A 115,343-nucleotide genomic window follows, 5' to 3' on the forward strand; every position below is an offset into this window, starting at 1 on the left:
TTTAACTAGTTCGAACGCACCGTATAAAATCTTTTGAGAAGTACCTCTTTTACCATCAATCATCATTTTATTGATTAAACGAGTTACTAGTTTTGAATTATAAATTGGATCTGGTAACACGTCACGTTTGGAAACAGGACCTTTACGAGGCATGTGTTTTCCTCCTTTCATTGAGTAAATATATAGTGGGATTTAAATTATTTTTTTTCTTTAGGGCGTTTTGTACCGTATAAAGAACGTGATTGCATACGACCGTTTACACCAGCAGTATCAAGAGCACCACGAACGATATGGTAACGAACACCCGGTAAGTCTTTTACACGACCGCCACGGATAAGAACAACACTGTGCTCTTGTAAGTTGTGGCCTTCACCAGGAATGTACGCTGTAACCTCGATTTGGTTAGTTAAACGTACACGAGCGTATTTACGTAACGCTGAGTTTGGTTTTTTAGGCGTCATTGTACCTACACGAGTACAAACACCACGTTTTTGTGGAGATTTAACATCAGTTAAAGATTTTTTAAATGAGTTATATCCTTTGTTTAACGCTGGTGAATTTGATTTCGTGATTTTAGATTTACGAGGCTTACGTACCAATTGGTTAATTGTAGGCATCGATTTTTCCTCCCTTCATTCCTTCTTTTTTTAATACCACACATCCAGGTGGTTCATTTTTTGGGTAAAAACAAAGTCTTTGTGCATTTTACACAAAAACTACTCTACAGTAATCGCAACTACCGCAGCTCCAACATGGATTCCACAGGCTTTGCCCAGTTCCTTTTTGGACTCAACAAGAATAACTGGTATACCGATTTCTCTCGCGAAAGATATGGCCGAATCGGTTACCCAATTGTCTGCATCAAGTGCCACAAAAAGTTCTTTCACTGAACCAGCTCGCATTGCTTTTACTGCTTGCTTTGTACCTATGATTGTTTGACTAGCCCTTACTTTATCATAAGACATTTACATATCCTCCGAAGTACAGACAGTTAACTATCAACCTTCAATATATTATCATTACTCATTTACACTGTCAACTAATATCTTGAAAAAGTCCGAAGAGATGATGAAAATATGCATCTCTTCGGCCTAATTTAATGTTTATTCAGCAGAAACGACTTCTGTGTCAAGCTCATCTTTTTCGATGCGGATTTGACGATAACGTTGCATACCAGTACCTGCAGGAACAAGTTTACCGATAATTACGTTCTCTTTTAATCCAAGAAGTTCGTCACGTTTACCCTTAATTGCTGCATCTGTTAACACACGTGTTGTTTCTTGGAACGATGCTGCAGATAAGAATGATTCTGTTTCAAGAGAAGCTTTTGTAATACCAAGGATAACAGGGCGACAAGTTGCAGGGTTTTTGCCATTCATAACAGCGTCTACGTTTGCCTCTGAGAATTGGTGGATATCTAGTAATGAGCCAGGTAGTAATTCTGTATCTCCAGCTTCAATTACACGCACTTTACGAAGCATTTGGCGAACCATTACCTCAATGTGTTTATCCCCAATTTCTACCCCTTGCATACGGTATACTTTTTGAACTTCTTTTAATAAATATTCTTGAACAGTTGAAACGTCTTTGACTTTTAGCAATTGTTTTGGATCGATAGAACCTTCTGTTAAAACTTGACCACGTTCTACATTATCACCTTCGATAACTTTCAAACGTGCGTTATAAGGTGCTTGATACTTACGAGTTTCTACGTCACCTTGAATTGTAATTTCTTTTAAGCCTTCACGAATTTCTGTGATATCTGAAACCGTACCAGCAATTTCTGAAATAACAGATTGACCTTTTGGATTACGTGCTTCAAAGATCTCTTGGATACGTGGAAGACCTTGTGTAATATCATCTCCGGCAACCCCACCTGTATGGAATGTACGCATTGTTAACTGTGTACCTGGTTCACCGATTGATTGAGCCGCAATAATACCAACTGCTTCCCCAACTTCAACCTTCTCACCTGTCGCTAAGTTCATGCCGTAACATTTTTTACAAACGCCGTGTTTTGTATTACATGTAAATGCTGAACGGATTGTCACTTCTTCAATACCAGCCTCAATAATTGCACGAGCGATATCTTGGTCGATTAAACCGTCTTTTGCAAGAATTACTTCACCAGTTTCAGGGTGGAAGATTGTTTTCTTCGTATGACGACCAACAATACGTTCATCTAGAGCTTCAATTAACTCTGTGCCTTCCATTAGTGCACCAATCGTTAAGCCACGGTCAGTACCACAGTCATCTTCACGAACGATAACATCTTGTGCAACGTCAACAAGACGACGCGTTAAGTAACCTGAATCGGCAGTTTTTAGGGCTGTATCGGCAAGACCTTTACGAGCACCGTGAGTTGAGATGAAGTACTCTAATACTGTTAAACCTTCACGGAATGAAGATTTGATTGGAAGTTCGATAATACGACCAGCCGGGTTGGCCATCAGACCACGCATACCAGCTAGCTGAGTAAAGTTAGATGCATTACCACGGGCACCTGAATCAGACATCATGAAAATTGGGTTTGTTTTCTCAAGTGACTTCATCAGCTTCGCTTGAATTTCATCTTTTGCAGCACTCCAGCTTGAAATAACGCGATCATAACGCTCATCCTCAGTAATGAAACCACGACGGAATTGCGCTTGAACTTTATCTACTTTCTCTTGAGCTTCTGCTAAAATTTCACCTTTATCAGGTAATACCACGATATCAGATACACCTACAGTAATACCTGCACGTGTTGAATATTTGAAACCTAGGTTTTTCATACGGTCAAGCATTTTAGATGTTTCCGTAATGTGGAAACGTTTAAATACTTCAGCAATGATATTTCCTAAGAATTTCTTACGGAATGGGTTTACAACAGGTACTGATGCAAAGTATTTACGCAATACAGCTGTACGTTGTGCATCAATTTTCCCTTTTTCATCTAAATTATTATAAGCACTATCTGATTCAAGCTCTTTAAGTGTTTCTTCATCAATTGTTAACTTAGCAAAGTATTTTTCTGGTGTTACTTGCTCTAAGTTGAAATCAGTTGGCTCATTAATATAAGGGAATGATTCCGGTAAGATTTCATTAAAGATTACTTTACCGACAGTTGTTAATAAGAACATATTATTTTGTTCTTCAGTGAATGTCGGATTATTTAATGAACTTGCTTTAATTGCGATACGTGTATGCAAGTGTACATGACCTGTATCATAGGCAATTAAAACTTCATTTGGACCATAGAAAACAGTACCTTCACCACGTGCGCCTTCACGTTCAAGTGTTAAGTAGTAGTTTCCTAATACCATATCTTGAGAAGGTGTTACAACAGGTTTACCGTCTTTTGGATTCAGGATGTTTTGTGCAGCAAGCATTAGAAGACGAGCTTCAGCTTGAGCTTCAGCTGATAATGGTACGTGAACCGCCATTTGGTCACCATCGAAGTCAGCATTATAGGCTGTACATACTAATGGGTGAAGACGAATAGCACGACCTTCAACTAGTGTTGGTTCAAATGCTTGAATTCCAAGACGGTGAAGCGTTGGTGCACGGTTTAGTAATACTGGATGCTCACGGATAACATCTTCTAAAACGTCCCATACGTCGTTATTTAAACGTTCGATTTTACGTTTAGCAGATTTAATGTTATGAGCAAGACCACGCTCTACTAATTCTTTCATAACGAATGGCTTGAATAATTCGATAGCCATTTCTTTTGGTAAGCCACATTGGTACATTTTTAAGTTTGGACCTACTACGATAACCGAACGACCAGAGTAGTCAACACGTTTACCAAGTAGATTTTGACGGAAACGACCTTGTTTACCTTTCAACATATGTGAAAGTGATTTTAACGGGCGGTTACCAGGACCTGTTACAGGACGTCCACGACGACCATTATCGATTAATGCATCAACAGCTTCTTGTAACATACGTTTTTCATTTTGTACGATGATGCTCGGAGCACCTAAATCTAATAAACGTTTTAAACGGTTATTACGATTAATTACACGACGGTACAAATCGTTTAAATCTGAAGTCGCGAAACGACCACCATCTAATTGCACCATTGGACGAAGCTCTGGTGGAATAACAGGTAGTACATCTAGAATCATCCATTCAGGTGAGTTTCCTGAGTTACGGAAAGATTCAACAACTTCTAGACGTTTAATGGCACGAGTACGTCTTTGACCTTGAGCAGATTTTAACTCCTCTTTTAAAGATTGTGTTTCATCTTCTAGGTCGATTTTACCTAATAATTTTTTGATTGCTTCTGCACCCATTGATGCTTCGAATGTATTACCGAATTTTTCACGGTATGCACGATACTCTTTTTCAGATAGTAATTGTTTACTTTCTAAATTAGTAGCACCTGCATCGATCACAACGTATGAAGCAAAATAGATAACTTCTTCAAGAGCACGAGGTGACATATCTAAAATTAGACCCATACGGCTAGGAATACCTTTGAAGTACCAGATATGAGAAACTGGTGCTGCTAATTCGATATGTCCCATACGTTCACGACGAACTTTAGCACGTGTTACTTCAACGCCACAACGATCACAAACTACGCCTTTATAGCGTACACGTTTATATTTCCCACAGTGACACTCCCAGTCCTTAGTTGGACCAAAAATACGCTCACAGAATAAACCATCTTTTTCTGGTTTTAGTGTACGGTAGTTAATTGTTTCAGGTTTTTTAACCTCTCCATATGACCAAGAACGAATCTTGTCAGGTGATGCTAAACCAATTTTCATATATTCAAATTCATTAACGTCTATCAAGGAGCCTACCTCCCTCTAGTATAGGTCTTTATAAAGACTCTTTTACGCAGCTCGATAATCGTTTGCAAAGATTGCCTCTTTGGCAAAGGATTAGAAATAGAATGATTTATTAAAAGAAAAAGCCAGGCAGGGCGTTAAATCCTGCCCGGCTAATTTGAAAAATAAGTTTGACCATATTCACATTTGTGAATTTGGTTTTCCATTATTCAAAAGACTCTACTGGCTCTTCTTCTGTATCTGGCTGTGGTGCAATGTTAAGTGCATCAGCTGGCTGAAGATCGTCTTCTTCGTCTAAATCGCGAAGCTCTACTTCTTCATCATTAACTGTTAACATCTTAACATCCATACCAAGAGATTGAAGTTCTTTAATCAATACTTTGAATGACTCAGGAACACCTGGCTCTGGTACACTTTCACCTTTAACGATGGCTTCATATGTTTTCACACGACCAACAACGTCATCAGATTTAACCGTTAAGATTTCTTGAAGTGTATACGCAGCACCATAAGCTTCAAGTGCCCATACCTCCATTTCACCAAAACGTTGTCCACCAAATTGCGCTTTACCACCAAGTGGTTGTTGCGTAACAAGTGAGTAAGGACCAGTTGAACGTGCATGAAGTTTATCATCAACCATGTGAGCAAGTTTGATCATATACATGATACCTACTGATACACGGTTATCGAATGGTTCACCAGAACGTCCATCATACAGGATTGTTTTACCGTCACGGTTCATCCCAGCTTCTTCCATCGTTTCCCAAACGTCTTCTTCATTAGCACCATCAAATACTGGTGTTGCCATGTGAACGCCTAGATAACGAGAAGCCATACCTAAGTGTAACTCTAAAACTTGTCCGATATTCATACGGGAAGGTACACCAAGTGGATTTAACATGATATCAACAGGCGTGCCATCTGGCATGAATGGCATATCTTCTTCTGGTAAGATACGAGAGATAACCCCTTTGTTACCATGACGTCCGGCCATTTTGTCCCCAACACGAATTTTACGTTTTTGAACAATGTAAGCACGAACTAATTGGTTAACACCTGGTGGTAATTCATCGCCATCTTCACGGTTAAATACTTTAACATCAAGAATGATACCGCCAGCACCGTGTGGTACACGTAATGAAGTATCTCGAACCTCACGAGCCTTTTCACCGAAGATTGCATGTAATAAACGCTCTTCAGCAGTTAATTCTGTAACCCCTTTAGGCGTTACTTTCCCAACAAGAATGTCACCGTCACGTACTTCCGCACCAATACGGATAATACCACGTTCGTCTAGGTTACGAAGTGCATCTTCTCCGACGTTTGGAATATCACGAGTGATTTCTTCTGGTCCAAGCTTTGTATCACGAGATTCTGATTCATATTCTTCGATATGAACAGATGTATAAACATCGTCTTTTACAAGGCGCTCACTCATAATAACAGCATCCTCATAGTTAAAGCCGTTCCAAGTCATGAATGCAACCAGTACGTTACGTCCAAGAGCTAGTTCGCCTTTTTCCATTGATGGACCATCTGCTAAAATGTCACGAGGTTTCACACGTTCGCCTACTTTTACAAGTGGACGTTGGTTATATGAAGTACCTTGGTTAGAACGAATGAACTTCTGTAATTTATATTTTGTTAAATCGCCTTTAACCTCTTTGCCGTCTACAACTTCAATGCGGCGTACATGGATAGAGCGAGCTTCAACGTGCTCAACAATACCATCATACTTCGCTACTACAGCTGCACCTGAATCACGCGCATCAACATGTTCCATACCAGTACCAACGAATGGTGCTTCTGGGTTAAGTAGTGGAACTGCTTGACGTTGCATGTTGGCACCCATAAGTGCACGGTTCGAGTCATCGTTTTCTAAGAACGGTATACATGCAGTCGCTGCAGAGACAACTTGTTTAGGAGATACATCCATGTAGTCCATTTGCGCTTTATTGAATACCGTGTTATCACCACGGAAACGACCTACTACTTCATCATTTACAAAAGTACCATCTGGATTTAACGGTGAATTTGCTTGTGCTACATAGTAGTTATCTTCTTCATCAGCTGTTAAATAATCAATTTGCTCCGTTACTCGACCTGTTTCGTGGTCAATACGACGATAAGGTGTTTCAATGAAGCCAAATTTATTAACTTTGGCAAATGAAGATAATGAGTTGATTAACCCAATGTTTGGACCCTCTGGTGTCTCGATCGGACACATACGACCATAGTGAGAGTAGTGAACGTCACGTACTTCGAAGCCAGCACGCTCACGCGTTAAACCACCAGGACCTAATGCAGATAGACGACGTTTATGCGTTAACTCTGCTAATGGGTTTGTTTGGTCCATGAATTGTGATAATTGAGAGCTTCCGAAGAACTCTTTAATGGACGCAATCACTGGACGGATATTGATTAATTGTTGTGGTACGATCGCAGCTGTGTCATTAATTGACATACGCTCACGTACTACACGTTCCATACGAGACAAACCGATACGGAATTGATTTTGTAGTAACTCACCAACAGAACGTAGGCGACGGTTACCTAAATGGTCAATATCATCTGTTGCACCTACTTGGTAAAGTAAGTTAAAGAAATAGCTTACTGAAGATAATACATCAGCAGGTGTAATATTCTTCACTTCTTCATCAATGTACGCATTACCAATGATATTAATTTCTTTTTGAGCTTCATCCTTTGGAGCATAAATCTTAATAGATTGGATGGTTACATCATCTTCAAGCACTCCACCGACTTGTGATAAAGTGCGGTAACCAATACCTTTTGATGAATCTTCTAGGTAAGGTAGAATTTTATCTAAAGTACGACGATCTAGTACTGTACCTTTTTCTACTAAAATTTCGCCTGTTTCTGGATCTACAAGCGTTTCAGCAATCGTTTGGTTGAATAAACGATTTTTAATGTGAAGCTTTTTATTCATTTTGTAGCGACCAACATTCGCTAAATCATAACGTTTAGCATCGAAGAAACGAGAGTATAATAAACTCTTCGCACTTTCTACTGTTGGTGGCTCACCTGGACGTAAACGTTCGTAGATTTCTAAAAGCGCTTTTTCTGTACTTTCAGAGTTATCTTTTTCTAACGTATTACGTAGATACTCGTTATCACCGATAATATCGATAATTTCTTGATCTGAACCGAAACCTAATGCACGTAGTAACACTGTTACTGGTAGCTTACGAGTACGATCAATTCGCACATAAACTACGTCTTTCGCATCAGTTTCATACTCTAACCAAGCACCACGGTTTGGAATAACTGTAGCTCCAAAGCCTTTTTTACCGTTTTTATCAGTTTTATCATGGAAATACACACTTGGTGAACGAACTAATTGTGAAACGATAACACGTTCAGCACCGTTGATAATGAACGTACCTGTTTCTGTCATTAACGGGAAATCACCCATGAAGACATCTTGTTCTTTCACTTCGTCTGTTTCTTTGTTGTAAAGACGTACTTTCACACGTAATGGAGCTGCGTAAGTAACATCTCGCTCTTTACACTCATCAACATCATATTTAGGCTCACCTAATGAATAATCGATGAATTCTAATGAAAGATTACCTGTAAAGTCCTCGATCGGCGAAATGTCACGGAACATTTCACGTAAACCTTCTTCAAGGAACCACTCGTAAGACGCCGTTTGAATCTCAATCAGATTTGGAAGCTCAAGCACCTCTTTAATACGCGCAAAGCTTCTACGCTGGCGGTGTTGTCCGTACTGAACTAGTTGACCTGTCAACTCATTCACCCCTCAATAAAGCGATATTAGGTCTTTGCAAAATCATACAAATAGTGTATGATTTCGAAAGACAAAAAGAAAACGAGTCTTCAAAAAGATCTCATTTTCGGTTAACTAAACTTATCTTGGCAAGTATACCCATATTAAAACAATTCTATACAAAAAGGGCATACGACCTCAAAATAATATTTTTGCATTGTATCATATTATCATAGCCGATTTGTCAAGTCAATAAATTATACATATTTCATTTATTTTTTTGCGCGTACTATCCAGTACCCTTTTTTCTTTTCTACTACATCGACTTCTGAAAACTTTTCTTCTAAGTAACTTACTGTCGATGGCGCTCCTTGTTTCTTCTGAATGACTACCCAGAGTTCACCCGAAGACACTAGCCGATCGTAAGCTCCATCGTAAAAGCGGAAAATCGTTTCCTTCCCCGCACGAATTGGTGGATTCGTTAAGATAGCTGCTGCATCTACATCTTTATCAACCATCGATAGGCCGTCACTCACAAATATTCGCACATTTTGAACACCGTTCACTTGCGCATTTTTTTGCGAAAGCGCAACTGCACGTTCATTAATATCCATCATAAAAACGGTACGGTCTGGATTAGTTTTGGCAATCGATAACCCTATCGGCCCGTATCCACAACCTACATCAAAAATCGCACCATCAATATCAGGCATTTGAAAAGCGTCTATTAAAACACGGGATCCAAAATCTACTTCGCTTTTACTAAATACACCTGCATCCGTTTCGAATGAAAACGTATGCCCTAGTAACTTGAATGTCCAGTGACGTGGTTTACTTTCAGTTTGAGGCTTACTTGTATAATAGTGATCTGACATTTTCACGCCTCCTCAGAATGAAGAAAAAAGCTCGCCAAAATGACGAGCTTTCCTTTTGTTAAAAAGTAACGCGAGATTACTTAACTTCTACAGATGCGCCAACTTCTTCAAGTTTAGCTTTGATTTCTTCAGCTTCATCTTTAGAAACGCCTTCTTTAAGAGCTTTAGGAGCGTTATCTACTACTTCTTTAGCTTCTTTAAGACCTAAACCAGTGATTTCACGAACCACTTTGATTACTTTGATTTTTTCTGCACCAGCAGATGCTAATACTACGTCAAATTCTGTTTTTTCTTCAGCTGCAGCAGCACCACCAGCAACTACTGCTACTGGAGCAGCAGCTGTTACACCGAATTCTTCTTCGATAGCTTTTACTAAATCGTTTAATTCAAGAACTGTCATAGCTTTGATAGCTTCTAAGATTTGCTCTTTATTCATTATAATTTCCTCCTAATTGGATAATGTTTTATTTTTGCGATCAGGCCGCAGAAGTATTAGTGCGTCTTAAATTACGCGCCTTGTTCTTCTTTTTGTTCTGCAACAGCTTTTGTTGCAAGTGCGAAGTTACGCACTGGAGCTTGAAGTACAGATAAAAGCATAGAAAGTAGACCTTCGCGTGATGGAAGTTCTGCAAGTGCTTTAACATCTTCAACAGAAGAAATAGTACCTTCAATAATACCAGCTTTAATTTCTAAAGCTTCGTTTTTCTTAGCGAACTCGTTGATGATTTTAGCAGGCGCTACAACATCTTCATTTGAGAACGCAATTGCGTTAGGACCAACTAATACGTCGTTGATTCCTTCAAGGCCAGCAGCTTCAGCAGCACGACGAGTTAAAGTGTTTTTGTAAACTTTGAACTCAACGCCAGCTTCACGAAGTTGTTTACGAAGCTCTGTTACTTGTGCAACATTAAGACCACGGTAATCCACAACTACTACAGAAGCAGCGCCTTGGAATTTTTCAGTAATCTCTTGAACTTGTACTTGTTTGTTTTCGATTGCTTTGCTCATGATGACACCTCCTATTAGAATGGGTCATTTATACCGACAAAAGAAAAGCCTCCGAGTCAAATAGACACAGAGGCTGAAAGTCATCATCTTTAAATAAGAATCTGAATTCCGATGTCCTCGGTAGGAACATTAAGTGACAAGTCACTCCTACTGTCTACGGTACAAATGGATAATTCACAACAGCAACTATAGTATCACGTATAGCCACTATCGTCAATACATATATATAAATTATTTTACTACTACGTTAGAAGCGTCAATTTTAACCGCTGGACCCATTGTAGTTGTAACATTTACAGATTTCATGTAAGTACCTTTAGCTGCAGCAGGTTTTGCTTTTTGAACTACATCAAAAACAGCTAAGAAGTTTTCTACTAATTTTTCTGCTGAGAAAGAAACTTTACCGATAGGAGCGTGGATAATACCAGCTTTATCAGCACGGTATTCTACTTTACCAGCTTTGATTTCTTCGATAGCTTTTGTTACATCAAAAGTAACTGTACCAGTTTTAGGGTTTGGCATTAAACCTTTAGGCCCTAATACACGACCAAGTTTACCAACTTCACCCATCATGTCAGGAGTTGCTACGATTACATCGAAGTCAAACCAACCTTGTTGGATTTTTTGGATGTATTCTGCATCGCCTACATAGTCAGCACCAGCTGCTTCAGCTTCTTTAAGTTTTTCACCTTTTGCAAATACTAATACGCGTTGAGTTTTACCAGTACCGTTTGGTAGTACTACTGCACCACGGATTTGTTGGTCGTTCTTACGAGTATCAATACCTAAGCGGAAAGCAACTTCTACAGTAGCGTCGAAGTTTACTGTGCTAGTTTTTTGAGCAAGTTCGATTGCTTCTTGTGCAGTGTAAAGTGCGTTACGATCAATTAATTTTGCTGCATCTTGCAGTTTTTTACCTTTTTTAGCCATTATATATTTCCTCCTTGATTGTGGTTATAGCGGATTTTACCTCCCACGAATAAAGGTTGCGTGTTCACAAAGAAACTTCGCAACCTTCCAAAAAACAAAACATCAAGTAAATGGGATTAGTCTTCGATAACAATACCCATGCTTCGTGCAGTACCTTCAACCATTAACATAGCAGCTTCTACTGAAGCAGCGTTAAGGTCTGGCATTTTAGTTTCAGCGATTTCGCGAACTTTATCACGTTTAACCGTTGCCACTTTTTTACGGTTTGGTTCACCAGATCCAGATTGGATACCAGCTGCTACTTTAAGTAGAACTGCTGCAGGTGGAGTTTTTGTAATGAAAGTGAAAGAACGATCCTCGAATACTGAAATTTCAACTGGGATAATAAGACCAGCTTGATCAGCAGTACGCGCATTAAATTCTTTACAGAATCCCATGATGTTCACACCCGCTTGACCTAATGCAGGACCAACCGGTGGAGCTGGGTTAGCTTTACCAGCAGGGATTTGAAGTTTAACAACTTTAATAACTTTTTTAGCCACGAGACACACCTCCTTAAGTCCGTGATGTGGTAATTGGGTTGCCCCTCCCACTCAATATCTGTCTGTCAGCTAAGTGCCGATAACATTAAAATTATCATTACAGACGTCAAACAAAAGTATGACAGTCTGACCTATGAAATGATACCACTTTTAATTTTTTTAAGCAAGTAGTAATTAACAAAATCTGCGAAACATCTACCAATTAGCATGTAATGTTCTATTGTTAGAACTATAATTTTTGAACTTGTTCGAAATCTAGCTCCATAATCGTTTCGCGACCAAACATATCAACCGTCACTTTAATTTTACCTTTTTCTGTGTCAATTTCTTCAACACGTCCTTGGAAATGAGCAAACGGCCCTTCTAATACTTCTACTGCTTCACCAACAGTAATGTCCACTTCTACAACTTTATCAGTCATACCCATTTGTTGTAGTAAACGATCTGCTTCTTCAGGTAATAACGGTGTTGGTTTTGCTCCTCCACCAGATGAACCGATAAAGCCCGTAACACCAGGTGTATTTCGAACTACATACCAAGAATCATCTGTCATGATTAACTCTACTAACACATAACCAGGGAAAACTTTACGCATCATTGTACGTTTTTTTCCATCTTTCATTTCTGTTTCTTCATGCTCAGGAACAATCACACGGAAGATTTTATCTTGCATTCCCATTGTTTCTACACGTTTCTCTAGGTTTGCTTTTACACGGTTTTCATACCCTGAATACGTATGAACAACATACCAATTTTTCTCCATAACTACTAGGACTCCTCGTCCGTCCCTCCCTTACAAATAAAAGTGAAAATGAATCGCGATACGCTCAATGCATTTTTACTCTTTTCACAAACATCTCATTAGAAAAATATAGCTTTCGCTAATTACTTGCGAAAGCTCGATGATATATACCGAAACTAGCATAGTCATCAATCGCTACTATCATACTCTCCTAGTAGTATTTATCATAATGAGGAGATTTTACTGCTTTGCGCTTCACTTCACCCATCCCATCGATCCCATTAGATGGAGTTTTCGGCTGAATGAAGATAAAACAAACGAAAAAACCCGTTATTGCAATGGACGGGCTATTTCAAAAATATGCTATTTACTAAATTATAAATCTAAGTACCAGCGGAATAATGATGAAATACCTAAGTCAACTAACACAAAAAATAAAGCCATAATGACAACAGTTGAAATTACAACGACTGTATATTTCGTCAGTTCTTTACTTTTCGGCCAGCTTGTTTTGCGCATTTCTGACATTACATCGCTGAAAAAGCTTTTGATCTTGCCCATTCTAGCTTAACCTCCGAATCAATCAAATCTGTCTATTTACATATCATTTTATAGCGTTTGTTTATGCATTGTATGTTCATTGCAATGCGAGCAAAATTTCTTTAATTCGAGACGTACAGTTGAACCTTCTTTAGCTGGGAACGTGTAATTTCTCGAACCACATTTCTCACAATTTAGCACGACTTTTTTTGCCATATAATCACCTTTTTCGGCACTTTGTCTTTTTAAGACTAACACCTATATTTGTCAATGTCAATAAAGGCCTAAATGGGCTAAGACATTTCCTCAAGGACTAAATGACGTTCTAATTTACGTTTTACCCGCTGCAATGCATTATCGATAGATTTCACATGACGATTTAATTTGGCGGAAATTTCATGATAAGACTGGCCGTCTAGATATAAGGCTAAAACTTGTAGCTCTAATTCACTTAAAATCTCACTCATCTTTTCTTCTAAATATCCAAACTCTTCTCTATGAATCATCAATTCTTCTGGATCATCCATAATAGCACCCGTTAGTACATCCATAAGCGTTCGGTCTGACTCTTCGTCGAATATAGGCTTGTCCAAAGAGATATAGGAATTTAGAGGTATATGCTTTTGCCTAGTTGCTGTTTTAATAGCTGTGATAATCTGTCTTGTAATACATAACTCTGCAAAAGCTCTGAATGATGCAAGCTTATCTCCTTTAAAATCACGAATCGCTTTATATAAGCCTATCATGCCCTCTTGTACAATGTCTTCCTTATCTGCTCCGATTAAAAAATAGGATCTTGCCTTCGCTCTTACTAACAAACGGTATTTTGTAATTAAATAATCCAACGCATCTGTATTACCTTGATGCACCATTTCAATAAGCTCTTCATCATTGAATCGTTCAAAATCTTGTGTCACTTGTACAATGCTATTTTTAAACATGGTATCACCTCAGCCACAACAGATAATTAGAAACAGTATAACGGAATTGGAAAATATGCGTCAATCAATCATTTCAACCCTCGTCGCCATTTTTCAAAGGCGAGCGCAACATCTGGCTTTAATTCTATACGGGAAGGCGGCTTACTTTCTTGCTTCCGCTTCACATCATGAGTAATTTTATGTTGGATAATACTTGTATCAATTTCTAGCTCTCTAGCCGACTTCCTTAAGGCACCATTCCCAAATATAACACTTTGCTCTGCCATATCAGAAGTTGCTACATGAATTTGTACATTTCTAGCCTTTAATTCATGTGTCATTTTTTCAATACGTTCATCTGCTGTTTCATTTTTTCGTGTATAAATGACTTCTACATCATTTTCTATATAAGATTGCTCTACTCCTGGTACAAGATGGGCGTCAAAAACAATAATTACGCGCCAACCCATTGCTGCTTTATATTCAGCCATGAGTTCTATCAACCTTCTTCGCGCATCCTCAAAATTCGTATCACGCAATGGCCGCAGCTCTTTCCAAGATCCAATCATATTATAGCCATCAACAAGCAAAATGTTTTTCATTGTTATTCAATCGCTTCTTGACGTTTACGATACACTTCGTACATTAATAAAGCCGCTGCTACTGATGCGTTCAGTGATGTGACATGCCCAACCATCGGTAAGTGATATAAAAAATCGCATTTTTCTTTTAATAAACGCCCCATCCCTTTACCCTCACTACCGATAATGATGGCTAATGGTAATGTTGCATCCATTTTTCGATAATCTGCAGATCCCTTTGCATCTGTTCCTGCAATCCATACACCGCGTTCTTTTAATTCATCTATAGTTTGAGCAAGATTGTTTACACGTACAACTGGAACGTGTTCAATCGCTCCTGTAGATGCCTTTGCCACTACTGCTGTTAGACTCACTGATCGGCGCTTAGGAATAATAATACCATGTGCTCCTATAGCATCAACCGTTCTCATAATAGACCCTAGATTATGAGGATCCTCTAACTCATCTAAGATTAAGAAAAAAGGATCTTCCTGTTTATTAGCTGCAGCTGCAAATAAATCCTCTAGTTCAGCATACTTATAAGCGGCAACAGAAGCAACGATACCTTGATGATTAGCACTTGATAATTGGTCAACTTTCTTTTTTGGGACAAATTGAACTATGACACCACGTTCACGGGCTAAATCTAGCAGTTCATTGACGCCAGATTTTTTTACTCCTTCCGCAATCCATACTTTATTCATATCGCGGCCTGAACGAAGTGCTTCTAACACTGGGTTTTTACCGGCAATAATTTCACCATTCTGTTCTGCCATTATTTAGACACTCCTTTTGATTCCTCGATTATTTGAATAGCATATGCAATGATTTCGTAGACACGTTCTAGTTCATTCAATAAATATAAACTACCAAGCACCGCCTCAAAGCCTGAGCTATTACGATAGGTTTGGACATCCGTATTTTTTGGTACAGAGCCGGATTTGGCATTGCGTCCACGGCGGAACACAGCCAATTCCTCCTCTGTTAAATAATTTTCATCCATCATGCGATGAACGATCATCGATTGCGCTTTTGCTGAGACGTAGCGAGTTGCCTCTCGATGTAGTGTGTTTGGTTTAACACGACCAGAGCGTAGCAAATATTCTCGGACCTTTTGTTCCAATACGGCATCACCCATATAGGCTAACGCCAGCGCTTTTAATTGTTTAACATCTTCATTGCGAAGTTTATCCAACTTAATTACCCTCGTTTCCATCTAGTTCCTTGTCGTGTATCTTCTAAAATGATACCTTGGGCTTGCAAATGGTCACGGATCTCATCAGAGCGAGCAAAATCACGATTTTTACGTGCCTCGACACGCTCTTGTAGTAATGCTTCAATTTCTTCGTCTAATAGTTCTTCTTCTTTTGCAAATTCAATACCTAAGACGTCACCTAGTACTTCAAAGGTTTCAATAAAGGTTTCTAATACCTTCTTGCAAGTATTGGCTTCATTTAAGTAAATATTAGCAATACGAGCTACTTCAAATAATACAGAAATAGCGTTGGCTGTATTAAAATCATCATCCATTGCCTCTTCAAAATGCGCTTTCTGTTCCGCAATTTTGTTCAGCCATTCTTCTGAATGATCACCTAAGCTTACAGTAGTCGTAAGGCGATGCTTCACATTGTTGTATGCTGTACGAATGCGCTCTAAACCTGACGCAGCAGCTTCTACTAGGTCCTTCGCAAAGTTAATTGGATGACGATAATGGACAGATAGCATGAAGAAACGCAATATCTGCGGGTCAATTTGTTTACGGATATCATTCACAAGAATAAAATTCCCAAGAGATTTGGACATCTTTTCATTGTCAATATTAATATACCCGTTATGCATCCAATAACGCGCAAATGTTTTATCATTGTGTGCCTCTGATTGAGCAATTTCATTTTCGTGGTGAGGGAAAGTTAAATCCTGCCCACCAGCATGAATATCAATAGTATCTCCTAAATGTTCACGAGCCATTACAGAACACTCAATATGCCACCCTGGACGGCCATCTCCCCATGGGCTTTCCCAGAATATCTCACCTGGCTTAGCAGCTTTCCATAAAGCAAAATCTAGCGCATCATCTTTTTTCTCGCCCGCTTCAATACGAGCACCGATTTTTAAATCGTCAACTGATTGGTGTGATAATTTACCGTAGCCATCAAATTTACGAGTACGGTAATACACATCTCCTGCAGACTCATAAGCGTAGCCCTTTTCAATTAACACTTGAATAAATTGAATGATATCGTCCATATGCTCTGTCACACGTGGATGAACATCTGCCTTTTTGCATCCCAGTGCTGTAACATCTTCAAAATAGGCTGCAATAAAACGCTCTGTTAATTCATGTACTTCTTCACCAAGCTCATTTGCTGCTTTAATAATTTTATCGTCTACATCCGTAAAATTGGAAACAAACTTTACATCATAGCCTTTATACTGAAAATAACGACGTACTGTATCATAAACAATTACAGGACGTGAATTCCCAATATGGATATAGTTATAAACCGTAGGACCGCAGACATACATTTTTACCTTGCCCTCTTCTAGCGGTACAAAGGTTTCCTTTTGTCGTGTTAATGAGTTAAAAATTTGAATACCCATTGTATTTCACTCTCCTTTTCTGTTGAATAAAAAAAGCGCCTCTATCACTCCTAAAAGGAATGACAGAGACGCTCGATTTGCGTGGTTCCACTCTGATTGAAGACAAAAAGCCTTCCACTTTGGACATCCATTAACGGGGATGACTCGATAAAGCCTACTCTCGTTCAGCTTTATGCTCAAAGGTGCATTTCAGTTTTGCCTAGGCTCAGACCACTTTCAGCCGATGATGGTCCTCTCTTAAGAGCATGCGCCACTTACTTCTCCTTATCAACGCTTTTTCAATGTAAATACATTTTACAACGAAAGAATGAATTGTCAATAAATTTATCTTTATTGTGCAAATTTTTCTACACGGTCAATTGCTTTCTCTTTACCAATTAAACAAATGGCGTTCGGCAACTCTGGTCCATGTGTTTCACCTGTTGTCACAACACGGATTGGCATGAACAGATTTTTACCTTTATGACCAGTTGTCTTTTGTACAGCTTTAATCGCAGCTTTTACCGCATCTGGTGTAAACTCTTCTAGCTCTTCCAATTGTGCTTTAAATGCCGCCATTACTTCAGGTACTTGCTCTCCTGCTAAAACCTCTTTTGCTTCTTCATCATATTCAATATGGTCGTTAAAGAATAGGCTAGATAATTCGACAATTTCTGCACCAAAGCTCATTTGGTCATGATAAAGTGCGATTAAATCCGTCGCCCAAGCATGTTGCTCTGCAGTAAGTTCTTCAGGTAATAAGCCTGCTTTTTGTAGATGTGGTAAAGATAAAGCTACAACTTCTTCCAAAGACAACTTTTTAATATATTGATTATTCATCCATGTTAGCTTTTGTTTATCGAACATAGATGGTGATTTTGAAAGACGTTTTTCATCAAAAATTTTGATAAATTCTTCTTTTGAGAAAATCTCTTCTTCTCCCTCTGGAGACCAACCAAGTAGCGCAAAGAAGTTAAACATCGCTTCAGGAAGATAACCTAAATCTTTATATTGCGTAACAAATTGAATAATCGATTCATCACGCTTAGATAGTTTTTTACGGTTTTCGTTAATAATTAATGTCATATGTCCAAAGCGTGGATATTCCCAACCAAATGCATCAAAAATCATCATTTGTTTTGGTGTATTCGATAAATGCTCCTCACCGCGGAAAACGTGAGAGATTTCCATAAAGTGATCATCTAAAACAACTGCATAGTTATATGTTGGAATACCATTAGCTTTTACAAGTACCCAATCACCAATATCTTTAGACTCAAAGGTAACTTGTCCACGAACTAAATCTTCAAATTCGTATGTTACATTTTCAGGTACACGCATACGGATTGTGTATGGCTCACCTGCCGCTTCTTTAGCAGCGATTTCATCTGCTGATAAGTGGCGACATGTACCATCATAAGTAGGAGCAGCTACACCTCTTGCTTTTTGTTCTTCACGAGATGCTTCAAGCTTTTCAGAAGAACAGAAACACTTGTAGGCTACACCTTGCTCTAATAGTTTTTCAGCGTGCTCTTTATAAATATCAAGACGTTCCATTTGACGATAAGGCGCATAAGGTCCACCAATATCAATGGACTCATCATATTCAATACCTAACCATTTTAGGTTATCTAGTTGAGATGCTTCTCCGCCCTCTACATTACGTTCAATATCCGTATCTTCAATACGTACAATGAATTTACCGTTATGATGTTTTGCATATAAATAATTGAATAATGCTGTACGCGCTCCACCGATATGTAAATAACCTGTTGGAGATGGCGCGTAACGAACGCGAACTTCTTTCGTCATAATTAAAAGCCTCCTAAATTTTCGATCAAAAATTGACTTTGTTCATTTTACCACTCTGTTACAGGAAATAAAAGCGGGGTTCATCCACATTTATTTCTTGATCAATAGAATTGTTGCCATTGCCGCAATACCTTCCTCGCGACCTGTAAAACCTAATCGTTCAGTTGTAGTTGCTTTAACATTTACCTGTGAAGGCTCTGCGTGTAATAATTCAGCGATACGTTGTTGCATCTGTCCAATATAGGGGGCCATTTTAGGACGCTGTGCCATAATGGTACAATCGACATTACCTAGAGAATAACCCTTATCCTCAACAATCTTCCAAATGTACTCTAATAATTTTGCTGAGTCCGCGTCCTTAAATGCAGGGTCTGTATCTGGAAAATGACGGCCAATATCCCCTTCTCCAATTGCTCCTAGAGCCGCATCTGTGACAGTGTGTAAGAGAACATCCGCATCTGAATGTCCTACTAGTCCTTTTTCATGCGGAATGGTAATGCCACCAATAATTAATGGACGACCTTCTTCAAATGCATGTACGTCAAAACCTTGTCCAATTCGAAACATATTCATCTTCCTTTAATTAATATTTATCATTATCATATCAAAATTTGCCCTAGGTTGTTTGAAAAGCGCTTTAATAATTATCCTCCTATAGCAGTAATGGGCAGTTTAGAAAGCTACACTCTCTAGACTGCCCCACATTCTTTAAATATGATACTCTATATTTTTCATTTGACTGTTGCTAATATTCGGAGATGGCTGTGAATTATAAACACGTGAATAAGGGGGAACAGAGTGTGTTAGCCAAATATTACTTCCTAAAACGGAATCGTGCCCAATCGTCGTCTCGCCCCCTAAGATAGTAGCACCAGCATAAATGACAACATTGTCGGCAATATTCGGATGACGCTTAATGCCCTTAATTGGATTACCATTTTCATCTAATGGGAAGCTTAGTGCACCTAATGTTACACCTTGATAAATTTTTACATTCTTACCGATAGTACAAGTTTCACCGATAACTACACCTGTTCCGTGGTCAATAAAGAATGATTCTCCTATTGTAGCCCCTGGATGAATATCGATACCCGTTAATCGGTGCGCATATTCTGACATAATTCGAGGCACAATTTGTACACCCATTTCGTATAACTCATGTGCGATGCGGTGAATATAAACAGCCACAATAGATGGATAGCTTAGCAAAATTTCCTCTGTGGAAAGAGCTGCTGGGTCACCATTATATGCCGCTTGAATATCTGTTTGTAGCACTTGGCGAATGGCAGGAAATCGATTAATCAAATTCATAACAATTTTGTCTGCTTGTTCACGGCAATACTTCTCGCAATTGGCAGGATCACTATCCTCCATATTATAAAATAATACTTTTTCGATAATATCCCGCAAATCTAATGCTGTTTCACGCAGCTTATTACTGCAAACTACGTTCACCCTTGTTTCATCAATAGGTCTTGTCATATAAATGCCAGGAAACAGCACCTCATGGAAATTATCTATTATTTTTATAACCCGATCTCGTCCATCAAAGCCTATTGAGTTGTCAACGTCGATGTACTGTTTATTTATACTAGTTAATGAACCTGTAATTTCTGGAACCTTTTGATTTAACCAATCATTTAATGACACAATAAACACCCCTCACATCTTTTCATCTATTCTATTACCTTATTAATCATATATCCACTATTTCATTTTACACGTAAAACGATCACACATGGATAAAATCCACTTTATTGGAGCATTCCAACTTTTTATTCTCTTCTACGCCTTCGTTTCTAATTCGACTAGCAGTTATGTCATTATTATCATACATATATGGATGAACAGATTACGAAGCAATAAGGCATTCTGACCATATAATTTTTCCCAAACAAAACAAATAAAAAAGACTATCCATCCTTAACAAACTACGAATGAATAGCCTCTATAAATAATATTTCTTAATGATTGAATGATCCACGCTTACGCAAGATTGCCTCACCAAATACTAAGTCTTCTTGTGTTGTCATTTTTACATTTTCATAACTACTTTCTACGATGTGTACCTGATGTCCGAGACGCTCCATTAGCATTGCCTCATCTGTCCCAAGAAAACCTACTTTTTCAGCTACGTCCTCCGCTTCCATAATTAATTCAAAACGGAATGCTTGTGGAGTTTGCACCATCCAAAGGCTTTCTCGATCAACCGTTTCCTCTATAATGCCATTCATTGATACTTTTTTCATCGTATCTTTCGCACGAACCCCTGCAATTGCTGCACCATGATGATGCGCGTTCTGTACAAGCTTTGCAATGATATCATGCGTAATAAACGGGCGTGCTGCGTCATGGACAAGCACAATATCTACCTGTTGCATCTCTTTCATGCAAGAATGAACCGAATGCTGTCGCTCAGCACCCCCATCAGGTAAACCCTTCACTTTGGTAATCCTATAGTCCTCTAGCATTTTTTGAATAAATCCACGCTCTTCTGGTTTTACAGCGAGCCAAATACCTGTGCAAGCGGGATCTTGTTGAAACACTTCTAGCGTGTGTACCAGAATAGGTTTCTCTAAAAGCTTTAAAAATAATTTATTTTGCCCTGCACCCATACGCTTCCCACTTCCGGCAGCAGGTAGAACCACTTCATATTGCATTTCCCCACATCCTAATCGTCCTTCGGCTTAGCAAATATCATACGACCTGCTGATGTTTGCAGCACACTAGTAACTGTAACTGTAATTGCCTGTCCGATATAACTACGACCACCTTCAACCACAATCATCGTACCATCATCTAAATAGGCAACTCCTTGGTTATGCTCTTTGCCATCCTTTATAACCACAACCTGCATATCTTCACCTGGTATAACTACAGGTTTCACTGCATTCGCTAAATCATTGATATTTAACACTTTTACATGATGGAGCTCACAGACTTTATTCAGGTTAAAATCATTGGTAACGATGCATGTATCATTGCCCATTTTTTTTGCAAGACGGACAAGCTTTAAATCTACCTCTTGTACATCTTCAAAATCCTCGTCCGTAATTTCAACTTTTGTCTTACGCTCATCTTGTAATTTTTTTAAAATATCTAAACCACGCCGACCTCTTGTGCGCTTTAAGGTATCAGACGAATCAGCTATATGCTGAAGCTCTGTGAGCACAAATTGAGGTACAACTAATATACCCTCAATGAAGCCTGTTTCAGAAATATCAGCAATACGACCATCAATAATTACACTTGTATCTAGCAGTTTGTAGCTTCCACGAACCTCTTGAGCTTCAGCACCTTCAGCAGCTTTTTTCTTCGTATTGGTACTACGTAATGTAAAAAGCTGTATGAGCTCATCTCTTTTTCTAAAACCTAGACGGAATCCTAAATACCCTAATACAAATGACAGGATAATTGGAAGTACTTCCGAAATAACAGGGAATGGTACACTATCAATGGCAAAGCCTAAAAAGTAAGCGACAATCAACCCAATTATTAAACCAAACGTACCAAATAATAAATCTCCGATAGGAACCTTAAACAGAACTTCTTCCATCCAGCTAATGAGCCTTACAAAGTAATCGGAAAATGCAAAAGATAGTGTAAACAGTAAAAGTGCGCCTAGAGCTACTGATACATAAGGATTATCTAGCCAAGGATTAGATGATAAATGAAGCAATTCGTATAATGGCGGTAAGAAAACAAGGCCCAATGCTCCTCCAATCAGTAAAAACGCAATTTGAACAAATTTTTTCACAAGCTGTCACCTCCTAATTGTTAGTTAAGATTATACATAGTTTACGGTAGAAAATCTTTCATGAGCTCAGTCAAAATCTCATTATTTTTGATGTTGTGAAACAAGGATAAGATAGTTAGACAAAATTTTACAAACTTCTATTTTGTTCGTACTAGATGAAATCCTTTATTCATTCATCAGCTATTATTTAGGACGTTTATTCTTTTATATGAGTTTCCGATATTAGCATAAAAATGAAGGAAAATGCATGTCAGAATAATATCCAACATGCACAACCTCCTTTATAACTCTCTAAAGCATGCATTTAGTGCATCTTTTATCGTTTCTACACCAACAATTTCAATTCCCTGCGGAAATTCCCAACCACCAATATTCGAAGAAGGAATGAAAGCTCTTTTAAATCCAAGCTTCGCCGCTTCAATGACTCGCTGTTCTATACGTGATACCCGACGGACCTCACCTGTCAGTCCGACCTCACCAATAAAGCAATCCGTTGCACGCACTGCCTGATCCTTAAAACTAGATACAATGCTTGTCAACACCGCTAAATCTATTGCTGGCTCATCCAGCTTGACACCACCAGCAACTTTAATATATGCATCCTGAGCTTGTAGCATGAGACCCATACGCTTTTCTAGTACAGCCATTAGCAATTGTACTCGGTTTTGATCGACACCTGTGGCCATACGTTTAGGATAGTTAAAGCTTGTAGGCGTAACTAAGGATTGAATTTCAACAAGGATTGGCCTTGTCCCCTCCATTGAGGCTACAATAGTTGACCCCGCCGCACCTTGTGAACGCTCCTGTAAAAATAACTCAGAAGGGTTTAGAACTTCCTTTAACCCCCCTTGAAGCATTTCAAATATAGCAATTTCATTTGTAGATCCGAAGCGGTTTTTTTGGCTTCGTAAAATACGATGATTATGATGTCTCTCCCCTTCAAAGTACAGTACAGTATCCACCATATGCTCTAAAATACGTGGCCCTGCAATTTGTCCCTCTTTTGTGACATGCCCTACTAGAAAAATAGCAATGCCTTTTGTTTTAGCGATTCGCATCAGCTCAGCTGTACATTCACGAACCTGTGAGACACTACCTGGGGCGCTTGTTACTTCTGGATGAAAAACCGTTTGTATGGAATCGACAATGACAAATTTAGGTTGTACTTCATCAATGGTTTGGTTTAAAAACTCTAGGTTTGTTTCGGAGTATATGTAAAGCTCTTGAGAAATCACTCCTAAACGCTCTGCTCGTAATTTCGTTTGACGAATGGATTCCTCTCCGGAAATATAAAGTACGCGATGCCCTTTATTCGAGAGTAATGCGGAAACCTGTAATAGTAATGTTGATTTCCCTATTCCAGGATCGCCCCCAATTAATACTAGAGAACCAGGTACAATGCCCCCGCCTAATACACGGTTGAGTTCGCCCATTTCTGTTGCTACGCGCGATTCTTCAGTAGCTTCCACTTGGATAATCGGGATTGCCTTTTGAGTAACTGTAGCAGAATGTTGAAATGCTCCACGTGGGCCTTTTGCAACCATTTCTACTTCTTCCACCATTTTATTCCATTCACCACACCCAGGGCATCTTCCCATCCATTTAGCAGATTCATAGCCACAGCCTGAACATACAAATTTCGTTTTTTTCTTTGCCAAATTGCTTTCACCTCGAATATTTGTTCTTATCCTTAATTGTACAGAAAAAAAGACAGCTTGGCACTTAAAGCCTTACTGTCTTTTCTTGAAATTATTTAGAGATGGAAACTCCCTCTTTTTTCTTTACAACAAACTCATCGTTTACGTAATCAATGACAACCTGATTACCCTTTTCTACATTACCCTTTAGTAATTCTTCTGATAATCGATCCTCTACTTGTTTTTGTAATGCACGACGTAGTGGACGAGCACCATATTGAGGGTCATAGCCTTCTTCAGCAATTTTTTCAAGTGCTGCATCAGTCAGCTCTAACGAAATGTCTTGCTCTTGCAAGCGTTTTGTTAAAGCATTGCCCATCATCGCAATGATTTCTTTTAAGTGCTCTTTTTCTAATGCGTGGAAGACAATCATTTCATCGATACGGTTTAAGAATTCTGGACGGAATGCTTTTTTCAATTCTTCTAACATCGTACCCTTCATGTCTTTATGCTTAGACTCTGCACCACCTACATTGAAACCAAGGTTCTTTTGGTATTTTAATGCATCCGCACCAACGTTTGAAGTCATAATGACCACTGTATTGCGGAAGTCTACTACACGTCCCTTAGAGTCTGTTAAACGACCATCTTCAAGCACTTGCAATAGAATATTGAATACATCAGGGTGTGCCTTTTCAATTTCATCTAATAAAACGACTGAATATGGCTTACGGCGAACTTTCTCTGTCAGTTGACCACCATCATCGAAGCCTACATAACCCGGAGGTGAACCTACTAAACGAGAAGTCGAATGTTTCTCCATGTACTCGGACATGTCAACACGAATCATCGCATCCTCATCGCCAAACATTACCTCAGCAAGTGCTCTTGCAAGCTCTGTTTTACCAACGCCTGTAGGTCCTAAGAAGATAAATGAGCCAATTGGTCGTTTTGGATCTTTTAAGCCTGCTCTTGCACGACGTATTGCACGAGAAATCGCTTCTACTGCTTCTCCTTGCCCTACTACACGTTTGTGTAACTCTTCTTCAAGCTGTAATAACTTCGAAGATTCTTCAGAAGCAATTTTAGCTACTGGGATTCCTGTCCACATTGATACAACTGCTGCTACATCATCCACAGTCACTTTAGATTCGGCTTTACCTTGCTCTTCTTTCCAATTTTTTCGAGTAGCTTCAATTTCATCCTTCAGCTTTTGCTCTGTATCTCTTAGCGCTGCTGCCTTTTCAAATTCTTGACCTGATACGGCTGCATTTTTTTCAGAACGAACATTTTCAAGCTTATCCTCAAGCGCCTTTAAGTTTGGTGGTACTGCGAATGAGCGTAAGCGTACTTTAGAACCTGCTTCATCGATTAAGTCAATCGCTTTATCTGGTAAGAATCGGTCAGAAATATATCTATCACTCATTTTTGCCGCTGCTTCAATGGCTTCATCTGTAATTTTCACACGGTGATGCGCTTCATAACGATCGCGTAAGCCTTGAATAATTAGAATAGCCTCTTCCACTGTCGGCTCATCCACTTGGATTGGTTGGAAACGACGCTCTAAGGCCGCATCCTTTTCAATGTACTTGCGGTACTCATCAAGTGTTGTGGCACCAATACATTGAAGCTCTCCACGTGCTAAAGATGGTTTTAAGATATTTGATGCATCAATCGCACCTTCAGCACCACCCGCACCAATTAATGTATGCAATTCGTCAATAAATAAAATGATGTTGCCTGCTTGGCGAATTTCATCCATCACTTTTTTCAAACGATCTTCAAATTCTCCACGATATTTTGTACCTGCAACAACTGTCCCCATATCTAGTGTCATTACACGTTTGTCACGAAGGATTTCTGGCACTTCGTTATTAATAATTTGCTGTGCCAATCCTTCAGCAATCGCTGTTTTACCAACACCTGGCTCACCAATCAATACAGGGTTATTTTTCGTACGACGCGATAAAACTTCAATAACTCGTGTAATTTCCTTGCTTCGGCCAATAACAGGGTCTAAAGTACCTTCACGTGCAATTTGTGTTAAATCACGTGCTAGACTATCTAATGTTGGTGTATTGGCAGCTTGAGCTGCTTGTTGGCCAGATTGTGCATTATCATTATTACCTAATAGCAATAATACTTGCTGGCGAGCTTTATTTAAACCGACTCCCGCATTGTTTAAAACGCGAGCTGCCACGCCCTCACCCTCACGTATAAGCGCCAATAATAGATGCTCTGTACCGATATAGGAGTGACCTAGTTTACGTGACTCATCAACAGATAATTCAATTACTTTTTTAGCTCTTGGTGTATAATGTACGATTGGACCGACATCTTCTTTGCCCTTACCAACTAATTCTTCAATGCCAGCTTCAATCATTTGAGGACTAATATCAATGGCTTCTAACGCTTTCGCAGCAATACCGCCGCCTTCACGTATAAGCCCTAATAGAATATGCTCTGTACCGATAGATTCGTGCTTCCAACGAATAGCCTCTTCCTGAGCAAGCTGTAATACTTTTTGCGCGCGTTGTGTAAAACGATTAAACATCATATAAATCCTCTCCTTTTTCCCCATTTATAGGCTTATTCGCATGTTCTTGAGATAATGTCTCACGAAGCATCTCCGCTCGTACACGATCCCGCTCAGCAGGTGGTAATGCCTCACCTGCATAGTGCTGTAAAAAACCTGGTTGCATACTAACAACACATTCATTTAAGGTCGTTGTTTGTATACCATCAATCAATTGTAAATCTACTCCTAAACGAACATTAGATAGGCAAGTAGCAGCTTCCTCACTTGTTAAAATTCTTGCATGTGTAAGGGTACCTAAAGCTCGATATACGCGATCTTCTAGCGCAAGCTCTGCCTTTTCCATTAATTTACCTCTTGCATGCCGCTCTTTTTGAATAATCTTTTCAGCGACACTTTGTATATCTGCTAAAATATCTTCCTCTGTCTTCCCAAGTGTAATTTGGTTAGACACTTGATAAACATTCCCTAAATTTTCGCTTCCTTCACCATATATACCTCTTACAGTCATTCCTAAGCGTGTCATGGCATTTATAATTTGATTCATTTGCCCAGTTAATGTAAGAGCGGGTAAATGCATCATGACGGATGCTCGTAGACCCGTACCAATATTCGTTGGACAGCTTGTTAAATAACCAAAAGTATCTCGAAAAGCATACGGTAATACTTTCTCTAGGATACGATCAATCTTATTTGCTTGTTCATAAGCACTTTGAAGTTGAAAACTTGCTGTCATACATTGAATGCGTAAATGATCCTCTTCATTCACCATAATGCTAACGGATTCGTCTTCAGAGAGTAGTATAGAGCCCACTTGCTCTTTTTTAGCCAGTTGCGGGCTAATCAAATGCTTTTCTACAAGAATTTGACGCTGTAAAGGGGTTAAATCCTTTATAGCAAAATAAGCATAATCATTTTGAAGAGTTGGGCTATCGCTGACAGCATGTGTAACGGCCTGTTCCACTTGCAGTGCCTCATTTTCTGAAAACGCTAATGGAAAACGATAGCCATCTAAATTTCGTGCAAGGCGGATCCGTGTACTAATGACGATATCTGAGTAATCATCTTTGATATGCATCCAAGTTGGTGTCGCACGCTCTAAAAATGATTCAATCATCATGTCACATCACCACCTTCAAATTGTAGATGCTTCTCTAGCTCTTTAACTTCATCACGTAGCTTCGCCGCTTCTTCAAACTGTTCCTCATCTACGGCGGATTTCATACGCTTGCGGATATCTTCTATTTGCTTTTTAATAACATACACATTACTGCGAGCACCAGGCATTTTTCCAATGTGTTGTGGACCTGCCTGAATACGATTAAAAAGCTTTGGCAAATGATCTCCAAATGTGTCATAACAGCTTGGGCACCCGAATTTTCCTTCTTTTAAAAATTGCTTATACGAAAATCCACATTGTGGGCATGTTTGCTGTTGTGGTTGTACCTGTTGTTTTTCCCCCACCTTTTGCCATGTAGGAGAGCCAAACCAGTTAGACAATAACTGTTGAATAGATACTGGCTCTTGTTTAAACTCTGCATGAAATGGATGGAATTGTGAGGCGCAGACGTCACAATAATGATGCTCTACTTTTTGCCCACTTTGAACTTGTGTTACTGTAACTGTCGCATTACGTTGTTTACAATGTTCGCATATCATTTCCATCACCTCACTATTTTTGTTGTTCATATTTTATTGTTGTCAGCATTGCTCGCAATATTTTTGATCGAATGACATCTCTTAATGGGAGATGCAAGTCGATCGTGGAGCGATCAATTGCTGCTAACATTAATTTCGCTTCTCGCTTGGAAATTACCTGCTCATCAATGAGTCGATAAACCAAATCTTCTGCCATTGTTTGTGATGCCCCACCTTCAATTTGCCTGAGAACATCGTCGATTAAATCAATCTGTGAATTCGCGCGGACACGTAAAATTCGAATGTATCCACCACCACCACGTTTGCTCTCAACAAGGTAACCCCGCTCGGCAGTAAATCTTGTATTAATAACATAATTTATTTGTGATGGTACACATTGAAATTTATCAGCGATTTCACTACGTTTAATTTCAATATGCCCTTCTCCACCTAATTCAAGTACTTGCTTTAAGTAACCCTCTATGATGTCTGATATATTACGCATTTTAGGAATACACCTCGCTTGCTTCACTGACTTTGACTATCTTTGACTTTCTTTGAGTATATTATACAAAACGCTTGAAAAAAATTGCAATGATTTCGCCCATAGAAAAGTGGAAAGTCTTGAAAAAGGCTTTTTAAGAGCCGAAAAGAGCCCTTTTTCGATCATTTGTTTACGGTTTAATAATTTCCTTATACACCTAATGTACCCTTATTCGTCATAGAAAAAACGCAAGCATATGCAACTAGCATATACTTGCGTCTATGAAAATTATACCCAGCGACCAACAATTGGATAACGCCAAGGTTCATCAGACAATGCTTTTACGATACCGATGATCGGTACCACAAATACCATAATGCCGAAAATGATTAAAAATGGTAAGCCAATAAGGACAAAGCTTAAACCAACAGAGATAGCAATTAAAACACCCATGACAATTTGGAATAGCAGTGCTTGAATAGAAATTGCCTTTACTTCCTCATCCGAACTAATTAAAAAGAAAATAATGGGCACTAACCATGGCGCAAAAAATGCACTTGCGTGTATGATTACTTTAGACCATTTAGTCTCCATATATATCAACCCTTTCTTTGAACTTTATTCTATGTTTTATGTACTACTATTTACGGAACTATACCCGCAATAGTTTCACATTAAGAAAGATTTTTTAAAATTTTTTTGAAAGGCTGTGAGGAGCGTTGGAATTTAACAACACATTAGCAAATGAATATGAAAAGGGTATTCGCCGTACATTGCCTAGTTATGATGCCATGCTACGTTTAATACAAACTTTTTATCATTCTAGGCTATCAGAAAATGCTAACATGCTAGTCGTGGGAGCAGGAAGTGGCAATGAAATTATACAGCTTGCAGAAGGAAGACCTCACTGGTCATTCACTGGCATTGATCCATCAGAATCCATGCTTACTATAGCTAAAGAGCGTTTACTCACTCTTCCTAATGATATGTCATTCCATCAGGCTACAATACTTGATGCTTCGCTGCCCTCTACTCAGTATGACGCGGCAAGTTGTGTTCTCGTCTTGCATTTTATTCATGATTATAAAGAAAAGCTCGAAACAATAACAGAAATAGCAAGACATTTGAAACCTGGAGCACCATTTGTCCTTGTTTCAAAATATGGTCAGCTAGGCTCTTTAGAAACAGAACTACAATTTGATTTATGGCGTTCTTATTGGCTACAGCATACTAGACTTTCTTTATCCGATGTAGCAGAGATGGAAAAATCCATTCGTTCCCTTTCTTTTATGAGTGAAGAAGAAATTTTAATACTTTTACAAAGTGCGGGTTTTACTAAACCTTCTAGATTTTTTGCCACTACTTTGTTCGGTGGTTGGGTATGCTTTAAAGAGGAGCGCTAACTATTTTGTAGTAAATAATTTGAGGTGAAAACCGTGATAAGCACCATTGGCATTACAAAGCAACAACAATTGTTAAAGGATTTTCCATTAGAAGAGATACATCAGCAAGAATTTGAATGGTATTGGGTTGATTTTAATTGTCCTACAGCCGAGGAGGAATCATTGTTGGATACATTTTTCCACTTTCACCCTCTCGCTATTGAAGATTGCTTAATGAGGTTGCAGCGTCCTAAGCTCGATTTTTATGATGATTTTCATTTCTTTGTCATTCATCGGGTAAACGAAGAGACGTTAGCTGCGGAGGAGGTTAATATTTTTGCCTCCAATAAATTCATCATAACCTTCCATAAAAATCCTGTCCCTGAGATAGAGAAGGTGCAAAAGATGCTGGAAAACCAACCGAAGAATTGGGAGCGAGGTACTGTATACCTAACGTATCAAACTATCGATAAAATTGTTGACAGTTATTTTCCACTCGTTTACAAAATTGAAGATCATCTAAATGCTTTAGAAGGTGAACTTACATACCAAAGTAATGTAAATGCCATGAAAATTGTCTTCGAGTTCCGTAGTGACTTGCTTGACTTAAGACGTACTATTTTACCAATGCGTGATCTTTTATATCGCATTCTCAATTCTTACCGTTTCTCACTAAAAAAATCGGAGAGAGCTTATTTTGGAGATATCTACGACCATCTACTTAAGCTAACAGAGATGGTTGAATCTAATCGAGAGCTTACAGCAGACATGCGGGATAGTTATATGGCTATGAGTTCTAGCAGAATGAATGGCATTATGATGACTTTAACAATTGTATCAACTATCTTTATACCACTTACCTTCATTGCTGGTGTGTATGGGATGAATTTCGATAACATGCCTGAGCTACATGGGCAATACAGCTATTTTATTGTACTTGGGATTATGATAATTATCGTTATCTTTATGTTGGCTGTCTTTAAACATAAAGGCTGGTTTAAACTGTTTAAACCATAAAAAGACTGCTCGTTTTAATGAAAACGAGCAGTTTTTTTAATCTATTAATACGGTCCTCTGTCATCAATCTTATTATCACCCTGCTGTGGAAATAAAAAGTAGGCTAATACCCCTGATCCCAAAGCTGCACATATGGTAATTAATAATTGCTCAACATCTGGTACCTCAGCATGGTAGTTTCGTAGCATATAAACAGAACCAATGGCAACAATCACCATGACAGGAATAACAAATTTAAAACGTTTTTTCTCCATACCACCCCTCCTTCCATTTTTTATTTTCGTACGATTTTTAGATTGCTAAACAGTTCGTATTTTACAGGTTTCCTATTTTAAATTCAAATTTACATCGCTTCACCATTTGGACTAACAATAAAGTAAAAAAATAAAGAAATATCCAATTTTTTAACCAAATATTCAGCAAATAATAGTAAAATAGATTTAATCCCATTTATTTATTAAATATACAAACCTAACAAATTTCAAAAGTGCTTATTTACTTACAATTTATTATGGATATTAAGAATGGAGCAAATAATAATGAGTTGGTTTTCAAAAAATAGTAGTTCTAGCTACGCAATTACATTAACACCTGAAAATTTTAAGAGCGGTGTACAGTTAGATGTATTGAACCACCCCAATCTTCAAAAACAATTACAACTTTTAAATTTAACACTTGAGGATTTAGCTATCATTAAGCAGCTACAGCCTTTAGCTAAAGACCTAATTCCTGAAATGGTGGAGAAATTTTATGCAGCCATTAGTTTGAGCCAAGATTTACTTGATATTATTAATAGAACATCACATATTGATCGTTTGAAAATCACGTTACATAAACATTTAAGTGACATTTTTGAAAGTCATATTAATGATGCCTACATTGCTGAACGAAAAGCCATTGCTGAGGCTCACGTTCGAATTGGCTTGCAGTCAAAGTGGTATATTGCCTCATTCCAGTCACTCACTACTACTTTTGCAAACTTTGTGAACGAGGTGGATATTTCTAAAACAGATGCTATTCGTGCTATAAACGCTTTTTGTAAAATCATTAATTTTGAGCAACAACTCGTGATTGAGGCATATGAAAAAGAGGAAGAACGTATTCGCTCAGCAGCAGATGCAACAAAAAATTCCCTTGTAACGACGATCCAAAGTACTGCAGAAGAGCTTAATGCCATTAGTGAAGAAACAGCCGCATCATTATTAGTGATTTCCTCACAAACAGATGATATTGCTGTAGCAACCAAGCAAGGATTGAACTTCGTAGCAGATACACAAGAAAAATCAAGACGAGGCCAACAGCAATTGAAAGAACAAAATGATTTAATCCAAGTTATTTTGCAAAGTGTCAATGGTCTTGAGGTAACGATGAACCAACTACGTACCTCTTCTCAAAAAATTTCTGAAATCGTTGGGCTAGTTACAGGCATTGCTGATCAAACCAATTTATTAGCATTAAATGCTTCTATTGAGGCTGCACGAGCTGGAGAACATGGGAAAGGTTTTGCAGTAGTGGCTGAGGAAGTTCGTAAACTTGCGGAGGAAACAAAAAATGCCGTCCAAAATGTTTCTCACCTTATTAAGGAAACAGAAAGTAATATTACGACTATGGCTAATTCAGTTACTAATGTTGATCAAAAAATTCAACATAGTGTCAATACACAAGAAAGTTTATCCAAGTCATTTAATGATATTGCTGATGCAGTTTCTGGCATTCAGCAGCAATACGTAAATACATCGAGAGATATTTCAGCTATATCTAATTTAATCACTGAATTATCGCAAGGTGCTACACTAGTCTCTTCTTCTTCCGACTCGCTCATTAATGTTGTCAATGAACTAAATATGTAAAATAAAAAAGGGAACTCATTTGGAGTTCCCTTTTTCCTTAATGCGGCAATGCACGTTTTTGTTTACGGTGCTCTCGTCTTGCTGGCCCAGTTTCAAATAAACGCTTCTCTTCATCTGTTTCAGGATAGATTGAGGGAACTGGTACGGGTTTCCCTTCCTCATTTACTGCAACCATTGTGACAAATGATTCTGTCGTTAATTTTTCCTCGCCAGTCTCAATATTGCGAGAAACAACGCGAACATAAACCTCCATTGAAGAACGTCCTGTAGACGAAACAATACTCTCGATTTCAAGAATATCTCCTACATGTGCAGCGGATAAAAAATCAACCGAGTCAATAGAAGCTGTCACTACAAGGCCTTTCGCATGTTTCATTGCTGTAATAGCAGCAATTTCATCAATATAAGCTAACACTCTTCCACCGAAAATAGAATTGTGATTATTTGTGTCTGGGGGTAATACGAGACGCGATTGAACCGTACGTGATTGGCTCATGGGTACAGCGTTGTTTGGCATAATTCTTGCAACTTCCCTTCTCATGTTGTTCTTTCGTCATCGTATCGCAGAAAAAGAGCTGATGCAAATTTAGAACGATTTTTTAATCGAAATAAATTTCATATCAGTCATTTCTTCTATAGCCCACTTAATTCCTTCACGTCCATAACCACTCATCTTTACTCCACCATATGGCATGTTATCTACTCGGAATGTCGGAATATCATTAATAATGACAGCACCAGCCTGTAATTCATCTGCTGCATATAAAGCATCTGACAATATATTCGTGTAAATACCTGCATTTAGGCCAAGGTCCGACTCATTTACAAGTCGAATTGCGTCGTCTAATGTTTCATATGAAACAATTGAGACGATTGGTGCGAATGTTTCCTGACAAACAATTTTCATATCAGCTGACACATTCGTCATAACTGTTGGCGTTAAAGTACGTTCAGTAAATACGCCTCCAGTTGCAATCATAGCCCCCTGTTCTTGTGCCTCCTCAATCCATTCCCTAATACGTTCCACTTCATTTGGATTTATCATGGCACTAACATCTGTTGTCTTCTCTAATGGATCTCCTACTATAAGCTTTTCTGTTTCTGCAACAAATGCTTTAGTAAATTCATCAATAATGGAGGAATGCACATATATACGTTGTAACGAAATGCATACTTGTCCAGCAAAGTTAAAAGCACCGCTTACACAACGACTGATAATTTTATTTATTGGCGTAGATGGTTCGACAATTACTGCAGCATTAGAACCCAGCTCTAAAGTTACTTTACGTAAGCCTACTTTTTCTTTAATCTTCAAACCAACCTTACCACTACCTGTAAAGGTTACTTTTTTGACATATGGATGTGTGACAAGCGTATCACTAAGCTCACCCCCACTTCCTGTCACAATTTGTAATGCCCCATCGGGTAATCCTGCATCTCGGAAAATTTCTGCCATAACGATAGCACTTAGTGGCGTTTGTGTTGCTGGCTTTAATACAACTGTATTGCCCACTGCAAACGCTGGGCCTAACTTGTGTGCCACTAAATTGAACGGAAAATTAAATGGCGTAATGGCTGATATTACACCTAAAGGTTCTCTTTTTGTCCAGCCTATTCGATCTCCTGCTCCAGGGGCTGCATCCATTGGAACCGTCTCACCTTTTGCCTGTTTAGCTCCTTCAGCTGCAAATTGATAGGTTGCGATTGTACGGTCAATTTCAGCTAAACCTGCAACAATAGGTTTTCCAGCCTCTAAGGCTAAAATCTCTGCAAGTTCTTCTTTTCTTTGTCGCATTATATCAACGACTTTATATAATATTTCGGCACGTTCGTAGGCTGTTGTCTTTTTAAACGATTGGAATGCCTGCTGCGCACCTTCGATAGCTTTCTCTACATCTTGAATAGATGCTTTAGCTACATGAGCAATAACCTCACCGCTATATGGAGAAGCTAGCTCATAGCTTTCCTCTGCATCATGCCACTGACCATTAATCCAAAGTTTTGTATCCTTCATCCTTCAAATGCACCTCCAAATAATCATGTTCTTCTTTATTCTATCACGAAGAACTTGAACTAGACGCAATGGCAGCTGCACTAACCGCTGCAATCATTGCTGCTTGCTGTGCTTGGATTAATAGCTCAATAGAAGACATAATGGTCATGGACAAAGACTTTTGTACCTTTGCCATATCATAAATAGCAAATTGTACAGCCATAAAGAGCACAAATTCACGATGCCATTTTAATAACTTCATGTCTTTTAATTCATGGTATAAATCAATCAACCCTTGAAGTTGTGCTTTATCCAGGTTAAGTATGGCTAAAAAGCCAAGTAAAGGATAATGCATAGCCTTGACTTTAACGTTTTGCTTTTTGAGCCCATCACGAAGGGTTACAACATCGGGTACTAGCTGACCATCAAATTTGGGTGATAAAAATGTTAATACCTGTGAAAGCCATTGGAGCTCATTGCCAGCATTAAAATTATATGTTCTTAGTTCTTTATAGTATCGATTCATGGTATCCGCGCGCAATTCAACATCATCAGATGGACTGCTTAATAATATGGCATAAGGAATGTCCTCATATGAGGTTAAAAATGGATGATGTTTACGTATAGCATCAAATAAGGCTCTTGCCACCTGTGCATGCGTCTTTTTATCCTGTTCATCCTCCGTCAAGAATTGTGCTCCAATATAGCTAAAATTGCCGCTTCTGAATTTCGCTTCCTTTAAGATGCTCACATTTGTAAGTAAATTCTTCACTGCCTTTTCTGCATCATCTTGCTCCATGAGGTTGGCAGCAATACTATATCCAACGGTTGTCCGTAAAGGAGACAGCCATGAAGATTGCTTCTTCATCTCTTGTAAAACATTTTTATACTTCGTTGCATCAAAAGTTTTTCCTGAGGCTACAAATGTACTAGCAATAGCTAACACAATTTTACGGTCCACCGTCCAGCCTGCAGCCTTTGATACCTCCTCTACTGTATTGGCAAATTCATTTTCAATCATCACATAATCCATATTTATCACACTCCTTTACCCGTTTTACGTAACATAATGTGAGAAAGATTCACCCTCTTTGTAACAATTAACATAAAAAGTAAACATAATTTAATGTATGTTACTTACTTTATTTGATTTAATAGAAAATATTAACAACCTATGAAGGAGGTATGGCCGATGTTAGCAAAAACCACAAAGAAACTATTATTTACCATGACCTTAAAGGATCGATTAAATCTATTCCTTTTCCTAAAAAATTCATCCAATAATATCGCTTTACATACTCTTTTCCATAAAAATTAATATCAAAACACTTGAACGACCAAAATCAATATTCATCATTCCTATAAGAAAAGAGTCATGTGTCCTAAAGCCTCCCTTTCCATACAATAACTTTTCTACTTCCAGATAAAAAAACAGCGGCAGAAAAACTTTGCCGCTGTACAGATAACTTGTTAAATTAACCCTAGCTCTTGCAGTTCTTCAGAGTTGAAGGCTCTTGACCTTGTTAGGAAACGTTTTCCTTCTACGCCCTCGAGTGAAAACATGCCGCCTCTGCCGTCCACCACATCCAATATGATTTGTGTATGCTTCCAGTAATCATATTGATTTTTGTGCATATAGAAAGGGGCACCACCCACTACACCAAGGCACACATCCTGATCTCCTATTAGCAAATCCCCTTCTGGATAACACATTGGTGAGGAGCCATCACAGCATCCGCCTGATTGATGAAACATAACGAGTCCATGTTTCTCTTTTAATAGATCGATTAGTGCTAGCGCTTCTTCCGTAGCTAATACACGTTCAACCACGCTCATGCACCTCCCTACGAATTAGAAGAAACCAAGTTTGTTTTCGCTATAGCTAACTAATAAGTTTTTCGTTTGTTGGTAATGCGCTAACATCATTTTATGATTTTCACGACCAACACCCGACATTTTGTAGCCACCGAATGCAGCATGTGCAGGATATGCGTGGTAACAGTTTGTCCAAACACGACCAGCTTGAATTTCACGACCGAAGCGATATGCCGTATTTATATCTCTCGTCCAAACACCTGATCCTAAACCATATAATGTATCATTCGCAATTTCCAATGCTTCCTCTTTCGTTTTAAATGTCGTGACAGCAACTACTGGTCCAAAAATTTCTTCTTGGAATATACGCATTTTATTATGTCCTTTGAAAACAGTTGGTTTAATGTAGTAGCCATTTTCGAAGCCTTCACCTACATTATTTTTGTCTCCTCCAATTAGACATTCTGCACCTTCTTGCTTACCAATATCTAAATAAGAAAGAATTTTTTCCATTTGTTCACTAGATGCCTGTGCACCCATCATTGTGTTTGGATCAAGTGGGTTGCCAACTTTAATGGCTTCTACTCGCTGTAATACGCGCTCCATAAATTTATCGTAAATTGATTCCTGAATCAGTGCACGGGAAGGACAAGTACATACTTCCCCTTGATTTAGAGCGAATAGCACAAAGCCTTCAACAGCTTTATCTAAAAAGGCATCATCTTTATCCATAATATCTTCAAAGAAAATGTTTGGCGACTTACCACCCAGTTCTAATGTTACTGGAATAAGATTTTGAGAAGCGTATTGCATAATTAAACGCCCTGTTGTTGTCTCACCTGTAAAGGCAATCTTACCAATGCGTGGATTTGATGCAAGCGGTTTCCCTGCTTCTAAGCCAAATCCATTTACAACATTAATGACACCTGGTGGTAGTAAATCTTCTATTAATTCTAAAAGCACCATAATAGATGCTGGTGTTTGTTCTGCAGGTTTTAATACGACACAGTTTCCAGCTGCAAGTGCTGGCGCAAGCTTCCATACAGCCATTAATAACGGGAAGTTCCAAGGTATAATTTGGCCAACTACGCCAATTGGCTCGTGGAAATGATAAGCAACTGTATCGTTATCTATTTGGCTTACTGAGCCCTCTTGAGCACGTAATACCCCAGCAAAATAACGAAAATGATCAATTGCAAGAGGGATGTCTGCATTTAATGTTTCGCGTACCGCTTTACCGTTATCCCATGTTTCTGCAACGGCTAGCTTTTCTAAATTTTGCTCGATACGGTCCGCAATTTTAAGTAAAATGTTTGCGCGTTCTGTTGGTGATGTTTTACCCCATGCATCCTTAGCAGCATGTGCCGCATCTAATGCATGTTCAATATCCTCAGCTGTGGAACGTGCTATTTGTGTAAAAACTTGTCCAGTAACAGGAGTAACGTTATCAAAGTATTGACCCTTCACTGGGGGTGTCCATTCGCCACCGATATAATTATCATATTTCTCTTTGAATTGAACTACCGATCCTTCAGTGTTTGGAAATGCATAAACCATTTTACTTCTCCCCTTTACACAATTTAATGAGAACTATCTACAAAAAACGTTATTTTATATCGGAATAACAATATTTTCATAGAAACCCTCTCACCTAATATATTGTCAGAAACATAAAATAATTTCAACTTTTTCAAAAACTTTTCCAACTAATTTATTTTTGCTAGAAAAGCTTCTAGCATTCACTGTATGTGCGACGTTAAGGTATACTTAAAAATAATATAAAATATAGGAGAACAATATGCGTATTAATAAATATTTAAGTGAAACAGGCATCATATCTCGTCGTGGTGCTGATAAATGGATAGCAGAAGGAAAGGTAACAATTAACGGGGAACTGGCAACGGTTGGTAGTCAAGTTGAAACAGGAGACATTGTTTGCGTGGATGGAAAAGAGGTAAAGAAAGAACAACAGCTTGTTTACATTGCTCTAAATAAACCTGTCGGCATTACAAGTACGACAGAGCGTCATATAAAAGGCAATGTTGTTGATTTTGTCAATCATCCTCTACGTATTTTTCATATCGGGCGTCTTGATAAGGAATCAGAGGGGCTATTACTATTAACGAATGATGGTGATATCGTCAATAAAATTCTACGTGCTGAAAATCACCATGAAAAAGAATACATTGTTCAAGTTGATAAGCCTATAACTGCGCAATTCATCCAAAAAATGGGTGCAGGTGTCGATATTTTAGATACAACAACCTTACCATGCCATGTGGAAAAGATTTCAGATAAAGTATTTAAAATCATTTTAGAGCAAGGCTTAAACCGCCAAATTCGTCGAATGTGCTCAGCACTAGGGTATTCCGTTAAGCGTCTACAACGCATTCGTATTATGAATATTAAGCTTGGTAATTTAAAGGTAGGGCAATGGCGTGATTTAACGGAGAAGGAACGAACAGAACTATTCAAACTACTCAATTACACACCAAAATAGATACATCCAAAGGGAGGGACGAGGACTATGATATCCATTCAAAGCACAGAACAACTAACAGGGGTACGAATTAGCGCGGATTATTGGGATTTAGATGAACTAATTAATGCTATTTATAAAGTAACTGGTGACGAAAATAAATACTATGATTATCAGGGTCCTCGACTACGTATTTTAAGCGTTTGCTATAAACTAAGACATGCTATGCTTGGTGAGCATCACCTAGAGTTTGTTAGTAATGGACTTAATAAGAGTGTTCTAACACAACATGAACTCATCTTTCCAAATAAGAATGTCTATTTTTCAACAGAAATTCTTTGGCCAGAAATTATCTTTAGTGCAATCGCATTAAATGATTTTATTGAACTGCACCAAAAATTAAACAATGCTTCTATATGGAATCATGAGATAGCTATTATTCGTAAATTTCAAGCGGCTATTGCTGAATGTTTAGAGCAGGAGGTAAGTGACGAAGATTATGTTGTGTTTTTAAGAATGTTACATGCTAAAAACCCCTTAACTTTCCGTTTTGCAACACAATACGTTGATGTTTTAAATCTAGAGTATATTGAATTAAGTAAAGAGGAACGTCAGGCACATTTAGCTGCATTTGCTGTGCGATTAATGGTAGAGGACCATGAATATGTAGCATTAAAATCCCACCTGATGGAAGCAGCTATGGCAACGAAACAAGCATTACATGATATTCAAATTCAACTTAATTATCCTGAAGAAATACTGTGGTGAACGAATCATGCCGTCTCAAAATAATTGAGACGGCTGTTTTTCTATTCAATTGTTTTGTAGGCCATTTTATAAATAACTTCCTTGTGCTGAGGATAATCTACTAAAAGCTCTTCCTGTGTGAACAATTCAAAGTCCTCAAAGTCAAAGCCTGGCGCCACCATACATCCGACTAAACTAAACGTCTCAGATTCCTCCACCGACGAGCCGAAAATTGTATGCTTTGGTACTGCAAGCTGAGGGACTTCCCCCGCTTCTATATTCAAGCCAAGCTTCTTCGCTTCATATGTCCCATCTGGGAAAATCATATGAACTGTTAGTGGGCTTCCAGCGTGATAATACCATAGCTCGTCCGATTGTAGACGATGTAAATGTGAAATATCCTGTGAGCGCAGAAGGAAATATATACTAGTATAAATCGGTCTCTGTACATCTCTCACTGCTATATCGTCCGATGCACGGAACGATGAAATGTAATAGCCCCCTTCAGGATGTTCGGCTAACTTTAAATGTTCAATAAAATATTGTGCTGAATACTTCAAAAAGCATCACTCCTTTTTTCAACCTTACCAAAAAGTAAAGTGGAAATGCTACCTCTGATTTTCTTTCAACATACAAGCCAAAAAGGACATCTCAACATGAGATGTCCTACCATTTTTATAATCCGCCTAAATAAGCTGCCTTTACTTGCTCGCTCTCTTGTAGCTCTTTTGCTGAACCAGATAAAACAATACGCCCTGTTTCAAGTACATATGCACGGTTAGCGACAGATAATGCCATATTAGCATTTTGCTCTACAAGTAATACGGTTGTTCCTTCTTTATTAACCTGTTCAATAATATTGAAGATATTTTTCACCATCAACGGTGCAAGACCCATCGAAGGTTCATCCATTAATAACAGTTTTGGTTTTGCCATTAAGGCGCGCCCCATCGCCAGCATCTGCTGTTCCCCACCAGATAATGTACCTGACTGCTGTTTTCGGCGCTCTAATAATCGTGGAAATAACTCGAAAACATGATCCATATCTTTCTTAATACCTGCTTTATCATTACGCAGATACGCACCAAGCTCTAAGTTTTCCTCAACTGACATATTGGCAAAAACACGGCGTCCTTCTGGAACGTGAGAAATCCCTGATTTAACAATAGTCTGTGCCGCTTTCCCAGCTATCGAAAAGCCTTCATATTCAATAATGCCACCTTTTGGCTTTAATAAACCTGACAATGTCTTTAAGAGCGTACTTTTTCCAGCACCATTTGCACCGATTAACGTTACAATTTCACCCTCGTTTACTTCTAAAGAGAGGCCCTTTAATGCTTGGATGTTGCCATAAAAAACATCGATATTTTGTACTTTTAGCATTAGCCGATAACCTCCTCTCCAAGGTATGCTTCTATTACCTTTGGATTGTTGCGAATTTCTTCTGGTGTCCCGTCAGCGATTAATTGTCCGTGATCAAGTACGTAAATGCGCTCACAAATACCCATAACTAAGCTCATATCATGCTCAATCAGCAATATTGTTAAGCCGAACTCTTTACGAATAAATGCAATTAGCTCCATTAAATCGTGAGTTTCTTGTGGGTTCATCCCTGCTGCTGGTTCATCCAATAGAAGCAGTTTGGGATTTGCTGCTAACGCACGAGCAATCTCTAAACGACGTTGCATCCCGTATGGCAAATTCTTAGCTAGCTCATCTTTATAGACATCTAAGCCAAAGATTTTTAAGAACTCAATGGACTGTTGCTCCATTTCGGCCTCACCTTTGAAATGCGTAGGTAAACGAAAAATAGAAGCCCACATAGAATGCTTTGCAAGTGAATGATTGGCTACCTTTACATTGTCAAGAACAGATAGCTCTTTAAATAATCGAATATTTTGGAACGTACGGCTGATCCCTTTCTGTGTAACCTGATAGGGTGCAAGTCCATTCAATTTCAGACCATTAAAAGTAATTGTACCTTCCGTAGGTGTATATACCCCTGTTAACATATTAAAGCTAGTTGTTTTTCCAGCTCCGTTTGGCCCAATAAGTCCTACCAACTCGCCTTGGTTAAGGTACATATTAACACCCTGTACTGCCTTTAAACCACCGAATTGAATACCCATATTTTCAACATTGATAAGAAGGTTTCCAGTCATTATTTCGTACCTCCCTTTTTACCAAACTTAAATAATTGTGTTATCTCTTTCGTTCCCATTAAGCCTGTTGGACGATAAAGCATCACGATAATTAATACTAAACTGTAAATAATCATACGCGTTTCTGGGAAGTTTGCTAGATAAGTAGACACGACTGTTAGGAAAATCGCAGCAATCACTGAACCAGAAAGACTTCCTAAACCACCAAGTACAACGTAAATTAAAATATCAAATGATTTTAAGAAACCGAATGTTGTCGGTTGAATAATGTAAAAGTTATGTGCAAAAATGGCTCCTGCTAGACCTGCGAAGAAAGACCCAATCGCAAATGCAACAACTTTATAGTAAGTTGTGTTAATACCCATCGCATCTGCTGCTATTTCATCTTCTCGAATGGAAATACACGCACGCCCATGACGAGAATTTGTAAAGTTTGAGATAACTAGAATCGTTAACACTACGCCAAAGAATGCGTATGTCCAGTTCGATAAATATTTAACCTGCATCCCTGCTGCGCCACCAACATAATCCGTATTTAAAAAGATAATACGAATGATCTCTGCAAATCCAAGTGTAGCAATCGCTAAGTAATCCCCTTTTAAACGAAGCGTTGGAATCCCTACGATTAAACCAGCAACTGCTGCTGCAGCAGCCCCTAATAAGATGGCCAATGGGAATGGTAACATTAACTTTGTTGTAATAATAGCGGATACATATGCTCCAACTGCAAGGAACCCAGCATGCCCAATTGAAAACTGTCCAGTAACACCAATAACAATATGCAAGCTGACAGCCAACATGATGTTAATACACATTGTGATCAACATATTTTTATAGTACAAATCAATTACTTCTGTTGTAATCAACAATTGTACAACTGCATAGATGACTAGCGCTATTACGGCATAGCCCCAGAAAACTTTAGACTTTTTCATAAAACCGCTCACCTACACTTTCTCACGGGCGTTTTTACCAAAGATACCCGATGGTCTGAAGATTAAGATTAAAATTAAAATAACGAATGCCGCTGCATCACGCCATAACGAGAAGCCAAGTGCACTTACTAAGGACTCTACAACACCTAGTAACATACCACCAACCATAGCGCCAGGGATGATACCAATACCACCAAGAACAGCTGCGATAAATGCTTTAACCCCAGGAATAACCCCCATTAACGGGTCAATTTTTGTATAATAAACCCCAAAGATAACACCTGCTGCACCAGCTAAAGCTGAACCAATCGCAAACGTTGCAGAGATTGTATTGTCAACGTTAATACCCATTAAGCGAGCTGCATCTGCATCGTGGGAAACGGCACGCATCGCTTTACCGATTTTTGTTTTATGTACGATGAATTGTAAAAGAATCATCAGTACAACTGCGACTGATAAAATTAAGATGGAAGTACTGCTGATTTGAACGCCAAAAATATCTAATGATTTATTTTTGAAAACTTCAGGATATGCTGCTGGTTGTGCACCTCTGAAGAAAATTGTTGTATATTCAATTAATAGCGATACACCTATCGCTGTAATTAAAGCTGCGATACGTGTCGCATTTCGTAAACGTTTATAGGCAATACGTTCAATTAATACACCAAAAATTGCACAAACTAACATCGCCAATAATAATGCTGGGAAGAAACCAAGCTCCCATTTAGCAATAGCGTAAAAGCCAATAAATGACCCAATCATGAAGACATCACCATGAGCAAAGTTAATCAGCTTGATAATACCGTATACCATCGTATACCCTAACGCTATTAACGCGTAGATACTTCCAAGTGAAATACCGTTCACAAGTTGCTGTATCCATTCCATGCGCATTCACTCCTTTAAATTTTCTGAAAATTGAAAAATAAGTACATAGATCGATACTAAAAGTTATGTTTTGCTCTACGATTCTAGTTATCTAACACACAAAAAAGGAAGGCGTGTTTACCCGCCTCCCCCTTGCTTACAAAACATTAAGGATTAACTTTAGAGTTGAACACTTGTTTACCGTCTTTAAATTCAAGAACTGTTGCTGTTTTAATTGGGTTATGATTTTCGTCAACTGAGAAAGTACCTGTTACTAAAGAAAGATCTTTTGTTGCAGCTAATTCATTTTTAATTGCTTCCCCATCTGTAGAGCCTGCACGTTTAATTGCATCAGCAATGTAGTAAATTGTGTCATAACCAAGTGCGTTGAATGCGTCAGGCGCTTTGTCACCATTTGCCGCTTTAAATGCCTTTACGAAATCTTGAATTTTTTGATCTGGGTCTTCAGCAGAATAGTGGTTTGTGATGAATGTGTTATTCAATGCATCCGCGCCAGCTAATTCAATTAAAGTTGGAGAATCCCAACCATCAGCACCCATCAGAGGTACATCAATGCCCATTTCGCGTGCTTGTTTAACAATCAAACCTACTTCTTCATAATATCCAGGGATAAAGATAAAGTCAGGATTTGCCGCTTTAATATTTGTTAATTGTGTACGGAAATCTGTATCCTTCGCTACATAAGCTTCTTCTTTTACAACTTTTCCGCCACTCTTCGTAATCGTTTCTTTAAAGGATTTTGCTAAACCTTTTGCATAGTCTGATGCATTATCTGCAAAAATAGCTACATTTTTCGCATCTAGCTCACCTGAAGCAAAATTAGCTGCTACAATCCCCTGGAATGGGTCAATAAAGCATGTACGGAAAGCATATTCATTAACACTGCCATCCTCATTTACCGTGATATTCGGCGCTGTACCAGAACCCGTAACAATAGGAATTTTATTATCATTTGCAATTTGAACAGTAGCTACTGTATTACCTGAAGTTGCAGGTGCTAACATTGCTACTACTTTATCCTGCGTTGCTAGTTTAATAGCAGCTGAAGTTGCTTCAGAGTTCTCTGATTTATTATCTACTTTAATCAGTTCAATTTTCTTACCATCAATACCGCCAGCATCATTAATTTCTTTTACAGCCAGTTCTGCACCTAGCCCAATAGAGGAACCATAAGATGCTACATTCCCTGAAAGCTCTAAGTTGGCACCGATTTTAATTGTATCGCCATCAGATGAACCTCCGCCTGATGATGAGCCTCCGCCAGAACTTGAATCGTCTCCGTTACCGCAACCAGCAAGAACACCAGCAAGTAATGAAGATGCTACTAAAAGTGAACCGAACTTCTTAAGCTTTTTGCTCTCTCTCATAATTAAATTCCCCCTGAAAATTTCTCAAATATTAGATATTTCTGATAATTATAAACAATTAAATTCATTTACTCAATAGCCAAAATAATTATTTATAACTATCTAAAAACAAAAGAAAATATTATTCATATAAGCCTTTTTCATTGTAAAACATTCTTTATATTTAGTCTAGAGTGATTTTTCAGTATAATTAGTTATTTATGAATTATCTTTTAATTCAAACTATAGACTAGTACAAAACTATCAGATGAAATTGTTTTTTCAACATAAAGTCTGCTTAATTTATAGAACCTCTTCCTCTATTACAATTATTTCCCTGAAAATAATCAAAAGAAAACGAATAACTAATTGCTTATATCTGTACTGCTAACAGGAAAAAGCTTAGAGTGGGTTTCCCCATACTCTAAGCTTTTTTTAATTCAAAGACACAAAGGCGCTCATTAATATTTGTTTCATTTTCTAAATGCACTTCATGAAGCAACTCAAATGGTGTTCCATGATGTAAAAATTGTAAATAATCGTAAGGCGGATAATATAAAATTATATGAATATCTCGCATTCGCTGCTCATAGGATTTCCAAATATTGTGAATGACTGTGCGAAAAATATGGATTGAAAAAGGATTAAAAAAGAAAAACACATTATCACGTGACTTTATTTCATATGATTCGGCTATTGTATGAATAAACTTAATAGGGGCATGTGCTCTCATTTTTTGAAGATAACTACGTTTATTTTCTTCAGCCTCCGTATAAAACCCTGCATCCATTTCTATCCCAATGGTTGGTATATGGAACTTATGGTGCACATAAATAGGAACTCGCCCTTTCCCGCACCCCATATCAATAAATACTGGATTGTCAGGCATCTGATACGCAGCGAATAATTGCTCCAATCCTCTGTAGGGTGTTGGTTCATAACGATGATAGTGTGCAAGCTTAGGAAAGCCATATTGCTCTCCCACCGTGTTTATATGCAAATGTTTATCAAATTGCTGTTCATTCATATGAAAGGACTCCTCAGAAAAGAATGCTTTATTTTAACACGATAAAAAGCAAAAACCATACCCAAAGATATTGGATATGGTTATTTTCTAACGACCTCTACGTTTAAATTTAACAACAAAGAGAAGTGCAAGAAGGAGTAGCACCAGGCATGTAATGGCTGTAAACATTGTATTTTTATCAATAACAGGCTCGTGATTCGCAGCTTCACTATTCGCACCAGGCATTCCCATTGGGGCTCCATTTCCATCAGGAGGTTGCATTTGTTCTCCATTTTGTCCATTTCTCGGACCCTCGCCCTCTCTATTAAAAGGTGGGCTCTTTGATGGATCAAAGTCCTCTGGTAGCTGACTTGGATCAAAATCATCTGGCATCCAATCCATTTCACCATTTTCACTTGGTATTGGCATACCCATATTGCCCTGAGAAGACGTAGATGCTTCCACAACAAGCTCCCCAGACAGTTGCTTTAATATAGATTCTGAGCGCTGTTTGGCAAATTCCGGCAAGCTATTTTCACCTTCAACTGCTTCTAAAAACTGCTCCGTAGTAGAGAATTTGGTTGGATCCGCCTCCACATAAGTAGTTAATAAGACAGCTAATTTTTTAGTAATGGATTGCACATACTCTTCTGTTAAATAAGTTGTCGCTAGTTCTTCTAAATAACCTTCATACTTGTCACGATATTCATCATTCGAAAGCAATGCCTTCAAGAGTGGCCGCTCCTCTAATGTTGTGCCAGAAACAGGTGTTGTCACACTAAAATTAATAGCACTATCATTTATTAGATTGCCCGACATGCCCATTCCCATGTCAACGCCGCCACCTCGTTGTTGCTGCATACCCCCATCGCCAGTTTGATCGGGTTGTCCATTGTTTTGTGCCACTGGTTTTTCCATATTAGTAGTAACGTCAGCTTGATTTTCACCGTTTCCTCCTGCTATTCTACCGCCTCCAGCCCCAAAGCCACCAAAGGACATGTTGTAATCCCAAGGAATAATAGAAAACACACCGTTCTGTTCATATAAATAATAGTTATGTTTCATATTCCCTTGATAACTATCTAAATTCACAAGTGCTGTGTTGACGGCAAAATAACGTAACATTTCATCCACATCGATATACTTTTCTATGTCTCCACCATTATTAATTGCGTCTAGCATTTCAACTAATTTGGATTGATTAATAGTACCTTCATTTGTTTTTAATCCGATACCTGTATAGTCTTCGATATCGTCGCTAATATATTTTAAATCGCTGCCTGTCCCATCTGGCTTAAATAAAAAACCATCATTAGAGCCGTAATTATTAGCCAGGAATGTCTCATCCACAGCTTCTACCCCTAAGAACAAACCCCGCTCCTCACCATTCACTGTGACATACATATAGGAGTGTGCTGGTGTTGGTAAACCCATTTGCTCCATCAGTTCATAGGAGATATACTCTCTCATTAATGTAGAGTCACTATAATTATTGTTTAAATTTAATTTTTTTAAGCCATACAAGCTTTGTGTATCATCATAATAATCAAAATCGATTTTTAAGCTATAGCGATCTGAGTCACTATTGACAACCGATCGTAGTGATAGATTGCCCTTTGTACGAATAGCAACATTCTCAACTTTCTTGCCGTTTACTGTAATATCTGCTTGTTTTAATTCTTCAGCAGAAGCATTTTCGAGCATGTCAGCCCAATCTTCCTCAGCAATTTCAATATCAACTGTTGTTACTTTATTTTTATTAAATACTATATTCTCATAGGAGAACTCAGAATTTTTCGTTTCAATGCCTACATTCGGAAGTACAGCATATATCACGACAAAGAGAAGGAGTAAAATCACCATGCATAGATAGACAATTCGTGTTTTAATCATAGCCGTCACCTCTCATCGTAGTTCTATTTGTTAATGAGGTCATTACGCTGTGAAATTCCCATCATAGCTCAGCATAATGGCTGATTTTACACCAGCTACCTTTGTTAGTTCATCCATCAATTTTGCATCATTTTGTTTTACACGAATTTCATAAGTTGTTTCGATTTCATTCTGTTGCATAATGGATTTCGATTTGAGAGCGAATTTTTTTGTTTGCGCAGCAATAATTCTCTCAATTTCAGCATTAGCCAATTCCTCTTCAAACTTTACAATTAGTAAATACGGATTTTCTACCGTTATTTTATTAACGAATATTAGCAATACAAGTCCGATTAAAATAGCACCAATAATCACTAAAGGAATAAAGCCAGCACCACATAAAATACCTGAAACAATTGCCCAGAAAATATAGACTAAATCCATGGGATCCTTAATAGGTGTACGGAAACGTACAATAGATAAAGCACCAACCATACCAAGTGACAGCAGAACATTTGAACTGATTCCCATAATCACTAGTGCTGTTGCCATTGTCATTATAAGTAGTGAGATATTGAATGAATGTGAGTAAATGACTCCATTAAAGGTCTTCTTATAAACAGCATAAATGAAAAGCCCAATAAAAAACGCTACTACTAAACCAATAATTGAATCGATTAATGAAAACGAGGTTGTTTTTTCTAAAAAGTTAGATTTAAAAATATCACTAAATTTAATTGTATCCATTGTTCATTCTCCTTTATTATTAGCCGTACATACGACTAAGTTGATATTTTGAATAGGCCTCAGCACGAGTATCCACTGACTGTAGTAAATATTTGATGATGTCTGGTAGATATTCATCGTACTTTACCTCTAAAATAACAAGATTAGGCTCCAGCACATCGACCATAGGCAAGTTTTTATTAAACATATCCGTGTTGCGTAGACTCGATTGCACCTTACTATCAAATGTCACACGCACATTGCCAAACGGATAGATATAGGCTTCTCTCTCGTAATCCACTACCGTAGTAGGTCGCAACTGGTTGTAATTCATCTCATGATATAAATCTAGAATTAGCGCTCGGTCATCATTCTTCATCCAGGCTATCTCGCCAATACGTAGTTTTTCATACTCAGCTTGAGATATTGAACATTTTGTTTTAAAGGTCACATTGTTACGCTTACTCTTCCGCTCAAGATTAATAACATTATTAGACTTGCCGTATATGCGTACTCGATATTTATCTCGATTAATAAAGCCTTCTTTTTTCTCATTTAACACTTTATTGGCAAAATTATCGAAGTACGTACTACGAATTAAATATTTACCGTCTAAGCCAGCATGATGATCACGCTGCATAACATGCTGAAGCTTGGCTTTTAATAATGCATAATCTGGATAAGAGATCGCTTGCTTTATTTCTTGGCGACCATTTGGATTAAATGAAGTAACTATTGGCATTTCATCACTCTCCCTACTTGTATTAGTGTCAGACTGACTAACATTTAATGCTGCTCGTCCCTTTGTTCATTTCCCGTCTACATCGTTTACTATAAAGGGCTTTTGTGTCAGGCAGATGTCAGCTTTACAAATTCTTCAACTCTCTTTTACAAAACAAAGCAGATTTCTGGGAGACGGATTAAACCAACACTAAGAAGGCTACTACGCTCTTATAGCGTAGTAGCCTTTTGCAATACTAATTCAAAATGTGTTCCAGAGGGATTGCTTTCAATTAATCGCAAATCGCCCCCAACAGATTGGGCCATCATTTTACTAAGTGGTAATCCTAAACCCAAGCCACGAACAGTATATTTTTTATTTCCCCCTCTATAAAAGCGCTCAAAAATAAATGACTGATCCTCTAGAGGGATTCCATGTCCTGTATCCTTCACCATCACTGACAGAGCCTCGCCATGATCTATCAACCTCAAGGTTATTGTTCCTTTGTCCATCGCCTGTTTAGCATTGGTTAATAGGTTTGTAATGATCTGTTGGATACGAACAATATCTATCTGTACAAGCACAGGTTTTTCCAACAAATGTAAATGAACTTTTACATGTTCATCTTCCTGCATGACTTCCCACTGTGCCACCGCCTCTCGCAGTAGCTGATTAACATCTACTGACTCTATCTGCACAGGAACAGCATCGACAGCAAAATGGTTAAAGGCAAGTAAGTCACCAACCATTGTTTTCATTTTTGTCGTTTCGACCATAGCCATTTCAATGAATTCCATAGCATCCTGTCCCGTTACAACACCATCTCTTACAGCCTGTAATAAACCACTTATAGAGGTGACAGGTGTTTTCAATTCATGGGTGACACCTGCTAGTAATTCCGTTCGAGTTTTCTCCAGCTGTTCTAATTTATTTGCCATATTTTTAAAGGAGGAAACAAGCTCATAGATTTCCTTTTCCTTACTATATTGAGGCAAATCAATTGCATAATTGCCTTCCTGTACATGCTTGGCAGCCTCAGCTACTTGTTTAATGGGATAGGCCAAACGCTTTGACAGAAAGTAAATAGCGATCCAGCCTAATAATGCTAATGCTCCAATTAATATGGCAAGCTGTCCATATGCTTGGTTAACTCTTGTTAAATTCTCCTTCTTCTCCATCACCAGGGCCCAGCCCAATAACTCATGATTATTTTCTATCTTTCTTTTCACTACATATTCAGGTTCAAGTCCATCCTTTATTTCCTTAGTACCTTCTTTTCCATCTAACAAGCCAGCAACATTTTTAGCACTACCAGGTGGTACAGGACGGTTGCTAGTCAGTATATTTCCCTCTGTATCTACAACATACAAAATCGGATCGATCTCTTTCATATTAAAACGCTGACGATCCCCTATGAAACCTGGAATACCATTTATAGGTCCATTATTAGGATTTGTTGTATCCGTTAAACGATAGACCGTTTCGTCTGCTAAAAACTCCATTAATTCTAATCGATTTTCAAATGTTGTATGTCGAATCCACGCTGCTGAGATTAAAGATATAATAGCTAAGCCTATAAAAAGTGTCAGTAAATATCGGCTCGTCCAATATTGAAGTAAGGATATTCGCTTATTTTTTTTGAACACTTAGCTGATACCCCAATCCACGTAGTGTCTTTATTTCTCCTTCCGCTTCATCCCATTCTTTTAAAGCCTTCCTTAGCCTCTTTATAGCTAAATCTACAGCACGATCACTACCCTCATACTCCCATCCCCAAACTTGATCTATAAGCTGATCCCGGGTAAATGTTTGATTAGGGTGGTCAGCTAAAAACATGAGCACTGATAAATCTCTTGGCGTTAATACAATCTCTTCTCCACCCAAAAGCACTTTATGCGCTTTACAATCAATCACTAGAGACCCATACTGCTTACTAGTAGCTGAATCAGAACTACCTACAGCACGTCTTAAAACAGCCCTCACTCTTGCAACAACTTCATCTGCGATAAAAGGCTTGGCAATATAATCATCTGCCCCATGATCAAACCCCTCTAGACGGTAATTAACCTCACCTAATGCTGTTAACATGATAACTGGGCAAGTACTTCGTTCTCTTATTTCTTTTAAAATGGACCAACCATTTTTTTCTGGTAACATAATATCTAGCAACACTAGATCTGGCTTTGTTTCACGAAACATGACCAAGGCTTGACCACCATTAAAACATTGTGTCACACTATAACCCACTTTTTGTAAATATACCTTTAAAACCTGGCTTATTGGATATTCGTCCTCTATTACTAGAATGTTTGCCAAAGTCAATCACCTCGCTACTAGTTCACTCTTATATTCATTATAGCACTGGATTATGTCAGTTAAATGTCAGCCTATCCATTACCCATAAACTACTAGCACAGATTATATAGAGGACATCTATTGACAATGTCTTCCTCAGCCACTTATCATTGAGTGCGAATGATAATCAATGATAATTCATTCAAAAACCTAGTAAATGAAATTAAGGGGGGTAAAAGCATGATTATTGTAACTAATCGTATTCAAGTAAAACCCGGTTTTGCTGCGAGAATGGCACCAAATTTTACAAAGCCAGGTCCTCTGCAACAGTTTGAAGGCTTTCATAAAGTAGAGGTATTAATTTCAACTGATGATCCTACTTATGATGAAATGAGTGTTAATATGTATTGGGAATCTAAGGAGCATTTCCAAGCATGGCGTAATAGCGATGCATTTGCTGCAGCCCATCAACGCCCAAATTCGGGCTCTGAGGGAGAAAAGGCTGACAGTCCAATTATCGGCAGCAAAATAGTGGTGGCGGAATTAGCTTCTTCTATTGAAGCCTTAAATTAATAAACGACGATTAAATTACTTATACATTATCTTCTGATTCTATCTAAAAAGCCCTGCATGGTTGAACGATCATGCAGGGTCTTTTTTCTTGGTATAAGAAACATTGATTAAATCAATATAAAAGAATGACTAGTATATAGCCCAGCACGGATAGACAGACCGAGCCAATTAAACCTGCAATAAATGCCTTTACACCTAGCTCCTTAAATGTTTTCATTTCAACATTTAGCCCTAGACCAGCCATTGCCATCGCAATTAAGATATAAGCAGTATCAACTAATGCTTGCGATACATTCGCCGGTATAATCCCTAAAGAGTTGATAGCACTCATCGCTAAAAATCCTAAAATAAACCACGGTATGATGGATAAAGAAAAGGCTTTTTTCTCTTCACTTTTGTCCATTCTTCGATAGAAAATACCAATAACAATTGCTACAGGTACGAGTAGGGCCACTCGTGTTAATTTCACGATGACGGCTATATCAATTGCTTCATTTCCACCAGCAGATGCAGCTGCAATTACATGCGCAATTTCATGTAATGTCCCCCCTGCGAAAATCCCATACGCAGTAGGTGTTAAATCGATGATGGAATAAAGTACCGTATAAATAAGTGTAAAAATAGTCCCCAATAACGCAACAATCGCTGCCCCTACCGCCGTTTCCTTTTCATTTGCTTTAATTTGAGGTGCAATTGCCACTACTGCAGCAGCTCCGCAAATGGCAGTCCCGCAAGCCGTTAATATCCCTAGCTTTTGATCGACTTTAAATATTTTTGTTAGGCCGTACACAACAATTAAGGCAAATAGCAGATTAATGACTGCAATTAAAAAAACGTTAGCACCCGCATGATAAATATCTGCCAAATTTAAGCGCATACCCAATAAAATAATACCAAAGCGTAATAGCTTCTTGCTGGAAAATGAAATACCTACTTGCCAAGAATCTTGTACTTTAAATGTTGCTCGCCAGGTCATCCCTAATATAATGGCAATAACCAACTGTCCCAATATTGAAAGGAAAGGAAATGTGGCAATATATTTCGCTACTAAAGCAATAAGAAGCGTTAACAATATCCCCTTCAAGAAATTTGGATTAAGAGTAGATTTTAATTTATGCTGTCTATTAACCATGATGTTCACTTCTTTCTCCCTTGTTGATTATTACTTTAATAAAGAGTGCACTATTAGTAAAATACATATATATAATTATTATTATTAATATTTCTAATAATAGGGGTGAAGATATGCAATTGGATGCTTTAAAAACATTTATCACACTGGTTGAGGTCAATAATTTTACAAAGACCTCTGAAATACTTCATATTTCACAACCAAGTGTTAGCTTACACATTAAGAATCTAGAGCAAGAATTACAAACAACCTTATTTATTCGCTCCCCAAAATCGGTGCAAATTACACCAACTGGTGAAATTCTTTATAAACGAGCAAAGCAAATCATGGCGATAGCTGAAGCTGCAAAAGAAGATATCACGGCCTATCATCAAGAGGTACAAGGTACGTTAGTCATTGGGGCAAGCTTTACAATTGGCGAATATATTTTACCTCCAATTATTGCAAGCTTACAGCAACAATTCCCACAACTTGAACTTCAAATTATTATTGGCAATACAAAAGAAATCCTTCAATATACAAAATTACTGCAAGTCGATATAGGTCTAATTGAAGGACAGGCTCATGATAATGAACTAGTCATTAAGCCATTTATGCAAGATGAGTTATTTATTGTTAGCGACAGTAAACATCCTCTTACAAAGCAACAACCTCTGACTGCTGATAAACTCCAGCAGCAAAGCTGGGTTGCGCGTGAAGAAGGCTCTGGAACACGTTATTATCTGGATCATTTATTCAGAGCAAATGGTTTACAGATTCATTCACTTTTGACTATTAGCAGTAATCAGGGCGTGAAGGAGAGTGTAATGCAGGGACTTGGTCTTTCTTTATTGTCTGCCTGTGTGATAGAACGTGAATTAAAAAATGGAGATATGACTATTCTGCGCCTTGAAGGACAGCACTTTATGCGAACATTTTCTTATCTTTGCTCACCTACCATGAAAAATAAACGCAATGTCGACATACTGATTGATATCTTAATAAAAAAAGCATAGCGATTTTTTTCTCGTCGCTAAGCTCTTTTTATGGTTCTTCTCGTATTAAAATGTTTACTTTCAATGATTTCAACAAATTTCATTGCTGCTCTAGAAAGGGGTACTGACTTCAAATAACACATACCAATACTTCTCGTAGGAATACTTTCCCTTAAAGTTAATTCATAAAGAAGTCCACGTTGAAGATAGTCCTTTGAAAATTCCTTTGTTACACATGCAATGCCAAGGTTACTACGCGCAAATTCGAGTACCAAATCATGTGAGCCTAGCTCAAACTCTGGCTCTATGTGAACGCCTCTTGCAAAAAGATAATCTTCCACATACTTCCTTGAATTTGATTTTTTCTCTAGAAAGATAAGTGGAAATTTTAAAAGGTCCTCATAGCTTAAACTTTTAGATGAAAGTGTTTTATATTTTTCCCCACAGACAAAAATATCCTGAATATCTGTACATACCGTTAACTGTAATGTTGAATCTTCAATTGGAAAATTACAAAACCCTATATCTACTTCACCCGATTTAATAAAATTACAAATTTCAGAGGTTGTGCCATTTAGCATTTGCAATTTAATATTCGGATACATTGTATGGAATGCTTCTAAATAAGGCATTAAAAAGAAGCGTGAGATCGTATCACCTACCCCTATTTTTAATTGCCCTGTTGTTAAATTTTTGAATTCAAGTAACTTTTCTTCACCAGCATCTAAAAGCCCTAAAGCAGAATTAGTATATTCAAAAAGTAGGCTACCCTCTGTTGTTAATGTCACACCTTTAGGGGTTCGATTAAAAAGACGTGTGCCAAGCTCATTTTCTAATTGCATCATTGCCTGACTTACAGCTGGCTGTGTCATATATAAATCTTTTGCTGCACTAGAAAAGCTATTATTTTTTGCTACAACACTAAAAACACGATATAAATCTAATTTCCCTATCATATAAGCACCTCTTATAGCTATTATATGAACTATTAATTTTACTTATATCATTAACGAGCCTTATAGTAAAATCATATGGTTTTTATATCACTTTACGCTAGATAGAATGAGGAGAGATTAAATTGGAACGTGTAATCGGTACAGTTGTAAGAGGTCTTCGTGGTCCTATTATTAATGAAGGCGATAATATTGAACAAATTGTTGTAGATACAGTGTTAAATGCTGCACATATTGAAGGATATACAATAGAGGATCGTGATATTGTGACAGTAACTGAATCTGTCGTGGCACGTGCACAAGGAAACTATGCTACGATTGATGATATTGCCATAGATGTAGCGGCTAAGTTTGGTGATGATACGGTAGGCGTTATTTTCCCCATTTTAAGTCGAAACCGCTTCGCCAATTGTTTACGAGGCATCGCTAAAGGTGTAAAAAAGGTAGTATTAATGCTAAGCTACCCATCTGATGAAGTGGGTAATCACCTTGTAGATATTGATGAGCTCGATGTAAAAGGCATTAACCCATGGACGGATACACTCAATGAGGTTGAATTCCGCGAGCATTTTGGCTATAAAAAACATACATTTACTGGTGTAGATTATATTGAATACTATAAAGAGTTAATCGAAGCAGAAGGGGCTACGTGTGAGGTCATCTTCTCAAATAATCCAAAAACAATTTTAAATTACACAAAGAGTATCTTAACATGTGATATTCATTCACGCTTCCGCACAAAACGTATTCTAACAGCGAACGGTGCAGAAAAAGTTTACAGTCTTGATAATATTTTAGCTGAATCAATTAATGGCTCTGGTTTCAATGCTGAGTATGGTCTACTTGGCTCGAACAAAGCTACAGAGGATAGTGTTAAATTATTCCCACATACTTGCCAACTGATTGTTGATGGAATCCAAGCAAAAATTAAAGAAGCTACAGGAAAAACAGTAGAAGTTATGATTTATGGTGACGGCGCATTCAAAGATCCTGTGGGTAAAATTTGGGAGCTTGCAGATCCTGTTGTATCCCCAGCATTCACCGCTGGATTACATGGAACACCGAACGAGGTTAAATTAAAATATTTAGCGGACAATGATTTTGCAGACCTTCGAGGCGAAGAACTAAAGGCTGCTATTTCTGAATACATCCAAAATAAAGATGAAGATTTAACAGGTCAAATGGCTGCACAAGGAACAACACCGCGTCGTTTAACAGACCTTATTGGTTCCCTATCTGACCTTACATCTGGTTCGGGTGACAAAGGAACACCAATGATTTACATTCAAGGCTACTTCGATAATTACACTAAATAAACAAACAAAAATGAACTCTCGTCCTAATGAAGAGAGTTCATTTTTTTATGGCGAGGATAACAGGAATCGAACCCGTACTCCCATTGGAAAGGGATATGCACTCCTTGCACCTACCTCGTAATAGATGATTATTGAATGCTTGCTATAGTATTACATTGTGCTCAGTCCCTTCTCTTCTTAATTGGTTAGGATTTTAATTTATTTGGAATAATTTCTTCTTGTAGCCAATGCTCACTTGTTTGAACATGTTGCGGTCTCACAAATTTCCCTAAATTATAGCGGAAATCTTCGTAATGGAATGAGCTAGTATTTCTAATGACATACCCCTCTTGTTCCCCTTCAAAGAGTGATTTTCCAGTGAATGCACGTTTTATCTGTTCTTCGTCAAAAATCCCTCGGTATAAAACGGGCACTGTTTCTATACCTAACTCTGCTGCAAAGGCCACAGTTTCATCCCAGCTCAAACAAATATTTTCTTCATTCCAAATGCTAAACAAATAGAAATAGCTTGTTAATCCTTGATAATAAATAGAATGCTTGGCATAAACATTTTCACCACATAAGCGCCAGTCCTTTGGAATCCGATACGCAAAATTCGCGTGAAATGTTTTTACCCAATGTCTAGAAGGATGGTTGGCTGAATGAATACTTCTAGCATGCATATAGTCTCTGTAAAGTGTTGTCCCTTCTCCATCTAACTTTTCCGTGACAACAACCTCCTTTCCAATAAAATGATTCACATTTCTAGCAACTTTATCATCATCGGTATAACCCCTGCTCCATGGTAAATGAAAACTTCTTGGGTATTTCATTAATTTCGTCATATTTTCACCTTCCTTTCCTAAAGTTTACTTGGCAAATTGATCTGCCTCACGGAAAAAATAAAGCCTTGTTAATAAATCACCATCTAATAAATGATAAATTTGGCTTCCACCTCTATCTCCCCCATACTGGATTAACATATGAAATTGCACTAAATGAACAACCTTTAATACAAATTCCTTTTCAAAGCCCAACTCTAACAGAAAATGGCAAACCAGTTGAGCAGAGACATTTTCATGCCCAAAATAACCATAACGCTGTTGCAAAGGTTTATATTTTTTACAAGCTGGTTTACCGACATCATGAAATAATGCAGCTATTTGTAGAGCTAGTTTATCGCTTTCTAAGTAGTACTCATTGATATACGCGTACACAAAATACGTATGCTGACATAGTAAAAATTGATGGAATGGGTTTTCTTGATCGAATTGATAAATTTCTTTGAAAAGTGGGACTGCTTGAAGTGTTTGAAAAAGCTCTTCATAGGTGGGGTGGCCTTGTATGAGTGAAACAAATTGTTGTCGAGAAAGATCATAGGGACTTGATTCATGAATAATATGCAATTCATTAAACCCTTCTCCTACTGTCGGGAACTCTAAATGCTTTCTCATTTTTTCCATCACGATTAATGGTACATGTCTTTTCCTTTGCTGGTTTCTAGCTACACAGATTGAATAAGGTGTATCAAAGTAATAACATACCTTCTGCACATTACTTGGTATTTTACGAAGTGCAAACATCCTGCGCTCTCGTTCAATATTGGTTGCATCCACAATGACAGAAAACCCTTTTGCCACTAAGTCATTAAGACGTTCATATAATGTACGAAAGACTATACGTGATTTTTGCCTTGTTGAATCCCCAAATAACTCCTGACGTATAGCGTCGCTTGATAGGACAATTGCATTTTCATTTTTAGCTAACTGTTTCACAAATGTACTTTTCCCACTACCAGGCAACCCCACTGTAAAGATTACCTTCATTCTTTTCACCTCCCTTCAAGTTTCTTTATCGTATGGCATGCCACATTCTTTAGTGTCTCAATAGCATTTCATCCATTATTTTTAATAACAATTTATGATAATCAGTCATAATATGAAGCAATATTACATATAAAAAAGACGGCTCCACCTTTTTGTAGAGCTGTCTCTGTTTATCAATATCTTATTACCTTACACATTTATTGTATCATAAATTTACAATAATTTCTAGACTATACTTCTTTCCGAAGTAGATGTATGATAAATTTCCTGCTTCAATCCCCCCATATCATGTGCATTTGGATACTTTCACTATATTCAAATTTGTGGTTGGACAAACAGTTAAAAAAGCATCACAATTACGTTCTTCTCACCATCTATTGAGGTGAGGGTTACTGTCAAAGGAAGCAAATAACTATGGAGAGGAATGTGAGTAAACGTTGGAAAATCAAAAAGAATGGCTAGAAGAAAAGCATCATCTTGAGGATTCTTTAAACATTATTGTTCATAAAATAAAAGAGTTAGAGCATAAAGAAAAAGGTTTTAAAGAAAATGCTGTTGCCTTAAAGAAATCCTTTTGGAATGATGTGAGAGTCAATCTAGATACCGCTGAGGATGTAGACGAAACCTTTTTTGCAATTAAGCAGCAGGCAGAGCTTTTATCTGACTCAGAGCTAGCACAGGAACGTGCAATTCGTAATGTAAAGGTATATGAACGTTTACAACAGTCACCCTATTTTGCTCGTATTGACTTTGTACAAGATGGTCAACAAGACCCTTTAAAAATTTATATTGGTGTAGCCACATTATTGGATGAACAGGATGAAAATATCATCATTTTTGATTGGCGAGCGCCTATATCAAGTATGTATTATGATTACACACCTGGTGATGCATCCTACGAAACATTAGGTGAAGAAATTCATGGAGAAATGCTGTTAAAACGGCAATTTATTATTAAAAATGGTCAACTACAATCCATGTTTAATACGGGCCTTACAATTGGTGATGACCTACTGCTCGATATCCTTGCGCAAAATGCAAATGAGCATATTCGTAGTATTGTTGCGACAATCCAAGCAGAGCAAAATAAAATTATTCGCCATGTAAATTCACGCTATCTTATTGTTGAAGGTGTGGCAGGTAGTGGCAAAACAGCTGTAGCCTTACAGCGGGTAGCTTATCTACTTTATCGTTATCGTGATGAAATGACTGCCGATCAAATTCTGCTAATTACACCTAACCAACTTTTTAATCAATATGTGCATTCTGTCTTACCTGATTTAGGGGAAGACAATATGCAGCAGTTAACGTTTATAGAATATGCTGAAAAACGATTAGGTAAACAGTTTCAATTAGAGTATCCTTATGAGCAGCTTGAAGAACTGTTAACAGAAAAGGATGATGCTCAGTATCAAACAAAATTAAGCATCATTTCTTTTAAAGCGAGTCTCGCTTATAAACATTTAATCGATCAATATGCGAGTTATTTATCCGATAAAGGCTTGTTATTTAAAAATATCGTTTTTCGTGGAGAACGGATTATTACTGCACAGGAAATTACCGAATACTTCTATTCTTTCCCTTCTACTATGTCGATACCAGATCGCCTACAATTAGTAAAAGAATGGTTATTGCAGCAACTAACGAAATTGGAAAAGGCTGAGCGTACAAAGGAATGGGTAGAAGAAGCTACTGAGCTATTAGATAAAGAAGATTACTCCAAATCTTATAGTGAACTTTTATATGAGGGTCGCTATACTGAAAACTCATTTGACGATTTTGTTCAAGAACGCTATAAATTAGCGAGACAAATTGTCAAAAAACACTTTAAACCATTACGTAACTCTGTTAACAAGTTAAAGTTTGTCCATATGTTGGGTACATATCGACAGCTCTTTGATTTGAATAGTTCTATTAACAGGGATTTACAACACCTTATGCCAGACAATTGGGAGGACATTTGTCTACAAACACTCCCTAATTTAGCAAAGCGTTTGATTGCCTATGAGGATACTGCACCATTTTTATATTTACAGGACAAAATTGAAGGACAACAGACCAATAGGATGATCCGTCATGTGTTAATAGATGAAGCACAGGATTATTCGCCATTTCAACTTACTGTATTACAGCAGTTATTTCCAAAAGCACGTATGACCATTTTAGGTGATGGCCACCAAACGATTCATCCACATACCTTTAATAATCCTTCTCTACTCGACACTCAATTATATGGTGAGCAGGCAGAAAAAATGATATTAACCAAAAGCTATCGTTCGACAAAGCAAATCATACAACTCACTGCCAAAATATTGAAAGATGGTAGTGAAGTAGAAGCTTTTAACCGAAATGGCCCTGAACCATCGATTACTATTGTGCCAAATGAATTGGAATTAATGGATCAAATTATTCAAAATATCGACCATTTATCTATTGAATTCGAAACAATTGCTGTCATCTGTAAAACCGCAGCCGAATGCTCTGCCGTTTATAAGCAATTAAACAATCGAGTAGATATTCAATTAATCAACCATAATTCAAAGCAGTTTAAGAAGGGTATTTTATTACTTCCAGCTTACATGGCGAAAGGCATCGAATTTGATGCGGTAATCATCTATAATGCATCTGCCGCTAATTACTCAAGAGAAAGCGAGCGGTACTATTTCTATACGGCGTGTACGAGAGCTATGCATGAGCTTCACATTTACTCCATCAACAAATTAACGTATTTCCTTCAATAATAGGTAACAGGAGAATCTGTTATTTACAGATTCTCCTGTTCTCTTGCTGTTTTATATATAGAACGTATAGTCTTCTGGAATAACACGTTTTAAAAATTTCTTCGTTCGCTCCTCTTTTGGGCTGACGAAAATATCATGAGGGCTACCTTCCTCTACAACCACTCCTCCATCCATGAAAATTACGCGATTGGCAACATCTTTGGCAAAGCCCATTTCGTGTGTTACTACAAGCATTGTTGTACCCTCCGCCGCAATATTTTTCATGACCTGTAGAACCTCACCTACCAATTCAGGGTCAAGTGCGGACGTTGGTTCATCAAATAAAATAATATCAGGATTCAAAGCTACTGCTCGTGCAATACCAACACGTTGCTGTTGACCTCCTGACAACTGACTTGGATAGGCATCATATTTGTCTGATAAACCTACTTTATCAAGTGCCTTTTTACCAATTTCCACAGCATGTGCTTTAGGAATTTTACGTCCAATGATTAATCCTTCCGTTACATTTTCTAATGCTGTTTTATTAGTGAATAGATTATAGTTTTGAAAGACAAATGCGACACGCTGGCGAATTGCATGCACGTCTCTTTTCTTTACATGTTGAAAATCAACCTGAATATCTCCAAATGTCGCATGGCCTTGATCAGCCTTCTCTAAAAAATTGATACAACGCAATAATGTTGTTTTTCCTGAACCACTGGGACCTAAAATAACAACAACGTCCCCTTTATCAATGGCTAAATCAACACCCTTTAAGATTTCATTGCCACCAAATGATTTATGAATATTTTTAATTTCTAACATGCTAATTCACCCCTTAGACATTTGCCATTTTGTATTTGCTTAAATATTTCTCATAACGCTTAAACAAGTATTCAACCGTACTACATAAAATTAAGTACACAATAAAGATATCCAAATAGGCCTCTACATAATTGTAGCCAACGTTTGCCGCTACTTTTGCCTTCAGTGTAATTTCAGGAAGCGACATTGCGTAGCCTAGCGATGTAGCTTTAATAAGATTAACTGTAGCTGTGCAAATATTCGGCAATGCCACTACTAATGCCTGTGGAATGATGATGCGAGTATATGCTTGGAATGTTGACAGACCTACTGAGTGTGCAGCCTCTAGTTGCCCCTTTTCAATGGTACTTAACGCCGATCGAAAGACCTCAATCAAAATGGCTGTTGAGCTGAATGCAAATACAATAAACGCATACCAAATTGGATTGATTTTATAAATATCATACGCAATATGATATTTTTCAAAAATAATTTTTAACATTAAAGGTATACTGCTATAGATAATAAAAATTTGTATAATAATCGGCGTTCCTCGAACAAAAGAAACATAAATCTTCGCGAGGTGATGAATAACTGGAATTTTATTGATCCTAGTTAGTGCTAACAAAAAACCTAGTGGCAAAGCTATCACCAAAGCAACAACTGTGACTAGGAGCGCTATAGGAACACCAGACAAAGCTACGAAAAATGTTTCAAGTAAAAATTGATAATTCACCCTCACGCCTCCTTAAGTTGTTTCTAGGGTCTTCTTACCCTTGCCAAATACCTTTTCTAATATAGTAAATATTTTCTCTATAATAATAGATAACACCCAATAGATAATAGCCAATGCAATATAAATTTCTAAGGCATGAGCATTGATGTTACTTGCAATAATTAGATTTGCCTTACCTACAATATCAATTAGACCAATTGTATAAGCGAGTGCACCTTCCTGTAATAAAGCAATCATGCCATTGCCAAAGTTCGGTAAAGCGACGACCAGCGCCTGCGGAAAAATAATTCGACGGTAGGCTTGGAATGGTGTTAACCCGACACTAACGGCTGCTTCAAACTGCCCTTTTGGAATGGCTAAGTAGGCAGACCGTATCACCTCAGACATTATTGCCGTGAATTGTAAGGTGAATGTTACAACAACAAATATGGCCGTTTCAATTGAATGGAGATTAAGACCAACATTTTCCGCTAATGCTGGGACACCATAGTAGACAAGAAATAACAAAACAATGGAGGGTGTACAACGCATAATCGTTGTATACAGATTGGCGAATTTAGTTAGCCACTTGACTGAAGATAGCTTAGCAGCCGCCAGCAATAAGCCGAATAGGGTACCTAAGATAATGGAGGACCCTGCAACTAAGAACGTAATTTTTAAAAATGGCAATAACACTGGGATTGCGTTCCAAATGTAGGTTGCGTCAAAATATTTATCCATTTCCTCACCAACTTTTGTTTTTATGAATAAAGACTGCTGAGCATTACTGACTCAACAGCCTTACTATTCGTTCCGTTTTAAACTAACGATTTACGTTTTCCAGTACTTCAAATAAATCACGGCCATAGAATTTTGTACTTAATTCATTTGTTTTCTTTTGTTCTTTAACCTGTGCTATTGCTTTATCATAAGCGTCAGCAAATTCCTGCTCTTTTTTATTGAACAGTGGCCATGTTTTTATAACAGCAAATTCGTTATAAACAACGTCATCTTTTAGGTTATAATATGGGCCATCTTCTGCAAGTACTTGTTGTTTAAATGGGCCTTCTATCATGACACCACCATCAACACGGCCTTCATTTACCCACTGCACTACATCGACAGTAAAGGCGTCACCGGCCTCAAGTTTTACTTTATTATCTGGATTTGCCGTATTATACTCATCGATAATTGTATATTGAGCATTATTTGCAGCAATCGGTGCTAAAGAATAGCCCTTTTTCGCAAAATCCGCTAATGTTTTCACGCCTTCATCCTCTTTACGCAAAACTAAACCTGCGCTACTTAAACCTAAGAATTCCTTCGGGAAAATAAATTTCTCTGTTCGTTCCTGAGTAAAGAATGCGTTTTTAACCCCTACTTGATATTTCCCTTGCTCCACACCAATTAATAAATCATCACTTGTTGTACCTACATACTCAAATTGATAGTCAGGTAGCAATTCATCTACTAATTTCATTACTTCTACATCATAACCAGTTGGATTTCCATTATCGTCGATGTAACTAATAGGCTTTGAGGCTTGATCGTAGGCTACTTTTACTGTACGTACCTTTTCACCATCACCTGATTCTTTATCTGCTGATTCTCCTGAATTACAACCTGCTAATAATGCTATAGATGCCAAACCAATTGCAGCAAATTGAAATATCTTATTCTTCTTCATATGTCATTTCTCCTTATTTTTCACGTGATTTAATGATTGATTTTCATATAATTTCTGCTGTTCAATAGCGGCAGTCGCTAATTTAATAATCGTCATATCATCCATCGGTGGATTGTGAAGCCCTGCACGAACATTGCGGTAATAACGCTGTAATGGATTGGATAGTTGTAAGCTTTTTGCCCCCACTACACGCATCGCTTTATCGACTATATCTATTGCCATGTTTGTTACTGTGTGTTTAGCAACAGCCATTTCATTTGTTATTAGTCCACGTCTAGCAGGATCATCGTAAGCCTCAGCCACTCCGTATAAGACAAAACGTGCTTGATGGAGCTTTAATTCAATATCCCCTAAAAGCTGTTGTACGTTTGGCAACGTACTAATTGGCGCATTCAGGCTATTCGGTTGATGGTGATTAGCAAAATGAATAGCATAATCACGGGCTGCTTGTGCAATGCCTAAGTAAGTTGCTGGGATATGGAGTATCCAGCCATTTATTTTGCCACCACTCGGATGACTTGGTAACTCTACTAAATACTCTGTTGCAACAAGCACATCCTTTAACACAAGGTCGTGGCTGCTTGTGCCTCGCATTGCAGACATCTCCCAATTCTCCTCAATGGATAGACCTGCTGCATCCTTATGAATGAGGAAGAAGCCAACTTGCTGCTTTTCTTCAATCCAAGCGGAGGTAAGGAAATAATCGAGCACTGGAGATGCAGTCGTAAAAATCTTGCGCCCATTTATTAGCCAGCCACCTTTAGTAGAAATGGCATTTGTCCCTGGCCGCCCTCCTCGCGTTGGGCTACCTGTTGCAGCCTCACTAACAGCTCTATTAATCATGGCCCCTCTCTTTATTTCTTCAGAAAAAGCTATTAATAGATCATCAGTCCATAGTTTAGTTTCATAAATTTCCCCAACAACACCTAATGTCCATCCAAGGGAAAGAGAGGCATTTTCGTCATAGCTTGCTAGCGTCTCTTGTACAAGCACCATATCATAAACAGATAACCCTTCTCCGCCATATTGTTTCGGTAAAGTAAGTTGAGGATAGCCAATTTGTAAAAGTAATCGATGAGCTTCGAACGGAAAACGAGATTGCTCATCTACCTCAACAGCCTCTGCCTTGATTGGCTCAGCTATAGCAGCTAGTTGATCTAGCCAATATCGTTGTCGCTCTGTCTTTACAAATAAATTCTTCAAATGAATCTCCTTCTTCCCAATATATATAAATCGTATAAATTTACTAAGGATTGATAATTAAAAAAAATCTCTTGCTACATGAATGTAGTGAGATACTATTTGGTACTGAATTTTCTGATTCGTTGACACTTATAATACTTTTCGCATTAGAAAATGTCAATGGGTGAAATTCAAGTTTTTTTGTAAGTTTAATATATATTACAAAGTTTCAACTTTTACCTTTGATTTATGCACCAAGCTTTTCTTACAACATATGCTAAGACTAATGAAAGAGGTGCATATATGACCAATAATTTAAATTCGCCACTAAACGGTGGAATCATAACCCATTCGGCTCCACAAGTTATTCAAACTAAGTTTGGAGATATTAACGGGGATGGTTTTTTTGAAACCATTTTTTTAATGGGCACTAAACAGCCTGATAGTCCTTTCTGGAGAAATCTAACACTGTCTATTTTTTATGGTCAAACAAGACAAATGGAGCAAATTCCATTGAAACAAAATATGGGCTATAATCCGACTATTTTCTTGGGCGATTTTACTGGTAATCATATTGAGGATATTCTGGTTGTGTCTGATACAGGAGGTAGCGGTGGAATTGTAAATGGTGAGATTTTTTCCTCCATCAACAATCAAGTTCGTTCCATCTTTGATGCAGAGTCTTTTAATAATAAACTTAAATATAAGGTCAATTATGTAGATCATTATAAGGCTGTTGTTCAGAGTTTTAATCCTGCTATTAAATACACAATTGATTTACAGTATAAAGGAACCGACTACTTAGCTGAAATTTATAATCCAGATGGCACCTTGAAGCAACCGATTGAAGGTTGGGTAGATCCTTTTGGAGGACTATATCCTGTTGATTACGACCGAGATGGAACGTATGAAATTTTAGGATATCAAGAAATTGCAGGTAGATATCATGCTGATGGATTAGGCTATGTAGAAAATATTTTAAAATGGAATGGCCATGAATTTGTAATAGATCGACAAACGGTTGGTATTTTTGGTGAGGATTTATCATAGACGACAAATCTAGCTATTAAATAATCTAAAACAGGAATCTGCTCATTTTTACTTAACTCTAACAAAAAACAAGCAGATTCCGTTATTTATTTTTTCTTTTCAACCAAGGCAAAGTAGTTATTTTCAGGGTCAGCAAAGTTAAAAACCCTACCCATTGGCATCATGACTAGATCTCCTACTTTTACGCCCTTTGCCTGAAAATCTTGGTACATCTCTTCAATTTTATCAGCGTAAAACATAATAGAAGGTGTTCCTAAATTTAGATCAGGTTGCATTTTAGCAATAATTTCTTCGTTATGAAGCACAAAGGATGTTTGAGCTTCCTCAGTTGGTGCAATTTCAATCCAGCGCATGCCTGCCTCTTCCTGTTCAGAAATGACCACAAACCCCACTTTTTCTGTCCAAAACTTAACAATTGCATCTTGATCATTAACATATAACATTACTTGTCCTATTTGATGAATCATGACTTCATTCCCTCCTCTTTTGAGCATTAGTATACATCAAAAAGCAGCTTTATATAGCTTCTAACGCCATCAATTTAGGGAAATTTCAAACAATTGATAATGATATACATTACTAAGAAATAATTAATTCAAAGTACTTAACTTTTATTTTATTTCTGATAGAATGAGTATTATTTACCTTTAAGGGAAAAGTATAGAATAAAATATTATGCGAGGATAATACAATTGAAACAACTAAGTTTAAGAAAAAAGCTTATTTTTTCGTTTTTAGCCATGCTTCTCATCCCAACACTCTTGATTGGAATAGTATCTTACCAAAGTGCTGAACAGCAAATTTCAGAGGAGCAACGCGCAAGTGCGACTGAAAGTGTACGCATTCTAAATTCCAATATTACAAACATGATTGAACCTAAATTGAAAGATGTACAATATTTTTCACAGAAATTTAGTGAAACTTACTTTCAAGATGAGAGCATTTTAGAACTGAAGTCATTATTAAGTGAATATGTCAACATGCACCCTGAAGTAGATCTGATATATATTGGAACTGCTGAAGGCAAACTGTTTGATCAGCCTGTTCAAGAGTATCCTGATGGCTTCGACCCTCGGACAAGACCTTGGTATAAGCAGGCTTTAGCTAATAATGGGAAGACCTCAATTACTGCACCATATGTTACACAATCTACAGGTGACATTGTCATCACAATTACTCAGGCATTACCGGATGGTTCTGGCGTATTAGGATTAGATCTAAATATTTCTACATTAAGTGACATTACGAATAATATTCGTATTGGAGAAACGGGCTTCGCTTCTCTTTTAGATAACAATAAAATTTACATTGCTCAGCCAGATAAAGAAAGTGGTACAGAGGCAACGGAAAGCTACATAACAAAAATTTATGAGCAGGAAAGCGGTACTATCATTGAAAAAGACCGTCACTTACAATTTGTTACGAATGAGTTAACGGGTTGGAAGGTAATTGGTACAATGTTTACTGCGGAAGCTGCAAAAGCTGCAGCATCCACATTGAATATAAATTTAATTATCATTATTGTTTCCATTCTCGTTGGCGTTATTTTCATGCTCTTTATGATAAAGTCTATTGTTAACCCAATTAATCAATTGAAGCAAAGCGCATTAAAAATTAGTGACGGTAATTTAACGGAGTTTATTGAAATCCATTCTAAAGATGAAATAGGTCAGCTTGGAGAAGCCTTTATCTCTATGAAGGTGAGCTTAAAAAAATTAATTCGAAATGTTGATGAAAGCTCACAACATGTCCAAACAGCCGCTCAAAATTTATCTGCTAATGCAGAACAAAACATCGCTGCCTCAGAGCAAGTTGCCGATGCCATGCACCAAATGGCAATTAGTACAGAAAAACAAACAACAGGTATTGATCAGAATGCCATTTCAGTTGAAGAAATTGCTAAGGGCGTTGTTGAAGTGGCAGACAGTTCCATGCAGGTTTCTGACCTATCTAGTCATGCTATCCAATTGGCAGATGAAGGTGGACAATCTGTCAAACAAACGGTACAGCAAATGAATTCTATCCATAATTCTGTAACGCAATCAGATACAATGATTAAAGCACTGTATGATCGCACGAAAGAAATTGGGTCCATTTTAGAAATGATTAGTGCTATATCAGATCAAACGAATTTACTAGCGCTTAATGCAGCTATAGAAGCTGCTAGAGCAGGAGAACATGGCAAAGGCTTCGCGGTAGTGGCAGATGAAGTACGCAAATTAGCAGAGCAATCTCATCAATCAGCAGAGCAAATTTCTGCGCTTATAACTACTATTCAGCAAGATACGGCAAAATCTGTAGAGACAATGGTCAAAGCGTCGACAGATGTTCAAGAGGGCTTACAATTGACAGAAGAAACAAGTAGAAAATTCGCGAGCATTATCGAAAGTCTTCGAAACATCGCGCCGAAAATGGAGGATATTTCAGCATCTGCTCAAGAAATGTCTGCAGTTGTAGAAGAAGTTTCAGCGACTGCTATTGAACTTTCCGATCACGCAAAATTAAATGCTGCTGCTACAGAAGAAGTTGCTGCTTCCACGGAACAAACTTTATCTTCTATGCAAGATATGGCTTCGTCTGCCAAAACCCTACTTGATATGGCGGATGAATTACAGGGTTATGTTAATCGTTTTAAATATTAATTATTTAACTGCTAGATCTGAGTTCACGATAGTATTGAACTCAGATTTTTTCTATTCCAAAAAGATAGGAAATTACAAAATAAGATATTTTTCTACAAATAATAGCGTTGCATAACTTTATTTTCCAGATTTTTCAGAAAATTGTGTTGATTATTATTCATTTTCCTCTTAGAATCAGATTAAACATTTGAACGACTTAGGAGTCTACTAGTGTAATAAAACCCATCTCGTAGTTAATTCTATTACACTTCAATAATGTCGTTTAAGGAGGAATACTATATGAAACGAATTAGTTTAAGAAAGAAACTCATCTTTGCATTTTTAGTCATACTTCTCATTCCCGCACTTTTAATCGGGTATACCTCCTTTAAAAGTACCAAAAATCAAATACTCGAAGAGCAGCAAGCAAGCGCCAAGGAAAGTGTGCGTATGCTTAATAGTAATATTACCAATACAATTGCTCCTAGAGTTCATGATATCGAATATTTTGCCAAGAAAATAAATCAGTCTTATTTACAAGATGATAAAAAAGCTGAATTAAAAGGTCTTTTTCAGGAATATGTAAATACACACCCAGAAGTGGAGCTAGTATATATAGGGACTGCTGATGGGCGAATCATTGATGAACCTGTCCATGACTATGCAAGTGATTATGATCCTCGTAAACGTCCTTGGTATATAGAAGCCATGGATAATAAAGGGCATGTATCCATCACTTCTCCATATATCTCAAAATCAACAAATAACATCGTTGTGACAGTTATGCAAGCTCTTCCTGATGATTCTGGCGTAATTGCCTTAGATTTAAATATCTCTCTTCTAAGTGCACTGACAGATCAAACACGTATCGGAGAAACGGGCTTTGCCTCTCTGTTAGATAATAATAAGTTATATATTTCTCAAAAAGATAAGGAAAGCGGCACAGAGGCAACAGAAGATTATATTTCAAAAGTTTACGAAAAGCAGGAAGGTATTATTACTGAAGGTGACCGTCATTTACGCTTTGAAACAAATGAAATCACAGGCTGGAAGATAATTGGTACAATGTTCATTGCAGAGGCTACTAACGCTGCTACCTCAACCTTTACTATTACATTACTTATTATTGGTATTTCTATTATTGTTGGTATTATCTTTATGCTCTCAATGATTAAATCTATTGTTAACCCAATTAAACAACTACAGCAAAGTGCTCTTAAAATTAGTGAAGGTGATTTGACAGAGTATATTGATATTCATACGAAAGATGAAATAGGACAGCTTGCTGAAGCATTTGTCTCAATGAAAGTTAGCTTAAAAAGACTGATCCGCAATGTTGATCAAAGCTCACAACATGTTCAAACCTCGGCACAAGGCCTTTCAGCGAATGCTGAGCAAAATATCGCTGCATCTGAGCAAGTGACAGAGGCTATGCAACAGGTAGCGATTAGTACGGAAAAACAAACAACAGGAATCGATCAAAATGCTGTTTCTATTGAGGAGATTGCAAAAGGTGTTGTAGAGGTAGCAGATAGTGCCCTACAAGTTTCAGACCTATCCAGCCAGGCCATCCAATTAGCGGAAGAAGGTAGTCAATCTGTTGAGCACACTGTTAATCAAATGGTATCCATTCATGATTCTGTGGCTCAATCCGATACGATGATTAAATCCCTATTTGATCGTACAAAAGAAATTGGCTCCATTATAGAAATTATTAGCGCTATTTCAGACCAAACAAACCTTCTTGCTCTTAATGCTGCTATTGAAGCAGCACGAGCAGGTGAACACGGTAAAGGCTTTGCAGTTGTAGCAGATGAAGTACGTAAATTAGCGGAGCAATCTCATCAATCAGCAGAGCAAATTTCTACTCTGATTACTGGCATACAACAAGATACAGCTAAATCTGTACAATCGATGACGAAAGCTTCTGTAGACGTTCAAGAAGGTTTACAGCTATCCGAGGATACGAAAAAGAAATTTACAAGTATCGTTGGAAGTCTTCGAGAAATTGCTCCTAAAATGGAGGATATATCAGCTTCAGCACAAGAAATGTCTGCCGTTGTAGAGGAGGTATCCGCTACTGCTATTGAACTGTCAGATCATGCAAAACTAAACGCAGCTGCATCTGAAGAGGTTGCCGCTTCAACGGAACAAACATTATCTTCCATGCAGGAAATCGCCTCTTCTGCTAAAACATTGCTTGATATGGCAGATGAATTACAAGGCTATGTAGATCGTTTTAATTACTAAATAAGAAAGCACGATGATACTTGGTTTAGCCCTATCATCGTGCTTTTACCTTGTTATTTAATTATTCATTTACCTCATGGCTAAATTGCCATTCAACGCCAAATTTGTCTGTAAGTGAGCCGTAACATTTGCTCCAAAATGTTTCTTGAAGCTCCATTCTCACTTTACCACCTTCTTTAAGCTTATCAAATGCTTGACGCATTTGCTCTTCATCATCGGATACAACAGCTAATGTGACATTATTCCCTGTGGAAAATGGCATGCCTGGAAATGTATCTGAGAACATAATTCTACTACCGAATACAATAAGTCGTGTATGCATGACAAGATCTTTTGCTTCTTCTGGTAATGGATAGTCTGGATTTTGTGGTGTCTCTCCAAACGTCATAATTTCAGCCTTGTCCGTATTAAAAACGTCTTCGTAAAACGCAACTGCCTCTCGACAATTTCCATTAAAATTCAAATAAACCTCTACTGCCATTTTCAACACTCCTTTGTCATTTTTTGAAACAATTCTATTGTACATGGATTACAAAACATAACACAAATTATAACTAGAATATTTCATCTTCAAAGTAAGTTGTCTCATTTCTTTTTAAATTTTTTATTTATTTTCACAAAAGCTTTGACATTTACTCAAAAATCATGTAAATTACCAAATGGCGAACAATTTAAATTAAATCTTAAAAAATATTCGTATTTTAGGAGTGTATATAATGGATAACGTATTTGACTATGAGGATATTCAACTAATTCCCGCAAAATGTATTGTAGAAAGTCGTTCAGAATGTGATACTTCTGTTACTTTAGGTGGTCACACTTTTAAACTTCCAGTAGTACCTGCAAATATGCAAACAATTATCGATGAAAATCTTGCAAAGAAACTTGCTGAAAACGGTTACTTTTACATCATGCACCGTTTCCAACCAGAAACTCGTCGAAACTTTATTCTAGAAATGCAAGGAAATGGCTTAATTGCTTCTATTAGCGTTGGTGTAAAAGAAGAGGAATATACATTTATTGAAGAATTAGCAGCTGCTAATTTGGTACCTGATTTTATTACAATTGATATTGCACATGGTCATTCAAATGCTGTTATTCGTATGATTCAGCATATTAAAAAGCATTTACCAAAAAGCTTTGTCATCGCAGGTAATGTAGGAACACCTGAAGCAGTGCGTGAGCTTGAGAATGCTGGCGCAGATGCAACAAAAGTTGGGATTGGACCAGGTAAAGTATGTATTACTAAAATCAAAACAGGTTTTGGTACTGGCGGCTGGCAACTAGCTGCACTACGTTGGTGTGCAAAGGCTGCTACAAAACCAATTATTGCTGATGGTGGCATTCGTACACATGGAGATATCGCTAAATCTGTACGTTTTGGTGCTTCAATGGTAATGATCGGTTCATTATTCGCTGGTCATGAAGAGTCACCTGGTGAAACAATCGAAATCGAAGGAAGAACAGTGAAGGAATACTTCGGCTCTGCTTCTGAATTCCAAAAAGGTGAACGTAAAAACGTCGAAGGTAAGAAAATGTACGTTGAACATAAAGGTAGCATCAAAGATACATTAATCGAGATGCAACAAGATTTACAGTCATCTATTTCATATGCTGGTGGCACAAAGCTAGAGGCTATTCGCAATGTTGATTATGTAATCGTAAAGAACTCTATTTTCAATGGAGATAAAGTGTATTAATCGATGTAAACCTGCTATATTAAGCTTCAACATCACCCCAATTAAGAGCTGTTTTTTACTCTTGATTGGGGTGATTTTTTTGGACCTATTTCACTTAAAATACCGTATTTATTTTCAGAATTTTCTATTTTATTAAAAAATTATATATTATAATAGAACTATATTGAAGGAATGAAGGAACGGGGGTTGTATCTTATGAAATCAGTACGTAATAAACTTGTTAGTCTTGCTATTATAGTTATTCTACTATCAACAGGACTAGTTGGAACCGTCAATTATATGGTGGTGAAAGGAGAACTCGATCAGGTAGGTCGAGATAGTCTTAAAAATGGCACACTTGGCATACTTGAACTAATTGCACAGTTAGATACTCAAGTTCAAAATGGGAAATTAACGCTAGAAGAAGCTCAGGAAAGTGCTAGAACACAGATCGTTGGTAATAAAATTGAAGATAACAAAAGATCCATTGATAATCCTGTTAAATATGGAGATAATTTTTATTTCTATGCTTTCCAAGATAGTGGTATGGTTGAAACTCATCCATCCCTAGAAAGACAAAATATTTCAGATTTACAAACAGAGGATGGGCGCTATTTTGTACGAGAAATGATTGAAGCAGCAAATGCTGGAGGAGGATATGTACGTTATGATTGGGCCCTTCCCTCAAATCCTGAAATCGTTGCGCCTAAGATAACTTATGTAGAAAAGGACAAGCATTGGGGCTGGATTATAGCAGCTGGTACATACGAAATGGACTTTAATGCAGGTACGAATAATGTTTTATACTACACACTAGGCATGACCATCCTTGCAACGATTATTGGTGTATCACTCTTCTGGTTCTTCTCTGGACGAATGACAACCTATATACGAAAAATTATGGTCATTACATCTGATATTGCTAAAGGCAAGCTAACTGGTGATGACATACCTGTTACTACAGAAGATGAACTAGGTATACTTGCTAGTAACGTGAATAATATGAAACATAGCTTACACGAAATGGTCAACAATACAAAGGATAGTGCGTCCCAAATGCGCGTTTCTTCAGAAATGCTGAGTGCTATTACTGAGGAGACGACTGCTTCTGCTGATGAAATTCATCAAGCCATCAATGATATATCTAAGGGAGCTGTAGTACAAGCTGAGGAAGCAGAAATGGCCATTAGTAAAGTAGAAACACTGTCCTCACTTATCTCAAATGCTACAGATAAATATAGTGAGATTACAGAAAATATGAATATCATTAATCAATCACAAGAAAACGGTAGACAAAAAGTCGATGTATTACTTCAAAATTCAAGTGAGTTTACGCAAGTGATTGAGGAATTAAGAACAACTTTCTCAAGTTTGACAAGCCAAATGAAAGAAATTCATCAAGTCGTACAAACAATTACATCCATTTCTGAACAAACAAATCTATTAGCGCTAAATGCAAGTATTGAAGCAGCCCGTGCAGGTGAACATGGCAAAGGGTTTGCTGTCGTAGCTGAGGAAGTCCGTCATTTATCTGAGGATACGAATGAAGCTACTAATCGGGTTAGAAACCTATTACAGCGTATTGAGGTCGATACCGCTAATTCAGATTCAAAAATGATACACACGCTCCAACTGTCACAAAACCAGGCCATGTCGATTACGGAAGTAAAGGGAGCCTTTACTTTCCTAGCAGACTCCATTCATGGCATTACAAAGCACCTTGTTTCTTTAGACAAAGGAATGAATGACATGGCGGAAAATCGAATAGTCGTGATGAACGCCATCAATGAAATAGCAAGTGTCGCTACACAATCTGCCGCAGCTACCGAACAAATTAACGCTTCTATTGACGAACAAAAGTCAGCGGTGACATCTATCATGCACTCCTCTATGGAGCTTCATACAGAGGCAGAGCGCATGTACGACTTGGTAGAACGCTTTACATGATAAAATACTATATAAAAAAGAATGCTACGCATATCCGTAGCATTCCTCTTTTACATTATAGTTTGTTAATTACTGCGTGGATTGTTTCCTTAAGCTCTGCATCGTGATCTGCAAGATCTACAAGGTTCCCTAGACGTTCACGTAATACAGGACGCTCAATTACTAGCTTTTCATCAAGTACTTGTACCAGTAGCTCGATAATAAGTCGATCACGAACATTTAACGCTTCTTCTAAACGTTCTGGTGTAATTTTCGCATCAGTTTTTGCAGATTTTGCCATTTTAAAAACCCCTTTTATATTTTATATTCATGCACATCTATTTTAGCATACCACTAAATTATTTTGAAAACTTTCTTTCATTAAAATATACCAAAACTTTACAAAATAATAAGAAAAGATTTACGACAAATTGTTATATTTATATCATAATACACTACTACTCGACCATATGATGATGTATTTACAAAACCGATTGGAGGAATTGGATGAAGCAAAAAAATACGACTTATTTACAGCTCATTAAAGCTGTGCCAAAATCTCTACAGCTCTTTCTCAATGTTTGCCTTGTACTATTAGCACTGATTCTCTGCTTTTTATTATTTAAGGAGCTAATTGAATTTCTTAAAATATTACTATTCGCTAAGGAAGATGGTGATTATAAACTATTCCTTGCCAATATTCTTATTTTCTTTTTATATTTCGAATTCATCACAATGATCATTAAATATTTTAAGGAGGATTACCATTTTCCACTTCGATATTTTATCTATATAGGTATCACAGCAATGATTCGACTAATTATTGTGGAGCATGATCATCCTCTAAATACGTTAATTTATTCATTAATTATCCTCATACTAATCATAAGCTACTTTATTATTAATATAACGCCACTTGAAAGGCCAACACGTTCTTCCATTCTCATCAAAAATGATTAAAAGCCCTCACGCCCATTCTAAAATGCAGATATACATGTGGGCTTTTCAAACACATAGAAGAATTGCTGTAAAGCCTGTAAATACTGATTATCACTAATCTGTATTCGACTCAGCATAAATAGCTCTTGGACCGTTACTACGCCCATTACTAGTGATGAAAGCTCAGCTACATCTATCGTTACTTCAACATCATAGCTATCACTTTCTAGCATTTTAATTGTACCGTTAACAGCCTCAACAATAAGTTGCTGATTATTTTTTGCCAGTAACGAATCCATAACATTCAATTTAAAGGTCAAAGTGACACCGTTAAAATTGCGTGTTAGTAGCTCATCAAAAAAGCCCTTCACATTAATTATACGGTACATTAGACCAATTCCTGACACGGCACTTGCGTGATAGACACTTGGAATTAAATGATTTGTGCCATTTCTTACATCCTCTAAAAAGAAATGGACATTTTCTTCTTGTGTATTCCATTCGATTCGGTTTACTTGATCTGCTTGACTGTTTAAAAATGTACTAAGCTCTAGCAAAGCCTCCGGAGTTTCATAGATCCACTCCTTAATGACCAAATTATATAGCATAAAATTACTATCGCTTTGTTTATTAAAAGAAAAGGCAATATAGCCCTGTACTGTACCTTCCTGTTCCATTGCAATCACATAGTTATCTGGATTATTAAAAATAAAGGATAGTTCCGATTGTGTTTTAAGCAACATCCCATGTTTTTTTGCTACTACCCTGTTGTAGCAATCTACAAGCTGTTGTTGATCTTCAACTGTCAAATATTTAAGGTGCTTTTTGGTTGGTCCTTTCGGGAAGCTTGAAGGCTCTACCAAGTATTGATAGATTTTCGGTCCATAGCCAAAACCCATTTTTTTATAAAAATCTGGTCTAAACGGATACAAGGCCACAAAATGAATATTTTTTTCTAAAAAGATGTTAAAGAAATGTTGGATTAATTCTTTTGCAGCCTTCTCTTTTTTATGTAATAAATCAACTGCAACAAGTCCTACCCCACCAATTGGTAGCATTTTAGAGAACAGATTCATTTGAAAGTCATGTAGTCGCATACCACCTATGAGTTTGTCATTTTCCCAAAGTCCATAATAATGAAGAGATTCATCATTGCTCTGATTTTGCATAAAGAGCTTTTTCAGCTGCTCTTTTATTGTTTGTGTTCCATTCAATTTTCCTGGATACGCTCCTACAACGATATTTACAAAGGCTACAAAATCTTGCTCTTTTAATAATTTCTCTACAACCCTCATCATGTCCCCTCCATTTTCAAATTGTTGCATGTTGTTCACGAATTTTTCATATTAATTTTTATACCCCATAATAACATATATTACCACGACCAATTAATGAGTACTGAAAATGATTAAAGGAGGAAAATGTATGACTTTAATTGATTCATATATTCACGAAGTGACTAAAAGGCTACATAAAAATAAACGTGAGATAATCAAGGTTGAACTAAAGGCTACTATTGAGGATATGTTGCCAGAGCAATATACAGAATCTGAGGTGAAGGAAGTAATTAGGAAGCTTGGAAGCCCTTCAGAAGTTGCTGCACGCTATCAGGTTACTCCCCACTTTTTAATTGGTCCAAAGAATTTTGAACAATATACAAGAACCATCAAGCTAATTATTCCTTGGGCAATTCTTATTACGATCATTGTTCAAATAATAGAGAAGATTGTTCTCTATTCTGGAGAAGAAGCACTTCTTACAACCATTATTACAGCATTTGTAGGGATGATTGTTGCAATTATTGCTGTGTTATTTCACGTTTTGTTTTGGGTTACGGTCATTTTTATCATTAAGGACCGTTCTGGGGCTGAAAAGCTTTCGATCCCTTTTCTGAGAGATACCAAGCCATGGTCACCTGATGATTTAATACAAATTAAAAAGATTCCCAAAGAAAAAATCATTCCTATAAGTGATACGATTTTTAGCCTTTTAGGAATACTTATTTTTTCTTTTGTTTACTGGAATGCCTATCGTCTTTTAGGTATTTATACAACGAATGACAACGGCAGCTTGAAATTTGTTATGCCTATCTTTAATCAAAATACTTTACAATCGTATGTTCCCATGGTCTTACTATGTATTATCCTAAGTCTCACTTTAACCTTATTAAAATGGCGTGCAGGACAGTGGACAATGCCTATCGCCATCACTAATGCACTACTTCAAAGTGTAGGAACAATTGTGTTTATTTTAATAGCGATACACCAAGATTTTATTCACAGCGCCTCTATACCTTATATTGCAGCTATTACAGAAACAACCTCAGCTAAAGTTGCCTTCACTATTGATAAAATCCTACTTGTCAGTATGATTATTGCTGTTTTAGCAAATGTATTTGATATCTACCAAGGATTTAAAAAAGCTAAAATATAACGCCCTTCTACTTCATATACCTAGTAAACCATACATTCAAATCGCCAAAATACCTTTATTCTCTGATGTTTTGTATAATGATAAAGTTGAAAGTATTTTATATATGTGAAAAATAATCTGCACAATTCAATCAGAGTAAGGGGAAAGTACTATGACCATTCTTCTAGTAGATGACAATCAAGTCAATTTATTTGTCATTGAGAAAATACTAAAAAATGCAGGTTATGATAACTGTGTTTCTCTTTCATCTGCTTATGAGCTATTTGATTATTTACAATTAGATGCACCCAATCCGACAGGAAATTCAGTAGATTTAATTTTGTTAGATATTATGATGCCGGAAGTAGATGGTATTGAGGCCTGCAAACGCATTAAGCAAAATGAGAGATTGAAAGATATTCAAATCATTTTTGTTACAGCACTCGAGGATAAAAACAAACTGGCAGAAGCCCTAGACATTGGTGGTGTAGATTATATTACTAAACCAATTAATAAAACAGAGCTGCTTGCCAGAATGCGTGTTGCCTTACGTTTAAAGGCAGAATTAGACTGGCACACACAGCATGAAAAGAAAATACAATATGAACTAGATTTAGCAACCCATGTACAAAGGAGTCTTCTTAGCCCACCGTTAAATGAGAAGGACATCCGTATTGAAGTTTCTTATTTACCATCCTCTAATTTGGCAGGAGATATGTATTATTGGTACAAAATAGACGATCATCGTTATGCCATAATATTATTGGATATGATGGGTCACGGTATATCTGCAGCGTTGGTTTGTATGTTCATCTCCTCTGTTCTAAGAGAGGCGGTTAAGCAATTGGTTGAACCTGAGCTTGTCATCCAAGAACTGAATCGTTATATGACGCTATTACAAGATGGGAAAGAGAATAATCTTTATTATTTTACAGCGATTTATTTAATCATTGATACAGAGCAAAAAACAGTCGAGTACATAAATGCTGGCCATCCTCCTGGATATGCACTAATCGATGAAAAAACATGTATTCCATTAGATCAGGGTAGCTGTGCAGTCGGGTTCTTTGATGAAATAAAAGTGAAAAAGCAATTTATCCAATATGAGCATGACATTCAAATTGTGTTATTTACAGACGGTGTGTTAGAGGCAATGGGACCCTGTGAATTAGAATCAGAAAAGCATTTGCAAACGCTAACATCCTCCAAGTGGGAATATTCACAATGCCTAATCGATAACCTTTTGCCTAAGGATAAACAAGAGAATCAGCCTGATGACATGTGTGTTTTAATGATTCAAGCTAGCACTAATACTATATAAAAAAGCAGAGGCTATCCATTAAAGATAGCCTCTTACTCATTAATACATTTTTTGATAAATTCTTTCGTTTCCAGAAATCTCATTATACTTTGAAATAACCTCTTCAAATCGCAATGTTTCTTTATCCCCTAAGCATAAAAAACCTTTGTCACTTAGACTTTCATAAAATAATTGATGTACCTGACTCTGAAGCTTAGGTGAAAAATAAATAAGAACATTTCTGCACAGAACAACATGAAATTCATTAAATGAATGATCTGTTACTAAATTATGTTGAGCAAAAATAATATTTTTCAATAATGTTGGATGAAAGTAAGCATATTGATAATCTGTTTGATAGTATTCTGAAAAAGCATGGGCACCTCCAGCAAGCATATAGTTTTTTGTATATGCCTGCATTTTATGAATTGGAAAGGCCCCCTTCTTAGCTTTTTCTAATACTTGCTCGTTCATATCTGTTGCATAAATTACAGATCTCTCTATTAGCCCCTCTTCTTGAAGCAAGATAGCCATTGAATATACTTCTTCACCTGTTGCACACCCTGCATGCCAAATCCGGATTTCAGGATATTCTCGTAAAACAGGGATGACCGTTTCACGAAAGGCCTTAAAAAAGCTAGGGTTGCGGAACATCTCCGTTACATTTATCGAAAAATCATTTAATATCTGCTCTAAAAATTCTTTATCATGAATGACCTTTTCTTGTACACGTGAAATCGTTGGGATGTTATTTATCCCCATCCTATTGTAGATTCTGCGTGAAATGGATGAACGATTATATTGCCGAAAATCATAACCCGATAAACGATAAATAGCTTCTAGTAACAAATCAATTTCTAAATTTGTATGCTTATTTAATTGTATATTTTGCTCCAAAGGCTGAAATTGTTGTTCCATGTTCATTAACTCCCCTTAGAAACTAACCATACTCTTAAAACTGATATTAATTGATCTAAATTTAATGGCTTACTAATATAATCAGATGCACCTGCCTGCAATGATTTATCACGGTCATTTTTCATCGCTTTAGCAGTCAATGCAATGATTGGCAAATCGATACGTTTCATTTGCTGACGAATAATAGTCATCGCTTCATAGCCATCCATATTTGGCATCATTATATCCATCAGAACAAGATCGATATCTGGATTAGCCTGCAAGACCTCTAAACATTCTAGCCCATCTTTGGCAACTAGAATATGCATGCCTCTTTTTTCTAATGCCGTTTTCAACGCATAAATATTACGGTTATCATCATCAACTATTAAAATATTTTTCCCTTGAAACACCTCAACCTCATGTTGAAGGGCTTCTTCCATTGCTACTGGCTGCTCTTTGATTTGTTCCTCTTCCACCGTTGTCACAGCCACTTCGTTCATGGCAAGCTTTTGGCAATGCTCCTCTTCAATTCCATTTGGTAGACTCGGAATCGTTAACGTAAAGCTACTACCTTGTCCTTCAGTACTTTGTAATGTAATCCATCCACCAAGTAATTTTGCAAATTCCTTACAAATAGAAAGACCAAGACCCGTTCCACCATATTTTCGGACCGTAGCTCCATCTGCTTGTTGGAATGATTCAAAAATCAGCTGGTGTTTGTCTTTTGGAATACCTATTCCTGTATCTGAAACAGTAATTTCTAACCAATCCGTACTTATATCCTGCATATTGTTTGTTAGTTGTTGTGGTGTAAGCTGGTTAATGTCTAATGTGACAGATCCCTGCTCAGTAAATTTAAAGGCATTCGATAATAAATTCTTTAAGATTTGCTGGAATCTCTTCTCATCCGTATAGAATACATCCACTACATGATCCGCCTTTGAAATATGGAATGCTAAGTTTTTCTTCCTCGCAACTGGTGCAAAGGTATGTTCAATTTGTACAGGTACTTCGCTCATATTCACTTCATTAAAAATAATATCAAGCTTCCCGGCCTCCACTTTAGATAAATCTAATATGTCATTGATTAGAGCAAGCAAGTCCTCTCCTGAAGAATGAATAACTTTAGCAAACTCTGCTTCCTCGTCCGTTAGATTGTGTTGGCTATTTTCTGCTAGCATTTCCGATAATATTAATATGCTGTTTAAAGGGGTTCTTAATTCATGTGACATATTCGCTAAAAATTCGGATTTGTAATTAGAGTTAAGGATAAGCTGCTCTGCACTTTCTTCTAATTCCTTCTTCGCTTTCTCTAGCTCTCTTGATTTGGACTCTGCCTCTTTCGTGCGTTCCTCAAGCTGCTCATTAATCATAGTCAGCTCTTCTGTCTGCATTTGTAATTCCTCTGATTGTGTTTGAAGCTCCTCTGATTGGACCTGTAATTCTTCTGTCATTGCTCTAGATTCATTCAATAGACGTACAATTTCCATACGCCCTAAAACACTATTAACTGTTAGTCCAAAGGTTTCAGTAACCTGTCTCACTAATTCTTGCTGTAACTTACTGAATTTAGCCATTGTTGCTATTTCAACAACCGCTATAACTTCATTTTCAAAAATGACAGGAATCAATAAAATATTTTGTGGTCTAATTTCACCTAATCCCGTTTTGATTAAACGATAGTCTCTCGGAATATTATCATAGAACAGCACTCTCTTTTCTAATGCACATTGACCGATTAACCCTTGTCCTATTTTGAAACTCTCCATACCAACGCAATCATCCGTGTCAGCAAAAGCAGCCTTTTTCACAAACTGTACTTGGTTTTCTGTTACTTCCCGAACATAAAATGCGCCAAGGGATGCTTGGGTTTTCTGTGCTACTTCTGATAGGAAGGTCTCCGCTAATTTTGTAATTGCTGAAATACCTTGATAATTTGTCACGATTTCAGCTACATTGCTTTGTAGCCATTCCCTCTTTTCGACGGACTCTAAAAGCGTATTCGTTGCATTAGCAAGTTCATTCACTTCATCGTTTGTATTCACATGGATTCTTCTTGTAAAATCACCTTTTGTAGCTGCTATTTCTTGAATTGTTTGTGTTACTTCCGTTATCGTTTTTACAATTGAACGGGAAATGCCACTAGCGATAGCAATAGCTATTGTAGAAACTAAAATTAAGATCCCAAATAAAGCACTAGTTAATTTACTATTCTGCTTGTCTAACTGACTTGCCTTTGCCTGTGTATAAGCATTTTCAGTGGTACGGAATGAATCGAATAATTTGCGCATTTTTTCCATATCCTGACGACCATTATCCACTTTAAAAAAATCATTTAATGCTTCTACATTATTATCCTTTTTATATTGAATAGTTGGTTCGCCTGACGTTGCAACCCAATGTTCAATTGTTTCCTCTATCTCTTTAAGTTTGTCCTGCTGAGCTGGTTTATCTTTCATTTGTTGATAGAGTTCATTAAAATCTATTTTCCAATTTTCAGCTGCATTATCATAGGGTTCCAGATAACTCTGCTTACCCGTAATGATGAAAGCCCGCTGACTTGATTCCATATCCAATATATATTTTTCAATTTCATTCGTTAAAGTTAGAACATTGGAATCGTACTTAATAATAAAATTTCTTTCCTTCTGCAAAGATGTAATTTGATTATTTAATATGACAACCGTCGCAAGTAGGCAAAGAATGATTACGATATAACCTAATGAAATCTTTGAGCGTATCCCCAATTTTAATCTATTTAACATTTGGTTTTCCTACCTTTACCTTTCTTTTACTTTAGTATGATTACTAGTATACATGTAAAAATAACTCATTTTCTCCTATTTTAGATTCATAATAAAGAAATTTTGCTGATTTTGTATCAATAAGTCTCTGTATTTTTCATATACATTTTATATTGAACCATTTCTAATTAAGGAGAGAAAACATGTGGATATTATCGTAAGACCAGGAGATTCACTTTGGCATTTCAGTGAGGTATTTAAAATTCCTCTTCAACTCATTTTAGATTCTAATGAAAATATAAATCCCCAATTTTTAAGAGTTGGACAACGGGTTCGTATTCCTGGTTTTGTGACCAACAACTATCAAATTAAACAAGGAGACTCTTTTTGGCAGATTGCCCAGAGCCGAAACCTCCCCCTAGTCGCCCTATTGCTTGTTAATCCTGATCTCAATCCAAATCGATTACAAATCGGTCAAATGATTCGCATACCCCAACGTATCACATGGCGTTTAGTTGAAGGTAAGCAAACTTACACGTATACCCATATGATAAATGATCTCAGAAAGCTCCTTGATGCATATCCTTTTCTTCATAGCTCAAACATTGGCAGTTCCGTTTTAGGGAAGGAGCTACCAGAGCTGTCAATTGGCCATGGTGCAAAACGTGTACACTATAATGGCTCCTTCCATGCAAACGAATGGATTACTACACCTATTATTCTAACATTTTTAAATGACTATTTGCTCGCCCTCACCAATCAAAGTAGTATTCGTGGAATTTCTCCATTTTCTCTTTATCAGCAAACATTCCTTTCTATCGTTCCTATGGTAAATCCTGATGGCGTAGATTTAGTAATACAAGGCCCACCAAATGATGAAGCATTAAGAAATCAACTAATTGCATGGAATAATGATAACGCTGATTTTTCTGGCTGGAAAGCAAATATTCATGGAATTGATTTGAATGACCAATTCCCTGCCAAATGGGAGCTTGAAAGTGCCCGTAATCCAAAAACACCAGGGCCAAGAGATTATGGTGGTGAAAGACCACTATCTGAACCTGAAGCCATTGCAATGGCTGATTTGACCAAGCAACGTGATTTTTCAAGAGTATTAGCCTTTCATACACAGGGGCGTGTCATATATTGGGGTTTTGAAAATCTAGAGCCCCCAGAATCAGAGGTGCTTGTAAATGAATTTAGTAGAGTAAGTGGCTATGAGCCCGTTCAATCTGCTGGAAGCTATGCTGGTTATAAAGATTGGTTTATTCAAGATTGGCGTAGACCAGGCTTCACTGTTGAATTAGGAAGTGGTACAAATCCTTTACCAATCAGCCAGTTTGATGACATTTACGAGGAGTCTTTAGGGATTTTCCTTGCTGCATTGTATATGTAAAAAGAGTACTCGAACTCCATTTGCTATGAAATAGTCCTTTTGGGCTTTTCAGCGAATGGGGTTTTTTATTGAAAATCTCATCATCATTGTAAAAAAAGGGGAATAAATTACTTTGACAGACAGAGTAATGTTTGCTACTATTACTCTGACAGATAGAGCAATAAAAAAAGTAGGTGACTTATGGTTCGCAGTGATATTATCCGAGGACATTTGGATTCGATTATTTTACGGTTAATTTCAGAAAAAGACCGTTATGGCTACGAAATTTCTCAGGAAATAAGTCTCCGTACAAACAATCGGTTTCAAATCAAGGAAGCAACTTTGTATGCAGTTTTTCAACGTCTCGAAAAAAAAGAAATTATTGAAGCCTATTATGGAGATGTCTCACATGGAGGCAAAAGAAAGTATTACCGTATTACATCATTAGGTAAGGCCTATTTAAATGAGCTAGTGAAAGAATGGTCGGAAGTAAAGGAAATAATCGATTTATTTATGGAGGGCTTAGAATGAAAAGAATAAAAAACCATATTGATGAGCTTTTTAAAGACATTCCTCGAACTAACGAAACGGAAATGGTTAAACAAGAAATCATTGAAAATCTTGAAGAAAAAGTATTTTATTTGATGGACCAAGGTAAAGAACAAGAGGATGCCATTAATAAAGCCATTGTAGAATTTGGAGATATCGAAGACTTAAAGCAAGAGTTAGGTGTTAAAGAACCAGCAAAGAAAAACATGGCTAAATTAAACTTAGAATTTTCAATTTGGGGTAGTGGCTTAATCATTGCATTTTTTATTTTTATTAATCTTTATTACACACCACATACTATTTGGGCAATCTATCCGATTTTCGCCATTCTTTGGTGGCCTTTATCGATGTACTTTGTGTGGTCTCGTAAGAAATGGGGTGAATAAACATGAGGAACTTTATTAACTTTTCTATAGCGGGGAGCTTGATGACAATGATTTTTTTAGGGGTTGTTAATTATACGACATCTCCTCAAACAATGTGGTTTGTATATCCATGCTTATTGCTACTGCTTTGGCCTATTACGTTATTCTTTATGGCTAAAAAATTGTATAAACAATACTCAATTGTTTGTAGTGCCTTAATTATTACATTTCTAATAGTTGAAAATTATATTTACGCACCAGATCATTTATGGTTTATCTATGCGATTTATCCAATTATCTGGTGGCCAATCCTCATGTACTTAGATGAAAAGGCAAAAACGTTAAAAACAGCTCTAATTGGATGTGCTTCTACCATCATCTATTACTCTATATTGAATATGATTGTATCTCCTCAATACCCTTGGGCAATTTATCCTGCTTTTTTAGTGATATGGTGGCCTCTAGCTTTATATCACGCGCAACGAAAAACCTTTGTAGCATTCTCCGTTACAGCTACGATACTAATTAGTATCTTTTTCATTACAGTAAATGTTGTTTCTTCACCAAGCGTTATATGGGCGATTTACCCTATTTTTGTGACACTTTGGTGGCCTCTGAGTATGTATTTTTATGTGTATAAAAGAAAAATGTATCATGCTAGCTTTATGAAACGCATGTAAAGTAGGTATTGTATGAAAAGGATTAAAAAGTTCATTAAATATCTTGTCTTGATTATGACCTCCTTACTATTATTAGCACTTGTATTTCCAACATGGACATCATCTATAGAGGACATGAACAGCATCAGTACGCTAGAACAGGTAGAAATTAACGGCAGTGACCATGAAATCATGATACGGGGCCATAACAAAATAATCCTGTCATCATCTTTGTCCATGGCGGACCAGGTTGCTCTGAAATACCCTACGCTAAAAAATATCAAGATTTATTGGAAACCGAATTTACAGTGGTAAATTATGATCAAAGGGCTAGTGGGAAGTCTTATCATTTTTTTGAGGACTACTCAAATCTTTCATCTGATTTGCTTGTGGAGGATTTACTAGCACTGACTGACTATATTGCTAATCATCTAGATAAAGAAAAAATCATCTTAATTGGTCATTCCTACGGTACCTATATTGCCACACAAGCAGCTGCTAAAGCTCCTGATAAATATGAGGCCTATGTAGGGATTGGTCAAATGAGTAATACCGTTGAAAGTGAGATGGACAGTTTACACTTTACGATCAAACAGGCTCAGCTTAAGAGTAACACAAAGGATGTTGCACATTTACAGAGGTTAATGGAGGAAATTAGTAGTGGTAAAACATTTACGCCTCGTCATTTAGTGAGCAAATACGGTGGCGCTACAAGACTTATTACTAACCCTGATGGAAATATGTTAGGGATGCTTTTTAGTACCGAATATAATTTGTTAGATATTATTCGCTATAGCAAGGGGATATCCCTATCGCAAGAAGTCTTAGTAAACGAAATCTTGCAGTCCCCACTTCCTGCGAAAGTCAATTCACTGACTCTTCCCTTCTATTTTGTAATGGGGGATTATGATTATCAAACATCATCGAATAGCGCTAAAAAGTACTTCGACCAAATTATCGCGAAGAAAAAGGAATTCATAGCATATGAACAATCTGCTCACTACCCCCAGTTCGAAGAAAAAGAGAGATTTTTCGAATGGATGCGTACGACTTTTAAAAAATAAATATTTCTTAAAGTAATTCTACACTTGGTAGCATTTATTTAATTGCTATATAATTTAATTATTAAATATTTTAGCGGACGTGATTATATGCCAAAAAATCTAAACAATGTAGAAATTATTATGAAAGAAATGCTGGAAATACAGCAGAAGTCGAAAATGTTTGTAGATCTTTTATCTGAAGGAGAGGCGTTATCACAAAACCAATTAATATTACTCCTACAGCTAAAAATAAATAATGGGATGAAGGCAACAGAAATTGCTGAATTCTTTAGTGTAACACCCGGAGCTGTAACTTCCATGTGCGATAAACTGGAAAAACTCGAACTCATACAAAGAATTAGAGAAAATAATGATCGACGTGTGGTCAAAATGGCTTTAACCAATATTGGTGACATGAAGGTTCAAGAAATCTTTTTAAAGTTTTCTCAGGATAAACTCATAGACATGGCCAACATCTTACGCGAAGTAAACCAATTAATGAATAAAATTTTTTAGGATTTCAACAAATTGAAATCCTTTTTTTATTGTTTAATTTAAGCAGTGCTTTTGTTCTTGACAAATGGAAGTGGCATATAATTTAATTAATATATATTTTAATTTTTAAAATATATATTAATTAAATTATAATGAGGTGACTTTATGTTTCAAAAACTCCGTACCCTTACACAAACGAATGGCACCGTTAAACATTTGGATGCTGATTATGAACAATTAAACATTCGAGGCGCTGTATCGTTACAACAAGAAGTACACTTAATAAAAGTGTCCACTCATGGTCATAGCTCCTTCTATTATCCAGTTACAGCGCAGATATTTAATAGTACTGGCTCGTGTAAGTTAAAGGATTATTGCCAAATCGGACAACTTACAAATGCCGGGAATATTAAAATACGTAATGGTTTTATCCAAAAAATCAATAGTTCTGGAAAGCTAATGGTTGAAGAGAAATTACAGAGCGAGCAATTTGATGCCATTGGAATAGTCAAGGCTGCGGAAATAATCGCTCATCACTTTCATTTGAAGTTATCGGGAGAAAGCGGAATTGACAGGTTAAGGGCTGAAAATGTGGTAATAGAAAAGGATAGGATAACCCTTCTTCCGTTATTTAAAAAAATATTACGCTGTCACACAATTAGTGGAAAACACCTACAATTATCTAATACGAATGCAGAGTTTGTGGAAGGGGAAGTCGTCCATGTTGGGGATAATAGTGTGATTGGGACACTTTACTATACGGATGATTATTCGATAGCTTCGAGTTCAAAGGTGCACCACATTATACGGAGGGAAAAAGAATGATACTTCTAAAAATGCTAAAGACTTTTTTTGCTCATTAGCTTTAGTGGTATTATCTGTACTTTATGTTGGATTACTTTTAAGCGCTGGCTTATCCATACTCGCTGGTTTTTTACGAACATTCGGAGTGGATCAAATTAAAATGGGCCTTTGGTATGGCATAGAACTTCCTGTTATGTTCAGCATCCCCTTCGCCCTGTTAATAGCCCTACTGTTGTTCTTTTGTGCCATATATATTAAACGTTCTATTGTTTTTTGTTTGTCAACTCTTCGTATATAGAGCAATAAAAAGTAAGCATATTTCTTAGAAAGAATATGCTTACTCTCATCGACTTTTAAGTTGAATAGCAGGGAGGCTCATTTAATCAGTTGATTCACATTTTTATCAGTAGCTTAAAACATTGCTATAGTTCTCCTTCAAGAAAACGGATAAGGTATATTTCAGGTCTACCAATAAATTCTTTAAAACTACATAAATTAGCATACTCCTCATGCTCCACATCATAGCACCCTATACGGCCTTCTCCTTTTGGGTTCCAGACTATTTGCAAATCAGAGTAATTGTCGATATTTGCGGAAAGAAGGAGGAGCTCTCTATGACCTAGTTTCATCTCAATTGTATCAGTTAGTTTGAAAAAATCGATAAAGTGAATATCATAATCATTTGGTGCAAGCTCAAGATGCAGTCGATCTCCTGTCAGAAAATTAATCAATTCATCTGGTAACTTGTATTTTTTCAATGTCTTTTTTTTGTTTTCAATAGTATGGAGTTCTATTGGTTCTAGAGCCTTTAAGTAATTTGCAAGTTCCACATTTTTCATACGTACAGCAATTGTATAAGCTCTCTCACCATCTTTCTCCGCTAAAGTGACGTTTGCACCTCGTTCAATCAAATAGTTCACCATAGCTATATTTCCCATTCTTGTTGCAACTGTTAATGGTGTTGCTTCATAGGGATAGACCATATCAGGCTTTTGATAATTAATATCTACTCCTTGATCAAGTAAATAAGTGACTGTTTTTTTATCAAAATTCGACACAGCCTGACGCAATACAGGACCTCCATGCTGCTTTATATCAAGCCCAAGTTCATGAATAAGAGGGATATTTCCTTTATTGCCATAGTAGGCCTGAGAATAGGCTCCAGATCCCACTTGGTTATAGCCATCTAATTTTGCTCCTTGTTCAACAAGGTAACGTACTATATTTTCTTTACAATATCGAACAGCTCTTAAAAAAGAAGGATTTTTTTCCACATTTAAATTAACCCCATATCCAACTAATAATTTTACTACATCCAATCTTTGTGCAATCAACGCTAAATCCAATGGGCTTAATGATGTATGCCGACTTAAACATATCTCTTCTTCAATATTCCAGCCTTTATCCCTCGCAACTCGCAAAGCTGTAATATTGCCAGTATAGATAAACATTGCAAGCTCTGGTAGTTCTGAAAATGTTCCAATATCTTGTAGCTTAATCATCTATAGATTGGCTCCCTTCTTATTGTATATACAAAGTATAGGAAACTACCATCTATATCACAATGGGACATAGAGCTATAGTGTCATAAAATACAGGGCAAGATTTATAGCAAATTTGATGGTTCTTTTATTAAAAAGAAGGCAATTGGATTTAAAATTTCCCAGGAAAGAATTTATTCAAATTAAAAAGAGCTCTCAATCAGAATAGATTGAGAGCTCCTTCTTAAACGCTTACCATGACTTATTTTAAGCCAAGTGCTTTATCTGTTGTTGCATTTATTTCTTTTAGAAGCTCAGGGTTTTCTGCTAATGATAGACCATAAGATGGAATCATTTCTTTAATTTTTGGTTCCCACTCCTTGATATGTTGAGGGAAACATTTATTAAGAACTTCAAGCATAACATGTACAGCCGTAGATGCACCTGGTGAAGCTCCTAGTAAAGCTGCAATCGAGCCATCAGAAGCACTTACAACTTCTGTACCGAATTGAAGTGTTCCTTTACCGCCAGCTTCTGTATCTTTAATAACTTGTACACGTTGTCCAGCTACGATAATATCCCAATCATCACTTTTTGCATTTGGAATGAACTCACGTAACTCTTCCATACGTTGTTCTTTTGAAAGCATAAGCTGTTGGATTAAATACTTTGTTAAGCCCATCTCTTTCACGCCCGCAGCTAATAAAGTTGTGATATTATGCGGTTTTACAGAAGCAAATAAATCCATATTTGAACCTGTTTTTAAGAACTTAGGAGAGAAACCTGCGAATGGTCCAAATAGTAATGATTTCTTGTTATCAATATAACGTGTGTCAAGATGCGGAACCGACATTGGTGGAGCACCAACTTTTGCTTTTCCGTATACTTTTGCATGATGTTGTTCAGCTATTTCTGGATTATTACATGCTAAGAATAGACCGCTAATTGGGAATCCACCAATATGTTTCCCTTCAGGAATACCTGATTTTTGTAGTAATTCTAAGCTTCCTCCACCAGCTCCAAGGAAGACAAATTTTGCTGAATGATATTCCATTTTACAGCCATCTAAATCGTGCACACGTACTTCCCATGTACCATCACTAGCTTGTTTTAAACTTTCAACACTATGATTATAGTTAACATCTACATCTTTTGCTTTTAAGTGATCAATTAACATACGTGTTAAAGCACCAAAGTTAACATCTGTACCAGTGTCAATTTTCGTTGCAGCAATGTCTTCACCAGCAGGACGATTTTCCATAATAAGTGGAATCCATTTTTTTAGTGTTTCAGGGTCATTAGAAAATTCCATTCCTTCAAATAAAGGATTTTTTGTCATCGTTTCATGACGTTTCTTTAGAAACTCAACATTTTCTTTCCCTTGTACTAAACTCATATGTGGTAAAGGCATAATGAAGTCTTGTGGATTATTGATCAGCTTATTGTTAACAAGATACGACCAAAACTGTCTTGAAACATGGAACTGTTCATTAACATTAATCGCTTTTTTGATATCGATTGATCCGTCTTTTTTCTCTGATGTGTAGTTCAGCTCACATAATGCAGCATGTCCAGTTCCCGCATTGTTTAATTCGTGAGAACTTTCCTCGCCTGCTTTTTCAAGCTTTTCAAACACTGTAATTTTCCAATCTGGTGCTAATTCTTTGAGTAATGTTCCCAAAGTTGCACTCATGATTCCGGCACCAATTAAGATAACATCTGATTTAATTTGTCTGTTACTCATTTTTACCTTCCTTATATGTTAAGATTTGCAGAAAGGATGTAAGCACTCCCACTTTAGAAGTACTGTAGCCATGGAGCAACCTCGGAGCACACCATTTCTGTATCAATTATTACCTTATTGCAGTTTATCACAATTAGTTCAAGAATAAAATATCAACTATTTATATGAGAGTTATCAGCTTTTTTCGAGCCTTTCCAATCATAATTCAAGCAAAAAAATCACTTTTTGTTCTAGGTAAAAATTGAATTATTTAAGCTTATTGGAATAATCGGCCTAAAAATGGTTGACATTTTCATAAAAAATAGGTTCTTTTTATTATTATATCTGTATAATAACATATAAATATGGAGCTCGTCTTGTATCTGAACTAACTTTCAATTTCCCACAGATTAACTTTCGATTGGGCTTTTTATATGCCAGCCATCTATATGAAAACCACCCATTTGTATGAACACATACTCTACTACTGCTTCATATGACGCCATCATCTTTTCAGCATTGTCCTCATGCATTGCTCTCATAAAAATTTCTCTAAAGTCCTCATCTGGAAATGCTGACTTACTATATTTTTGCAGGTAAATTGGATCTTCAAGATAGGCATAGATTTGATAAAAGGGTATCGTTTCTAGATTTAAAAACTGACAGTACACCAAAAATAAATTGGCTAATGAGTTATGGTAGGTAAAGGAAAAGTCCATTCTATCCTGCTCATAACAATCCTTTAAATTATCTAGTGCATCCCATAGTTCATATTTTTTTATTTCTAAGACCGTTTTATTCATTGTGTTATATTTTTCTTCGAGCCATTCCTCTGCCTCAAATTTCAAGTCTTTTATTATTCCAGTATAATCAAATAAAATTCTACCTGTTTTAAATTGGACCATCGACATGGTTCTTCTTTTTTTAAAATCATCTTGGAAATACCCACGAATTTGACTTGGTGGATTCGCAAAGTATTCAATTAAAAAACCATCAATAACACGATTCCCTCTTTCCCTCCATCCCACATTATCCGCCAAAATAATATGAACATCGATATCAGAGCGCTTAGAGGGATTTCCAGTAATATAGCTCCCACATATGAGCGCTCCTACAACTTCCTCTTTATCTTGCCATTCTTTCAGGAACGTTTCTAAGGCTATTTTCCATTTTGCCATTGATATCATTCACTCCCTTTTTAATTGATTTATTTCTACGATACTATTGAAAAAACAGAAAACCTTTAAATACGTTTTCTGTTTTTATCTGCTTCTTATTTAATTTCTTTAACAGTTAATTTCTTTTGGCTAACTTCATAAGTGACTACCACGTTTTTAATAATCGCCGTATCATCATAGGAGAGACTAGCTTCAAATTCTATTGTAGCATCTCCCTTCCATCTAAGATGATCCACATAGCTATAGTTTTCATGATCTGTTCGAATCCAAGTATCTAACCCTTGCTCAGCACCATATTTAACCCTTGAAGATTCTACTAACTCCGGGCTTACCATTCGCTCTTCCACATTGATGACTTCAACAAATTCACTTTTATTAGAGTTCGTGACAATAGCAATTAATTTCTGATCAGGTGAAGGAATTATCTCTTTAATATACATTGATGGACTGGAGAAGCTAGAATATACCTCTAGCACATCATCTTTTATACGCCAAAGAACATTCTGGCTTCCGTAATCTGAATAATTATTGAATAAAGTAAAGAAGACGCTCCCATCTGCTAATTTATATACCTGCTGACTTTTAAAGCTTCCCGATAAAATATCGACAGCAAAAATAGCCGAATTTGCAATTTTTTTGTTATCACTTTGTATAAATGGCTGAATAGCCTTTAACGCCTTATTTCTCAACTTTTCATCATTATAGCTCTCTACTAGTCTATTTATTGCAATATAGATATACTCCTCTTTGTCACTATCTAGAGCTTTTAGAAATTTATCTGCATCATATTTTGTAGCTGGCATTAGTTCCATATCCTCTGCTGATAAATAACGAATATAAAGCTCATTATTTTGATGTTTATAGTAAGCTGCTGCTATTGTGGCAGTAGAAACTGAGCTTACGATCATCATACTTATTACCACTGCGAGCCATTTTTTAGAAAAACTTTTCTTCTTTACTTCATAGTTGGCGGCTTCAATTAATTCTTCCTCTATAAATCCAATTTCACGATATAACTCCTCTTTTTTCATATATATAATCCCTCGCTTTCCAAATAAAATCTTAGTTTATTACGTGTCCTAAATAAGTTGGACTTAACTTTACTACTACTCATTTGAAAGTGTAAGGAAATATCTTTTATAGAATAGGAGTACCAATATCGTTGAATAAATATATTTCTAGATTGTTCATCTAAGGTATATAAAAATTGGCTAATGTATTGAGCAAGTTCACCCGCTTCATAGGATGTTTCTACCGTATGAGAAGAAGCTAGACATTCTTCCAGCTCTGTGAGAATGACCTCAAACTCATTGTTTCTCTTTTTGGCTGTATTATAGCTATGCTTATCAAGTGCAATATTACGTATGATTCTCCCTAAAAAAATAGATAGTTTTCTTGGTATCTGTGGAGGGATTGTGTTCCATGCAGCTAGGTAGGCATCATTCTCACATTCTTCAACATCCCTCAAATTTGCCAAGATTCTTCTTGCTATTACTCTACAATATGCTCCATATTTTTTCCTTGTTTCCAAAATAGCCTGCTGTGAGCGTTGTATGTATAAAGCAACTATTTTTTCATCGTCCATTTGCATTTTCTCCTTTTATGTACTCTTACTTATAAAGTAGATAATCCAAACAATTGGTTGCATGTTGTGGCAAAAATTCTGGTAATGAAAAAACCGCACTCTTTTAGGTACGGTTCTCCACATTTCAAAATAAATTAGATAAAAATGTTTGTATTGATGTAGGTAATAGCTGAAAGAATAATCCCTCATATTTAATATCCAGTATACCAGCGACAACAATAACAACGAAAATTAACAATAGAAAGATTTTCTTATTTTTAGAAATCCAATTCAATAGATGCCACTCCTCTGTCCTAATAGTAAGCATGTTTAGTATAAGTTGATTGCTATCAAATAGCATCCTATTTATCGTCTGTCACCTAATTTTACAATGCTACATAAATTAAAATGATACGCTAAAAATGAGAAATATGTAAGAAGGGAATGGGTATGGTCAATTTTAAATCTTTTCGAGGTGTTATCACTCAAATCAGTGATTTTTCTGTTGGGCAAAACGGAGATAAGAACGGTTGTTATAAAATAATGACCTTAGAAGATGGTGCTGGTGGGGTCGTCAATTTTATTATTTCTCCCTCCACCTATTTTGTTAATCGTGAAATTGTCACAACTGGTGAATGGGTAACAGGATATTATGATGGAGATGCACCTGTACCGATGATTTACCCGCCACAATACCGTGCTTTAATTATTGTAAAAGAAAGCAATTATCATAATGTAAAGGTAGATTTCTTTAATCAACAATTACTGAGTAGTGATGGACAATTACAATTAAACCTTTCTCCTACTACGATTATTTCACTTAAAAATGGGCAGCCTTTTACCAATAGTCCTGCCAATCGAAACCTCATTGTTGTTTATGGTCCTACCACTAGGAGTATTCCTGCTCAAACCACTCCCTATGAAATCATTGTTTGGTGTTAATTTAATCACATTTAAACAACGGCTTAAACCTCACTGCGTGAATTTAAGCCGTTGTTTATTGTTATTTTTTATTCAGTATCATTTTTCATTTCATGTAATTGTTGTTTAATCTGCTCTAGATATTCTTTATTTTGCTGAACCGTATCCAAATGCTCACCATATTGTTCTGCATTGAAACGTGCATTTTCAGCATGCTTAATCTGATTAAATGCATGTTCTATTGCTATTTCCTCTGGATGTGATTTTGCATGCTTTAATAGACGATCCGCCTTTTGCACGGAGTTACTAAATAATGTGCTAGGATGATCCTGCTTCCAACTTGTATCGGAGTGCTTAGCCAATGTATATATCTTCCCTTCTTAAAAATGTTTTCATTGTTCTAGATGTAGTATTATGAAATGCTCTGATAATATGTATGGAAGAAAATAAACACAATATTTCCCAGGCTATAATCAAAGGACTAAGGCATATGCCTTAGTCCTTCTCTCAATGTCATGAATAGTTGTCAAATATAAATTAGTGCCATGCAGTCCTCTCACTGACTGGTTGCTTGATATCTGTTTTTCCTTGTGTTTCAGCAAAGTTATTGATTTGTGCTGAAGCTGAATCAAGCTCAAATTCAGCACCAAACTCCTCACGATGAAGTGTCTGACGCTGTTGATTTGTTTTATTTGCACTTTTCGTACCATTTGATCTGTTACGATTTGTATCCATATTTGACATAACCATCCTTCATCGATTATTTGAAAAGCTTTAAAACCTTGTACAAGTTTTACGAACTTTTCATTCTAAAGTTTGTCCAAGGAGGAAAAAAGAATGTGCATTAATTATTTTTTTTAGCTAAGTATAGAGTTGAGGATTTTTCAATTTTTGATTGTTAGTAAGTCGCTTGCAATCTTATTTTCTTTCTGACTATAATACTTGTATACAAGTATACTCCAAATCAAAAAGGGTGATATTATGAGCGAATATAATGATTATTTATATCCACAAAAATGGCTTTCTAAGGCTTCTACAGGTGATCGCGTAGCATATGAACTTAGAATGCGTATTATTTCAGGTTTAATTGAAAGCGGTACCATTCTTTCAGAAAACAAACTGGCAGCTGATTTTGAAGTAAGCCGTTCACCCATTCGTGAAGCCTTAAGAATATTAGCTTCTGAAAATATCATTCGATTAGAGAAAATGGGTGCTGTTGTCATTGGTTTATCTGAAAAAGAGATTGAAGAAATTTATGATGTTCGATTGCTGATTGAAACATTTGTGTTTGAACGTCTCATAAAAATGGATACAACTAGCTTAGCACTAGAACTTAGCAAAACATTAGAAATGATGAAAGTTGCCATTAAGTATAACGATGCAGACGAATTTTCTTATCAGGATGTTATGTTCCATGAGACAATTATTCGTTCCATCGGACATTCCTATATCACCATGATTTGGAATAATTTAAAGCCAGTAATGGAAGGCTTGATTTTACTATCTATGCGCATGCGCTTTAAAGAGAAATATGAGGATTTTACTCGTATTGTGAAAAATCATGAGCTCTATATTGACGCTATTAGAGCCAAAGATCGAGAGCTTATGATTAAATCCTTACATGAAAATTTTGATGATGTTCAAGGCAAAGTAGAAGATTTATGGCGGTCACAGCAAATGCTATCTAAAGGGGTTGAGCCACAAAATGACTAACTATATGTTAGGTGTTGATATAGGGACTACTAGCACTAAGGCCGTATTATTTAGTCAACATGGGAAGGTTATTCAACAAGAAAATATTGGGTATCCATTATATACACCGGATATTTCGACAGCAGAACAAAATCCAGAAGAAATCTTTCAAGCTGTACTACAAGCCATTACCAACATTATGAAAGTCCATTCTGATAAACCATTACTATTTGTTTCCTTTAGTAGTGCTATGCATAGTGTGATCGCTATGGACGAAAATGATCAACCGTTAACACCTGTCATCACTTGGGCGGATAATCGTAGTGAAGCATGGGCACATAAAATTAAAACTGACTGGAATGGCCATGAAATTTATAAAAGAACAGGTACACCTATTCATCCAATGTCACCACTAAGCAAAATTACTTGGCTTGTGCATGAACATCCTGAAATCGCGCGCAAAACGAAGAAATATATCGGTATTAAAGAATACATTTTTAAAAAGTTTTTTGATCAATATGTCGTCGATTATTCATTAGCTTCGTGTATGGGTATGATGAATCTCCATACATTAGATTGGGACGAAGAAGCTTTAGCTGTTGCAGGTATTGCGAAAGCACAATTATCCACACTCGTACCAACAACTCAACTATTTTTAAATTGCAATGACCTTTTAGCTAAACAAATTGGTATTGACCCACAAACACCTTTTGTCATTGGTGCAAGTGATGGCGTGCTCTCTAATCTAGGTGTGAACGCCATTCGAGAAGGCGAAATTGCTGTCACTATTGGGACAAGCGGTGCTATCCGTACCATAATTGATAGGCCCAAAACAGATGTAAAGGGTAGAATCTTTTGCTATGCACTAACAGAAAACCATTGGGTCATTGGTGGACCCGTAAACAATGGTGGTATGGTATTACGCTGGATTCGCGATGAGTTTGCCTCTTCTGAGATTGAAACAGCTAAAAGACTAGGTATTGATCCATATGAAGTGTTAACGAAAATTGCTGAACGTGTTAGACCTGGTGCTGATGGGCTGCTATTCCATCCCTATCTATCAGGTGAACGTGCGCCTTTATGGAATCCAGATGTCCGTGGTTCATTTTTTGGTTTAACTATGTCTCATAAAAAGGAACATATGATACGAGCTGCCCTCGAAGGGGTTATCTACAATTTATATACTGTCTATTTAGCATTACTGGAATGTATGGAAAGCCCTGTCACTCGTATTCAAGCTACAGGTGGTTTTTCACGCTCTGAGATTTGGAGACAAATGATGGCGGATATTTTTGAATCTGAAGTAGTAGTACCTGAAAGCTATGAAAGCTCCTGTCTAGGCGCTTGTATTTTAGGCTTATATGCTACAGGAATAATTGATTCATTTGATGTTGTCGCTGATATGGTTGGTGACACTTATAAACATACGCCAATCGAAGAAGCAGCCAAAGAATATAGACAACTACTCCCAATTTTCATTCGTTTATCTAGAGTTTTAGCAGACGACTATACGTCAATTGCTCAGTATCAAAGGAGCTTAATTAAGCCCGACTAAAGAGGAGGAGAATACATGCCATTAGTTATTGTAGGTATTGGTATTATTGCGCTGTTAATTTTAATAATGGGCTTTAAATTAAATACGTTTATTTCATTAATCATTGTTTCATTCGGTGTTGCTTTAGCTCTTGGGATGCCTTTGGATATTATCGTAAAAACGATTGAAGCAGGGTTAGGTGGAACATTAGGTCACTTGGCACTAATATTTGGTCTTGGAGCGATGCTAGGAAAATTAATTGCCGATTCTGGCGGTGCACAACGTATTGCCATGACCCTTGTGAATAAATTTGGAGAAAAGAACATTCAATGGGCAGTTGTAGCAGCATCCTTTATTATCGGTATCGCTCTTTTCTTTGAAGTAGGTCTTGTGCTATTAATCCCAATTGTCTTTGCTATTTCAAGACAATTAAAGGTTTCTATTTTATATTTAGGAATTCCAATGACCGCAGCCTTATCTGTCACACATGGATTTTTGCCACCACATCCTGGACCAACTGTTATTGCTGGCGAATTTGGGGCAAATATTGGTGAGGTGTTGCTTTATGGCTTTATCATCGCCATTCCGACTGTTATTTTAGCTGGACCATTATTTACAAAATTAGCGAAAAGGTTAGTGCCTGAATCATTCAACAAAACTGGAAATATTGCCTCTCTAGGTGAACAAAAAACATTTGAACTAGAGGACACACCGAGTTTTGGAATAAGTGTTTTTACTGCACTATTACCCGTTATTTTAATGTCCATTGCTACTATTATTACACTGTTACAAAAAACAATTGGCTTTGAAGATAATGGCTTCTTAGCAGGTATCCGCTTCATCGGTGAAGCTGGTACATCCATGTTAATTTCCTTATTAGTTGCCGTCTATACAATGGGTATCGCAAGGGAAATTCCTATTAAGCAAGTAATGGAGTCATGTACAACAGCAATATCCCATATCGGTATGATGCTCTTAATTATTGGGGGCGGTGGTGCCTTCAAACAAGTTTTAATTGATGGTGGTGTCGGTGATTATGTAGCTGAACTCTTCCATGGAACTACCTTATCGCCAATTTTACTAGCATGGATTATTGCGGCTATTTTACGCATTTCATTAGGGTCAGCTACGGTTGCTGCTTTAACAACAGCTGGTTTAGTCATTCCAATGTTAGGTCAAAGTGATGTAAACCTTGCCTTGGTCGTGTTGGCAACAGGTGCAGGAAGCTTAATTGCTTCACATGTTAATGATGCAGGTTTCTGGATGTTTAAAGAATATTTTGGATTGAGCATGAAGGAAACATTCGCTACTTGGACCTTGCTAGAAACAATTGTATCTGTAGCTGGTTTAGGGTTTATTTTATTACTTAGTTTATTTGTTTAAAAAATATTTAAAAAGGAGCAAGTACAATGTTAAATACAATTGGCGTTATTGGATTAGGTGTTATGGGCAGTAATATCGCTTTAAACATGGCTAATAAGGGCGAGCAAGTAGCCGTTTATAATTACACACGAGATTTAACCGACAAACTTCTACAAAAAGTTGAAGGACAAGCGCTTACTCCTTACTATGAAATAGAAGAGTTTGTACAAGCTTTAGAAAAACCAAGAAAGATTTTTTTGATGGTGACAGCTGGGAATGCTATTGATTCAGTTATTCAATCAGTAGTGCCTTTCCTTGAAAAGGGCGATGTCATTATGGATGGCGGCAACTCTCATTATAAAGATACAGAGCGTAGATACGATGAACTTAAAGCTTTAGAAATCGGGTATTTAGGGATTGGTATTTCTGGTGGTGAAGTAGGAGCATTGACAGGACCATCTATTATGCCTGGTGGTGATCAAGAGGTCTATAACAAAGTAGCACCTATACTGACAAAGATTGCAGCACAAGTGAATGATACACCATGCTGTACGTATATTGGTCCCAAGGGCGCAGGTCACTTCGTCAAAATGGTACACAATGGAATCGAGTATGCAGATATGCAACTCATTGCGGAGGCCTATACGTTTTTAAGAAAAAATATAGGATTATCCGTTGAGGAAATTGCTACTATCTTTGAAACATGGAATCAGGGCGAATTGAAAAGCTATTTAATCGAAATAACAGCTGAAATCTTAAGGAAAAAAGATGAGATAACAGGATTACCACTGATTGATATGATACTTGATAAAGCTGGTCAAAAAGGTACTGGGAAATGGACAAGCCTGCAATCTATAGACAATGGTATTCCTACATCAATTATTACGGAGGCCTTATTCGCTCGCTATATTTCATCATTAAAAGAGGAACGAATTCAAGCAGAGGCAATACTATCTGGACCAAATTATAAACAACAAAATCTAGATAAAGATGTCTGGATTGAATACGTCCGCCAAGCGCTATATATGGGGAAAATATGTGCTTATGCGCAAGGATTTACACAATATAAAATGACATCAGAGCTTTATGAATGGCGTTTACCATTAAAAGATATTGCATTAATTTTCCGTAGTGGTTGTATTATTCGAGCAGAATTTTTAAATGTTATTAGTGAAGCCTATCAAAAGCAACCTTCTCTAAATAATTTATTAATTGATCCGTACTTTGCAGAAAAGTCGATGGACTATCAAAATGGATTAAGAAAAATAGTTTGTGAAGGCATCCAAGCAGGAAACGCGTTCCCTTGCTTGAGTGCTTCTCTCACATATTACGATAGTTATCGAACAGGTTCATCTAATGCTAATATGTTACAGGCACAACGTGATTATTTCGGTGCGCATACGTATGAACGAATTGATGCACAAGGTGTTTTCCATACAAATTGGTAAGTAAAAAGCTAAAATATACATCATTGCCTCAATGATTGTATATTTTAGCTTTTTTATTCTAGAAAAACATGTACTCGATTACGGCCTGCTTGTTTTGCCGCATACAGTGCTTTGTCCGCATTGTTTAAAAGCTGATACAGTGTCTCTTGTCCCTTTGTACCTTCTGCTACACCACAGCTAATAGTAGCACGAATTGCTCCCTCAGTAGTCATAAGTGGCTGGGATTCTACGCTATTACAGAGCAAATTAGCTAATGCTTGCCCCTCTAATAATGTAGAGTCCTTGAGTGCAAGAACAAATTCCTCACCGCCATACCGTGCAAACAGTTCTCCTTTTTTCAACACACTCTGACAAACCTTTACGACATGAACTAGTAATTGATCACCGATAGCATGCCCATACGTATCATTGACGTTTTTAAAATGATCGATGTCCATTAAAATGACAGTAAAAGCTGAGGATGATTCTCTTGCCTCGCTGTAAGCCTGATTACATTGTTGAAAAAAAGCTCGACGATTATAAATTTGTGTAAGTTCATCGTAAAAAGCGAGTTGCTCTAACTGTCTTTGTAGCTCCTTCAACTCTGTTATATCAGTGAAAATAAGTAATAACCCCTTACCATGATTAACATGTTGCAGCTCTGTAACACGCACTTGATAAGTATGATCAGAAAGCACAATCTCGATGTCTTGCGTATTCACCACTGCCTCCAATGTAAATGGCATCGGTTGTCCAGTTACTTCAATCCATGTTTCCCCAATATCCCTACCAATCATTGATCTGGTTAGCTGAGGAAATACCTTGCTACAGGCTTGATTAAACTCTATTAATCGAGCAGATTCATCTAACACAATAACCCCATCATTGATACTATGAAATATTGCATCCTTGGCAACAGGCATCACCCTAAATAACCGTGAGGAATTAATAGACCATAAATATAAAAATGAAGAAGCCCATAATACCATAGGGACAGGATCAACTCCTTGAGGTGTTAAGCCCAATAAATAGATGAATGCTGTTATCATAGGAATAAGTTGACCACACATTAAGGCAATTAATTGTTGCCGGTAGGCCTTAGTAGTCTCTTTCCAATGGATTAATACTAATAAAAAAGATACGAACATACAGCCAAAAGTAAAGATGCCATGAATGATATACCATATGCCAATTTCCTGATGAACATAAGGTGCCCCTAATATAGGATCTATTTCAAATACTCTATAATGAAAATGGTGTATATCATTTGTAGCAACCATGATTAAGCTAATAAATGGAATGGCAAGAAGAGCCATTATCTTTTTCCTTGTCAGATGAAAGCCTAGGTATTGCATGATAAACAATAATCCGAGAGGCGTTGAAAAAGCCATACCTACATATTGGATGGCCGTCCAAACCTTTATGGCACTTAATGTTGTAGCGATTAAACCAAAAGCAGAGGCAAAACAATATACCGCAATTAATGCGGTATAACTAATAAACAATTGAGCAATTTTTGTATAATTGTAGCGTTTTAGAAATACGTATAAACATAAATACAAATTTAGTACACCTGATGTGCAGCTAAGAGTAATGAAAGCAGTCAATTGCGAATTCATGTCTATGTACCTCTTTATATTTTTAATTTTAATGTAGCATACATATAAAATTTTGTGGATTTATTTATCGATTAATTTTTTAAGGAGTAACGAATATGATCAATAAGGATAACTCAGAAATCATTTTCTTTTCTGATCCAGTTGAAAATCTAACCCACCCCTTTTATAAGAAACAAATTGTATTCACAGGCGCCCTTTCTACCATGACACGATCCGAAGCCTCCAAACAAGTAAAAGCATATGGAGGGTATTTACAGGGAGCTGTTACACAACATACTGATTTCGTTGTGCTTGGTAATAAACGTAGGGGTATAAGCGCCAAGCAGCAGAAAGCTGAGCAGCTAATCCGTGAGGGGCAAGACATTCAAATATTAATAGAAGATGATTTTTTATGGCTTATTTCGATCCCAAAGAAAGATGATAAGTAAAAAGAGTATGTAAGGTTGTTCTTCTTACATACTCTTTTAATTTTTTACTTTATCGGAACAGCAATAGGCTTTAATGTATATGGCTCTTTTATCGGTTCTAATGCCCCTGTACTATCCTTAATTTTGTATACACCTACTACAGGGGTAATCATAATCGAGGTAGCTTGTTCATCAAATTTGTTTGCAACAATACGAGGGAAATTTTTACGCCCTTGAAAATCTGTACTATGACCAGTTCCTCTAAAATGAATGACATTATAATAATTCCCTAAGTCATCTGTCACAATATAGTCAATGAGAACTCCTCGCCAAGCTTCATTTTCTTTTTCCACCAAGACTTCTTCGGAAAGATAAAATGTTGTAGCGATAGGTGTTTTCGTTATTTTAAAAGCTTCAATTTTTATACCTTCCCCTTCTGTTTTCATACTATCCTTTTCCACCCTTATTGTTTCACTTTCAAGCTTCTCTAAAGTAAATTCAAATGCCCAGTCTCCTGCTACTGAATTATTTACATTATTTAAATCAACAATTTGATTTCCTTGAAAATTAATGTGAACTTCCTCAGGCTTAGAGCCTCTGATGAGTTCAAAAATATACAATACTGCATACTCATTGCTGTTTATCTTTTGAACCATATAATTTGTTGAATAGCCTCCATATCGATACCTATTTCCAAATTCCTTAGCAGTTAGTTCACGATTGTCACCATATAAAACTGGCCTTTCTCCTAAATCCTTTTCACTTTTAATAGTGTAAGCAATAGTAATATTTTCGCCATCATATATAGCATCTGTAACAGTGACTTCAACTTCATTACTTTCTTGGCTCACTCCGACACTTGTAGAATACTGATCATAATTGTTAAATACATACCTTTCATCATCAATAAACAATTCGAATATACTTCCGATAAACGGTAAATTTGCAGCAAATGTAGGAAACGTATAACCAAGTGTCATACTGGATGCAATAAAAAAAGTAGCTGCAACAATAAAATTTTTAATGAAATGCCTTTTCTTTTTGACCATCATGACATTTCTTTTCACTCTCTCTTTTTCAAGCGAGCTCACTTCCATCGGCTCTATATTTATATCAAGATTTAAATCATTAAATTGTTTATATAGCTTTTTCATGTCATACTTCCCCCCAAACGAATTTGCTGTAATCGTTTTTTCCCACGATATAATCGATTATCAATAGCGGCTTTTGTTAAACCACAATGAATAGCAATTTCTTCGTTTTTCATATTTAAAAAGTATTTCATCGTAAAAATATCACGGTCTAATTGCTCTAATTGCGTCATCATGATGAGCACTTCCTCCGTTGTTGTCTTGATTAAGTATTCCTCTTCAGCCGATATTGCGGCTTCACCTGTTTCATTTAGCTCATAAAAATATGGCGTTTTAGACAACCTTCTTTGTTTCGAAATGGCTTTAAACTTTGCTATCGTGCAAATCCATCTTCTAAAATCCTCTTTATCGCCTCTAAATTGTTTAGCATTTTCATAAGCCCCTAGAAATGTATCACTAATACATTCCTCTATTATTTGAGGATCATTATAGGATTTTAGAGCATTATAAATAATCGCTTTGATAATCCCCATATATTCATCAATGACATATTGAAGTGCTTCTTCTCGTTTTTTCTTAAGATGTTTTATAAAATTTTCATCTGTTACCCTCATGCAAACACCCTTTCTTCCACAAACATAAAGGATCCTTTATATAAAACATCGTTCAATCTTAAATTTCTTCTCATATTACTCAAAAATATTTATAATTTCAATTTTTTAACAAATATAAAAGGCTAAATCTCAATTGATTTAGCCTTTTTAATGTTTATAGTATAGATTTTAACCAATAGCATTGGGACGAAAACTATTTGTTTACCTTAGGTGCTGGATAATCAAAGCCCTTTGTATCCACCTCTACCTTTTTCATCTGCTGATCTTCTAGTGGTTTATTTGTAGCATCTCGCTCTGCTCCAACAATGGCATCAACTGTTTCCATACCTGCAATCACCTTGCCAAAAGCAGCATATTTTCCATCAAGATGTGATGCTTCCTTTACCATAATGAAAAATTGTGAGCCTGCTGAGTTTGGATCATCTGAACGAGCCATCGAAATAACACCACGTTCATGCTTCATATTATTTTCAAATCCATTTGAGGTAAACTCACCATCAATCGAATAATCAGGTCCTCCAGTACCATTCCCTTTAGGATCTCCACCCTGAATCATAAAATCAGGAATAACTCGATGGAAAATAAGACCATCATAGAATCCACCTTTTACTAAATCAATAAAGTTAGCTACTGTATTTGGTGCTACAGTAGGCTCCAATTCAATAACAATTTTTTCATCATTGCTCATCGTAATCGTCACAATTGGATTTTCCTTCACTTTTGACGCATAATCCGTTGTTTCTTGTGTTTCTTTAGCTGTTTTTCCCTCAGTTTTCTCACTATCCTTAGCTGTACCACAGCCTGTCAAAACAACAATAATGGCTAGCATAGATAGCATAAAAAACAAACCTTTATTACGTACGAACATATCCTTTTCAACTCCTCTTGTTAAGCATCCATTCATTATAAAACTATCCAAACTGTAGGACAAATCTTAATAACTTATAAAAAATGGGCATAGGTTCTTTAATCCTACGCCCATTTTATCTGAAGTCATGAGGAAACATAAATACATTAATGTATCATACTTCCTGATTATTCATTCAATTTCGGTTCATTGTTCTTTTTCATAAATTTAAAATCACTACTAGGATATTCACACATGGATCACTTATAAATTTCTGACACTTTAAAAATGTCCACACCCTTTTAATAATCCGTATATACTCTTTTAATCTTCATTTTGTTTAATGAAAAAGATGTTTCTTTCATTAAATGTACAATTGTCTATAATTCATCTATACCTTTAAAATTGACAAATATATATTAGTTAAGCAAAATTAACTTAACTAAAAAGATTTAAATAGATATATGAAGGATGATAAATCTGTGCATGATTATTTAATAATAATAGACAAAATCAATCAACAATTTGAGCAGTTTAAATTGTTAGTTTTACAAGAAACAAAAGAGATCGAAGAATTACAGAATTTCCACTTAACCCCCCAACAGGAAATTATTATGAGTTATATAATTCGAAATGAACCAGTTATTGCAAAAGATTTAGCAACTCATTTCGATATTTCAAAAAGTGCAGTTAGCCAAGTTATTTCAAAGCTTGAAGAAATGAATATGATTTATCGTCAAGAAAATTTAACAAACCGTAGAGAGACCTTTATTTATCTTGGAAATAGAGGAAAAGAGTTTCATCAGCTTATTAAAAAAATCGATGAAATTCTTGTGGAAAAATATTATTCCAAAGCAAGCTTAATAGAGTTAAAAAATATTCTTGATACATTAAATAAAATTGTCGGAAATAAAAATCAAATTGATTAAGGACTAATAAAATTATCTACCTATCTAAGCTTACCCATTTTTCAAAACAGTGTAGCAAAGACTGCCTTTGGTAGATTAGATTAAATTAACTTTAATTGTAGATTTAGAAAAAATGATTCAGAAATAAAGAATACCTTTGAAAATTTCATCCTAATTTATAATGTTCGAATAATGTATAAAGAAATATATTACAGTTTTCCTACACAACTATATTTATTTTAAACTATTAATCATTTTTAATATTAGCTTCGAAATAGTAAAACTGGTCTTCTATTATCTCTTTTCTAAGCAATGGATCAGGCGCTTCGCCCTTCACATATTGATCAAAAAAGGCCAAAATATACTTATTCATAACTTCATGAAAATGATCTATATCAATATTCCATGACAATAAAGGAGAGAGATAAGGGAAATCAGTAAAAGAATAATGATCTCCTGCTATAAAAGTGAGCATAAAAGTATCTCCCCTGATCCCCTCCTTATAGTGATAATCAGCAAGCTCTGTAATTTTATCATGGTACTTTTGAAATTCTTCTGTAGTTATATTCGTATATTGTATTTCTTCATCAGGTATGTAAAGATAATTTTCATCTAAAATAAACATAAAAGGCTGATTAAATCCTGAGCTGGCTACTGGCTCATGCAATGGGCCATCTATATTGATTCCTGCTGAAATTCTTCTATCATCCAACAATGCTTGAGCAGCTGTTGAACCTCCATATGAATGACCAAATATACCTATTTTGTTCATATCTAACTTTCCAGTAAATAAATCTACAGGATCCTTATCATTTATGATAGTTAATTGATCAATCACATAGCTCATGTCTGTCGATCGAGTTTTAACATCTTTCTCATCTGCAATATTAAAGGAATAAGAATATGCGTTTTTCTGATTCATTATTTCTCTTCCATCTGGAAACTTCGTATAAGCTGCATCATCTGTATGGTCAATGCTTACAACAATATATCCATGGCTCGCCATTTCCTCCATTTGAGAAAAATTTTGCATTCTTGTACTGCCATATCCATGAGAAAATAAAAGTACAGGGAATTTTTCGTGTTTATTGGTTACAGCTACATCTTTTATACTATTAGTTTGTCCATACTTTAAATATTCAAATAAAACGCGCGGTGTAGAAAAAATGAATTCCATTGTTCCTGACCATTCTTCGTATGGGAAGGGTTCATAATGTGTTTCCTTCACATCCTTTTCCACATCTGTCGGATACCATATCTGTATCATCAATTCCCGAACTTTTTGTGCTGAGCTCTGCCTGGATTCGTCTTTCAGATGTCTTGAATTCATGCCCACTTCAAAAGGTCCTGTAGGCTTAGGAAGTTGAAAAACAGGCATGACTGTTACTAACACAAAGCTACTAATCGAGTAAATGATAATAAATAAGATATATAAAAACTTTCTTACCTTTCTTTTATTTTTCACGTTCCCAACCATGGATTTTACTTTTTTTCTGTTCGTTTGTATGAGTACCTTCATTGTTAATACAGATAAAAGAATAAACAAAATATAACTTAATCCCATTTGCCATCGATAACCCTCAAACCCCAAATGAATAATTAAAACGATAAATGCACTGATGTTAGTTATTAATTTTATTTTTACATCAAATTTAATAAGAAAAGAAAATAACCATATAATATGCACTACAATTAATATCTCTTCAAACAGCCTCAATAATATCATCCCCTATCAATAAATCATTTAGTTTAGTTAACTTTACTTAACTTTAAATTACAATAATCTAATTGTCAATTTTTTCTGAAGTTTTTTATAAATATTGTTTAAATCCCATAAGGTCATATGATCAGAATATTCCAAATGCTATATAACAAAAAAATACTTACAGTACAAACCAAGATAATGGCTTGTATTGTAAGTATGTTTCTAAAAGAATTTTTTTACTTTTTACTAATTTTAATTTTGCATCTTTAAAATGTACTGAGATATCGGTTTTAATTACTGTACTATACAATTCATTAAAGTTTGAAAAATTAGGAGCAGCCTCAATTTAATTAGTTCACGTTTTATAATTAAGTATAGCGTCAATAAATTTCAATCCCTTTGTCTAAGACAGATTGATTTTGTACCTGATTCCCTAAAATATATAGCTTTTTTAAGTTAGGCAAATTCACTAAAGGTTCTACATTAGAAATGGCATTATTTTCTAAATGGAGCACCTCTATTTGTTGCCAATTTCCCAAGAAATTTAACGATTGTAGTGAACTATCTTGTAAAGTGAATGAACGTAAATTTGTAAAGCCAGCAAAGTAAGGCATGATCTTATCTACTTCTTGCACCCATTCCCCATTACCAATTTGAATGGAAACATCATTTAAAGTTAAATGCTCCAGCACGTTGTTCGTAAATGGCTTGCTATTCACCTGAAAATTACATTCATTACAGTTTAACATTTTTACATGCTGCAAATTGAATAAGTCATTGGTTTCATAAAAGAGGGTCTCATTTAAATTGATTGTTTGCAAATGAGGTAGGTCATTTAATGAACGAATACCTGTAAGAATTCCATACTCCATGACTGTAAGCTGTTCTAGCTGTGGGTATTTCAGTAGTTCTGCACCATTCAATTGCGAATCCGATCCACTTATAGAAACCGTCAAATCTCTTAAAGCGGGTGCTTCTAGCTGTGGTAAAAATGAACTCTTCAGCTCTGCTTTTTTCAAATGGGGCGCTACAATCGATGAAATATCACCATGATAGCCAGTTAACGATAACTCCGTCAATGACGTTAGACTGTTAACCATATCCAACAATTCCACTTGACCAGGAGAAGCTAAACGTAGCTTTGTTAAAGATGACATATTTCTAAGTCTATCTAAATTGATGATATTCATGTTTTCAAGATCTAAAGATTGTAGTTTAGGCATATTTTGTATAAAATCAAGCGTTTTTAAATTTCTTACTGAGGTAAGTTTTAATTCTTGTAATTGAGTCAATGAGTATAGTGGGCTAAAATCTGTAGCTTCACTAATATCTATTGCTAACGATTCTAGATTAGTTAGTGTAGACAGCCACTTTAAATCATTAATTGATTTTAAGGAAAGTGATTTCAGCGATAATTTATTTAGAATCTGAAAATCTGTCACCTCTTCAGCCACATAAGATAGTTCTAGAGATTGAAGATTGGGGAACTCTAATAATAAAGCAAGTTCATCATTACTTCTAATTTGGATAGAGAGCTCTTTAACATTAGACTTATCACTAAAATATCCTGCGATTTTACTAAATGATTCATTAAAACTACCTGTATAACTTTTTAAGTTTTCAAGATGTTGGAAGCTTACTTTTTCACTTTGTGATATTTCATAATCATTCATGAGCTTTAAAACCGTTAATCCAGTAAAGGCCTCAAAGTCCTTTTGTTCAATTTTTTGCGTATTTAATAATTTATCCATAATGATATAAGTAGAAATTTTAGCTTCCTTATTTGTAAAAGGATCTTCTAGACTATAATCAAAATGCCATTGATCGTCAGAATAGTAGGCAGCCAAATATCGAATACTTGCAATTTCTTCTTTTGCTGGCATCGTCCCACCTTTATCAAAAATATCTTTTAAAAAGAACAGTAGAACTTCACTTTCAGGCATTGTTCGAACGGATAGTTCTTCACGGTTTCCATCCTCTGTTTGATTACTACTTAAAAGAAAATACCCAAGGAATACACACATCATGACAATTGGTATCATAAAGAGCAGCTTTAAATTTGTTTTTGGACGGGATGATGTATGAGGAGAAGCTGTTCCATAATAATTATTAATCGTTTGATCAACATAATAAATTTTATTCTCTTTCAACATGATTTCCGTATCACAAAAAGGACATTTGAATGTTTGCTCTTCTTTATATTCAATTTTCCCATTACAATTTGGACAATTTAATTTAATAAATTCCACTGGCAGCCCCCCAGCACTATTTTTCCATTAAGCTTAGTTGTCTAAAAAATAAATGTCAATATTTACGAAGTATAGGCAAGCAATCTAAAACTAAATTTTAAGTGTCTAGCCAGCTGTTTGAATTCTTCATAACAGCAGAATTTAATAAATCTAACTAAATTTACAATAATCCTATACTTGGGTTATTAAAGTTTGCCCAGGCTATATCACTGTTAATGTACCTAACCATTCTATAGGCTACTGGCTTAAAACCGCACTTAGGCCAAAATGCCGATGCAGCAAGATTAGTTATTCTCCAATCTGTAATGATATTCTCATAGCCCGCCTCTTTCATCCTTCTACAGCCTTCATTCATCAACTTTTTTCCCACACCTCTTCCCATTTGTGAAGAGTAAGTACCTGCAATCGTTAGCTCTATTGCATGCTCAGGTGTCATCAAATCTGAATGTATAGGATAATATTTTTGAAATCCTAATTCCTGTCCATCCTTTACTGCAACGAAACATGTATCATCATTCTCCTCTACTATACTTTTATATGAGTCTTTTATGCTCATGACAACCTCAGGGAATACAGGCTCAAATGTAGGTGCGGAATTTTGATACGATTGAATGATCCTAGACATTTTCCCCATCATTTCACTATCCATTTTATTTGCAACCCTAATCTCTGCATTACATGTATTTTCAAATGGTTTATAATCCCCAATGTTCATGACCCCATGTACTTGTTGTATAGAAAAGCTTAATCGTTGGTAGGCATCATAGTAAACCTGATTTCCAAGAGGGATTATCGTGTAATGCATAAAGCAACCTTGCTCTAGCCATACCACTGAAATCTCTGCATATAATTTTCTAATAAGCTCAGCGGATTGATCCTTTCTGATTGCCAACCCTTCATATGGTACCCATACATGTCTGCCTCTTAGAGAGTCATTCTTGATGACTCCGATTAAATATCCTACTAGGTCATCTTTAATAAATGCTCCAATCCCCTTAATAGTATTATGAGCAAATAAGTTTTCAAGCATATTTGTTATATGTTCAGCATTAAGACAGCTATTGTTTAGAAATGGATATACTTCACCCTCAAGGTTCTGTCTATTTTCGAGTAATTCAGCCATTGTGGGTACATCATTCACATCGATTGTTTTATATTTATATTTTCCCACTTCAACTCTCCCCCTAAATTTCTACATTATATTACATATTATATTATTATAGATAATACAGGATTTTGTTGGATATTTTTAATTACTTTCTAATCTAAGAGAGCCTAAGTCTAATTACAATGATGTATTTCTATCCTTAAGCTAAGCCAATTAACTATGTAGAAATAAAATAAATATGATATCTTTTTGCAAGGTAGTATTTTGGAAAGAGAGGATTTTTAGCAATGAATCAAAAAAATTTCTGGCTTGATTTACCACGGCCATTCTTCATTTTAGCTCCAATGGAGGATGTGACAGATGTTGTATTTCGTCATGTCATTCAGGAAGCAGGGAGACCCGATGTATATTTTACGGAATTCACCAATACGACGAGCTATTGTCATCCAGATGGGTTAGATAATGTACGTAACCGCTTAGCTTTCACAGAAGATGAACAGCCTATTGTTGCACATATTTGGGGAGACAACCCTGAACATTTTCGTCAAATGAGTATTGGTATGAAGGAATTAGGCTTTAAGGGAATTGATATTAATATGGGTTGCCCAGTTGATAATGTAGCAGAAAGAGGTAAAGGAGCTGGATTAATTCTTTATCCTGACCTAGCCGCAGATATTATTCAAGCAGCCAAAGCAGGAGGCTTACCCGTTAGTGTCAAAACAAGACTTGGCTTTACGGATGTAGCAGAATGGCGTGAGTGGCTTACACATATTTTAAAACAGGATATCGCCAATCTTTCTATTCATCTCCGTACAAGGGAAGAGATGAGCAAGGTCGCTGCACATTGGGAATTAATTGGAGATATCAAAAAACTACGTGATGAAGTTGCTCCCCACACATTACTGACGATCAACGGTGATATTCCTGATCGTTTAACAGGTCTAAAACTAGTTGAGCAATACGGTATCGATGGTGTAATGATTGGGCGCGGGGTGTTTTCAAACCCATTTGCCTTTGAAAAGGAACCTAAAGAGCATAGTGCCAAAGAATACCTTAATTTACTATACTTACACCTTAACCTTCATGACCACTATTCCAAGGAATTCGAAACACGTTCATTTAAAGCATTACAACGTTTCTTTAAAATATATGTACGTGGCTTCAAAGGGGCTAGTCAATTGAGAGTTCAATTACTGGGTGCACATTCTACGGATGAAGTCCGTGAATTACTAGCTACGTATATTGCCCACGAACTAAAGGAGAAAAAATAAGAGGAGATTGGCTATCGCCACTCTCCTTTTTATTTACTTTTACTTGTAATCATTTATTGGGCCTTTATCCATTAGAACTTCTACCATATTAGAAGAGCCCATCTTCAGCTTAGGTCTACGTTCAGAATTTGGTTCACTATAAAGCTCTAATGGGCTGATAATCACACCATCTGGAGTATTATGAAGTATTCCAGGCACACAGGAATAAATTCTATCATTATTATTAGCATTTTTAGCAAAAATAGTAACGGAGGTTCCATTATGATTATCTATACTCATAGACACCTTATATCTGTAGAATGAGCCTGTGCCATTTGATTGGGCGGAATAAACCACAGGAACAACAGCTAAAACATTATTATTTAATCTCAATTTGATTACTTCAGTTTTTGTTGAACCAGCATCTCTCCCAACATCCCCCATGTGTTCGACTACCCCGTTGTGAAAACTCCTAAGTGGGGGTGTATTTTTCGCCCCAAACATAGCTACATCGATCTGCTGACCATCCTTTGTATAGACTAAAGCATATATATCGTAGTCAGTACCAGTTTGCCATGATACCGTAGCAGTAATTTCAGGCGTTTTATCAATGATAACTGGCTTTTGACCTTTGGTGAGACTGACATTCCCTTTTACCTTTTCAAGATTTATCTGTGATAACATGTTTTGTCTATTTGTACTTTCTGGAACATTTAATGATTGATCAGATTCTATCAGCATTTGTTTTTTTATAGTTGTTGATTCAGAAAGCTTGTTTTGTTCTTCAGGTTCAACCTCAACACCGTAATTTTTACATAACCCCTCTAACCCAGAATCAAATCCCCGCCAAATAGATCTCACCTTTGTCTGACTATTTCTTAGATATAATTCTAATACTACGATTCCATTTTCATTTGTAAAATTAACTGGTGCTAAATTGATAATATTGTTATCAGTACATATTTCTGCCTTTAAATTTTTCACATTTGAAAAACCTCGGCTATTATCTTCTGTAAGTGTTATAGCTATTTTAGTAATACCTTCAGGGATTTTACTCATGTCAAAATTCATTTTATGTATTTTTATATTCCCTACATTCTCAGATGGTATCAGGGTAGCTGCACCAGATAAGCTAGTTGGTTGATTATAAAATATAATGCCGCTATCTCCTTGTACCTTGTTTACATCCGTTAAAAGGAATGCAGTTAACGAAATATCGATCGAATTAGACATTTCGTAGCTAATAGTAACACTACCTTTTTGGGAACTTATAACTGTATTTGCTCCCATCTGAAGGAATTGAATCATGTGAATCCCCCTTATCCCCTTATTATGTA

The 115,343-nt window shown here is 36.7% G+C and carries 109 protein-coding genes, 2 pseudogenes and 2 other annotated features (1 of these 113 cut by a window edge); of the genes and pseudogenes, 33 read left to right on the plus strand and 78 right to left on the minus strand.

What is annotated here, in order from left to right:
- From rpsG to HXV90_RS22645, 29 genes are all read right to left on the minus strand, one after another.
- Positions 1-153: the 5' portion of a 30S ribosomal protein S7 gene (gene rpsG / locus HXV90_RS22505; protein WP_004233610.1), read on the minus strand. The gene continues 318 nt to the left of window position 1, outside the view; only the first 153 of its 471 coding nucleotides appear in the window; its start codon is at positions 151-153; its stop codon lies beyond the left edge, outside the window.
- Between the two features lie 44 nt (positions 154-197).
- Entirely contained in the window at positions 198-617 is a 420-nt protein-coding gene (gene rpsL, locus HXV90_RS22510; protein WP_004233609.1) for a 30S ribosomal protein S12, read from the minus strand.
- Between the two features lie 99 nt (positions 618-716).
- Positions 717-965, minus strand: coding sequence for a ribosomal L7Ae/L30e/S12e/Gadd45 family protein (locus HXV90_RS22515; protein ID WP_004233607.1), 249 nt, complete (start codon positions 963-965; stop codon positions 717-719).
- Between the two features lie 138 nt (positions 966-1,103).
- On the minus strand, positions 1,104-4,787 hold the full coding sequence (gene rpoC / locus HXV90_RS22520) for a DNA-directed RNA polymerase subunit beta' (protein WP_048395560.1): 3,684 nt from the start codon (positions 4,785-4,787) through the stop codon (positions 1,104-1,106).
- 202 nt (positions 4,788-4,989) lie between these two features.
- Positions 4,990-8,565, minus strand: a complete 3,576-nt coding sequence (gene rpoB, locus HXV90_RS22525) for a DNA-directed RNA polymerase subunit beta (RefSeq protein ID WP_175400790.1) — start codon at positions 8,563-8,565, stop codon at positions 4,990-4,992.
- A gap of 242 nt (positions 8,566-8,807) precedes the next feature.
- Entirely contained in the window at positions 8,808-9,410 is a 603-nt protein-coding gene (locus HXV90_RS22530) for a class I SAM-dependent methyltransferase (RefSeq protein WP_036077767.1), read from the minus strand.
- A 76-nt stretch (positions 9,411-9,486) separates the two neighbouring features.
- A complete protein-coding gene (gene rplL, locus HXV90_RS22535; protein ID WP_004233598.1) occupies positions 9,487-9,846 on the minus strand; it encodes a 50S ribosomal protein L7/L12 in 360 nt (119 codons plus the stop codon).
- Positions 9,847-9,917: 71 nt separating this feature from the next.
- On the minus strand, positions 9,918-10,418 hold the full coding sequence (gene rplJ / locus HXV90_RS22540) for a 50S ribosomal protein L10 (protein WP_004233596.1): 501 nt from the start codon (positions 10,416-10,418) through the stop codon (positions 9,918-9,920).
- Positions 10,419-10,450: 32 nt separating this feature from the next.
- Positions 10,451-10,596, minus strand: a sequence feature (ribosomal protein L10 leader region).
- A gap of 53 nt (positions 10,597-10,649) precedes the next feature.
- Positions 10,650-11,348, minus strand: coding sequence for a 50S ribosomal protein L1 (gene rplA / locus HXV90_RS22545; RefSeq protein WP_004233594.1), 699 nt, complete (start codon positions 11,346-11,348; stop codon positions 10,650-10,652).
- Positions 11,349-11,464: 116 nt separating this feature from the next.
- On the minus strand, positions 11,465-11,890 hold the full coding sequence (gene rplK / locus HXV90_RS22550) for a 50S ribosomal protein L11 (protein WP_004233593.1): 426 nt from the start codon (positions 11,888-11,890) through the stop codon (positions 11,465-11,467).
- A 229-nt stretch (positions 11,891-12,119) separates the two neighbouring features.
- Positions 12,120-12,653, minus strand: coding sequence for a transcription termination/antitermination protein NusG (nusG, locus tag HXV90_RS22555; RefSeq protein ID WP_004233590.1), 534 nt, complete (start codon positions 12,651-12,653; stop codon positions 12,120-12,122).
- 354 nt (positions 12,654-13,007) lie between these two features.
- Positions 13,008-13,193, minus strand: coding sequence for a preprotein translocase subunit SecE (gene secE / locus HXV90_RS22560; RefSeq protein ID WP_004233589.1), 186 nt, complete (start codon positions 13,191-13,193; stop codon positions 13,008-13,010).
- Between the two features lie 48 nt (positions 13,194-13,241).
- On the minus strand, positions 13,242-13,388 hold the full coding sequence (rpmG, locus tag HXV90_RS22565; RefSeq protein WP_004233588.1) for a 50S ribosomal protein L33: 147 nt from the start codon (positions 13,386-13,388) through the stop codon (positions 13,242-13,244).
- A 77-nt stretch (positions 13,389-13,465) separates the two neighbouring features.
- On the minus strand, positions 13,466-14,113 hold the full coding sequence (gene sigH, locus HXV90_RS22570) for an RNA polymerase sporulation sigma factor SigH (protein WP_004233587.1): 648 nt from the start codon (positions 14,111-14,113) through the stop codon (positions 13,466-13,468).
- 68 nt (positions 14,114-14,181) lie between these two features.
- Positions 14,182-14,694: an NYN domain-containing protein gene (locus HXV90_RS22575; RefSeq protein ID WP_054548958.1), complete on the minus strand. Its 513-nt coding sequence runs from the start codon at positions 14,692-14,694 to the stop codon at positions 14,182-14,184.
- A gap of 2 nt (positions 14,695-14,696) precedes the next feature.
- Complete coding sequence (gene rlmB / locus HXV90_RS22580) at positions 14,697-15,449, minus strand: 23S rRNA (guanosine(2251)-2'-O)-methyltransferase RlmB (protein WP_269898037.1); 753 nt, start codon at positions 15,447-15,449, stop codon at positions 14,697-14,699.
- Positions 15,449-15,889 (minus strand): Mini-ribonuclease 3, encoded by a 441-nt coding sequence (locus HXV90_RS22585; RefSeq protein WP_175400791.1) that lies wholly within the window; start codon positions 15,887-15,889, stop codon positions 15,449-15,451. Before HXV90_RS22585 ends, rlmB begins: the two co-directional genes overlap by 1 nt.
- The gene (cysS, locus tag HXV90_RS22590; protein ID WP_048395551.1) at positions 15,874-17,274 is read right to left on the minus strand and encodes a cysteine--tRNA ligase; all 1,401 of its coding nucleotides are present in this window, start codon (positions 17,272-17,274) and stop codon (positions 15,874-15,876) included. The genes HXV90_RS22585 and cysS overlap by 16 nt, the downstream gene beginning before the upstream one ends.
- A 61-nt stretch (positions 17,275-17,335) precedes the next feature.
- Positions 17,336-17,554, minus strand: a binding site (T-box leader).
- A 50-nt stretch (positions 17,555-17,604) separates the two neighbouring features.
- Positions 17,605-19,065, minus strand: coding sequence for a glutamate--tRNA ligase (gltX, locus tag HXV90_RS22595; protein ID WP_066038313.1), 1,461 nt, complete (start codon positions 19,063-19,065; stop codon positions 17,605-17,607).
- Positions 19,066-19,155: 90 nt separating this feature from the next.
- On the minus strand, positions 19,156-19,632 hold the full coding sequence (ispF, locus tag HXV90_RS22600; RefSeq protein ID WP_004233581.1) for a 2-C-methyl-D-erythritol 2,4-cyclodiphosphate synthase: 477 nt from the start codon (positions 19,630-19,632) through the stop codon (positions 19,156-19,158).
- 141 nt (positions 19,633-19,773) lie between these two features.
- Entirely contained in the window at positions 19,774-20,715 is a 942-nt protein-coding gene (epsC, locus tag HXV90_RS22605) for a serine O-acetyltransferase EpsC (protein ID WP_004233580.1), read from the minus strand.
- Between the two features lie 314 nt (positions 20,716-21,029).
- Positions 21,030-21,725, minus strand: coding sequence for a 2-C-methyl-D-erythritol 4-phosphate cytidylyltransferase (gene ispD, locus HXV90_RS22610; protein WP_048395541.1), 696 nt, complete (start codon positions 21,723-21,725; stop codon positions 21,030-21,032).
- Between the two features lie 11 nt (positions 21,726-21,736).
- Complete coding sequence (locus HXV90_RS22615; RefSeq protein ID WP_004233578.1) at positions 21,737-22,822, minus strand: PIN/TRAM domain-containing protein; 1,086 nt, start codon at positions 22,820-22,822, stop codon at positions 21,737-21,739.
- A gap of 281 nt (positions 22,823-23,103) precedes the next feature.
- On the minus strand, positions 23,104-24,480 hold the full coding sequence (radA, locus tag HXV90_RS22620) for a DNA repair protein RadA (RefSeq protein WP_004233577.1): 1,377 nt from the start codon (positions 24,478-24,480) through the stop codon (positions 23,104-23,106).
- A gap of 91 nt (positions 24,481-24,571) precedes the next feature.
- The gene (locus HXV90_RS22625) at positions 24,572-27,016 is read right to left on the minus strand and encodes an ATP-dependent Clp protease ATP-binding subunit (RefSeq protein WP_048395540.1); all 2,445 of its coding nucleotides are present in this window, start codon (positions 27,014-27,016) and stop codon (positions 24,572-24,574) included.
- Positions 27,006-28,115, minus strand: a complete 1,110-nt coding sequence (locus HXV90_RS22630) for a protein-arginine kinase McsB (RefSeq protein WP_048395539.1) — start codon at positions 28,113-28,115, stop codon at positions 27,006-27,008. Before HXV90_RS22630 ends, HXV90_RS22625 begins: the two co-directional genes overlap by 11 nt.
- Positions 28,112-28,654 (minus strand): UvrB/UvrC motif-containing protein, encoded by a 543-nt coding sequence (locus HXV90_RS22635; RefSeq protein ID WP_004233574.1) that lies wholly within the window; start codon positions 28,652-28,654, stop codon positions 28,112-28,114. The genes HXV90_RS22630 and HXV90_RS22635 overlap by 4 nt, the downstream gene beginning before the upstream one ends.
- Before the next feature lie 13 nt (positions 28,655-28,667).
- Complete coding sequence (locus HXV90_RS22640) at positions 28,668-29,138, minus strand: CtsR family transcriptional regulator (protein WP_004233573.1); 471 nt, start codon at positions 29,136-29,138, stop codon at positions 28,668-28,670.
- A gap of 267 nt (positions 29,139-29,405) precedes the next feature.
- Positions 29,406-29,711, minus strand: coding sequence for a DUF4870 domain-containing protein (locus HXV90_RS22645; RefSeq protein ID WP_048395538.1), 306 nt, complete (start codon positions 29,709-29,711; stop codon positions 29,406-29,408).
- A 125-nt stretch (positions 29,712-29,836) separates the two neighbouring features.
- On the opposite strand from HXV90_RS22645, the gene HXV90_RS22650 reads away from it, so the two are divergent.
- Both HXV90_RS22650 and corA read left to right on the plus strand, forming a co-directional pair.
- A complete protein-coding gene (locus tag HXV90_RS22650) occupies positions 29,837-30,520 on the plus strand; it encodes a class I SAM-dependent methyltransferase (RefSeq protein WP_054548954.1) in 684 nt (227 codons plus the stop codon).
- 33 nt (positions 30,521-30,553) lie between these two features.
- Entirely contained in the window at positions 30,554-31,516 is a 963-nt protein-coding gene (gene corA / locus HXV90_RS22655) for a magnesium/cobalt transporter CorA (protein WP_048395530.1), read from the plus strand.
- A 44-nt stretch (positions 31,517-31,560) separates the two neighbouring features.
- On the opposite strand, the gene HXV90_RS22660 is transcribed toward corA, so the two are convergent.
- The gene (locus HXV90_RS22660) at positions 31,561-31,770 is read right to left on the minus strand and encodes a hypothetical protein (protein WP_048395528.1); all 210 of its coding nucleotides are present in this window, start codon (positions 31,768-31,770) and stop codon (positions 31,561-31,563) included.
- Between the two features lie 285 nt (positions 31,771-32,055).
- On the opposite strand from HXV90_RS22660, the pseudogene HXV90_RS23575 reads away from it, so the two are divergent.
- Together HXV90_RS23575 and HXV90_RS23580 are read left to right on the plus strand one after the other, a co-directional pair.
- A pseudogene (locus HXV90_RS23575) lies at positions 32,056-32,553 on the plus strand (protoglobin family protein); the annotation flags it as partial.
- A gap of 168 nt (positions 32,554-32,721) precedes the next feature.
- A complete protein-coding gene (locus HXV90_RS23580; RefSeq protein WP_233436352.1) occupies positions 32,722-33,366 on the plus strand; it encodes a methyl-accepting chemotaxis protein in 645 nt (214 codons plus the stop codon).
- A gap of 37 nt (positions 33,367-33,403) precedes the next feature.
- On the opposite strand, the gene HXV90_RS22670 is transcribed toward HXV90_RS23580, so the two are convergent.
- The 5 genes from HXV90_RS22670 to adh form a co-directional block, all read right to left on the minus strand.
- Positions 33,404-33,883 carry an acyl-CoA thioesterase gene (locus HXV90_RS22670; RefSeq protein WP_004233566.1) on the minus strand — a complete coding sequence of 160 codons (480 nt, stop codon included), beginning with the start codon at positions 33,881-33,883 and terminating at the stop codon, positions 33,404-33,406.
- 69 nt (positions 33,884-33,952) lie between these two features.
- Positions 33,953-35,380, minus strand: coding sequence for an aldehyde dehydrogenase family protein (locus HXV90_RS22675; RefSeq protein WP_112116893.1), 1,428 nt, complete (start codon positions 35,378-35,380; stop codon positions 33,953-33,955).
- A 43-nt stretch (positions 35,381-35,423) separates the two neighbouring features.
- Positions 35,424-36,392, minus strand: coding sequence for a DUF4003 family protein (locus HXV90_RS22680; RefSeq protein WP_048395523.1), 969 nt, complete (start codon positions 36,390-36,392; stop codon positions 35,424-35,426).
- A 437-nt stretch (positions 36,393-36,829) separates the two neighbouring features.
- Positions 36,830-37,189, minus strand: coding sequence for a DUF779 domain-containing protein (locus HXV90_RS22685; RefSeq protein ID WP_269898038.1), 360 nt, complete (start codon positions 37,187-37,189; stop codon positions 36,830-36,832).
- A 21-nt stretch (positions 37,190-37,210) separates the two neighbouring features.
- Positions 37,211-38,731 carry an aldehyde dehydrogenase gene (adh, locus tag HXV90_RS22690; protein WP_004233561.1) on the minus strand — a complete coding sequence of 507 codons (1,521 nt, stop codon included), beginning with the start codon at positions 38,729-38,731 and terminating at the stop codon, positions 37,211-37,213.
- Between the two features lie 241 nt (positions 38,732-38,972).
- Here adh and rluF point away from each other — a divergent pair, with 241 nt between their 5' ends.
- Together rluF and HXV90_RS22700 are read left to right on the plus strand one after the other, a co-directional pair.
- Positions 38,973-39,674, plus strand: a complete 702-nt coding sequence (rluF, locus tag HXV90_RS22695) for a 23S rRNA pseudouridine(2604) synthase RluF (RefSeq protein WP_048395521.1) — start codon at positions 38,973-38,975, stop codon at positions 39,672-39,674.
- 27 nt (positions 39,675-39,701) lie between these two features.
- Positions 39,702-40,421 carry a DUF6904 family protein gene (locus HXV90_RS22700; protein WP_054548949.1) on the plus strand — a complete coding sequence of 240 codons (720 nt, stop codon included), beginning with the start codon at positions 39,702-39,704 and terminating at the stop codon, positions 40,419-40,421.
- A 41-nt stretch (positions 40,422-40,462) separates the two neighbouring features.
- Here the strand turns inward: HXV90_RS22700 and HXV90_RS22705 are convergent, their stop codons facing one another.
- The 12 genes from HXV90_RS22705 to HXV90_RS22760 form a co-directional block, all read right to left on the minus strand.
- Positions 40,463-40,960, minus strand: coding sequence for a cupin domain-containing protein (locus tag HXV90_RS22705; RefSeq protein WP_054548948.1), 498 nt, complete (start codon positions 40,958-40,960; stop codon positions 40,463-40,465).
- 115 nt (positions 40,961-41,075) lie between these two features.
- Positions 41,076-41,783: an ABC transporter ATP-binding protein gene (locus HXV90_RS22710; protein ID WP_048395515.1), complete on the minus strand. Its 708-nt coding sequence runs from the start codon at positions 41,781-41,783 to the stop codon at positions 41,076-41,078.
- Positions 41,783-42,562 carry an ABC transporter ATP-binding protein gene (locus tag HXV90_RS22715; protein WP_048395513.1) on the minus strand — a complete coding sequence of 260 codons (780 nt, stop codon included), beginning with the start codon at positions 42,560-42,562 and terminating at the stop codon, positions 41,783-41,785. The genes HXV90_RS22710 and HXV90_RS22715 overlap by 1 nt, the downstream gene beginning before the upstream one ends.
- The gene (locus tag HXV90_RS22720; protein WP_048395511.1) at positions 42,562-43,497 is read right to left on the minus strand and encodes a branched-chain amino acid ABC transporter permease; all 936 of its coding nucleotides are present in this window, start codon (positions 43,495-43,497) and stop codon (positions 42,562-42,564) included. Before HXV90_RS22720 ends, HXV90_RS22715 begins: the two co-directional genes overlap by 1 nt.
- A 12-nt stretch (positions 43,498-43,509) precedes the next feature.
- Positions 43,510-44,385 carry a branched-chain amino acid ABC transporter permease gene (locus HXV90_RS22725; protein ID WP_016992164.1) on the minus strand — a complete coding sequence of 292 codons (876 nt, stop codon included), beginning with the start codon at positions 44,383-44,385 and terminating at the stop codon, positions 43,510-43,512.
- Positions 44,386-44,531: 146 nt separating this feature from the next.
- The gene (locus HXV90_RS22730) at positions 44,532-45,752 is read right to left on the minus strand and encodes an ABC transporter substrate-binding protein (protein WP_016992165.1); all 1,221 of its coding nucleotides are present in this window, start codon (positions 45,750-45,752) and stop codon (positions 44,532-44,534) included.
- A 403-nt stretch (positions 45,753-46,155) separates the two neighbouring features.
- Positions 46,156-46,758, minus strand: coding sequence for a hypothetical protein (locus HXV90_RS22735; RefSeq protein ID WP_054548946.1), 603 nt, complete (start codon positions 46,756-46,758; stop codon positions 46,156-46,158).
- Between the two features lie 87 nt (positions 46,759-46,845).
- On the minus strand, positions 46,846-48,630 hold the full coding sequence (locus HXV90_RS22740; protein WP_054548945.1) for a CotH kinase family protein: 1,785 nt from the start codon (positions 48,628-48,630) through the stop codon (positions 46,846-46,848).
- A gap of 42 nt (positions 48,631-48,672) precedes the next feature.
- Complete coding sequence (locus HXV90_RS22745) at positions 48,673-49,356, minus strand: DUF4956 domain-containing protein (RefSeq protein ID WP_004233537.1); 684 nt, start codon at positions 49,354-49,356, stop codon at positions 48,673-48,675.
- A 19-nt stretch (positions 49,357-49,375) separates the two neighbouring features.
- Positions 49,376-50,077 (minus strand): polyphosphate polymerase domain-containing protein, encoded by a 702-nt coding sequence (locus HXV90_RS22750; RefSeq protein WP_048395505.1) that lies wholly within the window; start codon positions 50,075-50,077, stop codon positions 49,376-49,378.
- A 209-nt stretch (positions 50,078-50,286) separates the two neighbouring features.
- Positions 50,287-51,702 (minus strand): sensor histidine kinase, encoded by a 1,416-nt coding sequence (locus HXV90_RS22755; RefSeq protein WP_054548944.1) that lies wholly within the window; start codon positions 51,700-51,702, stop codon positions 50,287-50,289.
- Positions 51,686-52,372 (minus strand): response regulator transcription factor, encoded by a 687-nt coding sequence (locus HXV90_RS22760; protein WP_048395501.1) that lies wholly within the window; start codon positions 52,370-52,372, stop codon positions 51,686-51,688. Before HXV90_RS22760 ends, HXV90_RS22755 begins: the two co-directional genes overlap by 17 nt.
- Before the next feature lie 219 nt (positions 52,373-52,591).
- On the opposite strand from HXV90_RS22760, the gene HXV90_RS22765 reads away from it, so the two are divergent.
- Complete coding sequence (locus HXV90_RS22765; RefSeq protein ID WP_048395499.1) at positions 52,592-52,924, plus strand: heme oxygenase; 333 nt, start codon at positions 52,592-52,594, stop codon at positions 52,922-52,924.
- A 112-nt stretch (positions 52,925-53,036) separates the two neighbouring features.
- On the opposite strand, the gene HXV90_RS22770 is transcribed toward HXV90_RS22765, so the two are convergent.
- Positions 53,037-54,056 carry a YeiH family protein gene (locus HXV90_RS22770; protein WP_054548943.1) on the minus strand — a complete coding sequence of 340 codons (1,020 nt, stop codon included), beginning with the start codon at positions 54,054-54,056 and terminating at the stop codon, positions 53,037-53,039.
- 113 nt (positions 54,057-54,169) lie between these two features.
- Here HXV90_RS22770 and HXV90_RS22775 point away from each other — a divergent pair, with 113 nt between their 5' ends.
- Positions 54,170-55,051, plus strand: coding sequence for a LysR family transcriptional regulator (locus HXV90_RS22775; protein WP_269898039.1), 882 nt, complete (start codon positions 54,170-54,172; stop codon positions 55,049-55,051).
- A gap of 17 nt (positions 55,052-55,068) precedes the next feature.
- Here the strand turns inward: HXV90_RS22775 and HXV90_RS22780 are convergent, their stop codons facing one another.
- Positions 55,069-55,986, minus strand: a complete 918-nt coding sequence (locus tag HXV90_RS22780) for a LysR family transcriptional regulator (protein ID WP_048395493.1) — start codon at positions 55,984-55,986, stop codon at positions 55,069-55,071.
- A gap of 122 nt (positions 55,987-56,108) precedes the next feature.
- Here HXV90_RS22780 and HXV90_RS22785 point away from each other — a divergent pair, with 122 nt between their 5' ends.
- Positions 56,109-57,299: a coenzyme F420-0:L-glutamate ligase gene (locus tag HXV90_RS22785; RefSeq protein ID WP_269898040.1), complete on the plus strand. Its 1,191-nt coding sequence runs from the start codon at positions 56,109-56,111 to the stop codon at positions 57,297-57,299.
- Between the two features lie 185 nt (positions 57,300-57,484).
- Here the strand turns inward: HXV90_RS22785 and HXV90_RS22790 are convergent, their stop codons facing one another.
- Complete coding sequence (locus HXV90_RS22790) at positions 57,485-58,123, minus strand: RNA ligase family protein (protein WP_269898041.1); 639 nt, start codon at positions 58,121-58,123, stop codon at positions 57,485-57,487.
- Positions 58,124-58,147: 24 nt separating this feature from the next.
- Positions 58,148-59,104, minus strand: coding sequence for an AAA family ATPase (locus tag HXV90_RS22795; RefSeq protein WP_054548519.1), 957 nt, complete (start codon positions 59,102-59,104; stop codon positions 58,148-58,150).
- Between the two features lie 437 nt (positions 59,105-59,541).
- Here HXV90_RS22795 and helD point away from each other — a divergent pair, with 437 nt between their 5' ends.
- Entirely contained in the window at positions 59,542-61,845 is a 2,304-nt protein-coding gene (gene helD / locus HXV90_RS22800; protein ID WP_269898042.1) for an RNA polymerase recycling motor HelD, read from the plus strand.
- Positions 61,846-61,896: 51 nt separating this feature from the next.
- Here helD and HXV90_RS22805 read toward each other — a convergent pair whose 3' ends face one another.
- The 5 genes from HXV90_RS22805 to HXV90_RS22825 all read right to left on the minus strand — a co-directional run bounded on the left by HXV90_RS22805 (position 61,897) and on the right by HXV90_RS22825 (position 66,236).
- Complete coding sequence (locus HXV90_RS22805; RefSeq protein ID WP_269898043.1) at positions 61,897-62,652, minus strand: amino acid ABC transporter ATP-binding protein; 756 nt, start codon at positions 62,650-62,652, stop codon at positions 61,897-61,899.
- 13 nt (positions 62,653-62,665) lie between these two features.
- A complete protein-coding gene (locus HXV90_RS22810) occupies positions 62,666-63,367 on the minus strand; it encodes an amino acid ABC transporter permease (RefSeq protein WP_004233514.1) in 702 nt (233 codons plus the stop codon).
- Between the two features lie 12 nt (positions 63,368-63,379).
- Positions 63,380-64,087, minus strand: coding sequence for an amino acid ABC transporter permease (locus tag HXV90_RS22815; RefSeq protein WP_048395479.1), 708 nt, complete (start codon positions 64,085-64,087; stop codon positions 63,380-63,382).
- A gap of 82 nt (positions 64,088-64,169) precedes the next feature.
- Positions 64,170-65,033: a transporter substrate-binding domain-containing protein gene (locus HXV90_RS22820; protein WP_115673247.1), complete on the minus strand. Its 864-nt coding sequence runs from the start codon at positions 65,031-65,033 to the stop codon at positions 64,170-64,172.
- A gap of 3 nt (positions 65,034-65,036) precedes the next feature.
- Positions 65,037-66,236: an acyl-CoA dehydrogenase family protein gene (locus HXV90_RS22825; RefSeq protein ID WP_054548516.1), complete on the minus strand. Its 1,200-nt coding sequence runs from the start codon at positions 66,234-66,236 to the stop codon at positions 65,037-65,039.
- Positions 66,237-66,518: 282 nt separating this feature from the next.
- Here HXV90_RS22825 and HXV90_RS22830 point away from each other — a divergent pair, with 282 nt between their 5' ends.
- Positions 66,519-67,265 carry a hypothetical protein gene (locus tag HXV90_RS22830; protein WP_054548515.1) on the plus strand — a complete coding sequence of 249 codons (747 nt, stop codon included), beginning with the start codon at positions 66,519-66,521 and terminating at the stop codon, positions 67,263-67,265.
- 86 nt (positions 67,266-67,351) lie between these two features.
- On the opposite strand, the gene HXV90_RS22835 is transcribed toward HXV90_RS22830, so the two are convergent.
- A complete protein-coding gene (locus HXV90_RS22835) occupies positions 67,352-67,732 on the minus strand; it encodes a VOC family protein (RefSeq protein ID WP_269898044.1) in 381 nt (126 codons plus the stop codon).
- 225 nt (positions 67,733-67,957) lie between these two features.
- Between HXV90_RS22835 and HXV90_RS22840 the strand changes: the two genes are divergently transcribed.
- Complete coding sequence (locus tag HXV90_RS22840; protein WP_112116909.1) at positions 67,958-69,907, plus strand: methyl-accepting chemotaxis protein; 1,950 nt, start codon at positions 67,958-67,960, stop codon at positions 69,905-69,907.
- Positions 69,908-70,186: 279 nt separating this feature from the next.
- Positions 70,187-72,136: a methyl-accepting chemotaxis protein gene (locus HXV90_RS22845; RefSeq protein WP_112116910.1), complete on the plus strand. Its 1,950-nt coding sequence runs from the start codon at positions 70,187-70,189 to the stop codon at positions 72,134-72,136.
- A 61-nt stretch (positions 72,137-72,197) separates the two neighbouring features.
- Here HXV90_RS22845 and HXV90_RS22850 read toward each other — a convergent pair whose 3' ends face one another.
- Complete coding sequence (locus HXV90_RS22850; protein WP_269898045.1) at positions 72,198-72,617, minus strand: VOC family protein; 420 nt, start codon at positions 72,615-72,617, stop codon at positions 72,198-72,200.
- Positions 72,618-72,852: 235 nt separating this feature from the next.
- Between HXV90_RS22850 and guaC the strand changes: the two genes are divergently transcribed.
- Together guaC and HXV90_RS22860 are read left to right on the plus strand one after the other, a co-directional pair.
- Complete coding sequence (gene guaC, locus HXV90_RS22855) at positions 72,853-73,836, plus strand: GMP reductase (RefSeq protein ID WP_004233490.1); 984 nt, start codon at positions 72,853-72,855, stop codon at positions 73,834-73,836.
- A gap of 195 nt (positions 73,837-74,031) precedes the next feature.
- Complete coding sequence (locus HXV90_RS22860) at positions 74,032-75,762, plus strand: methyl-accepting chemotaxis protein (protein ID WP_269898046.1); 1,731 nt, start codon at positions 74,032-74,034, stop codon at positions 75,760-75,762.
- Between the two features lie 55 nt (positions 75,763-75,817).
- On the opposite strand, the gene HXV90_RS22865 is transcribed toward HXV90_RS22860, so the two are convergent.
- Positions 75,818-76,042 (minus strand): hypothetical protein, encoded by a 225-nt coding sequence (locus HXV90_RS22865; protein ID WP_016992248.1) that lies wholly within the window; start codon positions 76,040-76,042, stop codon positions 75,818-75,820.
- Between the two features lie 206 nt (positions 76,043-76,248).
- Here HXV90_RS22865 and psiE point away from each other — a divergent pair, with 206 nt between their 5' ends.
- On the plus strand, positions 76,249-76,701 hold the full coding sequence (gene psiE / locus HXV90_RS22870) for a phosphate-starvation-inducible protein PsiE (protein WP_048395468.1): 453 nt from the start codon (positions 76,249-76,251) through the stop codon (positions 76,699-76,701).
- 17 nt (positions 76,702-76,718) lie between these two features.
- Here the strand turns inward: psiE and HXV90_RS22875 are convergent, their stop codons facing one another.
- Positions 76,719-77,978 (minus strand): GNAT family N-acetyltransferase, encoded by a 1,260-nt coding sequence (locus HXV90_RS22875; RefSeq protein ID WP_269898047.1) that lies wholly within the window; start codon positions 77,976-77,978, stop codon positions 76,719-76,721.
- Between the two features lie 127 nt (positions 77,979-78,105).
- On the opposite strand from HXV90_RS22875, the gene HXV90_RS22880 reads away from it, so the two are divergent.
- Together HXV90_RS22880 and HXV90_RS22885 are read left to right on the plus strand one after the other, a co-directional pair.
- Positions 78,106-79,113, plus strand: coding sequence for an HAAS signaling domain-containing protein (locus HXV90_RS22880; RefSeq protein WP_112116913.1), 1,008 nt, complete (start codon positions 78,106-78,108; stop codon positions 79,111-79,113).
- Between the two features lie 151 nt (positions 79,114-79,264).
- On the plus strand, positions 79,265-80,413 hold the full coding sequence (locus tag HXV90_RS22885; RefSeq protein WP_112116914.1) for a SpoIIE family protein phosphatase: 1,149 nt from the start codon (positions 79,265-79,267) through the stop codon (positions 80,411-80,413).
- 39 nt (positions 80,414-80,452) lie between these two features.
- Here the strand turns inward: HXV90_RS22885 and HXV90_RS22890 are convergent, their stop codons facing one another.
- Both HXV90_RS22890 and HXV90_RS22895 read right to left on the minus strand, forming a co-directional pair.
- Complete coding sequence (locus tag HXV90_RS22890; RefSeq protein ID WP_048395585.1) at positions 80,453-81,310, minus strand: CheR family methyltransferase; 858 nt, start codon at positions 81,308-81,310, stop codon at positions 80,453-80,455.
- 5 nt (positions 81,311-81,315) lie between these two features.
- The gene (locus tag HXV90_RS22895) at positions 81,316-84,057 is read right to left on the minus strand and encodes an ATP-binding protein (protein ID WP_269898048.1); all 2,742 of its coding nucleotides are present in this window, start codon (positions 84,055-84,057) and stop codon (positions 81,316-81,318) included.
- Between the two features lie 184 nt (positions 84,058-84,241).
- On the opposite strand from HXV90_RS22895, the gene HXV90_RS22900 reads away from it, so the two are divergent.
- The 7 genes and pseudogenes from HXV90_RS22900 (at position 84,242) to HXV90_RS22930 (ending at position 89,347) form a co-directional block, all read left to right on the plus strand.
- A complete protein-coding gene (locus HXV90_RS22900; RefSeq protein WP_112116916.1) occupies positions 84,242-85,432 on the plus strand; it encodes a M14 family metallopeptidase in 1,191 nt (396 codons plus the stop codon).
- A gap of 180 nt (positions 85,433-85,612) precedes the next feature.
- Entirely contained in the window at positions 85,613-85,942 is a 330-nt protein-coding gene (locus HXV90_RS22905) for a PadR family transcriptional regulator (RefSeq protein ID WP_004233468.1), read from the plus strand.
- Positions 85,939-86,346 carry a permease prefix domain 1-containing protein gene (locus HXV90_RS22910; protein WP_048395459.1) on the plus strand — a complete coding sequence of 136 codons (408 nt, stop codon included), beginning with the start codon at positions 85,939-85,941 and terminating at the stop codon, positions 86,344-86,346. Before HXV90_RS22905 ends, HXV90_RS22910 begins: the two co-directional genes overlap by 4 nt.
- Positions 86,347-86,348: 2 nt before the next feature.
- Positions 86,349-87,005 (plus strand): hypothetical protein, encoded by a 657-nt coding sequence (locus HXV90_RS22915; protein WP_328023963.1) that lies wholly within the window; start codon positions 86,349-86,351, stop codon positions 87,003-87,005.
- 12 nt (positions 87,006-87,017) lie between these two features.
- Positions 87,018-88,048, plus strand: a pseudogene (locus HXV90_RS22920) (alpha/beta hydrolase).
- 87 nt (positions 88,049-88,135) lie between these two features.
- Complete coding sequence (locus HXV90_RS22925) at positions 88,136-88,543, plus strand: MarR family transcriptional regulator (protein WP_048395455.1); 408 nt, start codon at positions 88,136-88,138, stop codon at positions 88,541-88,543.
- A 144-nt stretch (positions 88,544-88,687) separates the two neighbouring features.
- Entirely contained in the window at positions 88,688-89,347 is a 660-nt protein-coding gene (locus tag HXV90_RS22930; RefSeq protein ID WP_269898050.1) for a hypothetical protein, read from the plus strand.
- A 401-nt stretch (positions 89,348-89,748) separates the two neighbouring features.
- On the opposite strand, the gene HXV90_RS22935 is transcribed toward HXV90_RS22930, so the two are convergent.
- From HXV90_RS22935 to HXV90_RS22960, 6 genes are all read right to left on the minus strand, one after another.
- Positions 89,749-90,828, minus strand: coding sequence for an ankyrin repeat domain-containing protein (locus tag HXV90_RS22935; protein ID WP_269898051.1), 1,080 nt, complete (start codon positions 90,826-90,828; stop codon positions 89,749-89,751).
- A 241-nt stretch (positions 90,829-91,069) separates the two neighbouring features.
- Positions 91,070-92,551: a malate:quinone oxidoreductase gene (locus tag HXV90_RS22940; protein ID WP_004233452.1), complete on the minus strand. Its 1,482-nt coding sequence runs from the start codon at positions 92,549-92,551 to the stop codon at positions 91,070-91,072.
- 389 nt (positions 92,552-92,940) lie between these two features.
- Positions 92,941-93,708 carry a nucleotidyltransferase domain-containing protein gene (locus tag HXV90_RS22945; RefSeq protein WP_048395299.1) on the minus strand — a complete coding sequence of 256 codons (768 nt, stop codon included), beginning with the start codon at positions 93,706-93,708 and terminating at the stop codon, positions 92,941-92,943.
- A gap of 95 nt (positions 93,709-93,803) precedes the next feature.
- The gene (locus tag HXV90_RS22950) at positions 93,804-94,739 is read right to left on the minus strand and encodes a hypothetical protein (RefSeq protein ID WP_269898052.1); all 936 of its coding nucleotides are present in this window, start codon (positions 94,737-94,739) and stop codon (positions 93,804-93,806) included.
- Positions 94,736-95,293, minus strand: coding sequence for an RNA polymerase sigma factor (locus HXV90_RS22955; RefSeq protein WP_054548847.1), 558 nt, complete (start codon positions 95,291-95,293; stop codon positions 94,736-94,738). The genes HXV90_RS22950 and HXV90_RS22955 overlap by 4 nt, the downstream gene beginning before the upstream one ends.
- Positions 95,294-95,417: 124 nt before the next feature.
- A complete protein-coding gene (locus tag HXV90_RS22960; protein ID WP_231595739.1) occupies positions 95,418-95,567 on the minus strand; it encodes a hypothetical protein in 150 nt (49 codons plus the stop codon).
- Positions 95,568-95,722: 155 nt separating this feature from the next.
- On the opposite strand from HXV90_RS22960, the gene HXV90_RS22965 reads away from it, so the two are divergent.
- Positions 95,723-96,214 carry a hypothetical protein gene (locus HXV90_RS22965; RefSeq protein ID WP_048395293.1) on the plus strand — a complete coding sequence of 164 codons (492 nt, stop codon included), beginning with the start codon at positions 95,723-95,725 and terminating at the stop codon, positions 96,212-96,214.
- A 68-nt stretch (positions 96,215-96,282) separates the two neighbouring features.
- Here HXV90_RS22965 and HXV90_RS22970 read toward each other — a convergent pair whose 3' ends face one another.
- Both HXV90_RS22970 and HXV90_RS22975 read right to left on the minus strand, forming a co-directional pair.
- Positions 96,283-96,555 carry a hypothetical protein gene (locus HXV90_RS22970; RefSeq protein ID WP_004233441.1) on the minus strand — a complete coding sequence of 91 codons (273 nt, stop codon included), beginning with the start codon at positions 96,553-96,555 and terminating at the stop codon, positions 96,283-96,285.
- 175 nt (positions 96,556-96,730) lie between these two features.
- A complete protein-coding gene (locus HXV90_RS22975; RefSeq protein WP_054548846.1) occupies positions 96,731-96,937 on the minus strand; it encodes a hypothetical protein in 207 nt (68 codons plus the stop codon).
- Positions 96,938-97,174: 237 nt separating this feature from the next.
- On the opposite strand from HXV90_RS22975, the gene HXV90_RS22980 reads away from it, so the two are divergent.
- From HXV90_RS22980 to gnd, 4 genes are read left to right on the plus strand one after another with little or no spacing between them, the layout of a single operon-like run.
- Positions 97,175-97,906, plus strand: a complete 732-nt coding sequence (locus tag HXV90_RS22980) for a GntR family transcriptional regulator (RefSeq protein WP_048395289.1) — start codon at positions 97,175-97,177, stop codon at positions 97,904-97,906.
- Positions 97,899-99,440, plus strand: a complete 1,542-nt coding sequence (gntK, locus tag HXV90_RS22985; RefSeq protein WP_115673236.1) for a gluconokinase — start codon at positions 97,899-97,901, stop codon at positions 99,438-99,440. The genes HXV90_RS22980 and gntK overlap by 8 nt, the downstream gene beginning before the upstream one ends.
- 15 nt (positions 99,441-99,455) lie before the next feature.
- The gene (locus tag HXV90_RS22990; RefSeq protein ID WP_103119026.1) at positions 99,456-100,802 is read left to right on the plus strand and encodes a GntP family permease; all 1,347 of its coding nucleotides are present in this window, start codon (positions 99,456-99,458) and stop codon (positions 100,800-100,802) included.
- Between the two features lie 26 nt (positions 100,803-100,828).
- Positions 100,829-102,229, plus strand: coding sequence for a decarboxylating NADP(+)-dependent phosphogluconate dehydrogenase (gene gnd, locus HXV90_RS22995; protein WP_269898053.1), 1,401 nt, complete (start codon positions 100,829-100,831; stop codon positions 102,227-102,229).
- A gap of 53 nt (positions 102,230-102,282) precedes the next feature.
- Here the strand turns inward: gnd and HXV90_RS23000 are convergent, their stop codons facing one another.
- Positions 102,283-103,827: a histidine kinase N-terminal 7TM domain-containing diguanylate cyclase gene (locus HXV90_RS23000; RefSeq protein ID WP_269898054.1), complete on the minus strand. Its 1,545-nt coding sequence runs from the start codon at positions 103,825-103,827 to the stop codon at positions 102,283-102,285.
- Positions 103,828-103,922: 95 nt separating this feature from the next.
- Between HXV90_RS23000 and HXV90_RS23005 the strand changes: the two genes are divergently transcribed.
- Complete coding sequence (locus HXV90_RS23005; RefSeq protein ID WP_066038338.1) at positions 103,923-104,255, plus strand: BRCT domain-containing protein; 333 nt, start codon at positions 103,923-103,925, stop codon at positions 104,253-104,255.
- Positions 104,256-104,299: 44 nt separating this feature from the next.
- Here the strand turns inward: HXV90_RS23005 and HXV90_RS23010 are convergent, their stop codons facing one another.
- The 3 genes from HXV90_RS23010 to HXV90_RS23020 all read right to left on the minus strand — a co-directional run bounded on the left by HXV90_RS23010 (position 104,300) and on the right by HXV90_RS23020 (position 106,807).
- Complete coding sequence (locus tag HXV90_RS23010) at positions 104,300-105,388, minus strand: DUF4179 domain-containing protein (RefSeq protein ID WP_269898055.1); 1,089 nt, start codon at positions 105,386-105,388, stop codon at positions 104,300-104,302.
- Positions 105,385-105,939, minus strand: a complete 555-nt coding sequence (locus tag HXV90_RS23015; protein WP_054548839.1) for a sigma-70 family RNA polymerase sigma factor — start codon at positions 105,937-105,939, stop codon at positions 105,385-105,387. Before HXV90_RS23015 ends, HXV90_RS23010 begins: the two co-directional genes overlap by 4 nt.
- A 193-nt stretch (positions 105,940-106,132) precedes the next feature.
- Positions 106,133-106,807, minus strand: a complete 675-nt coding sequence (locus HXV90_RS23020) for a peptidylprolyl isomerase (protein WP_269898056.1) — start codon at positions 106,805-106,807, stop codon at positions 106,133-106,135.
- Between the two features lie 461 nt (positions 106,808-107,268).
- Between HXV90_RS23020 and HXV90_RS23025 the strand changes: the two genes are divergently transcribed.
- A complete protein-coding gene (locus tag HXV90_RS23025; protein WP_269898057.1) occupies positions 107,269-107,715 on the plus strand; it encodes a MarR family winged helix-turn-helix transcriptional regulator in 447 nt (148 codons plus the stop codon).
- 226 nt (positions 107,716-107,941) lie between these two features.
- On the opposite strand, the gene HXV90_RS23030 is transcribed toward HXV90_RS23025, so the two are convergent.
- The 3 genes from HXV90_RS23030 to HXV90_RS23040 all read right to left on the minus strand — a co-directional run bounded on the left by HXV90_RS23030 (position 107,942) and on the right by HXV90_RS23040 (position 112,819).
- Positions 107,942-109,411, minus strand: coding sequence for an alpha/beta hydrolase family protein (locus tag HXV90_RS23030; protein WP_269898058.1), 1,470 nt, complete (start codon positions 109,409-109,411; stop codon positions 107,942-107,944).
- Between the two features lie 368 nt (positions 109,412-109,779).
- Entirely contained in the window at positions 109,780-111,648 is a 1,869-nt protein-coding gene (locus HXV90_RS23035; RefSeq protein WP_269898059.1) for a leucine-rich repeat domain-containing protein, read from the minus strand.
- A gap of 160 nt (positions 111,649-111,808) precedes the next feature.
- Positions 111,809-112,819, minus strand: a complete 1,011-nt coding sequence (locus tag HXV90_RS23040; RefSeq protein ID WP_269898060.1) for a GNAT family N-acetyltransferase — start codon at positions 112,817-112,819, stop codon at positions 111,809-111,811.
- Between the two features lie 224 nt (positions 112,820-113,043).
- On the opposite strand from HXV90_RS23040, the gene HXV90_RS23045 reads away from it, so the two are divergent.
- Positions 113,044-114,027 carry a tRNA dihydrouridine synthase gene (locus HXV90_RS23045; RefSeq protein WP_269898061.1) on the plus strand — a complete coding sequence of 328 codons (984 nt, stop codon included), beginning with the start codon at positions 113,044-113,046 and terminating at the stop codon, positions 114,025-114,027.
- Between the two features lie 39 nt (positions 114,028-114,066).
- On the opposite strand, the gene HXV90_RS23050 is transcribed toward HXV90_RS23045, so the two are convergent.
- On the minus strand, positions 114,067-115,314 hold the full coding sequence (locus HXV90_RS23050) for a TerD family protein (RefSeq protein ID WP_269898062.1): 1,248 nt from the start codon (positions 115,312-115,314) through the stop codon (positions 114,067-114,069).
- Between the last annotated feature and the right edge of the window lie 29 nt (positions 115,315-115,343).

The organism is Lysinibacillus sp. JK80, assembly GCF_027557635.1.
Lineage (GTDB): Bacteria > Bacillota > Bacilli > Bacillales_A > Planococcaceae > Lysinibacillus > Lysinibacillus capsici.

Excerpts from the sequence above, each read along its gene's own strand:
- rpsL (WP_004233609.1), bottom strand. The coding sequence starts at position 617 with ATGCCTACAATTAACCAATTGGTACGTAAGCCTCGTAAATCTAAAATC.
- HXV90_RS22515 (WP_004233607.1), bottom strand. The coding sequence starts at position 965 with ATGTCTTATGATAAAGTAAGGGCTAGTCAAACAATCATAGGTACAAAG.
- HXV90_RS22530 (WP_036077767.1), bottom strand. The coding sequence starts at position 9,410 with ATGTCAGATCACTATTATACAAGTAAGCCTCAAACTGAAAGTAAACCA.
- rplL (WP_004233598.1), bottom strand. The coding sequence starts at position 9,846 with ATGAATAAAGAGCAAATCTTAGAAGCTATCAAAGCTATGACAGTTCTT.
- rplJ (WP_004233596.1), bottom strand. The coding sequence starts at position 10,418 with ATGAGCAAAGCAATCGAAAACAAACAAGTACAAGTTCAAGAGATTACT.
- rplA (WP_004233594.1), bottom strand. The coding sequence starts at position 11,348 with ATGGCTAAAAAAGGTAAAAAACTGCAAGATGCAGCAAAATTAATTGAT.
- nusG (WP_004233590.1), bottom strand. The coding sequence starts at position 12,653 with ATGGAGAAAAATTGGTATGTTGTTCATACGTATTCAGGGTATGAAAAC.
- secE (WP_004233589.1), bottom strand. The coding sequence starts at position 13,193 with ATGGGCAAGATCAAAAGCTTTTTCAGCGATGTAATGTCAGAAATGCGC.
- rpmG (WP_004233588.1), bottom strand. The coding sequence starts at position 13,388 with ATGGCAAAAAAAGTCGTGCTAAATTGTGAGAAATGTGGTTCGAGAAAT.
- sigH (WP_004233587.1), bottom strand. The coding sequence starts at position 14,113 with ATGTTTAAAAATAGCATTGTACAAGTGACACAAGATTTTGAACGATTC.
- HXV90_RS22575 (WP_054548958.1), bottom strand. The coding sequence starts at position 14,694 with ATGAAAAACATTTTGCTTGTTGATGGCTATAATATGATTGGATCTTGG.
- rlmB (WP_269898037.1), bottom strand. The coding sequence starts at position 15,449 with ATGGCAGAACAGAATGGTGAAATTATTGCCGGTAAAAACCCAGTGTTA.
- HXV90_RS22585 (WP_175400791.1), bottom strand. The coding sequence starts at position 15,889 with ATGGAAACGAGGGTAATTAAGTTGGATAAACTTCGCAATGAAGATGTT.
- cysS (WP_048395551.1), bottom strand. The coding sequence starts at position 17,274 with ATGGGTATTCAAATTTTTAACTCATTAACACGACAAAAGGAAACCTTT.
- gltX (WP_066038313.1), bottom strand. The coding sequence starts at position 19,065 with ATGACGAAAGAAGTTCGCGTTCGTTACGCGCCATCTCCAACAGGTTAT.
- ispF (WP_004233581.1), bottom strand. The coding sequence starts at position 19,632 with ATGTTTCGAATTGGACAAGGTTTTGACGTACATGCATTTGAAGAAGGT.
- ispD (WP_048395541.1), bottom strand. The coding sequence starts at position 21,725 with ATGCAATATGAAGTGGTTCTACCTGCTGCCGGAAGTGGGAAGCGTATG.
- HXV90_RS22625 (WP_048395540.1), bottom strand. The coding sequence starts at position 27,016 with ATGATGTTTAATCGTTTTACACAACGCGCGCAAAAAGTATTACAGCTT.
- HXV90_RS22630 (WP_048395539.1), bottom strand. The coding sequence starts at position 28,115 with ATGATGATTGAATCATTTTTAGAGCGTGCGACACCAACTTGGATGCAT.
- HXV90_RS22635 (WP_004233574.1), bottom strand. The coding sequence starts at position 28,654 with ATGATATGCGAACATTGTAAACAACGTAATGCGACAGTTACAGTAACA.
- HXV90_RS22640 (WP_004233573.1), bottom strand. The coding sequence starts at position 29,138 with ATGCGTAATATATCAGACATCATAGAGGGTTACTTAAAGCAAGTACTT.
- HXV90_RS22645 (WP_048395538.1), bottom strand. The coding sequence starts at position 29,711 with ATGGAGACTAAATGGTCTAAAGTAATCATACACGCAAGTGCATTTTTT.
- HXV90_RS22660 (WP_048395528.1), bottom strand. The coding sequence starts at position 31,770 with ATGGAGAAAAAACGTTTTAAATTTGTTATTCCTGTCATGGTGATTGTT.
- HXV90_RS22670 (WP_004233566.1), bottom strand. The coding sequence starts at position 33,883 with ATGCCAAACAACGCTGTACCCATGAGCCAATCACGTACGGTTCAATCG.
- HXV90_RS22675 (WP_112116893.1), bottom strand. The coding sequence starts at position 35,380 with ATGAAGGATACAAAACTTTGGATTAATGGTCAGTGGCATGATGCAGAG.
- HXV90_RS22680 (WP_048395523.1), bottom strand. The coding sequence starts at position 36,392 with ATGGATTATGTGATGATTGAAAATGAATTTGCCAATACAGTAGAGGAG.
- adh (WP_004233561.1), bottom strand. The coding sequence starts at position 38,731 with ATGGTTTATGCATTTCCAAACACTGAAGGATCGGTAGTTCAATTCAAA.
- rluF (WP_048395521.1), top strand. The coding sequence starts at position 38,973 with ATGCGTATTAATAAATATTTAAGTGAAACAGGCATCATATCTCGTCGT.
- HXV90_RS22700 (WP_054548949.1), top strand. The coding sequence starts at position 39,702 with ATGATATCCATTCAAAGCACAGAACAACTAACAGGGGTACGAATTAGC.
- HXV90_RS22710 (WP_048395515.1), bottom strand. The coding sequence starts at position 41,783 with ATGCTAAAAGTACAAAATATCGATGTTTTTTATGGCAACATCCAAGCA.
- HXV90_RS22715 (WP_048395513.1), bottom strand. The coding sequence starts at position 42,562 with ATGACTGGAAACCTTCTTATCAATGTTGAAAATATGGGTATTCAATTC.
- HXV90_RS22720 (WP_048395511.1), bottom strand. The coding sequence starts at position 43,497 with ATGAAAAAGTCTAAAGTTTTCTGGGGCTATGCCGTAATAGCGCTAGTC.
- HXV90_RS22725 (WP_016992164.1), bottom strand. The coding sequence starts at position 44,385 with ATGGAATGGATACAGCAACTTGTGAACGGTATTTCACTTGGAAGTATC.
- HXV90_RS22730 (WP_016992165.1), bottom strand. The coding sequence starts at position 45,752 with ATGAGAGAGAGCAAAAAGCTTAAGAAGTTCGGTTCACTTTTAGTAGCA.
- HXV90_RS22735 (WP_054548946.1), bottom strand. The coding sequence starts at position 46,758 with ATGAATGAACAGCAATTTGATAAACATTTGCATATAAACACGGTGGGA.
- HXV90_RS22740 (WP_054548945.1), bottom strand. The coding sequence starts at position 48,630 with ATGATTAAAACACGAATTGTCTATCTATGCATGGTGATTTTACTCCTT.
- HXV90_RS22745 (WP_004233537.1), bottom strand. The coding sequence starts at position 49,356 with ATGGATACAATTAAATTTAGTGATATTTTTAAATCTAACTTTTTAGAA.
- HXV90_RS22750 (WP_048395505.1), bottom strand. The coding sequence starts at position 50,077 with ATGCCAATAGTTACTTCATTTAATCCAAATGGTCGCCAAGAAATAAAG.
- HXV90_RS22765 (WP_048395499.1), top strand. The coding sequence starts at position 52,592 with ATGATTATTGTAACTAATCGTATTCAAGTAAAACCCGGTTTTGCTGCG.
- HXV90_RS22770 (WP_054548943.1), bottom strand. The coding sequence starts at position 54,056 with ATGGTTAATAGACAGCATAAATTAAAATCTACTCTTAATCCAAATTTC.
- HXV90_RS22775 (WP_269898039.1), top strand. The coding sequence starts at position 54,170 with ATGCAATTGGATGCTTTAAAAACATTTATCACACTGGTTGAGGTCAAT.
- HXV90_RS22780 (WP_048395493.1), bottom strand. The coding sequence starts at position 55,986 with ATGATAGGGAAATTAGATTTATATCGTGTTTTTAGTGTTGTAGCAAAA.
- HXV90_RS22790 (WP_269898041.1), bottom strand. The coding sequence starts at position 58,123 with ATGACGAAATTAATGAAATACCCAAGAAGTTTTCATTTACCATGGAGC.
- HXV90_RS22795 (WP_054548519.1), bottom strand. The coding sequence starts at position 59,104 with ATGAAGGTAATCTTTACAGTGGGGTTGCCTGGTAGTGGGAAAAGTACA.
- HXV90_RS22805 (WP_269898043.1), bottom strand. The coding sequence starts at position 62,652 with ATGTTAGAAATTAAAAATATTCATAAATCATTTGGTGGCAATGAAATC.
- HXV90_RS22815 (WP_048395479.1), bottom strand. The coding sequence starts at position 64,087 with ATGGATAAATATTTTGACGCAACCTACATTTGGAACGCAATCCCAGTG.
- HXV90_RS22820 (WP_115673247.1), bottom strand. The coding sequence starts at position 65,033 with ATGAAGAAGAATAAGATATTTCAATTTGCTGCAATTGGTTTGGCATCT.
- HXV90_RS22830 (WP_054548515.1), top strand. The coding sequence starts at position 66,519 with ATGACCAATAATTTAAATTCGCCACTAAACGGTGGAATCATAACCCAT.
- HXV90_RS22835 (WP_269898044.1), bottom strand. The coding sequence starts at position 67,732 with ATGATTCATCAAATAGGACAAGTAATGTTATATGTTAATGATCAAGAT.
- HXV90_RS22845 (WP_112116910.1), top strand. The coding sequence starts at position 70,187 with ATGAAACGAATTAGTTTAAGAAAGAAACTCATCTTTGCATTTTTAGTC.
- HXV90_RS22850 (WP_269898045.1), bottom strand. The coding sequence starts at position 72,617 with ATGGCAGTAGAGGTTTATTTGAATTTTAATGGAAATTGTCGAGAGGCA.
- guaC (WP_004233490.1), top strand. The coding sequence starts at position 72,853 with ATGGATAACGTATTTGACTATGAGGATATTCAACTAATTCCCGCAAAA.
- HXV90_RS22860 (WP_269898046.1), top strand. The coding sequence starts at position 74,032 with ATGAAATCAGTACGTAATAAACTTGTTAGTCTTGCTATTATAGTTATT.
- HXV90_RS22865 (WP_016992248.1), bottom strand. The coding sequence starts at position 76,042 with ATGGCAAAATCTGCAAAAACTGATGCGAAAATTACACCAGAACGTTTA.
- psiE (WP_048395468.1), top strand. The coding sequence starts at position 76,249 with ATGAAGCAAAAAAATACGACTTATTTACAGCTCATTAAAGCTGTGCCA.
- HXV90_RS22875 (WP_269898047.1), bottom strand. The coding sequence starts at position 77,978 with ATGATGAGGGTTGTAGAGAAATTATTAAAAGAGCAAGATTTTGTAGCC.
- HXV90_RS22880 (WP_112116913.1), top strand. The coding sequence starts at position 78,106 with ATGACTTTAATTGATTCATATATTCACGAAGTGACTAAAAGGCTACAT.
- HXV90_RS22885 (WP_112116914.1), top strand. The coding sequence starts at position 79,265 with ATGACCATTCTTCTAGTAGATGACAATCAAGTCAATTTATTTGTCATT.
- HXV90_RS22890 (WP_048395585.1), bottom strand. The coding sequence starts at position 81,310 with ATGGAACAACAATTTCAGCCTTTGGAGCAAAATATACAATTAAATAAG.
- HXV90_RS22895 (WP_269898048.1), bottom strand. The coding sequence starts at position 84,057 with ATGTTAAATAGATTAAAATTGGGGATACGCTCAAAGATTTCATTAGGT.
- HXV90_RS22905 (WP_004233468.1), top strand. The coding sequence starts at position 85,613 with ATGGTTCGCAGTGATATTATCCGAGGACATTTGGATTCGATTATTTTA.
- HXV90_RS22910 (WP_048395459.1), top strand. The coding sequence starts at position 85,939 with ATGAAAAGAATAAAAAACCATATTGATGAGCTTTTTAAAGACATTCCT.
- HXV90_RS22915 (WP_328023963.1), top strand. The coding sequence starts at position 86,349 with ATGAGGAACTTTATTAACTTTTCTATAGCGGGGAGCTTGATGACAATG.
- HXV90_RS22925 (WP_048395455.1), top strand. The coding sequence starts at position 88,136 with ATGCCAAAAAATCTAAACAATGTAGAAATTATTATGAAAGAAATGCTG.
- HXV90_RS22930 (WP_269898050.1), top strand. The coding sequence starts at position 88,688 with ATGTTTCAAAAACTCCGTACCCTTACACAAACGAATGGCACCGTTAAA.
- HXV90_RS22935 (WP_269898051.1), bottom strand. The coding sequence starts at position 90,828 with ATGATTAAGCTACAAGATATTGGAACATTTTCAGAACTACCAGAGCTT.
- HXV90_RS22940 (WP_004233452.1), bottom strand. The coding sequence starts at position 92,551 with ATGAGTAACAGACAAATTAAATCAGATGTTATCTTAATTGGTGCCGGA.
- HXV90_RS22945 (WP_048395299.1), bottom strand. The coding sequence starts at position 93,708 with ATGGCAAAATGGAAAATAGCCTTAGAAACGTTCCTGAAAGAATGGCAA.
- HXV90_RS22950 (WP_269898052.1), bottom strand. The coding sequence starts at position 94,739 with ATGAAAAAAGAGGAGTTATATCGTGAAATTGGATTTATAGAGGAAGAA.
- HXV90_RS22955 (WP_054548847.1), bottom strand. The coding sequence starts at position 95,293 with ATGGACGATGAAAAAATAGTTGCTTTATACATACAACGCTCACAGCAG.
- HXV90_RS22965 (WP_048395293.1), top strand. The coding sequence starts at position 95,723 with ATGGTCAATTTTAAATCTTTTCGAGGTGTTATCACTCAAATCAGTGAT.
- HXV90_RS22975 (WP_054548846.1), bottom strand. The coding sequence starts at position 96,937 with ATGTCAAATATGGATACAAATCGTAACAGATCAAATGGTACGAAAAGT.
- HXV90_RS22980 (WP_048395289.1), top strand. The coding sequence starts at position 97,175 with ATGAGCGAATATAATGATTATTTATATCCACAAAAATGGCTTTCTAAG.
- gntK (WP_115673236.1), top strand. The coding sequence starts at position 97,899 with ATGACTAACTATATGTTAGGTGTTGATATAGGGACTACTAGCACTAAG.
- HXV90_RS22990 (WP_103119026.1), top strand. The coding sequence starts at position 99,456 with ATGCCATTAGTTATTGTAGGTATTGGTATTATTGCGCTGTTAATTTTA.
- gnd (WP_269898053.1), top strand. The coding sequence starts at position 100,829 with ATGTTAAATACAATTGGCGTTATTGGATTAGGTGTTATGGGCAGTAAT.
- HXV90_RS23000 (WP_269898054.1), bottom strand. The coding sequence starts at position 103,827 with ATGAATTCGCAATTGACTGCTTTCATTACTCTTAGCTGCACATCAGGT.
- HXV90_RS23005 (WP_066038338.1), top strand. The coding sequence starts at position 103,923 with ATGATCAATAAGGATAACTCAGAAATCATTTTCTTTTCTGATCCAGTT.
- HXV90_RS23010 (WP_269898055.1), bottom strand. The coding sequence starts at position 105,388 with ATGAAAAAGCTATATAAACAATTTAATGATTTAAATCTTGATATAAAT.
- HXV90_RS23015 (WP_054548839.1), bottom strand. The coding sequence starts at position 105,939 with ATGAGGGTAACAGATGAAAATTTTATAAAACATCTTAAGAAAAAACGA.
- HXV90_RS23020 (WP_269898056.1), bottom strand. The coding sequence starts at position 106,807 with ATGTTCGTACGTAATAAAGGTTTGTTTTTTATGCTATCTATGCTAGCC.
- HXV90_RS23045 (WP_269898061.1), top strand. The coding sequence starts at position 113,044 with ATGAATCAAAAAAATTTCTGGCTTGATTTACCACGGCCATTCTTCATT.
- HXV90_RS23050 (WP_269898062.1), bottom strand. The coding sequence starts at position 115,314 with ATGATTCAATTCCTTCAGATGGGAGCAAATACAGTTATAAGTTCCCAA.